The organism is Tenacibaculum salmonis (assembly GCF_041053065.1).
GTDB classification, from domain to species: domain Bacteria; phylum Bacteroidota; class Bacteroidia; order Flavobacteriales; family Flavobacteriaceae; genus Polaribacter; species Polaribacter pacificus_A.
This window is the reverse complement of the sequence record NZ_JBFCVV010000001.1, coordinates 2,552,571-2,637,500: the sequence shown is the minus strand read 5'-3', so window position 1 is coordinate 2,637,500 and position 84,930 is coordinate 2,552,571. Positions and strand designations below refer to the sequence as shown.

Here is an 84,930-nt window from a genome sequence, read left to right as displayed (position 1 = left end):
ACCTATACTAGACTATCACTATCTTTGGTTTGTCTTTCCAGACAATTCTAGTTCTCTTAGATTCTAATCTCGCAGCCCTACAACCCCAACACTGCCGTAACAGTATTGGTTTGGGCTAATCCGCGTTCGCTCGCCACTACTAACGGAATCACTATTGTTTTCTCTTCCTCCGGTTACTTAGATGTTTCAGTTCACCGGGTTTGCCCCCTTGCGGGTGATATGTCTTCAACATACCGGGTTGCCCCATTCGGAAATCTACGGATTATAAGGTATGTGCCCCTCCCCGTAGCTTATCGCAGCTTATCGCGTCCTTCATCGCCTCTGAAAGCCTAGGCATCCGCCATACGCCCTTATTTAGCTTATTGTACTTTTTGCTCTAAACATAAATGTTTAGAACGAGCTCTTTATAATTATTTATTTTTATAAAAATATTGTTGTTAACCCGAAGATTAACTTCTCTATCTTGATTTCTTTACGATATCATTTTACCAATATGTCAATGAACTTTTTCAGATTTAAATCTGATTGTGGAGAATATCAGAGTCGAACTGATGACCTCTTGCGTGCAAGGCAAGCGCTCTAGCCAACTGAGCTAATCCCCCATTATAAATCCTAGAATACTATTCAGAATTTGAATGTCGAATCCTCTAGTTTCTAGAATTTCCTTTCTAACAACTTGCTTTTTGTAGTCTCAGGCAGACTCGAACTGCCGACCTCTACATTATCAGTGTAGCGCTCTAACCAGCTGAGCTATGAGACTATAATAGCTTGTTATTAGTGTTTTTTAAAATTAACAGCAAAGAGTAAAATTTCCCTTTTGTAACTCACCATCTTTCTCTAGAAAGGAGGTGTTCCAGCCGCACCTTCCGGTACGGCTACCTTGTTACGACTTAGCCCTAGTTACCAGTTTTACCCTAGGTCGCTCCTTGCGGTAACGAACTTCAGGCACCCCCAGCTTCCATGGCTTGACGGGCGGTGTGTACAAGGCCCGGGAACGTATTCACCGGATCATGGCTGATATCCGATTACTAGCGATTCCAGCTTCACGGAGTCGAGTTGCAGACTCCGATCCGAACTGTGATATGGTTTATAGATTCGCTCCTGGTCGCCCAGTGGCTGCTCATTGTCCATACCATTGTAGCACGTGTGTAGCCCAGGACGTAAGGGCCGTGATGATTTGACGTCATCCCCACCTTCCTCACGGTTTGCACCGGCAGTCTCTCTAGAGTCCTCAGCATGACCTGTTAGCAACTAAAAATAGGGGTTGCGCTCGTTATAGGACTTAACCTGACACCTCACGGCACGAGCTGACGACAACCATGCAGCACCTTGTGATCTGTCCGAAGAAAACTCTATCTCTAAAGCTGTCAGACCACATTTAAGCCCTGGTAAGGTTCCTCGCGTATCATCGAATTAAACCACATGCTCCACCGCTTGTGCGGGCCCCCGTCAATTCCTTTGAGTTTCAGTCTTGCGACCGTACTCCCCAGGTGGGATACTTATCACTTTCGCTTAGTCACTGAACCGAAGTCCAACAACTAGTATCCATCGTTTACGGCGTGGACTACCAGGGTATCTAATCCTGTTCGCTCCCCACGCTTTCGTCCCTCAGCGTCAGTATATACGTAGTAGACTGCCTTCGCAATCGGTATTCTAAGTAATATCTATGCATTTCACCGCTACACTACTTATTCTATCTACTTCCATATAACTCAAGTCAATCAGTATCAAAGGCAGTTCCATCGTTGAGCGATGGGATTTCACCTCTGACTTAATTGACCGCCTGCGGACCCTTTAAACCCAATGATTCCGGATAACGCTCGGACCCTCCGTATTACCGCGGCTGCTGGCACGGAGTTAGCCGGTCCTTATTCTTACAGTACCGTCAAGGCGCTACACGTAGCACGGTTTCTTCCTGTATAAAAGCAGTTTACAACCCATAGGGCAGTCATCCTGCACGCGGCATGGCTGGTTCAGAGTTGCCTCCATTGACCAATATTCCTCACTGCTGCCTCCCGTAGGAGTCTGGTCCGTGTCTCAGTACCAGTGTGGGGGATAATCCTCTCAGACCCCCTACCTATCGTCGCCATGGTAAGCCGTTACCTTACCATCTAGCTAATAGGACGCATAGTCATCTTGTACCCATAAATGTTTAATAGTGTTTCGATGCCAAATCACTACATTATGGAGTGTTAATCTTCATTTCTAAAGGCTATCCTCCTGTACAAGGCAGATTCTATACGCGTTACGCACCCGTTCGCCGGTCGTCAGCATAGCAAGCTACCTGTTACCCCTCGACTTGCATGTGTTAAGCCTGCCGCTAGCGTTCATCCTGAGCCAGGATCAAACTCTTCATTGTATATTTTAAATAATATTAATGAATAAGTTTCAAAAGAATTTGTTCTAATTTAATAGAACGTGGTTATTCTACTCTTATTTACGCTGTCAATTTCAATATTTTCAATGAACCTAGTTCTCTTTAAAAAAACCAGAGACAAGAATAATCTTATCATTTTTTTGTAGAAACGTTAGAATCGAACTAACTGACATATTATTGTCATTTCCAAATTTCTTTAATCGTTGCGCTTTCTGAAAGCGGTTGCAAATATACATCCTTTTATTTGTTACAAACAAGCTAAACTTAACTTATTTTTTACATTTTATTAATGTGATACTTACCGATGTTTTAATGAACTGTTGTTAACTTTTAAACTTGCGTTTTTCCGTTAGCGGTTGCAAATCTACGCCCTTTTGTTGGAACAGCAAGCATCTTTTTTTGTTTATTTTGAAAGTATTTTATTAAGTATTGATTTCCAAATAATTAAACAATTCACTTTTTAAGTATTTTTAATTATTTGAATTTAAAACAGCTGGTTTATTCGGTTTACAGCTGGTTTATTTTTTTTAAAATCCTTATTTTCCATAGTTCTTTGTATTATGTGATGCTGAAATAAATTCAACATGACGGGAATCTTGTTTTAAAAAAACTCTAAATAATCAATAAAATAAGAAATTATAATAGTTTTGTACAAATGCCTAGCCCCGATTGAAGCATTTGTTTGAGCTCTTTTTTGGTTTTCTTTTCGAAAAAACAAAAAAAGCGAGTGCGGAAAGCGGGAAATTGCTTCTGATAATTAATTTTTCAATAATTAACTAAAAAAAATCCTTATCAATTTATTGATAAGGATTTTTTAAAAAAGTTTACTATGGTAATAATATATTATAATACTCTTACGTCAACAGCATTTAATCCTTTTTTTCCTTCTTGTAATTCGAATTCAACCTGGTCATTCTCACGAATTTCGTCGATTAATCCTGAAACATGTACAAAATGTTCTTTGTTTGATCCTTCTTCTGTAATAAATCCAAATCCTTTTGACTCATTGAAGAATTTTACGGTACCTCTATTCATAATAAAAAATTATATGTTATTTACTTTAGTGTAAACAACGTTTATTTAGACACAAATGTAACTCCATTTTTTTCAAATTCATTATAAACAGTTATTTTTTTTAATTAAGAAAATGTTACTAATTTGTTATCAGCTTTACAACTATTTTAAATAAAAAAACATGTAAAAACCTTAAAAAACGATTAATTTAAAGTTTGCGGTTTCAGTAAAAACTAGAACCCTGTTAACAAACTAGTTAATTTTACAGATTACCGTATAAAAAAAGGTGAAATACTATGTTTTTTAAATAAAAAAAAATTAAATTAGCAGAAATTTAACATTTAAATTAATTGAAATTACAGTATTTATATTAATAAGACTATCATTCGTTGGTTTAAATGTTAAATTTCTGCTTAAAACTAAATACTTTGCATAAAAGTACTATTTACTAATTAAAACACCTTTTTTTCCCTTTTTAACCTTTTAATAAAATTAAAAAATATCATGAATTTAAAAAATTACTTATCAACTTTTACCTTAATCCTATTTGCTTTGACTGCTATCGGTCAAACAAAAATAAATGGATGCGGAACAAAATTGTCTGAAAAAGATGAAGCAAGATTTAGGCAGTCAATGGCTAAAATGAAGGCTCAAAAACAATTTGGCAAGAAAACTGCCTTAATAAATTATAAAATCCCTGTAGTATTCCATATATTAAATAATGGAGGTTCTGTAACAAGAAATCAAATGCAGTGTAGAATTAACGACGTAATGGAAGTTGTTAATAAAGATTTCCGTGGTGAATTCCCAGGATACAATACAACAGATCCAAGATTTGATGCTGTAAAAAGTAAAATGGATAATGTTGAATTTATTTTAGCTAAAGAAGATCCTGATGGTAACTTAATGGAGACTCCTGGTATGAATTGGCAAGCAGATAGTGATCAAGTTGCTGATGGATATGATTCTAAAATTACTGATGACCAATGGTGGTGGGGTAAAAATGGAAAATACTATTTACAAGTATTTATCGTATCACACTCTAATGGTTTAGATGAAGGAGAATATCAGTCTGGTCATGCTTTTTTACCAGTACAATCTGCATTTCCTAGAGTTGTATACAATTGGAGATATGTAGGTAGAGCAGATGCTTGTCCTGATAATCCTTCTGGTAGTAATAATGGTTTTGAAAAAGTAATGTCACATGAATTTGGTCATTATTTTGGTTTAAAACATACTTTTAATGGTAGTGATAAAGATGCAGGAACTTGGACTGTAGAAAATGATGGTATTGACGATACTCCTCCAACCTTAGGTTCAGAAGGATGTACAAGAGATGTATTAAATGCTGCAAATGTATATCCAAACTTAGAGAATCATATGGATTATAACACTTCTTGTCAAAACATGTTTACTGTAGATCAAGTTGCAGTAATGAATATGTGGTTAGAAGATACAGATACAGCTCCATACCCTAGAAGCTCGCTTTGGCAACCAAGTAACTTAATAGCAACAGGTATAACTCCTCGTACTCCTACAGCTATATTTAAGAGTAATGAAACAGCTATTTGTAGTACTAAAAGTGTTATTTTTAAAGATATATCTACTGGTTTAACAGATTCTAGAATATGGACTTTTGAAGGAGGTACACCTGCTACATCTACAGATATAAATCCTACAGTTACTTACGCTAACCCAGGAAAATATAAAGTAACTCTACAAGTAACAAATACATCAGGAACAAATACAACTGAAGCATTAGATTATATTGATGTTGATCAATATACTACAACTGATACTTCTGAAGATTTTTCTGGAACTTTCCCTGCTAAAGGGTGGTCTATTACAAATCCTGATGGAAAATTAGCTTGGGAAAAACGTAATGATGTAGGTAATGGAGACTCTTCATGTATTATAATGAATAACGCAGATAATGCTGTTACAGGTGAAGAAGATTATTTAAGATTACCTTTTTATGATTTCTCTAGTGCTACAAAAGCTCAAATGTATTTTGATGTAGCTTATGTTAAATTTGATGCAGATAGCCCTGATATGCTAAAAGTAGAAGTATCTACAGATTGTGGTACAACTTGGAATGAAGTATACTCTAAAACTCACTTAGAATTAGAAACTACTATATCTGCATTATCTCCAAACGACTGGATTCCTAATGAAGAATCACACTGGAGGAAAGAAATTATAGATTTAAGTGCTTATGATGGAAATTCTAATTTAACTTTTAGATTTAAAAATATCTCTGGATACGGAACTCGTGTTTGGGTTGATAATGTTACCATATCTTTAGTTAATAACACTGCTCCTGAAACTCAATTTTACACAAAAACAAGAAGTTCTTTATGTACAAGTGAACAAGTAGAATTTTTTGACACATCAAATGCAACTCCAACTTCTTGGTCTTGGGAATTTCCAGGAGGAACACCTGCTACTTCTACAGATCAAAATCCTGTTGTTGATTATAATGGACCTGGTTCATATGATGTAACTTTAACAGCTACAAATGAATATGGAAGTACTACTGTTAGTAAAACAGCTTTTGTAGTTTTAAAAACCCCAAAATCAGAATCATTTACAGAAGATTTCTCAGGAACTTTCCCTCCTACAGATTGGACAATTATTAATTTTGATGATGGTTTAGAGTTTGAGCAGGCTAATGCAGGAAATGGAGATAGTTTTTGTATGATTATGAATAATGCAGATAACTCTACCGTAGGTGAATTAGATGAAATAATGTTACCATCATTAGATTTATCAGTAGGTGCTACAGACTTTTATTTTGATGTAGCTTATACTAAATATGATGATGCTAGTCCTGATAAATTAAAAGTTTTAGTTTCAAAAGATTGTGGTACAACTTGGGCTACTTTATACGAAAAAACACATACTGTATTAGAAACTGTAGAAGTTTTAGATGATCCTTTAACAGTAGATAATAATGAAGCTAATGACTGGATACCTACTTTACCTGAACACTGGAGAAAAGAAAGAGTTATACTTGCTGATTACCAAGGAGAATCTAACGTATTAGTTAAATTTGTAAATGAATCTGGTTATGGTACTCGTATTTGGATTGATAATGTATCTATCACAACAGATAGTCAAGAAAAACCTACTTCAAATTTTGAAAAACAAGATACTAGTGCTTGTTTAGGAAGTACAATTCAATTTACAGACACATCTACAGGAATACCTACATCTTGGAACTGGAGTTTTGAAGGAGGAACACCTGCTGTTTCAACAGATCAAAACCCAACAGTTACTTACAATCAAGCTGGTATTTATGAAGTTACATTAACTGCTAGTAATACATTTGGTACAGGAACTACTACTACAAAAACAGGATTTGTTACTGTAAAAGGAAATAATTCTTTACCATATATTGAAGATTTTGAAGGTGCATTCCCTATTGCTGATTGGGAAATTATAAACCCTGATAATGATGAAATTCTTTGGGAAAAAAGAAGTGATGCTGGTAATGGAGACTCTTCTTGTTTAGTGATAAACAATGCAGATAACCCTACTGATAAAATAGATGAATTAATATTAAAACCATTTGATTTTTCAGTAACAGGAGATAAAAAAATGGAATTTGATGTATCATATACTAAATTTACAAATTCATATGTACCTGATGCTGATGCTCCTGATAATTTAATTGTTTTAGTTTCTACAAACTGTGGAGCTACTTGGACAGATGTTTACAATAAAATGCATACTGAATTAGAAACAGTTGCTGTTCGTGATTTAGAAGAAACTCCTGATGATAATGAAGCTAATGATTTTATTCCTTCTCAAGCATCAGATTGGAGAAAAGAAACTATAGATTTAACTGCATATGATGGTCAAGATAATGTTTTAATTAAATTTAAAAACATCTCAGGATATGGAACTAGAATATGGATTGATAATTTAGCTATAACTTCAACTCCTGATGCAGAAAGCATTACTTGGACAGGAAACACTAGTAATGAATGGAATACAGCTAGTAACTGGAACACTAATACAGTACCAACAGCTACAAGTATTATTACAGTTCCTGCTGGTTTAACAAATTATCCTACTGCTAGTTCTGCAGTAACGTTTAGTTCGCTAACTATTAATTCAGGTGCTTCTTTTATTCCTCAAAGTAGTGTAACAGGTGCTGTTACTTATAAAAGAAATATTCCTGATACAAACTGGCACTTAATTTCAATTCCAGTTTCTGGAGGAACTTATGAAAATGTAATTGCAAATAATACTTTTGCTACCGGTTCTAATAGTAATATAGGTATTGGAGAATATTCAAATGTTACTGGAGCTCCTTGGTTATATGCACAAACAAGTAAAACTGGTTTAATAGCTTCGGGACTTGGATTATCTGTTAAATTAGCTAATTCTGAAAAAATTTCTATCACAGGAACAGCAAATACAACAAATATTAACTACCCTATTACAACAGGAGATAGAACTAATTTCAATTTAGTTGGTAACCCATTCACTGCTTATGTAAATGCAGCTACTTTTGTAAATGCAAATACAGCATTACTTTCTGAAGAAACTATCTGGGCGTGGAATGGAACAGAATATGTAACATATAATGCTGTAAATTCTTTAGAAATTGCACCAGGACAAGCATTTTTTGTTGATGCTATTTCTAATTCAGATGTTACTTTTGCTACATCAAATCAAAGTCATCAATCAGATACTTTTATGAAATCTGCTCCTAAAACATCTTTAGAGTTATTTGTAGAAAATGAGAATTATAAAAAATCAACAAAAGTTTTCTATATTACAGATAAATCTACTGGTTTTGATAATGGATATGACTCTAAAATGTTTACAGATAGCAAAGCTAATTTAGAAGTCTTTACAGAATTAATTACAGATAATAAAGGTAATAAATTAGCAATACAATCATTACCAAATACTGACTTAGAAACAATGGTTGTTCCTGTTGGAGTAACTGCTGAAGCTGGTCAACAAATTACATTCTCTGTAAATACTCAAAATTTCCCTTCGGATATTAAAGTATACTTAGAAGACAGAGTTTCTAATACATTTACTAATATTTCTGAAAATAGCCATAAGGTTGTTTTAGAAAGTGCGGCTAAAAGTGCTGGGCAGTTTTATATTCATACGACTTCTCAAAACTTAAACGATGCTCCAGCTCAACAAGATTTACAAAATGTAAGTATTTATAAATCTGAAAATAATAGCATAACAATTACTGGTTTACAAACTGACAATACATCATTAAATGTATTTTCAATGTTAGGTAAAAAAGTATTTACAACACAATTTAAATCAAATGGAGTTAAGGTAATTAAACTACCTAAAACATCAGAAGGAATTTATATTATTCAATTAAATTCTAATTTAGGTAAAATTACTAAGAAGATTATTTTAAACTAAAACACCATGAAAAAACAAACTAAAAATAATAGTGAAGACATCTCTAGAAAAGATGCTTTAAAAAAAATAGGGAATTACGGAAAGTATGCTACTTTAACAGCATTAGGTACTTATTTAATCCTTAATCCTCAAAAGGCACAAGCTCAAAGTCCAGCACCTGAAGCTCCAGGTACGCTATTTTAATTAACAACTATTGTAAAAACAAAAAACTCTCAACTTAAATGTTGAGAGTTTTTTAATTTAAAAAATTATATTTTTTTTGATTAATTAAAATCAGTATTCATTTTTAAGTAATCTAAAAATTCACGTTTTGTATTTTTCTCTTTAAATTTACCACCAAATTCAGCAGTAACTGTTGAGCTTTCAATATCTTTTATTCCTCTTGAATTTACACATAAATGCTTTGCATCAATAACACAAGCTACATCTTCAGTTCCTAAAGCTTCTTGCATTGCTTGTACTATTTGCATCGTTAAACGCTCTTGTACTTGTGGTCTTTTAGAAAAATATTCGACAAGACGATTCATTTTAGACAAACCAATAACTCTTCCTCCTGAAATATAAGCTACATGTGCACGTCCTATAATAGGCAATAAATGATGCTCGCAAGTAGAATACACAACGATATTCTTTTCGACCAACATTTCGCCATAATTATAATTATTTTCGAAAGTTGACGCTTTTGGCATATTTGCAGGATTCAATCCCATAAAAATTTCGTTAACAAATGATTTAGCAACACGTTTTGGTGTTCCTTGCATACTATCATCTGTTAAATCCATACCTAACGTTTCAAGAATATCTTTAACGCTTTCTTGAATTTTAGCTATTTTTTCTTCATCAGATAAATCAAAAGCATCATCTCTTAAAGGATTTTTTGCCGAGGTACCTACATGATTATCACCTATATCATCTATTCTTTCTTCATTTATTTTATTGCTGTTCACTTCAGACATTTCTTTCTTTTATTAGGGCGCAAATTTACAACATTGTAATTAATTTACTGTATTATTTTTTTCAATTCATCTAAAGAACAAGTAGTTTGCTCTCCATTTATCATATTTTTTAAGACAAACACCTCGTTCTCAACATCAGTAACAACAAACTCTATGCCTCTACTACCAACATATTTCCATTGTTTCTTTTCTTGTTTATTACTCACGGCAACATCAGGATATAATTCTGATTTTATATTATTTTCTCTTAAATTTTTAATCGCTTTTATTTTTGATAAATTCTCAGCTTCATTAAAATTTAAAAATAATACTCTTGGTTTTGGCAATTCAACTGCTTCAAACAAGTTTAATTCTTCCATAACTAAGTAAATTCTATCTAATCCGAAAGAGATTCCAACTCCTGAAACATCTTTTAATCCGAAGATTCCAGTTAAATCGTCGTAACGACCTCCACCACCGATAGAACCCATTTTCACTTCTTTTGGTGCAGAAACTTCATAAATTGCACCTGTATAATAATTTAATCCACGTGCTAAAGTTACATCTAACTCTAAACTTGCTGATGATAAACCGATTTCTTCAATCATATCAACAACAGTACGTAATTCTTCTACACCTGCTAAACCTTCTTCTGAAGCAGCTAACATATTACTTAAAGAAGTTAAATTATCTTGATTTGTTCCTGAAAAACTAAATAACGGCGCTACTTTTTCAATTGCATCTTCAGAAATTCCTTTTTCAAGCATTTCTTTTACAACGCCTTCTTTTCCTATTTTATCTAACTTATCTAAAGCTACTGTAAAATCGATTAATTTATCTTTTGCACCAATAACTTCAGCAATTCCAGATAATATTTTACGATTATTAATTTTGATAGTCGCACCGTTTAAACCTAACTTACTAAAAACAGTATCATATAATTGAATAAACTCAACTTCTTGTAATAAAGATTTACTTCCTACAACATCGGCATCACATTGATAAAATTCTCTGAAACGACCTTTTTGCGGACGGTCAGCTCTCCAAACAGGTTGAATTTGATATCTTTTAAAAGGAAACGTAATATCATTTTGATGTTGTACAACGTAACGTGCAAACGGCACTGTTAAATCGTAACGTAAAGCTTTTTCTGATATTTGAGCAGTTACCTTTTGGCTATTTTTTTCTGATAATAAAGTTTCATCAGCTTTTTTTAAATAATCTCCAGAATTTAAAATTTTAAAGATTAATCTATCTCCTTCTTCACCATATTTACCCATTAAGGTTGATGAATTTTCAAAACTTGGCGTTTCAATAGGTTGAAATCCGAAGTTTTCGAATGAGTGTTTTATAGTATTAAATATATAATTTCTTTTAGCAACTTCTGTTGATGAAAAATCTCTTGTTCCTTTTGGAATTGATGGTTTCATAATTAATGATAAAATATAATTGATTATTTATGAGTTTTACTTTTAGTTGAATTTCATTTTTGATAAAAAACACCAAAACCCACTTAGCAGGCAAATATCTGAATTTATAGCTACATTACGAAGTTTTATTAATACGTTTTAATCTGTAAATAGAAGCATTCAATTCAAAACCTAATAATAAAATAATAGCATTTATCCAGACAAATAACATCAGAATTAATAAAGCTCCTATAGAACCGTATAACTGATTATATGTTGAAAATTTTACTACATAAATTCCGAAAGCATAAAATGAAAGAAGCGATAAAACAGTTGTTAATATTGCACCTGGCGAAAAGAATTTTATTTCCTTTCCTTGAGTTGTACCAAAACGAAATAAAAGTGAAACAATCGTAAAAATCATAATTAAAAAGAACAAACCTCTCCCCCAATAAAATAAATCTAAATCATCAGGATGAAACCAGCCTTTCTGGTCTATTCTAGCTAAAGCAACTTGATATAAAATTATTAATACAACCGTTATAATCAAGAAAAATGACATCAATAATGAAACTCCTAATGAAATAAAATATGCTTTAAAAACACTTCTTATTTCTTTTACATGATATGAATATTCAAATCCGCCAAAAATAGCATTCACACCGTTTGTCATCAAAAAAATAGATGCCAAAAAACCAAAAGATAACAAACCTCCATATTGATTATTAATAATATCTTTTAGCACCATATCTACGGCATCAAAAGTTTTAGGCGGTAACATTTCTTGAATTAATCCAAATAGATTTTCTTGAAATCCTTCAATAGGAATATACGGAATAAGCGATAATATAAAAAGCATAAACGGAAAAACAGCCATAAAAAAACTAAATGCAATTCCTCCTGCTCTTGTTGTTAATGCACCTTTTACAATACCGATTACATACATTTCAAACAAATCGTACAAAGACATTCCTTGTAATCCTGGAATTTTAATTTCCTTAAAAAAAAGAACCAATAAATTAATTATAGGTATTTTTTTTAATTTATTTTCTATTGATTTTGTCATTAGTATAGCTACTTTTTTTTAACAAAGATACAATCGTTTTAAAAGCTAAAATCACAAAGTAATTAATAAATTTAAAGATAATAATAAGTATCTTAAAAAAAGAAAAATGTTGTATTTATAAATATAAACACAACATTTTTATAAAAAAATATATTCAAAAACTGAATTATTTTAAACCTCTTGCCTTTAGCATTGGTGTAGCTTCAGGATTTCTTCCTGCAAAATCTTGATACATTTTTGCATAATCCATCGTATTTCCTTTTGATAAAACTTGCTCACGAAATTTCTGTCCGTTTTCACGTGTTAATAACCCGTTGTCTTTGAACCAAGCATACGCATCATGACTTAACATTTCTGTCCATAAATATGAATAATATCCAGCACCGTAACCACCACTAAAAATATGCGCAAAATAAGTAGAACGATATCTTGGTGGCACCTCAGCAATTTTTAATTTCATTTGCTTTAAGGCTTCTTCTTCAAACTTAGCTACATCTTCAATTTTAGTATCAACAGAAACTGTATGCCATTTCATATCTAAACTAGATGAAGCTAAATTTTCAATCATAGAATATCCTTGATTAAAAGTTCCTGCATCTTTAATTTTTTTCAATAATTCAGCAGGAATTACTTTTCCTGTTTTATAATGCACTGCATAATTATTTAAAACCTCAGGATGTGTAGACCAGTTTTCATTAAATTGAGAAGGAAATTCTACAAAATCTCTAGAGGTACTTGTACCTGAAATAGAAGCATATTTTTGATTTCCGAATAATCCGTGTAATGCGTGTCCAAATTCATGAAACATTGTTTCAACCTCATCAAAACTAATTAAAGCAGGTTCTCCTTTGGCAGGTTTTGGTGAATTACATACATTATAAATTACAGGTTTTTGATTACGTAACTTAGATTGTTTTACAAAAGCACTCATCCAAGCACCGCCACGCTTACTATCTCTGGCAAAGAAATCACCATAAAATAAACCTAACTTACTTCCATCTTCTTCAAAAACTTCGTAAACAACTACATCCTCATGATAAACTGGTAAATCTGTACGTTTTTTAAAAGTGATTCCATATAATTTAGTAGCCGCATAAAATACACCTTTCTCTAAAACGTTGGTTAATTCAAAATATGGTTTTACCTCATCTTCGTTTAAATCGTATTTTGATTTACGTACTTTTTCTGCATAATGATTCCAATCATAAGCTGTTAAAGTTTCATCTTTAACTTCTTTGTTCATTTCAGCTTGAATCTCTTTTGTTTCTGAAGCTACTTTTTTTAATGATTCAGGAATTAAACCTTCAAACATTTTAAAAACCTCATCAGATGTTCCTGCCATAGTGCCTTGTAAACTCCAGTTTGCATAATTATCAAAACCTAAAATCTGAGCTTTTTTAGCTCTTAAAGAAACCATTTTTTGTACTAATTCACTTGTATCATATATTCCTGCATCTGACCTGTGAATAGATTTTTCATATAATTCTTTACGAATTTCTCTATTCTCTAAAGATTGTAAAGAAGGTTGTTGTGTAGTATTTATTAATTGAATTTCATATGTACCATCTTTTTCTAAGGATTTTATTTTATCATCAGAAAATCCTTTTAGTTTTGTCGCATCAGTAACAACAACTCCACCTTTTTTACTTGCATCTAATAGCTTTTTACCAAAATCATTAGATAATGTAGCTATTTCAGAATTTATATCTTTTAAAGCTTCTTTTTTATCTTCGGATAAATTAGCACCTGCTTTTACAAAATTCTTATAATACTCTTTTACTAAATGATTACTTTCAGCATCTAAGTTAGCAGTTTCTAAACCGTCATATACTTTCTTAATTTTAGCAAACAATTTTGTATTTAATAAAATCTCATCGTTGTGTTTAGAAAACTTTGGAGCTAATTCTTTCTGAATACTTTTAATAGTATCATTTGTATTCGCTTCTGTTAATGCATAAAAAACAGCCGTAACGTTGTCTAATGTTTTACTACTTTCTTCTAAAGATAGAATAGTGTTTTTAAAAGTAGGCGTTTCATTAGTATTTATTATTGCCTGAATTGCTTGATTTTGCAATTTCATACCTTCTAAAATAGCGGGCATAAAATGCTCATTTTTAATTTTCGAAAAATCTGGCGTACCATAATCTAACCTACTCTTAATCATTAAAGGATTATTTGCCATAAGCGTTGTATTTTCTATCTTAATTTCTTTTTTAGTATTTTTAGTTTCGTTTGTAGTACAAGATATTGCTAATGCTAATGTTGTTGCTACAATTATATGTTTTTTCATGTTACTAAAAATTAAATTAATCTACTGCTTTTAAACTTAAATCTAAATTATAAACTGAATGTGTTAAAGCTCCTGATGAAATATAATCTACACCACATTCTGCATACTTACGAATTGTTTCATCTGTAATTCCTCCTGATGATTCTGTTAAACAAGTATCCCCTATTAAAGACACAGCCTTACGAGTATCTTCATAATTAAAATTATCTATTAAAATTCTGTAAACACCTTCGTTTGATAAAATCTCTTTGATTTCTTCTAAACTACGTGCTTCTACTATAATTTTAATGTCCAGTTTTTTATCTTCTAAATACTTTTTAGTTTTTGTAATTGCTTGTGTAATTCCGCCAGCAAAATCGATATGATTATCTTTAATCATTACCATATCGTATAAAGCAAATCTGTGATTTTCTCCTCCACCAATTTTAACTGCCCATTTTTCAATGGCTCTAATACCTGGAGTAGTTTTACGAGTATCTAATACTTTTGTTTTTGTTCCTTCTAATAAGTTAGCAAAGAACTTCGTTTTTGTAGCTATTGCACTCATACGTTGCATTGCGTTTAAAACCACTCGTTCAGCCATTAATATAGATTGAGATTTACCTGTTACATAAAAAGCAATATCACCATATTTTACCTCATCACCATCATTAATTAAAGTTTCTACTTGTAAATTAGCATCTACATAATTAAAAACCATTTTAGCAAATTCAATTCCAGCAATAATTCCTTCATCTTTTACTAATAATTTAGCTTTACCTGTAGCATCCGAAGGAATACATGATAATGAAGTATGGTCTCCATCTCCAATATCTTCTCTAATAGCATTTGTAATTATTAGGTCTAGTTCTTTATTAAATTGTTCTTTTGATATCATGATTTACATTTATTCTGATGTAAAAATAGTGTTTTCATCAATAATTAAATACTACAAGATTAAAAATCATCTCCAAAATAAAATATTGTTAAAGCAACTAATCTTTTAGCCTTTAAAATATTATTATTCATAGCATTACGATAAGCTATATCCATTAAAAACTGAACCATTTTATTATTTGGATGTTTTTTTCTTAATTTATAAATATAATATGGAACTCGTAAATCTTCTTTTAAAAAAGTAGTTTCTGTGTATTCTTGTAATAATTCTAAATGTTGAAATCCAAATTCAAGAGTTGGTTCTATTTGAGTCCCTTCTCCAAAATCATTCCAAGTAGCAATTTGAATAAAGTCTATAGGATGTTTTAATGATTCATCAAAAGACTCTCTAAAAGTTTCTAACCCATTATCTGTTAACGTCCAACTATCTTCTAAAGGAGATTTCCAACCACCCTCAACATAAAAGTCATTAAATCGAGGATACGAAATACCTCCTACAATATTTTGGCTATAATCAATTACATTATTATAATATCCTGATAATGTTTGAAGATGTTCTTTATCAATCCAAGCATATTCACCAGAAGAATTACCTTCTCCTAATATATTACTAGCTCCCCATAATGTTAATGCATTTACATTATTTTCTAGAGAATTAAGTATTAAATTCCAATCATAAGAATCATTTATATAACTAGGTCCAAAAACCATTAACAAAGGTGCTCTATTTATATGAATATAATTATTATTAAACATATATTTTTGCTCAATATATTTAATATCCTCTTGAGCTTGATTAAGTTGTACATCAGTTAATCTTCTTGATTGCTCTCTAATTACTCTATCTTCATACATTATCGCAAAACTTAAAGTAGTTTTTTCTAACTCACCTATAAAGCTTTCTGTATTTTGTTTTATACTTTCAAAATCTAACACATCTCTTTTACCATACCAATCAAAAATAACACCATCTACACCTGATAATTTGATTAATAATAAATGATATTGTTGTAAGTCTTTATCATTTGTAGAATACGGACCTATTAACGGATAATAATGTGAGGCTATTTCTCTTTTACCATTTGAATCAATTAGATTAGGATTTTTATTTGTCATTGTCCAATGTTGTCCCCAAACACCATCTGTTTCTTCAGATTCAAACCAAGGCATATAATGTACATAAATTCCTTTGCCTGTTTGTTGTTCAATTACCTGAGTATTAAAAAACTTATTTTGTACCTTATTTTTTTCCTGTGCTACAATATCTTCTAAATCATAATTTTCAGCTCCATTTATCCAACTATCATATAATTTTTCTACTTCTTCCAATTCTGTTAATTCTTTAACATGTATTTCTTCAATATTGTTTTCAGAACAAGAAATAATTGTAATTATCACAAAAAAACACAGTACATTTTTCATCTTTTTCATAGTCAAATATTTAGTTAGCAATACTTTAATTCTTATAAATATATTTAAAAATTACCAAAAATTCTTATGTTATTTAATATATTTTTGTGATTTAAAATATTTTACAATGAAAATAAAACTGCTTACCATAGGTAAAACTGATAATAAAAACCTTATTAACTTAATAGAAGAATATCAAAATAGATTAAAACATTATATAAAATTTGATTTAGAAATTATCCCTGATATTAAAAATGTAAAAAACCTTAGTGAAGCTCAACAAAAGGAAAAAGAAGGAGAACTTATTTTAGCCAAATTACAACCTACCGACCAATTAGTTTTATTAGATGATAAAGGAAAAGACTTTACATCTATTGAGTTTTCTAAGTATTTACAAAAAAAAATGAATTCAGGTATTAAACAATTAGTATTAGTTATTGGAGGTCCTTATGGTTTTTCTGATGCCGTTTACAAGAAAGCTAATGGAAAAATATCCTTATCAAAAATGACTTTTTCTCACCAAATGATACGCCTATTTATTGTTGAACAAATTTATAGAGGATTTACTATTTTACGTAATGAACCTTATCATCATGAGTAAATTGTAATATTATATTTATCAACACTTTAGTCTCTTTTTCTCCTAGGGTGAAGAACACTTATTAATTATATATATTTTAACATTCTTCAAATGTTTTTACAATTTTAAAATTGTATTTTTGTTGCCCCCAAAAAACAAGAATTCAACACAATAAACATTTCATTATGAATACCTTAAAATTTATATTAACAACTGTTTTTTTAACATTTATTATACAGCAAGCACCTGCTCAAAACGAAATTAAAACTTTAAAAAAACAAATAAAGATTCAAAAAAATAAAATTAGTGCTAACGAAGAAGTTTTAATGAGCGGTATTAAAGCTTTAAAACGTGTAAAAGCAAATTTAGACAACTTTAAAGAAAGTAAAAAAGCTACTAAAGAATCAATTACAAGAAAAGAAAAAATTGTTGATAATATACAATTAAAACTAACAAAACTTAATTCTCAAATTGAAAACCAAAAAAGAGAGTTAGTTTCAATTGAAAGAAAATTAGCAAGAAAAAAGAGTAAAGAAGATAATAAAATTGAAAAAAAGGTTAAAAAAACTACAATTACTAAATCTATTCAAAATACAGATAATACATTAAGTGAATTAGCTTTACGTAAACAAGAATTAGAAAACGCACATAGAAAACTAGAAGAAATACGTAAAGCTAAAGAAATTGCTTATTTAAAAGAACAAGAGCTATTACATTTAGAAGCTGAAAAATTAAAACAAATAGAAAACGAAATTAAAGCTGAAGAAAAATCTATAGTTAAAGAAAAAAGTACTTTAATTAGCGATTATGAAGATGATATCAGTATTAATCAAGAAATTTTAAGTAGCGGTAAAGAAGGTTTAGCAAGAATGAAAACCAAATTAGAAAACGCAAAATTAGACACTACAACATCTAAAGAAAGTATTAATCGTAAAGAAGCTATCATTATTAAAATTGAAGAACGTTTAAATAAGATACAAGCAGAAATAGATGCAAAACAACTAGAATTAAATAAATTAAAAGGATAAATTTCTTTTATTATTCTTGTCAAAAAATGAAATATAGAAGTATCTATATTTCATTTTTTTTTGATATTATAAAAGAAATACACACACAAATTTCCTTTATTAACAATACATACAGGATTTTATCCTTTTGATAAAAAGGAAAATAGTAATTACAAAGATGATAAAAAATGATACATTTGTTATCATAAAAATTTTGATAAATGAAACTTGTTTTTGCCACAAATAACTTAAATAAATTAGCAGAAGTTCAAAAAATGCTTCCAAATAGTATTGAATTACTTTCTTTAAAAGATATTAATTGTTTTGATGATATTGAAGAAACAGCCACTACTTTAGAAGGAAATGCTAAAATAAAAGCAAATCATATTACCGAAAAATTTCAATTGAATTGTTTTGCTGATGATACAGGGCTAGAAGTTGAAAGCTTAAATAACCAACCAGGTGTTTACTCGGCTCGTTATTCGGGAGAACCTAGTAATTCTGAAAACAACATGAAAAAATTGTTAACAGAATTAAATGGAAATGAAAACAGAAAAGCTCAATTTAGAACTTCTATTTGCTTAAATTTAAACGGAAAACAATTTTTATTTAACGGTATTTGCAAAGGTGATATTTTAACCGAAAAACAAGGAGAAAAAGGCTTCGGATACGATCCTATTTTTCAACCTGAAGGATATAATAAATCGTTTGCACAAATGACATCCGAAGAAAAAAACATTATTAGTCACCGTGGATTAGCAATACAAAAATTAGTTGAATTTTTAAAATCAATCGACTAATTGAGTACTTCAAAAAAATACACTAATCACTTTATTTTTCTATTTGTTTTACTCGTTATTTTTTTCTTTACAAACATAAGTTTAGGTTCGGTATCAATTCCTTTTGAAGATATTTTTAAATCATTAACAGGTGGTCTTGCCTCTAAAGATAGTTGGCAAACAATTATTTTAAATTTTCGATTACCAAAAGCAATAACCGCAATTATGGTAGGCTCTGGTTTGGCTATTTGCGGACTATTAATGCAAACTTTGTTTCGAAACCCGCTAGCAGGTCCTTTTGTATTAGGTGTTTCTTCTGGTGCAAGTTTGGGCGTAGCTTTACTTATTTTAGGCTCTGGTTTGTTTGGCGGAGCTTTAGTTACCATAACCATGTCTAACTGGGCAATGGCTATAGCCGCTAGTATCGGTTCTTTTTTTGTTTTATCCGCAGTAATTATAGCCGCTAATAAAGTAAGAAACACAATGTCTATTTTAGTTATCGGTTTAATGTTTGGTTCGTTAACCTCAGCAATAATTAGTGTATTATCTTATTTTAGTGATGCAAATAAAATTCAACAATATTTATTTTGGAGTTTTGGAAGTTTAGGAAATTTATCGTGGCAAGAAATTGCCGTTTTTGGAAGTATTTATTGTATCGGAATTATTAGTACTTTTAGTGTTATAAAACCTTTGAATAGTTTTTTATTAGGTGAGAATTATGCAAAAAGCTTAGGAATAAACATCAAAAAAAGTCGAAATATTATTTTGCTGATTACAAGTTTGTTAACAGGTGTAATTACAGCTTTTTCAGGACCTATCGCCTTTATAGGTATTGCGATACCTCATATTGCTAAAATGATTTTTACAACCTCTAATCATAAAATATTATTACCAGCCTGTGCTATTATTGGCGCTATCGCTTTATTAATTTGCGATGCTATTGCACAATTACCTACTAGCGATTTTACCTTACCAATTAATGCGATAACCTCTTTATTTGGTGCGCCTGTTGTAATTTGGTTATTAGTCCGAAAAAAGAAAATATACGTGTAAATTTGGAAAACTCTAAAAAAAATACCATTCTTAAAATTGAAAACCTTTCTATAGGATATCAATCAAAAAAGCAACAAAATGTTATTGCTTCGGATATTAATTTATCTATTCAAAAAGGAAAATTTGTTGCACTTTTAGGAAAAAATGGAATTGGTAAATCAACTTTATTACGTACACTTTCTAAAGTACAAGAGCCGTTAAGCGGAACTATTGAAATTAATCAAAAAAATAGTACAGAATATTCGTATCAAGAATTAGCAACTACATTAAGTTTGGTATTAACCGAACGCTTACCTCAAAGCCAATTAACAGTTTTTGAATTAATCGCCTTAGGACGACAACCTTATACAAATTGGATTGATAAATTATCAGAAAAAGACATTGAAAAAATTCTTTGGGCAATTGAACAAACAGCTATCGAGCATTTAAAAGATAAACGTTTTTACGAATTAAGCGATGGGCAATTACAACGTGTACTTATTGCTCGGGCATTGGCTCAGGATACTGAAATTATTATTTTAGACGAACCAACTGCGCATTTAGATATTCATCATACTTTTAAAGTGTTTTCTTTATTAAAACAGTTAGTTAAAAAAACGGGTAAAACAATTATTATTTCTACACACGAAGTAAATCTGGCTATTCAACTTGCCGATGAATTTATTTTATTATCTGAAAATCAACTTTATAACGGAACAGCTAAAGAGCTAATTCATCAAAATGCTTTTGAAACTTTATTTCCAAAAGAACTTATTGTTTTTAATAAAACTCTAGAACAATTCATCATCAAAAAAAATTAAATTTGAAGTTTAGTAAGTATTTCTTATTTTTGGATACCAATTAAACACTAAAAACCCTTTATTTATTGATGAAAAAGATACTTTATGTAGCTAGTGCAATCGCATTTATAGCTTGTGGAACGACGAAAGAGACTGTAAATATTGATGCCGAAAAAAATGTAGATTATGCTGAAAAATTTGCAAAAACGATTACAGCTAAAGATTTAGGAAAACATTTATTCATATATGCTTCAGATGAATTTGAAGGTAGAGATACTGGTGAACCTGGTCAGAAAAAAGCAGTTAATTATTTAAAAGATTTTTATATTACTCAAGGTATTCAATCGCCTTTAGGTGGTTCGGAATATTTTCAAAAAGTACCTAGTACTTATTTAAGTAATAACCGTAGAGATTTAACTTTAAAAGATTCTGAAAATGTACTTGCATTTATTAAAGGTTCTGAAAAACCTGATGAAATCATAGTTATTTCTGCACATTTAGATCATGAAGGAATTAAAGATGGTGAAATTTATAACGGTGCCGATGATGATGGTTCTGGTACAGTAGCAATATTAGAAATTGCAGAAGCCTTTAAAAAAGCGGTTGATGCGGGGAAACGTCCTAAACGCTCTATATTATTTTTACATGTAACAGGAGAAGAAAAAGGTTTATTAGGTTCGAAATATTATACTGAAAATCCTATTTTTCCTTTAAAAAATACAGTTACCAATTTAAATATTGATATGATTGGTAGAGTTGATGAATTTCATGAAAAGACTCCTAATTATGTGTATTTAATTGGAGCAGATAAATTAAGTACAGAGTTACATAATATATCTGAAGCGATGAATAAAAAATACACAAATATTGCTTTAGATTATAAATATAATGATGAAAATGATCCGAATCGTTTTTACTATCGTTCAGATCATTATAACTTTGCTAAACATAATATTCCTGTGATTTTCTATTTTAACGGAACGCATGAAGATTATCATAAGCCAACCGATACCGCAGATAAAATTAACTATGAACTGTTAGAAAACAGAACTCGTTTAGTTTTTCATACTGCTTGGGAAGTTGCAAATCGTGAAGACCGTATAACAGTAGATAAAATAGCTACTAAATAATAATATTTTTTTATAAAAAAACTCACCAAATAGGTGAGTTTTTTTAGTTTAAAGTCTTTACTTTTTAAAGAAAGAACTTATTTTTTTTAACAGCCCAAAATCTTCGGTATTTTCTGTTTTAGAAGATATTCCTTCAACTTTTTTAACATATTTTTCTTGATGACTTTCTTTATAAGAATGTGCTTTTAAAATATCTGCTACTTGACTTTTATATTTAGCACCTTTTTCTTTATCTACTTGATAAATATAATTTGCATATCCATCTATTTCAGCTAAAACATTCAGTCCGCCGTTCCAAGTTTTTCCTGCGATACCTTCTTTTTCAATTTGATATAACAATGCTCTAAAACGTTTTAATGATTTTTTATTGATATTTAATTTTTCATTCACCACAATACCAGTTACTTCTTGTCGTTGATTTCGCTTCATTATTTTAAGCTTATCAGGATGCAAATTAAAATTTTCTTCGGATATGATTTTTTTAGAATATTTTAATATCGCCGTAATGTGTTTAAATTGTGCTTGATTTCCTGAAAAAGTAGTATCATCAACATATCTAGAATAATCAAAACCATATTTTTTAGCTAAACCATCTAATCGATAATCCATTTTACGACACAAAATATTGGTTATCGCAGGGCTACAAGGCGAACCTTGTGGTAAAAAACGTTCTCCTCTTTTTTGTGAAAAATAATTTTCACCTAATAACGAAATATCTAAAATTTTAGCTTCTGAACACAACAATGCAAAAACAACTGCTAATTGTTCTGAATAGCCTAAAGATTTAAAAACGCCTTTTATTCTTTTATAAGTAACTGACGGAAAAAAGTTTTTCAAATCTTGATTAATAACAACCGCTTTATTTAAATGAGGCATTGCATTACTAATAATTGATTTTTCTCTGACACAACCATGAGCTTTATTATGAACAATTACTTTATTCAAAATATTTTCTAGAATAAAGTGTTGCGCTATTTTCAAACGAGGCATTGGCGCAGAAATTAAACGGTATCCACCTGATTTTTTAGCAACTTTAAAACGTTTGTAGTGTTCAATTTGTGAGTTTTTTCTTGAAAAAGCTAAAAACCGAAGTTCATTTACAGTAATTTTCATAGCCTCTGCCAAATCTTTTACCGAATGATAAATTGGTAAACCAGCTTCTTTCAGTCTTACCTCATCTATTTGAGTGTCATTTAACTGATGAGAATAACCAGTACCTAAATAAGTAATATCTTCTTTTTTAGTCTGATGCCATTTTTCAGCCTTTTCCTTACGGATTTGCTCTCTTTTAAGCTTAGTTTCTTTTTGTTTTTCTTTTGATAACTTCTTTCGCTCTTTGTGTTTATTAGCGATAAAAGCATCTGTATCTTTTATTAATCTTTCCTTTTTTAAAAGTTTTGATAAATCACCAGATAAGGCATTTTCTTCTTTTAAAAAGGCGTTTACTTTTTCAAAATCTACGTTATCATCACCCCAAAAACCTAATCGTTTCATTTCTGAAAGAATAAATTCATGTTTTGATGATTCTTTAATTTTATCGTAAATCTCTTGTTTTCTCGTAGCTGAATTATCCATAAAACAAAAAAGGTAGCAATAAGATGTATATTTTTTTCCTTCGTACAATTCTAAAGACTGAATTGAACAACTCCAGTGAAATAGGTACTATAGTGCTATTTCACTTCGAAGAAGTATAACAGGAAATGGCATTATAGTACCTATTTCACAAGTTAAGTTCGAGTCAGTGACGCGTTCGGTGTCTGTAAGCTAGATTGGCGATACACCAATCAGATTGCAAGGTTGTTATCTTATTACTACCAAGGTTTAAATATATTAATTTTTTTTATCAAAAGCGATTCTTGTGGCTAAAATATGTTCACAAGGTCCTTTTGTCATTTTATTTTGATGATAATAACTGCAAGTACACTTAGCATCAACGATTTGAAGGTCGTTATTAATCAGTACACTTGTTTTATAATTATTACTTACTGTCGCATTTATGTTTATATTATTATTTTCAATACTTGTTTTTAAATTTTCAACAGCACCTGATTCCATTAATTCATAAGCTGTTTTATCAATTTCATTAGAAAAACGTAAGCTATCTAAATCAATTCCATCTTTTTTTAATTCTCGAATTCGATATACATTATTCTTTAAATCGTACACTACTTTTCCTGCTTGTGTAAAAGTTTGTAATGATTGTGTTACAATTGTTTTATCTAATCCTAAATCTTTAGCTAAATTACTTGGAGTATTTAACCAATCCTTTCGCAATGCCAAATAAATAGTTTGCATCGTTTTTGAAGAAACTTGTCCTCTAGGCGAAAGTAAATCTAAATTAGTTGTTTGCGTCCAATCATTGGCTGTCCAACCAGATAATCCTAATGTAAAATACATATCATTTGCCAAATGTGCGATGTAAAAAGATGGCATACCACTACCCAATAAATGAACAGTAAATTTAGTAGTAATTGGCAATAATCGTTCTAAAAGCGTTATTCTTCTTCTTCCCCAAACTCTTATTTCTTTTTCTTCATCACCTTTATATATAGATTGTAAACAAGCCACTTCAATATTCCAAGGTTCAAAAACAGCAATAATAGGTTTACCAGGTTTTAAGATATATTTTATCGCTCTTGGTCCTTTCTTTTCTTTGTGCCTTTTTAATACTGATATAAAATTAGCAATATCCACAGGATGCAAATCAAAAGATACTTTATCACTTGTCATGGCACTACTTACTTGTAAAAAACCACGAACCCAACTATCTGGTAAATCAATTTTTACTTCTCTATAAGTATCTTCTCCTGTTGTTTTTACATCAAAACCCGTTGGATCTACTTTAAACTCTGTTTCTTTATAAGTTCTTATTTTCTGAAACTCATTATATAATTCTTTCGAATAATCAATATTTGTAGTTCCACATTTAAACTCATTTATATTTTTAAAGACATCATAACCACAAGATAATTTTCCATAAACAGATTCATCTTGACTAAAACACTCAAAAAATACTTGGTCTGGGTGTACTGTAATTACTGGGTCTAAAACAAACCAAGCAGCATAATCTCGTTTATATAGATAATTAAAATATTTTCGTTGCGCATCATAAAAAGGCTTTGTAATTTCTTCTCTTTTTAGGCGTAATTTTTTTAATTTTTCTTGAAGATGATTAATATCTTCTTTTAATCCTGATAATTGAGCTGTTGCTTCGGCAATCCATACCTCTTCCTGACCTTTTAACCAAGCTAAGTATTCTGTATTATCTTTTGGTTGAAAATTAAAATCAGCAATTACTACATGATGTAAAGCTGAAATAGCCTCTCTAAAAGGAATTTTTTTATCTAAGCTTCCTACAAAATATGTAGGCTCTCTTAATGTATCAGGAGCAAAACTTACCCCTGTAGATGCAATGGTATTACTAACACTACTATTACCACTATATTTAAAATTAAACTTCATTCTTTTTCTTACTATTATTTAATTAATAATGGTACTTCTACATCTGTATGTATTTCAGATATAGTAATTAAAATCTCTATAACTTTATTTTTATCAATAGCTGTTTTTGTATCTAAAATAGCTGTTAAAACTCTTACTGTCATTTCAGCAATTTCTTTATATTTTTTAGATTGATTTTCTAAAAAAGAATATACTCTTGTTTTTGTTGCTCTATTGGTATTAATATAAAATAAGGTTGTTTTAAAATAATCTTCTAATTGTAAGGTAACTTTAATATTATCCGAAGCATATCCTTCTAAATAATTGGTTACAAAAAACTGCATGTTTTTTGTTGGATGCTCTTGTAAACTAACAAGTAATGGTAATCCTTTTTCTTCTGAAAAATGAGTTGTAATTAAACTTCTACCTAACAATTGTACTTGTTCTTTTACATGGTCACACACATATAAAAGTAATGGTACGCTCCAATTTTCAGGTTCAATATGAATTCTGAAATACTCATCAGCCCAATCAATAACATCTTGCCAATTTGTATTAAAAATAGGCAATGCTTCTTCTAATTCGTAATTTACTCTGGCTACGTTATTTTTAAAATAATTATGTAATTGTGTTCTTACAGAAAATACATCACTATGTGCTAAACGTACTAATTCAGACATTTTTAAGTTATTCATATCTACTCTTCTCTCAAAAAGTGGAGTTCCTAACTTCTGTGCAAATTCGTGTTTAGATAAAATTAATGCGATTATTTCTTCTTGAGATACTGCATCTTTTTGAGTTCCATAAAATTGTATTAAAGTTTTATAACAATTTTGATGTAATCCTTCATAAATTTCATCTTCTGTTAATGAAACTAATAATTTTTTACGTAAATATTCTTTAAACTCTTCATCTAAATGAATTAATTTACGAATTGTTGGTTGTATTGCTTTTCTAACTGCTTCATCTTCTGAAAAACAAAAACCAATAATATTTTGTTTATTTTCTAATAAGAACTCATCAGGAAAATATGTTAAAAGTTCAATACCTGCAGTTCTTAAAATAGCTTCATCTGAAGTAATATATTCTTTATAAGTATCTTTAAAAAGTTCGTAAACAGATGTAGTATTGTGTTTTGCTAAATTAATTGCAAACAACTGATTTGTTACAGAGTTTGAAGCCGATAAACTAATAATATATTGAACAGGTGTAGTACTTAATAATTTACCAAAAAATGTACTACCGATTAAATAATTAACTGCTATTAAAAACTCAGAAGTATAATTAGATGATTCATCAAACAATGTTATTAAATCATCTATAAATATTGGCGTAGTATAAGCTACATCATTTTTATATAAATTGATTAAATAACCAATAACTAAAACCTCATCTGTAAGTAATAATTTTGATATTAAAAAAGTACTTGATAAATATGAAGCTTCATGTTTATCTAACCATTTTATTCCTAATTCAACAGCTTTTTTATTTTTTGAAGATATTAAAATCAATAAAATATCTTCAGGTGCTTCTGTAGTCGCATATTTTTGCTCTAAAACCTCAGCTATTAAATCTAATACCTTCGGATGATAGTGTCGTATTAATTTTGTTACTATTTCTTCTGATAAATTTTCTAAAAAATGAGGATTTTCTTTTATAATTTTTAACGAAAAATCAACAGCAATACTACTTTTTGCATTGGCAAGAATATACAATACTTCTTCTGATTTTTCATTCCAAACAGTTGGAAGAATATCTTCCCTTATACTGTTATCAGTAAGTTCATCTATATAAAACCATTTATTACCTACACATTTAAATCTTGTTGAATTTCCATACAAAATATACATTAAAGCTAAAAATTGATGATATTTAGGATACTTACGATTTTCTACTTCATACTTCCTTTTAGATTCGTTATAAAACCATTCACTTGTTGTATTTTCAGGGGCTACATCTATCTTATCATTTAAAGAACATAATAATTCTTTAGCATATTCAATATATGCTTCTTGATTATCAATACTTAAAGTATATACTTTCTGATACGTATTTTTATTAAAATAGTTTTTTGTTTTTCCTGAAAAAGCAATTCTCGGATTTGTTTTTTTCTTTTCTTCGGATGCTTCTACCCAATCATATTCATCATTTATATATGGATAATCAGATGTATAACTTGCGTTACTAATAGCGATTCGTTTAGATACTAATGCAAAAAATTGCGTATCATTTGTTGTATAGGCTGTTCTATAAATATAACGTATAGACTTAAAAGTATTTACTTTTAAAGGGATTTTTTCTATTATATCAAATAAAATCGCTCTCTCAACATTATTATTATAATAATGAATATAAGCATAAAATAACAACATCGGATTTTTACTTCCTTCTCCTAAAAACTGTATTGCTAAAGAATCTATTTCAGTTTTTGTAATATGCTTTGCAACTTCGTTTTGTACTATTTTTATATCTGAAGTATTTCCGTATCTTAAAATATAAGCAGCAGAAATTCTACCTCCAATTGTATTAAAAGTATCTTTTTTGAAGATTTTAATTGCGTCTTCAATATAACCTGATTCATTAAAATCGATTAAAACAGAAAGTGTATTATACTGTTCAAACTCATCTGATGAATGGATAAACTGAGCTATTAAGGGTATTGCTTCTTTTATTTTTAAAGCACCAACTCTATTTATAATTCTAGATACTTTCCAATTTCTGGTATAAGTTCCTTTTAGAGCTTGATTTAAATACTTTAAAATAGTATCTTTTCTTGTAGTATTTTCTTCTTTCTTCGGATTTTCAAGTTCTTGAGCTGTTACTTTAGCATCTTCTGAATATCCTTTCTTTTCTTTACTTACTACTAATTTATTGAAGATTTTCTCAGCTTCTTCATAAGATACAGGAAAAACAGTTTTTGTTCCTTCTCTTAAACTCGCGCCTCTTCTACCATATCTAAAGTTTACTATAAATAAATCTTGACTTTCACATAAGTCAACTTCATAAACTTTGTCTGATTTTTCGTCTAAAAAATATAATTTCTTTTGTTTGATTAATTTCAAGGCTTAGATTTTTTTAAGACTTTAAATATATCAATAATTTAGAAAATAGACACTTATTTATTGTTTTTAACACGTATTTACTTTTAAAATAAGAAGTAAATACGTGTTTTTTTAATTTAAACCATTTTTAAGATTTATTAAAATAGCTTCTTTTAATGAATCTTCTAAGAAAGAGATGGCTCTTTTACTTCGAATACCCGATTTACAATATACAATTACAGGTTTCGTTGTGTCAATTTCATTTAATCGGTCTGGTAATTCTACTAAACGAATATGCTGTCCTCCAATATGATGTTCCTCTCTTTCCCAATCTTCACGAACATCTAAAAGATTATATTTTAATAAATCAATTTGTAACTCTTCTATTGTTATTTCATTTTCAGCTTCAATAATACCACAGAAAAAATCATAATTTTCCTCTAATTTTGTAATTGATACTTCTACATTTTTTTCAAAATCTAAAACCATTTGACGCATTGTTAAGGTATCATACATCAATAATTTATTCGATAAAACATCACCTATTTCACAAATTATTTTGATAGCTTCATTAGCTTGTAAACTACCTATAATACCAGGTAAAACACCTAAAACCCCAATTTGCGAACAATTTGGTGATTCATCAGGTTTTGGTGGCGTAGGATATAAACACCTATATGTTCCGCTTCCTTTATAATTAAAGACACTTACCTGCCCTTCAAACTTAAAAATTGCACCATATACTAATGGTTTTTTTGTAATTACGGCGGCATCATTTGTTAAATAACGTGTCGAAAAATTATCACTTCCATCAACAATAACATCATATTCTTCAAATAATGAAATAGCATTTAATCGTGTTAATTGTTCTTTATACACGTTAAATTTCACAAACGGATTTAACCTTGATAATCGTTTTGCTGCAGTCTCTGCTTTCGAAACTCCAATATCATCAATTGTATATAAAATTTGACGTTGTAAATTACTTTGATCTACCACATCATCATCAATAATACCAATTGTACCAACTCCTGCTGCTGTTAAATATTGTAATACAGGACACCCTAATCCGCCAGCACCTATTACTAAAACTTTAGCATTTTTTAATTTCAACTGCCCTACTGAACCTATTTTCTCTAAAATAAGATGGCGGTTATATTGTTTTTTTTCTTCTTCTGTTAAGCTCATTTTTTTCATATTGATTCAAACTGTTCCCAGTCTTTCCAAACCACTTCTAATCCTTGTTCTTTTAACATTTTCACAACCTCTTCTGTGCTTCTTTCATCAGAAATCTGAAACTGCTCTAACGACTGAGGTTCAACCGTATAACCACCTGGATTTGTTTTTGATTCCGCACTTATAGAAGTAGCCCCTAAATTTACGATATTATTTCTAAAAACTTCACTTTCTCTTGTTGACATTGATAGCTCAATATCTTCGTCTAGCAAACGAAAAGCACAAATTAATTGCACTAAATCACTATCTGTCATTTCAACTTTTGGTTCTAATCCACCAGAATGTGGTCGTAACCTTGGAAAAGAAATAGAATACTTTGTTTTCCAATATGTTTTCTGTAGATATTTTAAATGTAAAGCAGTAAAAAAACTATCGGCACGCCAATCTTCTAATCCGAATAAAGCACCTAAACCTATTTTATGAATCCCTACTTTTCCTAACCTATCAGGCGTATCTAAACGGTAATCAAAATTAGATTTTTTTCCCTTCGGATGATGTTTCTTATACTCCTCTCTATGATATGTCTCTTGATAAACCAACACAGCATATAATCCTGCTTCAATTAACGATTCATATTCTTCTTGATCCAAAGGCTGAACCTCGATAGTAATATTTGAAAATTGAGAACGAATTAACTGAATAGCATTTTTAATATAATCAACACCGACAGTTTTATTTGCTTCACCCGTAACTAACAAAATATGATCGTATCCTTTATCTTTTAAAAAAGCAACCTCTTTTAAAATTTCAGCATCTAATAAAGTACGTCTAGGTATTTTATTGGTCATACTAAATCCGCAATACGTACAAATATTCTGACACTCATTACTCAAATACATTGGCGCATACATTTGTATGGTATTACCAAATCTTTTTTTAGTAAGTAGACTACTTTTTTGAGCCATTTGCTCAATATACGGACGTGCAGCAGGCGATATTAATGCTTTAAAATCTTCTAAATCTAATTTTTCTTTTGACAAAGCATATTCTACCTCAACAGCTGTTTTATCAAAAATACTTTTTAAGTTATCATCCCAATTATAGGTATCAAAAAGTTCTTTAAAATTGCTCATATTTTAATTTAAAAAACTAGTTAACGGACTACTTGCTACTGCTTGTTTCTGAACAGGTGCTAGTTTTGCTTCATATGCCATTCTTCCAGCTTCAACAGCCATTTTGAACGCTTTTGCCATTGCCACAGGATTTTGAGATACTGCAATTGCCGTATTTACTAAAACTGCATCAGCTCCTAATTCCATTGCATATGCTGCGTGCGATGGTGCACCAATACCAGCATCAACAATTACAGGAACATTTGATTGTTCTATAATGATTTCTAAGAAATCTTGTGTTTTCAAGCCTTTATTACTTCCTATTGGTGCCCCTAATGGCATTACACATTGTGTACCAACATCTTCTAAACGCTTACATAAAACAGGGTCTGCATGAATATAAGGCATCACTACAAAACCTTTTTTAACCAATTCTTCGGCAGCTTTTAAGGTTTCAATAGGATCGGGTAATAAATATCTAGGATCAGGATGAATTTCTAATTTCACCCAATTTGTTTCTAATGCTTCTCTTGACAATTCCGCAGCAAAAACCGCTTCTTTTGCCGTTCGAACACCTGATGTATTTGGCAATAAACTTATATGAGGATGTATTAAATGTGTTAAAATATCATCTTCTTTATTTTGAACATCTACTCTTTTTAAAGCAACAGTTATCAATTCACTTTCAGAGGCTAATAATGCTTCTTTCATTAATTTTGATGAACTAAACTTACCTGTTCCTGTAAATAATCGAGATGTAAATTCTTTATCTGCTATTTTTAATATATCGTTCATTTTTTGTTTTTAAAAAACTACTTGTCATCCATTTTATACACTTGTTCTTGTGTGCTTGGTGAACTTAAAATTTTATGAAAAACAGGAATACTTGTAAAATCTTTGGTAATAGCTCCTGATGCAGCAACTCCATAAATACCTGTTTGTACAATTTCTGCAACATCATCTAAAGTGATACCTCCAATAGCGATTATTGGTGTTTCTGTTTGTAATTCTTCTACTATTTTTTTATATCCTGATGTTCCTAAAACAGGGCTTAAATTCTTTTTAGTTTCTGTAAAACGAAAAGGACCTAAACCGATATAATCTACTTTTTTATCTAGTAAAACTTTACATTCTTCTAAGGTGTTTGCAGTTCCTCCAATGCTATAAAATTTCCCCAAATAAGCACGCACTTTTAACGGACAATCATCTTTTTTTCCTAGATGAACACCATCTGCATTTACTTCTTTGGCTACTTTGTAGTAATCGTTTATAATTAATCTTGTTTGATAATGAGCCGTTAATTCTCTGGCTTTTTTTGCGGTTTCTAAAATTGTTTTAGGATCAAAACCTTTTAATCGTAATTGTACCCATTCTGCACCCGATGCACAAGCTGTTTGAATATTATCTAAATGATCTTCTGCTGTTTTACCTTGTGTTATATACTGTAATTTACTAATCATTTTACTTGTAATTATGAGTTCCTAAAAGAGATTTGTTTGAATTTAAAAATTGTTCTGTAAACCTTTTTGTATTTATACAAGCATTTTCAAAAGGAACATTTAACGCTAAATTTGACGCTAATGCCGATGATAAAACACAACCGCTTCCATGTTTTTCGGAAATGGAATTTGCTATAGGCGGAATATTTAGTTCTACTATTTTATTATAATAAACGGTATCCCATCCTTTTTTATCTATTCTATGCCCTCCTTTTAAATAAATGTTTGTTTTTTTTGAGATAAAATCAATAGTTTCCATTATATTTTTACTTGGAAATAATGCTTTTATTTCATCAAAATTAGGTGTTACAATAGCACAATTATACAACACTTTTTCAAATACTTTTAAATTTTCTTTTTGATGGAAATTAAAACCAGCACTTGCTTTTAAAATAGGGTCTAAAACAATTTTAATTTTAGGATTTATTTTTTTTAATTTTAGAATAATATTTAGTAAAATTTCCCAAGATTGAATAATTCCTACTTTAACAACTGTAATTGTAAAACGTTCAAATAATGTTTCAATTTGAGCGAGTATGATTTTTTCATCAATCCAAATACAATTTTTAAAAGCAATATCATTTTGAACAGTAACCGCTGTACATACTGATAATCCATACAAACCATGAGCTTCAAATGTTTTAATATCTGAAGTAATTCCTGCACCGCTTGACGGGTCTAGTCCTGCAATGGTAAGTATGTAATTTGGTGTTTTCAATTTATAACGCTTTATTGTAATGAATCAAACTCTTTTTGGATGCTTTTAAAACTTTCTACTGGATTTTCAGAATTCCAAACACCACCTAAAACACCAATTCCTTGAAAACCTAATTCAATGGTTGGCGCTATGGTTTTGGTTGTAATTCCACCCATTCCTACAATTATTTTATCGATATCATTGACATCAAAATTTCTTCCTTCGTATCCTTTTTTTGAGATAGATGAAAAAACAGGACTTAATAAATGGTAATCAAATTCGATATCACAAGCCGATAATTCTTCTGGCTCATGAAAAGAACTACTCATGGTTTTACCTAACATTTGTAAACCTATAAAATAACGACTTCCATTTTCTAACGCATCACGCCTTTTTTGTTCTTGAAAATGAATTCCTTTTAAAGAATATTCATTAACGAGTTCATGAAAATAATGTGTTACTATTCGATTATGATATTTTTCTGATACCTGATTCAAATAAGCAACATGCGCTTGATAATCTTTAAATGGTTTTCTTAAATGATAATATTCTAAACCCGCTTCGAATAATTGATGTAGTATTTGTATTTCATTTTCTACGTCTTTTTCTGGGGATATAAGAACTATCATATTCGTTTAATTTTATGGATACTTATTTTTGTCAAAAATAACCTAATTTATTCTTGGAACGGCAAATTACTTACTAAGTACTTTCTTATAATTACGGGGGACTTCATAATTACGAGGGACTTTTTGGGTTAGGGATTGCAGTGGCATCCTTTTTTATTTTTTTTCAAAATAAAAAAGATATAACGGAAAGCCCGACTACGCCTTTTTTCAAGGCGTAGGAACCTCCCTCTTCTTCTTCTTCTTTTTTTTTTCTTCCTCTTATTCTTACTTTTATTTTATAAATATACTTCTGATCCTTTTTCTATAAATTCTTTTGATTTCTCTTCCATTCCTTTGGCAATAACTTCATTATCAACAATGTCGTTAACAGCTGCAAAATCACGAACTTCTTGCGATATTTTCATTGAACAAAACTTTGGTCCACACATTGAACAGAAATGTGCCACTTTAGCACCTGCTGCTGGTAAAGTTTCATCATGATATTCACGAGCTCTTTCAGGGTCTAGTCCTAAATTAAATTGATCTTCCCAACGGAACTCAAAACGAGCCATACTCAACGCATTATCTCTGTGCTGAGAACCTGGATGTCCTTTGGCTAAATCGGCAGCATGAGCCGCTAATTTATAAGTAATTACACCTACACGAACATCTTCTTTATTCGGTAAACCTAAATGTTCTTTTGGAGTTACATAACATAACATTGCACATCCGTACCAACCAATCATAGCTGCTCCAATTCCTGAAGTAATATGATCGTAACCTGGTGCAATATCAGTAGTTAAAGGTCCTAAAGTGTAAAAAGGAGCTTCATCACAAAGTTCAATTTGCTTCTCCATATTTTCTTTAATCATGTGCATTGGCACGTGACCTGGTCCTTCAATAAAACACTGTACTTCGTGCTTACGAGCTATTTGAGTTAACTCTCCTAAAGTTTCTAATTCAGCAAATTGTGCTTCGTCATTGGCATCTGCTACCGAACCAGGGCGTAATCCATCACCTAAAGAAAAGGCAACATCGTACTGTTTTAATATTTCACAAATATCTTCGAAATGAGTATATAAGAAACTTTCTTTATGATGTGCTAAACACCATTTTGCCATAATTGAACCTCCACGAGATACAATTCCTGTAACACGTTTTGCCGTCATTGGTACGTAACGCAATAAAACTCCTGCGTGAATCGTAAAATAATCAACTCCTTGTTCAGCTTGTTCGATTAAAGTATCACGGAAAATTTCCCATGTTAAATCTTCAGCAACACCGTTTACTTTTTCTAATGCTTGATAAATTGGCACAGTTCCTACTGGTACTGGCGAGTTACGGATAATCCACTCACGAGTTTCATGAATATTTTCCCCTGTAGATAAATCCATAATATTATCTGCTCCCCAACGACAAGCCCAAACTGCTTTTTCTACTTCTTCTTCAATAGAAGATGTTACGGCAGAATTACCAATATTTGCATTTATCTTCACTAAGAAGTTTCTACCTAAAATCATAGGTTCTGCTTCTGGATGATTTATGTTTGATGGAATAATTGCACGACCTCTTGCTACTTCTGATCTTACAAATTCTGGCGTAATTTTCTCTGGAATATTAGCACCAAAATGTTCACCTTTATGTTGTTTTCTAATTTCGGTCATTTCATCTATTCGTTGATTTTCACGAATAGCGATATATTCCATTTCTGGCGTAATGATTCCTTTTTTAGCGTAATGTAATTGTGTTACATTCTGCCCTTTTTTAGCACGTAAAGGATTTTTTAATAACTTAAAACGCATATGATCTAAACTAGCATCATTTAAACGTTCGTTACAGTATTCTGAAGAAAACTTAGTCAACTGCTCAACATCTCCACGGTCTTTAATCCAAGATTCACGAATTCTTTCAATTCCTGCGTGTACGTCAATTTCTTTAGCAGGATCAGTATATGGTCCTGAAGTATCATATACAGTTACTGGTTCGTTTGGCGTTTTCTTTTTGGTCATAGAATCAACCGTATCACTTAACGAAATTTCACGCATTGCTACTTTAATTTGCGGGTGAATTTTTCCGCTTACATAAATTTTCTGTGAATTAGGAAATGGACTTCTAGTAATTCCTTCTTGTTTTGGTGCAGTGTCTTTGTTCTTCATTTGATAATTTAGTTTTTCTTTTACCTTTTTAAATAAAAATCAACCTGAGTTTTATCCTCCTTGAGTTGATTTTATAATTAAAATATCATCATTATGTTGAAGTAACTTTAAAGACCAATCAGTTTTTTTAACCACACTACTATTTATAGCAATAGCAATTCCATTCGTTTGAATATTTAAATATTCAACGAACTGTTGTAATGTTAAGGTTTCTAAAATTTGATGTTCTTTTTGGTTTACTTTTATAGTAATCATATTTATAAAATATTACTGTAAACCAAATGGTGGTAGTATTTCGATATATTATCGAACATAACTTTTTCCTACGTTGGTCTTAACCAAATCAGGTTCTAAGGATGTTTCTCAAACTAATTTAATAGCTACTCCTAAAGTTTACAAGACAAATGTATGCTTTAATTAAATAAAACAACTTATTTTAAATTGATTTTTAACTTTATTTTTTTGTTTTTATTGATTTTCAACTCAATTTCAAATAGTTAAATCATTTATAAAAAACAAAGCCTATCTTTTATAAAAGATAGGCTTTAAAAAATATTTTAAGATTTTATATCTAGTATAATTCTTTAATTGTTTCTGTAATTTGATTTAAAACATCAAAAGCAGTTTCTGCCATTTTATTTCCTTTTAAATCTAATAAAGGATTTACTTCTACAAATTCAACACAAGCTACTTTTTTACTTGCTAATAACCCGTTGATAATTTTAACAATTTCTTTATCATCAAAACCTTTTGCAACAGGTGTACCTGTACCATAAGAAATCATATCACAATCCATTGCATCAACATCAAAAGACACATAAATAATGTCACAATTAGATAATTTTTCTAATGCTTCATTTACACAAACTTCTAAACCTCGGTAACGAACCTCTGCAACCATATAGTTTTTAATACCATATTTTTCCATTTGTTTTTCCTCTGGCTCTTCGGTATCTCTAACACCAAAAAAGATAATATCTTCAGGTAATACTTTTTGACCTGGTGTTCCTATATTTTTCATTCTATCCCATAAATCAGCAGTTTCTCTATCTACATCATTTATTTGACAGTCTAAATTATCATCAGAAATAACAGCTCCTAATGGCATACCATGAATATTACCTGAAGGAGATGTATATGGCGTATGTAAATCACCATGAGCATCAATCCAAATAACACCAACTTTTTTTGTTGGGTTTGCTGCTTTAACACCACTAATAGTTCCTAAAGCTGATGAATGATCTCCTGAAAGTACTATTGGAAAATTACCTTCTTGTAAATTAACCTTAACGTGATTACTTACTCTTTTACATTGATTAAAAACACTCTTTATTTGTTTACCAAATGAGTTATTTTTTTTATCGTAAATAGATTCATTTTCTGTAATTACATCTTCAAATTCAAAACGATTAAAAAAATCGTTATTTTGATTGATAGCAGCTATTTCTATGGCATCAATTCCCATATCAGCACCACGTGTTCCTGCACCAATATCAGATCTGTTTTTAATAATTTTTATTGAACTCATTATTATTATGTTTTGTAATCTTATTTATTTGTCTATAAAAAAATGCCATAATTAAATGGCATTTTAATGTTTTTTTTATCTTTTACTAACCTCTACAAATGCTCTGTGATTTGCTCCTGTATAAATTTGGCGAGGTCTTCCAATAGGCTCTTTACCTAAACGCATTTCTCTCCATTGTGCTATCCATCCAGGTAAACGTCCTAAAGCAAACATTACTGTAAACATCTCTACAGGAATTCCCATTGCTCTGTATATAATCCCTGAATAAAAATCTACATTTGGATATAATTTTCTATCAACAAAATAAGGGTCACTTAAAGCTTCTTCAGCCAATCCTTTTGCTATCTCTAAAATAGGATCATCAATACCTAAATCATTTAAAACTTCCTCTGCAGCAACTTTAATAATTTTTGCTCTTGGATCAAAGTTTTTATAAACACGGTGTCCGAATCCCATTAAACGGAAAGGATCGTTTTTATCTTTCGCTTTAGCCATATACTTTTTAGTATCTCCACCATCAGCTTTGATAGCTTCTAACATTTCTAAAACGGCTTGATTTGCTCCACCATGTAATGGTCCCCATAAAGCTGAAATACCTGCTGAAAGTGATGCAAATAATCCTGCATGAGAAGAACCTGTTATTCTTACTGTAGATGTTGAACAGTTTTGCTCATGATCAGCATGTAAAATCAATAATTTATTTAATGCATTTACAACTATATCATTTCTAACATAATCTTTATTAGGTTGCTTAAACATCATCTTATAAGTGTTCTCTACATATCCTAAATTACAGTCACCATAATCTAAAGGAAGTCCTTGTTTTTTACGCATTGTCCATGCTACTAATACAGGAAATTTACCTAAAATTTTAACAATTGCATTATACATCTCTTCTTCTGAATCTACATTTACAGAAGTAGGATTAAATGCTGTTAAAGCAGATGTCAATGATGAAATAACACCCATTGGATGTGCAGTTCTAGGAAATGCATCTACTATTTTTCTGATATCTTCATCAACTATAGATTGTGCACAAATATCTTTTTTAAACTTTTCTAATTCACCTGCAGTTGGTAATTCTCCAAAAATTAATAAAAAAGCTACTTCTAAAAAATCTGATTTTTCTGCTAATTCTTCAATAGAATAACCTCTATATCTTAAAATTCCTTCTTCACCATTTAAAAATGTAATAGCACTTAAACAAGAACCTGTGTTTTTATACCCTGGATCAATAGTAATAACACCTCCAGAAGCTCCTCTTAAAGTTTTGATATCAATTGCAGTTTCATTTTCAGTTCCTTTAATTAAAGGAAATTCATATGTATTTTCACCTATTTGTAGTTTTGCTATATCTGCCATTTTTTTCTTATTTTTTTTGGGGTTGAAGTCAGTTGCGAATATACTATTTTTAAAAGTATTTTAAAAATAGGCTTCTATAGATTTTTACATTCAGAGGCATATTTATCTTATAATTTGTAATAGAATAATAAATTTTTATTCTGATAATCATTTATAGATAACACTAACTTTTTAAGTATCTTAAACTAAGATAATTCAAAAAACAATATGATTATTCACTTAATTCAAAAAATATAAAATTACAATGGTGATAAATAAATAATACTTAAAAAATGATTATGATGATTATCATTGTTTTTTTTTATATTTATGATAAATAAACAACAGATTTCATATCATAAAAAAACTCATGCCTAAACATGAGTTTTACTTTTTTTTTAATACAGAGTACTTTATATTTTAGAGATACTTTCATTATAAAATTCTTAAAATAAAGCTATTTAAGTGTATCTTTTTAATGGTATTCTGTATAAATATATAATTAAAATAATTATTTAATTTTAAAAGCTTTGTCTTGTGGAAAATAAGCTGTTCCATCTAATTCTTCTTCAATACGTAATAATTGATTGTATTTTGCCATTCTATCAGAACGAGAAGCTGAACCAGTTTTAATCTGTCCACAGTTCAAAGCGACAGCTAAATCAGCAATAGTATTGTCTTCTGTTTCACCAGAACGATGACTCATTACAGAAGTATAACCTGCATTATGTGCCATATTTACTGCTGAAATTGTTTCAGTTAAAGTTCCTATTTGGTTTACTTTAATTAAAATTGAATTTGCAATTCCATTTTCAATTCCTCTAGATAAACGCTCAACATTAGTTACAAATAAATCGTCTCCAACTAATTGTACCTTATCACCAGAAATTTCAGTTAAATACTTCCAACCTTCCCAGTCGTTTTCATCCATACCATCTTCAATAGAAATAATAGGATATTTTTCAGCTAAAGAAGCTAAATAATCTGCTTGTTCTTTACTTGTTCTGATTTTTCCTTTAGCTCCTTCAAACTTAGTATAATCATATTTACCATCAACAAAAAATTCAGCGGCAGCACAATCTAAAGCGATCATAACTTCTTCTCCGAATTTGTATCCTGCATTTTTAGTTGCTAAAGCAATTGTTTCAATAGCATCTTCAGTACCGTCTAAAGTTGGTGCAAAACCTCCTTCATCTCCAACTGCTGTTGATAAATTTCTATCATGTAAAACACTTTTTAAATGATGAAAAATTTCAGAACCAATTTTCATTGCTTCAGTGAAATTTTTAGCTTTTACAGGCATTATCATAAATTCTTGAAATGCAATAGGTGCATCAGAATGTGATCCTCCATTGATAATATTCATCATTGGAACAGGTAATGTATTTGCAGAAACACCACCAATATATCTATATAAAGGCAAACCTAATTCGTTTGCTGCTGCTTTTGCCACTGCTAAAGAAACACCTAAAATAGCATTTGCTCCTAAAACAGATTTGTTTGGAGTACCATCTAAATCAATCATAAGTTGATCAATCATGTTTTGTTCAAAAACAGATACTCCTAATAATTCTTGAGAAATTAATGTATTAACGTTTTTTACAGCGTTTAATACTCCTTTACCCATATAATCTTTTCCGCCATCACGTAATTCAACAGCTTCGTGTTCTCCTGTAGAAGCTCCTGAAGGAACTGCTGCTCTACCAATAACACCATTTTCTGTAGTAACATCTACTTCTACTGTTGGATTACCTCTTGAATCAAAAATTTGACGTGCGTGAATGTTGATTATAATACTCATAATTGTTTCTTTTTAATATAGATTCCCGTAACTTTAATGTACGGGAATCTTAATTTTTATAATTTTAATTTATAAATTGAAGCTCATTTATTTTAGTAAAATGATTATGCTTCAGTTTTTGCTTTTTTGATATTTTCAATAAACTCATCAAATAAGTATTCTGCATCATGTGGTCCAGGGCTTGCCTCTGGGTGATACTGAACAGAAAATACATTTTTAGATTTCATTCTAATACCTGCAACAGTATGATCATTTAAATGTACATGTGAAATTTCTACATCATCATGAGCTTCTGTTTCTTCTCTATTAATAGCAAAACCATGGTTTTGAGAAGTAATTTCACCTTTACCTGTAATTAAGTTTTTTACAGGATGATTAATACCTCTATGTCCATTATGCATTTTATAAGTAGAAATTCCGTTAGCTAAAGCAATTACTTGGTGTCCTAAACAGATTCCAAATAAAGGTAAATTTCTTGCTATAATTTCTTTTGCTGTATTTTGAGCATCTACTAAAGGCTCAGGATCTCCAGGACCATTTGAGATAAAATAACCATCAGGATTAAAATCACTCATCTGCTCAAAAGTAGCATTATAAGGATATACTTTTATGTACGCTCCTCTTTTTACTAAGTTTCTTAAGATATTCTTTTTAATTCCAATATCTAATGCAGATACTTTAATTGGTGAGTTTTCATCTCCAACAAAATATGGTTCTTTAGTTGATACTTTTGATGCTAGTTCTAAACCTTCCATGTTAGGTGTATCAGCTAATTGTTTCTTTAAAGCATCTATATTATCTACATCTGTAGAAATAATAGCATTCATAGCTCCGTTGTCTCTAATGTAAGCAACCAATGCTCTGGTATCTACATCAGAAATAGCAACTAAGTTATGTTCTTTAAACCAGTCTAATAAATTTCCATCAGAATCTACACGAGAATGTGTAAAACTAAAATTACGACAAATTAATCCAGAAATTTTAATCCCTTCAGACTCTACCTCTTCATTGTTAATTCCGTAATTACCAATATGTGCATTGGTAGTTACCATTAATTGACCAAAATAAGAAGGATCAGTAAATATTTCTTGGTAACCAGTCATACCTGTATTAAAACAAATTTCTCCAGTTGAAGTGCCTTCTATCCCAATAGACTTTCCATAGAAGATAGTTCCGTCTGCTAACAAAACTAGTGCTTTTTTACGTTGTTGATATTTCATTTAGTATGTATTGTATCTTTTGAGTGCAAAAATATAAAAAAAAAGGGATAAACATTAAATGTTTATCCCTTTGATATAATTTATAAAAATTTTCATTTTTATTCTTCTTCTTGTGAAGTTTGAGTTTCAGCAGCTGCATCAGCAGTCTTAGCTCCACCACGACGGCTACGACGAGTGTTCTTTTTAGCTTTGTTTCCTTTTGGATTGTAAATTTCGTTGTAATCAACTAATTCAACCATTGCCATAGGAGCATTATCTCCCTGACGGTTTCCTAATTTGATGATACGTACATATCCTCCTGGTCTATCTCCAATCTTTACAGAAACTTCTTTAAATAATTCCGTTACAGCTTCTTTGCTACGTAAATAGCTAAATACTGTACGACGATTATGAGTTGTATCTGTTTTAGATTTAGTAATAATAGGCTCAATAAACGTACGAAAAGCTTTCGCTTTAGCTACAGTTGTGTTAATACGTTTGTGCTCTATTAAAGAACATCCCATATTAGCTAACATTGCCTTTCTGTGCGCTGTTTGTCTACCTAAATGATTAAATTTCTTTCCGTGTCTCATGACTTTGGTTTTTAGCTTTCATCTTGCTACAACCCTTTTTGGGGAGCAAAATATGAAAGGTTAATCTCTATCTAATTTGTATTTGCTTAAATCCATTCCAAAATTAAGGCTCTTATTTGCCACTAACTCATCTAATTCAGTTAATGATTTTTTACCGAAATTTCTAAATTTCATTAAATCGCTTTTATTGAACGATACTAAATCGCCTAAAGTATCTACTTCTGCAGCTTTTAAACAGTTTAAAGCACGAACAGATAAATCCATATCTACTAATTTCGTCTTTAATAACTGACGCATATGTAATGATTCCTCATCGTATGTTTCAGTTTGTGCAATTTCATCTGCCTCTAAAGTGATACGCTCATCAGAGAATAACATAAAGTGGTGGATTAAAATTTTTGCAGCTTCTGTTAAAGCATCCTTAGGGTTGATAGAACCGTCAGTATCAATATCGAAAACTAATTTTTCGAAATCGGTCTTTTGCTCTACACGAAAATTTTCAACAGCATATTTTACATTCTTTATAGGAGTGTAAATAGAATCTGTAAAAATTGTTCCTAATGGTGCACCTGGTCTTTTGTTTTCTTCTGCGGGTACAAAACCTCTACCTTTTTCGATAGTGATTTCAGCGTTAAAACTTACTGATTTATCCAAGTTAAATAATACTAAATCTGAATTTAATACTTGAAAACCTGAAGTAAATTTCTGTAAATCTCCTGCAGTAAATTGCTCTTGACCTGACACTGCTATAGATACTGTTTCTCTATCAGTATCTTCAATTTGTTTCTTAAAACGAACTTGTTTTAAATTTAAAATGATTTCTGTAATATCTTCTACAACTCCTTGAATTGTTGAAAACTCATGGTCAACACCGTCAACACGTAATGATGTGATAGCAAACCCTTCTAATGAAGATAATAAAACTCTTCTTAAAGCGTTACCAACTGTTAATCCAAAACCTGGTTCAAGAGGTCTGAATTCAAATCTTCCTGAAAAATCAGTAGATTCGATCATTATTACTTTATCAGGCTTTTGAAAATTTAAAATTGCCATTTTTCTTCGTTTTAATTGTTATTTAGTTGCGCGGTTTATTAGTTTGAAGAAACACAGATAAACCCTTTGGCTAAATACCAAGATGATTAATTTATTATTTAGAATATAATTCTACGATCAATTGCTCTTTGATGTTTTCAGGAATCTGTAATCTTTCAGGTGCTTTAATAAAAGTACCTGATTTTAAATCAGAATTCCAGCTTAACCATTCGTAAACATTACTGTTTGCAGCTAAAGAATTTTCAATAGCTAATAATGATTTAGATTTCTCTCTTACAGCAATAACGTCTCCTGCTTGTACATCATATGAAGGAATGTTAACAATTTCTCCATTCACAGTAATGTGACGGTGAGAAACTAATTGACGTCCACCTCTTCTTGAGTTAGCAATTCCTAAACGGAAAACAACGTTATCTAAACGAGATTCACATAATTGTAATAAAACCTCACCAGTAATTCCTTTAGAAGCAGAAGCTTTCTTAAATAAATTACTAAATTGACGCTCTAAAATTCCGTAAGAATATTTCGCTTTTTGCTTTTCCATTAACTGGGTAGCATATTCCGATTTCTTACCTCTTCTTCTTGCGTTTCCGTGTTGTCCTGGAGGGTAATTTCTTTTTTCAAAAGATTTATCTTCTCCAAAAATTGCTTCACCAAACTTACGAGCAATTTTAGTTTTTGGTCCTGTATATCTTGCCATTTCTTGTTATTTTAGTAGGGATTATGAATTAAGGCGTACTCCTTCGATAATCTTGTTCCTACTTAGTTAAAATATATTTTATTGCGCACTAAAGTACGCGAAACAAAAATATAAGTTGATAAAATCAACTTATACTCTTCTTCTTTTTGGTGGACGACATCCGTTATGAGGAATAGGAGTAACATCAACAATTTCAGTTACTTCAATTCCAGCATTATGGATAGATCTGATTGCAGATTCTCTACCGTTACCTGGTCCTTTAACATACACTTTTACTTTACGTAAACCTGCTTCTTTTGCTACGTTAGCACAATCTTCTGCGGCTAATTGAGCTGCGTATGGAGTGTTCTTTTTAGAACCTCTAAAACCCATTTTACCTGCAGATGACCAAGAAATAACGTCACCTTTTTTGTTTGTTAAAGAAATAATAATATTGTTAAAAGATGCAGTTACGTGAGCTTCACCAACTGATTCTATTACAACTTTACGTTTTTTTGCTACTTTAGACTTTGCCATGATTATTATAGTTTTAGTAATTTAGTTTTCTAACTTTATAGTTTTACAACTATTATTAGATCTTTATTACTTATCTAACTTATTTTTTCTTATTAGCTACAGTTTTTCTCTTACCTTTTCTTGTACGAGAGTTATTCTTTGTTCTTTGACCTCTTAAAGGTAAACCAAGTCTATGGCGTATACCTCTCTGACATCCGATATCCATTAAACGCTTAATGCTTAATTGAACCTCAGAACGTAACTCACCTTCAATAGTAAAACTACCTACTTGCTCACGAATTGCTGCAATTTGATCATCGCTCCAATCTTGAACTTTGATACTTTCGTCTATTTTTGTCTCTGCTAAAACTTCTTTAGCTCTACTGTTTCCTATACCAAAGATGTAAGTTAAAGCGATAACACCTCTTTTATTCTTTGGAATATCAATACCTGCTATTCTTGCCATTACCCTTGTCTTTGTTTAAATCTAGGATTCTTTTTATTTATTACGTATAATCTGCCTTTTCGTCGTACAATTTTGCACTCGGCGCTTCTCTTCTTTAATGATGCTCTTACTTTCATCAGTGTGTGTTTTTAATATCTGTAAGTAATTCTTGCCTTTGATAAATCATATGGGCTCATTTCTAACTTTACCTTATCTCCTGGTAATAGTTTAATATAATGCATACGCATTTTCCCTGAAATGTGAGCCGTAACAATATGTCCGTTTTCTAATTCTACACGAAACATTGCATTTGATAATGCTTCAGTAATTGTTCCGTCTTGTTGAATTGCTGGTTGTTTAGCCATACTATTTTAATGATTTTCTGTTACTGTTACCTGTCTTCATTAAACCGTCATAACGACTATTTAATAAATACGAGTTAATTTGCTGTATAGTATCTATTGCAACTCCAACCATAATGATTAAAGATGTTCCTCCAAAAAACATTGCCCAGTTTTGAGTTACCCCAAACTTTACAATTATTGCTGGCAAAATAGATAAGGCTGCTAAAAATAAAGATCCTGGAAATGTTATCTTAGATAACACAGCGTCTAAATAATTTGCAGTTTCTTCTCCTGGTTTATAACCTGGAACGAAACCATTACTTCTCTTTAAGTCTTCAGCCATTTTATTTGTAGGGATTGTAATCGCCGTATAAAAATAACTAAATACAATAATCAAGATAGCAAATATAACGTTATACCACAATCCGAAGTTATCCGTTAAATTACTCAATGCTGGAAATTTCTGTCCTAAAGCTACTGGTAAAAACATAATAGCTTGTGCAAAAATAATTGGCATTACACCAGATGCATTCAATTTTAAAGGAATGTACTGGCGAGCACCGTCAACATCTTTAATATCAGTAACTGCTGTACGACGTGCGTATTGAACCGCAACTTTACGTACTGCTGTAACTAATAATACAGTTAACAAAATCACTACAAACCAAACTATTAATTCTATTAAAATCATCATAATACCTCCTGCTCCTGCTGTTTGTTTAGAAACTAGTTCTTGAATAAACGCAGACGGAAAATTAGCTAAAATACCTACTGTAATTAATAATGAAATTCCATTACCAACTCCTTTGTCTGTAATTCGCTCTCCTAACCACATTGCAAAAACTGTTCCTGCAGTTAAAAGAATAATTGATGACACCCAAAATGTAACTCCTGTTACTAAGAAAGCTTCTGGACCAAGACCCATTTGGTTTTGAATAATACCAATATAAGTTGGTGCTTGAAACAATGTAATAGCAATTGTTAACCATCTTGTAATTTGCGTAATTTTCTTACGCCCACTTTCTCCATCTTTTTGTAATTTTTGTAGATACGGTACCGCGATACCCATTAACTGAACTACAATAGAAGCAGAAATATAAGGCATTATACCAAGAGCCATTACTGACGCTCTAGCAAATGCCCCACCTGTAAATGCGTTTAATAAACCCAAAAGTCCACTTGAAGTACTGTCTTGCAATGCTGTTAACTGTGTAGGATCAATTCCAGGTAATGGAACTGCCGACATAAAACGGTATACAGCAATTAAACCAAAGGTTAAAAGTAATTTCTCTTTTAACTCTTCTATCTTCCAAATGTCTTTTAATGTATTTATAAAATTCATCATTTACAGTTGTTTTATAATGTAACTACCTCACCACCTGCAGCTTCAATAGCCGCTTTCGCTGTTGCAGTAAATTTATGTACGGTTATGTTTAATTTAGCTTTTAACTCACCATTTCCTAGTATTTTTACTAAGTCATTTTTACGAGCTAAACGATTTTCTACTAAAATCGCTAAAGTTACTGTATCTGAAATCTTTCCGTTTTCAACTAATTCTTGTAATTTCTCTAAATTTACACCAACATACTCTTTACGATTAATGTTTGTGAAACCAAATTTAGGTACACGTCTTTGAAGTGGCATCTGACCTCCTTCAAATCCTATTTTACGAGAATAACCAGAACGAGATTTCTGACCATTATGACCTCTTGTTGCAGTACCTCCTTTACCAGAACCTTCTCCACGTGCTATACGTTTACGGTTCTTTGTAGATCCTACTGCAGGTTTTAAGTTATGTAAACTCATATTATTATTGTCTTATTTAATTTCCTCTACAGAAACTAAGTGTGAAACTGTTTTTACCATTCCCAAAATTGGAGCTGTTGCATTGTGCTCTACAGTTTGGTTTAATTTACGTAAACCTAATGCCTCTAACGTTGCTTTTTGACTTTTAAGGCGACCAATTTTACTTCTTACTTGTGTAACTTTAATTTTACTCATCGTCTTAAATTTTAACCGTTAAAAACTTTCTCTAAAGAAATACCTCTTTGCTTAGCAATAGTTGCAGCATTACGTAATTGTAATAAAGCATCAAAAGTTGCTTTAACTACGTTGTGAGGATTTGATGACCCTTGAGATTTAGATAATACGTCTTTAACACCAACTGATTCCAATACTGAACGTACTGCACCACCGGCGATAACTCCTGTACCATGAGAAGCAGGCTTGATAAATACTTTCGCACCACCAAATCTACCTTTCTGTTCATGAGGTAAAGTTCCATCTAAAAGAGGAATGCGTACTAAACTTTTCTTTGCATCTTCAATCGCTTTAGCAATTGCAGAAGCAACATCTTTAGATTTACCTAATCCATGACCAACAACACCGTTACCATCTCCAACTATTACGATTGCAGAGAAACCAAATGCTCTACCCCCTTTAGTTACTTTAGTAACACGTTGTACACCTACTAATTTATCTACAAGCTCTAATCCGCTTGGTTTTACTCTTTCTACGTTTTTATATCCTAACATAATATAATTTCTTAAAATTTTAAACCAGCTTCTCTAGCAGCTTCAGCTAATACTTTAATTCTACCGTGGTATAAAAACCCATTTCTATCAAAAGAAATAGTTTCAAAACCTTTTGCAGCAGCTCTTTCAGCAATTGCTTTCCCTACTGCAGCAGCAGCTTCTGATTTAGAACCAGATGTAATTTCTTTATCTCTTGATGATGCAGATGCTAATGTTACACCAGTAACGTCATCAATTAATTGAGCATAAATTTCTTTGTTACTTCTGAAAACTGATAACCTAGGTTTAACAGCTGTTCCAGTAATAACTTTTCTAATTCTATACTTAATTCGTTGTCTTCTTTCAAGCTTTGATAATGCCATAATAATTTCTCTTATTTATTATGCAGATTTACCTGCTTTTCTTCTTAATATCTCTCCTACAAACTTAATCCCTTTCCCTTTATACGGCTCTGGAGCACGGAAAGAACGGATTTTAGCTGCAACTTGACCAACTAACTGCTTATCAAATGAAGATAACTTAACAATTGGGTTTTTACCCTTATCAGATACTGTTTCAACCTTTACTTCTGGAGCAATGTTTAAAACAATATTATGAGAAAAACCTAAAGCTAAGTCTAATTTTTGCCCTTGACTAGATGCTCTATAACCAACACCTACTAATTCTAATTCCTTAGTATAACCTTTAGAAACACCTTCAATCATGTTACTGATTAAAGAACGGTATAAACCGTGTGCTGCTCTATGATCTTTACTATCTGATGCTCTTTTAACTGTTAAAACACCATCTTCAATTTCTACAGTAATTTCAGATTTTAACTCTTGAGTTAATTCTCCTAATTTACCTTTAACTGTAACCACATTTCCGTCTACTTTAACTTCAACACCTTGTGGTAATGCGATTGGACTTTTTCCTATTCTACTCATTATACAAAGTGATTAATAAACGTAACATAATACTTCACCACCAACGTTTTCTTGTTTTGCTTTTTTGTTTGTCATAACACCTTTTGATGTTGAAACAATAGCAATACCTAACCCGTTTAATACTCTTGGCATCTCTTTAGAACCAACGTATTTACGTAAACCTGGTGTTGAAATTCTTTGAATTTTTCTGATTACTGACTCTTTCGTGTCACGATCATATTTTAAAGCTATCTTGATAGTTCCTTGAACTTTATCATCATTAAATTGATAACTTAAAACATAACCTTGATCGAACAAAATCTTCGTCATTTCCTTCTTCAATTTAGAAGCAGGAATCTCTACTACTCGATGATTTGCTGCAATAGCATTTCTTACTCGAGTAAGAAAATCCGCGATTGGATCTGTATACATAATTAATTAAATTTCGGTTTTGGTATTTAGTAATTTCTATTGTCCCTACGGATAAACCGTAACTACTAAACCTGAAACCAGTTAATATTTATTTTTTTTGCCTTTATGCCTACTAATAATCTTTTTTATAATAAAAATTATTATTTTTTATTATAAAGTTCTAATTAGCTCATAAAAAACAGATTGCAAATATACGTAAACATTTTGAAAATCAAAAGGTTTTATTCTATATCATTTTTTCATAAAAAAATAAACAATCTTATTGATATATAAATTTGATTGAAAAATATCTTTTTTAAACTCTTTTAACCTTTAAAGTAATATAATTTTGTATGTACATTTTTAGGTGAAAAAATTTATATTAATTTTTTTTTATATAAAAAACACTAATAAAAAATATTTTATAATTTTAAAGACTTAAAATTAACTAACATAAAAACTAATGAAACATCTAGAAAAACACCTTATTCTTAAAGAGAATGAAAATATTAACTTTTGTATTATATCTTTTAAAGATAAAACATATACTATTGTTAATGGAATATTAGGTCAAAAATCAACTATAGAAATAACTCATTTTGATGATAATAAAACAGCAGAAGAAACAATAAAACAACTTATTACTTCTAAGACAGCACAAGGATATAAAGAAGAAATACAACCTAATGATATTTCTGTGTTTTCTATCGCTATGGAAAATTTAAAAACTGAAGATGCAACTCAATTTGAAAATAGGCTTCTTACTTTAAAAAAATTGACAGGTATTTATTATACTGAAGACAAACATCCTTTTGTTCAATTTCTTGGGATAAAAATGAAAGATGAAAGTTTTGTTACTACACCTATATTAGATGAATATTTAAAAAAACACATTAATGAAGTTTCAACATCGGCATTAGTAGCTGTTGTTCAAATGACATTACAAAATATTTATTTTAATTTTAAAGCTACTGATTTTGCTGTGGAAGAAATTATCAAAAGAAAAGATATAAATGCTCAACTAGCTATTGTAGCCCAGTTTTTTGAAGCTTGTGAATATTATGACGCTGGACATCGTTTTTGGAGTAATACCAATCAAGATAAATTAATTGACAATCATTTTCCTAAATTTCAACCTGAAGCCTTATTAAAATTACTAGAAGAACTTCCTACAGATATGCTTAGTGGTGAAGATGGTGACGCTATGGAACTTCTTTTTATTCCTGCATTAAACAATACTGATAATCAAGAAATACAGCAAAATATCTTAATAATTCTAGAAACTTATAAAAAAGAATATGAAGAAGAAGGTTATGTAGAAGATGATTATTTTGAAGGATTATTTGAAGAAATATCAGATGATGCTTCTGATTATGTAATCAAAGGACTTGAACAAATAGAAGAACGTAAAAAAAAACTTACTTGAAAGTAATTAAAAATCTTATAAATAAAAAGGGGAGTACTATAAATAGTATTCCCCTTTTCTATAAATAAATTGATATTTCTACCAACTTGCTTTTTTAACACCTGGAATTAATCCATTGTTAGCCATTTCACGGAAAGTAACACGTGAAACACCGAACTGACGCATATATCCTTTTGGACGACCTGTTAATTTACAACGATTGTGCATTCTAACTGGTGATGCATTCTTTGGTAATTTTTGTAACGCTTCATAGTCTCCAGCTTCTTTTAAAGCTTTTCTCTTTTCAGCATACTTTGCTACCGTTTTAGCTCTTTTACGCTCACGCGCTTTCATTGATTCTTTAGCCATCTTCTAGTTCTTTTTAAATGGTAAACCTAATTCAGTTAATAAAGACTTCGCTTCTTTATCAGTGTTTGCAGATGTTACAAAAGTAATATCCATTCCACTAATCTTTTTTACTTGATCAATATTAATTTCAGGGTAGATGATTTGTTCAGTAATTCCTAAGTTGTAATTACCTCTACCATCAAAACCGTTAGCTTTAATTCCGTTAAAATCTCTTACACGTGGTAAAGAAGCTGTAACTAATCTGTCTAAAAATTCGTACATTTTAACTCCTCTTAACGTAACTTTAGCACCAATTGGCATACCTTTACGTAATTTGAAGTTTGCAACATCCTTCTTAGAGATAGTTGAAACTGCTTTTTGACCTGTAATAGTTGTTAACTCGTCAATAGCGTATTCTATTAATTTCTTATCTGCTATAGCTGCACCAACACCTTTATTTACAACAATCTTTTGTAATTTAGGTACTTGCATTACATTACTATAACCGAATTCCTCAGTAAGAGCTTTTATAACTCTGCTCTTGTACTCCTCTTTTAATCTTGGTACGTAACTCATTGTTATATTGCTTTATCCGATTTTTTTGAAAATCTAATTTTCTTACCTTCTTCTACTTTATAACCAACTTTTACAGCTTCACCGTTTTCGATTAAAGCTAAGTTAGATATGTGTAAAGAAGCTTCCTTTTTTACAATTCCTCCTTGAGGATTAGCTGCAGATGGCTTAGTGTGTTTAGACACCATGTTAACACCTTCTACTAATACTCTATCCTTATCTCTAAGGATTTGTAAAACTTTACCTTCCGACCCTTTGTGATCTCCTGCTAATACTTTAACAGTATCACCTGATTTTATTTTGAACTTCTTCATCTTAATGTCGATTTAAAGCACTTCAGGTGCTAATGATACTATCTTCATAAATTGCTTATCACGTAATTCACGGGCAACAGGACCAAATACACGTGTTCCTCTCATCTCCTCAGTAGGATTTAAAAGTACACAAGCATTATCATCAAATCTGATATATGACCCGTCTTTACGTCTAATCTCTTTTTTAGTACGAACAACAACAGCACGAGATACTTGACCTTTCTTTACACTTCCATTTGGAGTTGTAGACTTGATTGTAACAACAATCTTATCACCAACACTAGCGTAACGCTTTCTTGTTCCTCCTAATACTCTAATCACTAAAACTTCTTTTGCTCCAGTGTTATCTGCGACTCTTAATCTTGATTCTGTCTGTAACATATTATTTAGCTCTATCTAGGATTTCTACTAATCTCCAACGTTTAGATTTACTCATAGGACGTGTTTCCATTATCCTAACTGTATCTCCTTCGTTGCAATCGTTATTCTCGTCATGTGCAACGTACTTTTTCGTCTTTAATACGAACTTACCGTACATTGGGTGCTTAGTTCTTTTTACCTCATTAACAACAATAGATTTCTCCATTTTGCTACTAGATACTACACCTATTCTCTCTTTTCTAAGATTTCTTTTCTCCATCTTTAAAACTGACTAGAATTATTGTAATTCTCTTTTAGTTAACTCTGTAGCAATTCTTGCTACAGTTTTTCTTAAGCTTTTAATCTGCATTGGGTTTTCCAATGGAGTTATGGCGTGAGCCATCTTAAGATCCGTATAATTTTTCTTTAACGTCACTGATCTTCCTTGTAGGTCGATAGTAGTTAATTCTTTAATTGCTGATTGTTTCATTGTATATAGAATTAAGCGTTAAAATCAAAATCTCTTGCAATAACAAATCTCGTTTTAACAGGAAGTTTCTGTGCAGCTAAACGTAAAGCTTCTTTTGCTACATTCAATGGCACTCCACCAATTTCAAACAAAATTCTACCTGGTTTAATTACTGAAACAAAATGATCTGGTGCTCCTTTACCCTTACCCATACGAACCTCTAAAGGTTTTTTCGTAATAGGCTTGTCTGGAAATATTTTAATCCAAAGCTGTCCTTCTCTCTTCATATGACGAGTTGCTGCAATACGAGCTGCCTCTATTTGACGAGATGTAAGTAAGTTCTGATCTAATGATTTGATACCAAACGTTCCGTTAGAAAGTTGAGCACCTCTACCAGAGTTACCCTTCATATTTCCTTTCGCCTTCTGTACCTTACGGTATTTTACTCTTTTTGGCTGTAACATTTTTAATTTCTAATTTTAAAAATTATTTTCTTCTGCGAGGTTGTTGACGTTTAGCATTACCGCCACCTTTATTAGCACCACCTTTTTGCTTAGATAGTCCTGCTAATGGAGATAATTCACGTTTTCCATATACCTCACCTTTCATGATCCATACCTTAATACCTAACCTTCCGTATTGTGTATGTGCCTCAACAAGTGCATAATCGATATCTGCTCTAAAAGTAGAAAGAGGAATTCTTCCTTCTTTATAATGCTCAGAACGTGCCATTTCTGCTCCATTTAAACGACCAGAAATTTGGATTTTAATCCCTTCTGAATTCATTCTCATTGCAGCTGTTATAGCCATTTTCGTAGCACGCTTGTAAGAAATTCTATTTTCAATTTGACGAGCAACACTAGCTGCTACTAAATTAGCATCTAATTCTGGACGCTTAATTTCAAAAATATTAATTTGAACTTCTTTTCCTGTAATTTTCTTAAGCTCTTCTTTTAACTTGTCTACCTCTTGTCCACCTTTTCCGATAATAATACCAGGTCTTGCAGTAGTGATAGTAACGGTTACAAGTTTAAGTGTGCGCTCAATAATAATTCTTGATACACTTGCTTTAAATAAACGAGCACTTACATACTCTCTTATTTTATAGTCTTCAGCTAATTTATCTCCGTAGTCATTTCCACCATACCAGTTAGATTCCCATCCTCTGATAATTCCTAAACGATTTCCTATTGGATTTGTTTTTTGTCCCATTTCTACTTTGATTAATTGCTTTTAATTTTAGTACCTAACTCTAAAGTAACGTGATTAGAACGCTTACGAATTCTATGAGCACGCCCTTGTGGAGCTGGTCTTAATCTTTTTAACATACCTGCGCTATCTACACAAATAGTTTTCACAAATAGTCCAGCATCTTCGATACTAGCATCTTCATTTTTAGCTTGCCAGTTTGCAATTGCAGACAATAACAATTTCTCTAAATTAGTAGCTGCTTCTTTTGAACTAAATTTTAAAATTTGTAAAGCTTTCTCAACCTCTACTCCTCTTACTAGATCTGCGACTAAGCGCATCTTTCTTGGTGATGTAGGACAATTAGTTATTTTAGCGAAAGCTTTTGACTTTCTTGCTTCTTTTAACTGTGTTGCCATGTTATGTTTACGACTTCCCATAATTTCCTACTATTTTTTTCCTTTATTTTTTGCACCAGCGTGCCCTCTAAAAGAACGTGTTGGTGAAAATTCGCCTAATTTATGACCTACCATGTTTTCAGTAACGTAAACTGGTACAAACTGACGTCCATTATGAACGGCAATTGTTTGCCCAACGAAATCTGGAGTAATCATACTTGCTCTTGACCAAGTTTTGATAACTGAAGTACTCTCAGTTTCAACGTTAGCTAAAACTTTTTTCTCTAATTTATAGTGAACGAAAGGTCCTTTTTTTAATGATCTTGCCATGGTTTATTTCTTTCTACGTTCTATAATATACTTATTACTAGCTTTAGTTTTAGATCGAGTCTTAAATCCTTTAGCTGGAATACCGTTTCTTGATCTTGGATGTCCTCCTGAAGAACGTCCTTCACCACCACCCATTGGGTGATCAACTGGATTCATACGTACAGCGTTAACTCTTGGTCTTCTACCTAACCATCTAGATCTACCAGCTTTACCAGAAACTAGTAATTGGTGATCTGAATTAGATACAACCCCGATAGTTGCCATACAAGTTAACAAGATTAATCTTGTTTCACCTGAAGGTAACTTAACTGTTGCGTATTTACCATCTCTTGCCATTAATTGAGCAAATGATCCAGCAGAACGAGCCATAACAGCTCCTTGACCTGGGTGTAACTCAATACAAGAAATTGTAGTTCCTAAAGGAATTTCACTTAAATATAAAGCATTTCCAACTTCTGGAGCTAAATTTTTACCTGAAACGATTATCTGACCTACTTTTAAACCGTTTTGTGCAATTACATAACGCTTTTCTCCATCAGCATAACTAAGTAATGCAATAAATGCAGTACGATTTGGATCGTACTCTATAGTTTTTACTGTTGCAGGGATACCATGCTTATCTTTCTTGAAATCGATAATACGATATTTTTGTTTATGACCACCACCGATATTACGTGTTGTCATTCTACCCTGATTGTTTCGACCTCCAGATCGTTTTTTCGGAGCTAATAAAGATTTCTCCGGCTTATCAGTTGTTATGGTGTCGAACCCATTTACAACTCTAAAACGCTGACCTGGTGTTATTGGTTTTAATTTTCTAACTGACATTTTGTCTTTTCTTAAAGATTGTTATAAAAATCAATAGCATGTCCTTCAGATAACTGAACGATTGCTTTTTTGTACCCACTTGTTATCCCTGTTACTAAACCTTTTTTGGTGTGTTTAGTATTTCTTTTAATAGGATAATTCATAGTTTTAACAGACTTAATTGCTACACCATAAGTTGCTGCAACAGCACTTCTGATTTCCAATTTATTAGCCTTACTGTTTACAACAAATGCATAACGATTATTAACTTCGCTATCCTTAGTTGCTTTTTCCGTAATAATAGGTTTTATTAAAATACTCATATCTTTCCTATTTACTTAAATTAGATTCAATTCCTTCTAAAACACTTTCAGAAATAATTACTTTATTAGCGTTTAAAACACTGTAAGTATTAACTCCTGTCGCATTTACAACTTTAGTTCCTTTTAAGTTACGAGAAGATAAATAAACATTATTATTTTCTTCACCTAAAACGAATAAAGACTTTTTAGAGTCTAAATCTAAAGCTTTTAAAACATTGATAAATTCTTTAGTTTTTGGAGACTCAAAATTGAAATCTTCAACAACAACTAAATTACTATCTTTTACTTGAATACTTAAAGCAGACTTACGTGCTAAACGCTTTAAGTTTTTATTCAACTTGAAAGAATAACTTCTTGGTCTTGGTCCAAACATACGTCCACCACCTCTGAAAACTCCAGATTTGATAGAACCAGCACGTGCAGTACCTGTTCCTTTTTGTTTCTTAATCTTTCTTGTACTACCTGCAATCTCAGCTCTTTCTTTAGCTTTATGAGTACCTTGTCTTTGATTAGCTAAGTACTGCTTTACATCTAAATAAATTGCATGATCATTTGGCTCTATACCGAATACCTCGTTAGAAAGTTCAACTTTTCTACCAGTATCTTTTCCTGTAATATCTAAAACTGCTACTTTCATTATTTTTCGATAGTTACAAAAGCATTTTTGTGACCAGGAATTGCTCCCTTAACTACGATAAGATTCTTATCAGCAACCACTTTTAATACTTTTAAATTTTGAACTTTTACTTTGTCTCCACCCATACGACCTGCCATTCGCATTCCTTTGAATACTCTTGCAGGATATGATGCAGCACCAATAGAACCAGGAGCTCTTAAACGGTTATGCTGACCGTGAGTTGCTTGACCAACACCGGCAAAACCATGACGTTTAACAACACCTTGAAAACCTTTACCTTTTGAAACTCCAGAAACATCTACGAATTCTCCTTCAGTAAAGTAATCAACGCTAATTGAATCACCTAATTTATACTCTCCATCAAAACCTTGAAATTCAATGACTTTTTTCTTAGCAGATGTACCAGCTTTTGTAAAGTGTCCATCTAAAGCTTTATTAGAGCTTTTTGCTTTTTTGTCATCGAAACCTAGTTGTAACGCACTATAGCCGTCAACCTCTTCAGTTCTGACTTGGGTAACCACGCATGGCCCTGCTTCGATTACTGTACAAGGAATATTCTTCCCGTTTTCGTCGAATAAGCTGGTCATACCTACTTTTCTACCTATTAACCCAGACATATTTGTTAATTTTAAGACGATAGATTTAATTTATATATCCAGCGCGTCTATTAATAATAATTATTTGAAACGAATGTTTCATTTTTTCCTTTTAAGTTTGGAGCAAAAAAAAGAGCCGAAAAAACACCTTCGCTCTGAATTTGTTTTTACCATCTTTCCCTTGCGAAACCCTCAGGACATGTTATACTCTGATTAAAAACAGAATACATACACCTCAGAACATTAATTCTGGTGTGCAAAAGTATAAAAAACTTTCGGTTTAAAAAAATTAAACCGAAAGTTAGTAATATACTTAAACTTTAATTTCAACTTCAACTCCACTAGGTAACTCAAGTTTCATTAAAGCATCAATAGTCTTAGAAGAAGAACTATAGATGTCTAATAATCTTTTGTAAGCAGATAATTGAAATTGCTCTCTAGATTTTTTGTTTACGTGTGGTGAACGTAATACAGTAAAAATCTTTTTATTTGTTGGTAAAGGAATAGGACCGTTTACTACAGCTCCAGTAGCCTTTACAGTCTTTACGATTTTTTCAGCAGATTTATCTACTAAGTTATAATCGTAAGATTTTAATTTAATTCTAATTTTTTGGCTCATCTTAATTTCTTATTAACCTTTAGATTTTGCTATTACATCTTCAGAAACATTCGAAGGAGTTTCTGTATAATGAGAAAATTCCATTGTAGAAGTTGCTCTACCAGAAGACATAGTTCTTAAAGCAGTAACATATCCGAACATTTCAGATAAAGGCACTAAAGCTTTTACAACTTTGGCACCAGCACGATCACTCATATCGTTAACCTGTCCTCTTCTTCTATTTAAATCTCCTACGATATCTCCCATGTTTTCTTCAGGAGTCAATACCTCTACCTTCATTAATGGCTCCATAATTCTGGCTTTAGCAGCTTTAGCAGCAGCTTTATACCCCATTTTTGCAGCTAACTCAAAAGATAATGCATCAGAATCCACAGGGTGGAAAGATCCATCTCTTAAAGTTACTTTCATTGAATCCATTTCGTATCCTGCTAAAGGACCGTTCTTCATTGCTTCTTTGAATCCTTTCTCTACAGAAGGAACAAATTCTTTAGGAACGTTTCCACCTTTAATTACAGATTCAAATTGTAAACCTTGAACACCTTCATCTGCTGGCTCCATAGTAAATGCAATATCAGCAAACTTACCACGACCACCTGATTGTTTCTTATAAACCTCTCTGTGTTCTGCGGAAGCAGTAATAGCTTCTTTGTATTCTACTTGTGGCTGACCTTCGTTAACTTCTACCTTGAATTCACGCTTTAAACGATCAACAATAATATCTAAGTGTAACTCACCCATTCCAGAAATAATAGTCTGTCCAGAAGCTTCATCAGTTCTAACAGTAAATGTAGGATCTTCTTCAGCTAATTTTGCTAAAGCCATTCCTAATTTATCTACATCTGCTTTAGTTTTAGGCTCAACCGCGATTCCAATTACTGGATCTGGAAAGTCCATAGATTCTAAAACAATAGGATGCTTTTCATCAGATAAAGTATCTCCTGTTTTAATCGACTTAAATCCAACAGCTGCACCGATATCCCCTGCTTCAATGTAAGGAATAGCGTTTTGCTTGTTAGCGTGCATTTGGTAGATACGAGAAATACGTTCTTTTTTACCTGAACGATTATTTAAAACATAAGAACCTGCATCTAAACGTCCAGAATAAGCTCTAAAAAATGCTAAACGACCTACGAAAGGATCTGTAGCAATTTTAAATGCTAAAGCAGCAAAAGGCTCTTTTACATCTGGCTTTCTTCTTTCTTCTACATTAGTATCAGGATTTGTTCCGATAACAGCTTCCTTATCCAAAGGAGAAGGTAAATAACGACATACAGCATCTAATAAGAACTGAACACCTTTATTTTTAAATGCTGATCCACAAATCATAGGAATGATAGCCATATCCATTACAGCAGCACGAAGTGCAGCATGCACTTCTTCCTCAGTAATTGAATCTTCATCTTCCATGAACTTCTCTAAAAGATTTTCATCGTAACTTGCAACCTCTTCAATAAGTTTCCCTCTTAATTCAGCAGCTTCCTCTTTTAAATCTTCTGGAATATCAACGATATCAAAAGTAGCTCCTTGTGTAGCATCATGCCATATAATAGCACGGTTCTTCACTAAATCTACAATACCTTTAAACTCATCCTCATCACCAATGTTCATAACAATTGGCACTGCATTTGACTTTAACATATCCTTTACTTGCTGACAAACAGCCATAAAGTTAGATCCTTGACGGTCCATTTTGTTAACAAACCCAATACGAGGTACTTTATAGTTATCTGCAAGTCTCCAGTTAGTTTCTGATTGAGGCTCAACACCATCAACAGCACTAAATAAGAAAACTAATCCATCAAGAACTCTTAATGAACGATTTACCTCTACAGTAAAATCAACGTGACCAGGAGTATCAATAATATTAAAGTGATATCCTTTAGTATCATCAGTAGCTTCACCATTGTTTAATGGAAACTTCCACTCACAAGTAGTAGCAGCAGAAGTAATTGTAATACCTCTTTCTTGCTCTTGCTCCATCCAGTCCATAGTTGCGGCACCATCATGTACCTCACCTATTTTATGACTAACACCTGTATAATACAATACACGCTCTGTAGTAGTAGTTTTACCCGCATCAATATGTGCAGCAATACCAATATTCCTAGTGAATTTTAAATTTCTAGCCATTTCTTAGAATCTAAAGTGTGAGAATGCTTTGTTAGCTTCAGCCATTTTATGCGTATCAGTACGCTTCTTAACAGCGGCTCCTTCTTCTTTAGCTGCAGCTAAAATTTCAGCAGCTAAACGCTGTGCCATTGTCTTCTCATTACGCTTACGCGTATAAGTGATCATCCATTTAATTGCCATAGATACTTTACGATCTGGGCGAATTTGCATAGGAATCTGGAATGTAGCTCCACCAACACGACGAGAACGAACCTCTACATGTGGCATAACATTAGATAAACCATCTTTCCAAATTTCTAAAGCTGACTTCTCTTCGTCAGTTTTCTTTTCGTTTACGATGTCTATTGCATCATAAAATACTTTAAAAGCCACAGATTTTTTACCATCCCACATTAAGTTATTCACAAAACGTGTTACCAATTGGTCATTAAACCTTGGATCTGGTAAAAGAACTCTTTTTTTCGCTTTTCTTTTTCTCATGTCTTTACATTAAAAAAGTTAATTAATTTTACTTCTTTGGGCGTTTTGCACCGTACTTAGACCTACGTTGAGTTCTACCCTCAACTCCTGCAGTATCTAACGCACCACGTACTACGTGATACTTAACACCTGGCAAATCTTTTACCCTTCCACCTCTAACTAATACTATCGAGTGCTCTTGCAAGTTGTGCCCTTCACCTGGAATATACGCGTTAATTTCGTTACCATTTGTTAATCTTACCCTTGCTACCTTACGCATTGCTGAGTTAGGTTTCTTAGGTGTAGTGGTATACACACGCGTACAAACTCCACGTCTCTGAGGACAAGCTTGTAATGCAGCCGATTTACTCTTCTTAGTTATTTTGGTTCTTCCTTTACGAACTAATTGTTGAATAGTTGGCATACTATTATTGCTTGTTTTTAATTTGTACTTAAATTACTCTGTTTTAAAAGAGTGTGCAAACTTACGTTTTTTTTTCTAAACATTCAAATATCAGATAGTTATTTTTTATTTCAATAAAAAAACCATATTTACTCAAACCCTACAATAATACATCAATAAAAAACGCTAATTAAACTCTTCAACTTATATAAAGAACATCTAATAAACAAGAACTTACAAAACCAAGTAAGTAAGTAAATTAAAATTAACTCTTAAAAAATTGTTTTTTTTAAGAAAATTTTAAGAACTTAGCGGCTAATTTATTCAAATAATTATAAAATGAAAACAAAGTTTAATGGAATTTTAACGCTACTACTAGCGTTAATTGTGCAGATATCGTTTGCACAAGACAAAACAATTTCAGGTACTGTTTCCGACGAATCAGGTCCTTTACCTGGGGTTACAGTATTGAAAAAAGGTACAACACAGGGTACAGAAACTGATTTTGATGGTAACTACAGCATCAAAACTAAAACAGGTGATGTACTGGTTTTTAGTTTTGTAGGAATGAAAACTACGCAAAAAACTGTTGGTAATTCAAACACAATTAATGTTGTATTAGAAAACGACAATGTTTTAGAGGAAGTTGTAGTTACTGCTTTGGGTATTAAAAAGGAGAAAAAAGCTCTTGGATACTCTGTTGCATCAATAAAATCTGAAGAAATTCAAGGTAAACCAACAGTTGATGTTGCTGATGCTTTAACAGGTAAAGTAGCTGGTGTTGATATTATTAGTGGTGGTTCTACTGTAGGTGCGGGAGCAAACATTATTATTAGAGGTTATTCTTCTATTACAGGTAATAATCAAGCATTAATTGTTGTAGATGGTGTACCTATCAGTTCAGCATCTAATGCTACTAATGATTTTGATACTGCCTATGGTGCTTCTTCTGGTAGTAGAATGTCTGATATAGACCAGAACAATATTAAAAACATAGAGGTATTAAAAGGATTAAGTGCTACTGTTTTATATGGTGAAGAAGGTAGAAATGGTGTTATTTTAATTACTACCAAAACAGGATCTAGTGGTTCTTCAAATAAAAAAACGAGTGTTACAGTTAACTCTTCAGTATTCTTTTCAGAAATTACTGGTTTACCAGAATGGCAAGATACTTATGGTAATGGTTTTCAAGGTTCTGCTTCTAGAGCATTTAGTAACTGGGGTGCAAAATTTAGCGAAGTATCTGAAGTTCCACATATATACGCTGGTAATAGTTTTCAAAGTATTCAAGGTGGTGGTAGCTATGCTGATTTTTTTCCAGAATACGTTGGACAATCGTATGCATATAAACCATATGATAACGTAGAAGGTTTTTTTAGAACTGGTGCTAGTATCGTTAACTCAATTTTATTAAACGGTGGTGGTGAAAAATCAAGATTTAGCCTTAGTTATACAAATAGCGATGTTGAAGGTATTACTCCTGGAAACGCGATAATAAGAAACAACTTAAGTGTAGGAGGAAGTGCAAATTTAGATAACGGATTAGTTGTTAGTGGTTCTATGAACTACATTAATTCTGATATGAAAACACCTCCTTCTGCAGCTTCATATGGTAGTAACGCTAGTGCAGGAGCTTCTTCTATATTTGCGAATGTTTTGTATACTCCAAGAAGTGTTGATTTAAATGGTTTACCTTGGGAAGACTCTCTTAACAGATCTGTTTATTATAGAACTGATAACTCGATACAAAACCCTTATTGGACTGTTAATAACGAAAAATACCAAGAAAGCACTGATAGAGTCCAAGGTAAGGTATCTTTATCATACCCTATTACAGATAACATGAATATTATGTATAGAGCCGGGTTAGATTCTTATACATTAGAAAAAACTTTCTCTGTAAATAAAGGAGGTATTACATTTGATGGTTTAGGTAGGTTAGATAAAGAATTTGTTCGTGAAAGAATTTGGAACCATGATTTAATTTTAACTGGTAACCAAGGTATAACAAGCGACATTAGTTTAGACTATACTTTTGGATTAAACTCTAAGCGTACTAATTACGAACAACTTGTTGCAAACTACTCTGATCAACTAGTGTATGATGGTTTTTTTAGCAATAACTTTGTAAACAGAAACGCAGGAAGCTTTTACTCTGACACTGTTAATAAAATGGGAGTTTATGCTGCAGCAAACTTAAGTTATAAGAACTTCTTATACTTAAACTTAGTTGGTAGAAATGACTGGGCATCTACACATGAATCTGGAAATAACTCTTTATTTTACCCAGGAGCTAGTATTTCACTTTTACCATTAAAAGCTTTTAATATAGATACTAATGGAGCTGTAAATTTCTTAAAATTAAGAGGTGGTTATGGTTCTTCTGCTCGTTTTGCAGGACCATATAATACTAGAAACACTTTAGATGTTAGAGCTAATTACTGGCTTACAGGAGATAACACATCTGTTAATGTTAATAATGTAAGTAACACAAGAGGTAACCCTAATTTAAAGCCTGAACTACAAACTGAAATTGAATTTGGTATTGAAGGTAAGTTCTTAAAAAATAGAGTTTCTTTAGACTTATCTGTTTATCAGAGAAATGCTAAAGATCAAATAATTAACAGACAGTTAGATGCGTCTACTGGAGTTACTGACATGCTTATTAATGCAGGAGAGTTAGAAACAAAGGGTATTGAAGCATTATTAACTGTTACACCTATTAAAAACGAAAACTTCTCTTGGGATACAACTTTTAATTTTGGTTCTTTTGAGAGTATTATTGTTGATTTACCAGATGATGTAGATCAAATCTCTTTAAATGGTTTTACTAACCTAGGTAACTTTGCTAAAGAAGGTGAAGCATTTAATGCAATTATGGGTACAACTGTTGAAAGAGACGCTAATGGTAACAAAGTTGTGTTAGATAATGGATACTGGAAAGTAGATAATGATATTTCTGTTATTGGTAACCCTAACCCTGATTATACTTTAACAGTTGGTAATAAATTTAAATACAAGAATTTTAATTTAGGATTCCAATTTGATTTTGTAAAAGGTGGAGACGTTTTATCATATACTGTAGCTTCTGTATTAGCAAGAGGTTTAACTGCTGACACCGATGTTGATAGAGGACAGACAGTAATTTTAGGTGGTATTAGAGAAAGTGATGGAGCTGCAAATGCAACTCAGATTAGTTTAACTGATTACTATTTTGATAATTTCTTATATGGTGCTCGTGAGGCTCTTATTTATGATGCAACACACTTAAAGTTAAGAGAAATTTCTTTTGGTTATACATTAACTAAAGAGCAATTAAATAATACACCTTTTAGTGACGTTAGTGTTTCTTTTATTGCTAATAACTTATGGAGAAAAGCATTTAATATGCCTGATGCACACCAAGGTTATGATCCTACAGCTTCTTCTTTAGGAGTTAGTAACTCTAAAGGTCTTGACTTTATGGTTGGACCAAGTACAAAAAGATATGGTGTATCTTTAAAAGCATCATTTTAATATAATACAATAATTTAATTATGAAAAATATAAAAACAAAGGTAGTTAGTTTACTATCTGTTATACTATTAGTTTCCGCTTGTGAAACAACTAGTTTAGATTTGTTGGATAACAATAATACAAGTACACCAGATAAAGCAAACCCTGAATTACTTTTATCAGGAGCTATGACAGACTTTATAGCTTTTAACGAAGAAGTTACTGATCTTACAATGTCAGTATCTAGAATGACTCATATGTATGGACCTGTATATGCTAACGCATATTCTCCAGCTGCATCTAATGATTTATGGAGAGAAGGTTATGCTAATGTACTTGCTAATACTAATGAAGTAATTAAACAAGCACCTGCTTTAAAATTATACGAGCATGCAGCTGTTGCTAAAATTTTACAAGCATATACACTTACAACATTAGTAGATATCTATGGTGATGTACCTTATTCTGAAGCAAATAATAACGATATATTAAATCCATCGGTTGATAAAGCAGGAGACGTTTATAAAGCGGTATTAAACTTACTTAACGAAGCTATTGCTGATTTAGAAAAAGACTCTAATTTAGGTATAAGTGATGGTAGTGATATTTATTATAGTGGTGATGCTGATAAGTGGGATGCTTTAGCCAAAACACTTAAGTTAAGATTATATAATAATGTTAGATTAACAGATATGTTTGATAAAACTGCTGTTGAAGCTTTAATTGCTGAAGGTGATTTTATACAAAATTCTTCTCAAGATTTTGAAGTTAAATATTCTACGAATATTAAAGATCCTGATACTAGAAGTGTAAAGTTTAAAGATGGATACTTAGGAGACCCTGATGAATATATGTCTACTTATTTTATGAGTTTATTAAAAGATAGTAAATCTATACAAGATCCTAGAATTCGTTACTACTTTTATAGACAAACTTTTTCATACCCTGATGCTACAACAAGTGATGGATTGTTTACATTACCATGTTTAGGAGAATCTAAGCCTGATCATTATGGTTTTAATGACCCATTTTGTACTATAGGTAGTGGTTATTGGGGTAGAGATCACGGAAATGCAGCCGGAGGTCCACCAGATGGTAACTTAGTAACTGTTTGGGGATTATACCCTGCAGGAGGAAAATATGATAACAATCAGTTTAATGCTGTGAAAGATTCAGACGGAGCAAAGGGTGCAGGTATATTACCTTTGATTACTGCTTCAAATACGAATTTTATATTAGCTGAATTAGCTTTAGAAGAAACTACAACTGGTGACGTTAAATCATATATTGAAGCTGGTATTAGAGCTTCTATGACTAAAGTAATGAACTTTAAAAAAGAAGCAATACCAAGTGGAGCAAATACTGCTGATAGTGATGATGTTGATGCATATGTAAACGAAGTTTTAACTAACTACGACGCTGCTAGTAATGATGAAAAGTTAAATATACTTATAACAGAATCATTTATAAGTAACTGGGGTAATGGTTTAGAAGGTTACAATGCTTACCGTAGAACAAGTATGCCTAATGATGTACAACCTACTATTGCTGCTTCACCTGGTGATTATGTTAGATCATTTCCATATGCGTCTGAATTTGTTAACTTAAATTCAAGTGTTGATGCTAAGTCTGGTGTTGGTGTAAAAGTTTTTTGGGATACAAACCCTGACAATTTAAAATAATTTTAAAAACTACAATGATGGTAAAACAAATTATAAAAACAATATCCTTAGGCTCACTAATAGCCTTATCAATTATAGGATGTGATGATAATACAAATGAATTACAAACTGTAGCTTCAACAGGAGAAAAAGGTGCCTATGCTAGAGTTTTGTCTATTTCTGATGACATAAATGCAAACTTACTTGATACTGAAAACTCAAAATGGGAAGCACAGGTTGAGTTTGTTGATGCTCAACAAGGAAAATTAGTTGAATCTTATTCAATTTACGCTACTTTTAAAGATAATACTATTGCTACTGAAGATGCTCCTGATAATTCTATTAAAAATGAAGTTTTAATAAGTACTTGGGAAAAATCATCATTTACTGCAACTGAAACTTATCCTAAATTAGACATTGTTGTTAATGCTAAAGATATTATTTCTAAATTAGGTTTAGATTTAGACTTAACTGAAGGAGGAGATTCTTTTGTTTTAAGAGGTGAAATTTCATTATCTGATGGAAGAACTTTTTCTTCGACAAATTCTGGTGTTAGTGTTAATTCTGAATTATTCTTTAATGATGCATTTAGTTTTACGAGTACTTTAGTTTGTGTTCCTGCTAGTCCACTTACTGGAGACTGGAAAATAGAAATGTTTGACAATTACGGTGATGGATGGAACGGTGGTTTTATTACTGTAACATTAGATGGTGTTTCTACTGAATATAAAGCTGAAGGATCTGAAACATCAGTTACATTTAACGTTCCTGCAGGTACTTCATCTTTAACGTGGCAATATACAACAGGTTCATGGGAATCAGAAAATACATTTAAAATATATGCCCCAAGTGGTAATATAGTATCTTCTGAAGGTCCATCTCCAAATCCAGGGGCTATACCATTAAACCTTTGTGCTGAATAATTATATATTATTAACTTAATAATATATTAACCACCTCTTACGAGGTGGTTTTTTTATACAATAAATTGAACTACCTTTGCAGTATGGAAGAAAACACTACTATTTTTGGTATTAGAGCAATTATTGAAGCAATTGAAAGCGAAGCTTCAATTAACAAAGTATATCTACAAAAAGGACTTCGTGGAGAATTATTTTTTGAATTAGATAAGTTATTAAGAAAAAACAAAGTTTCAATAAGTGTTGTACCTACTGAAAAATTAGATAGACTATCTAAACACAGTAATCATCAAGGAGCTGTTGCTAGAATTTCTCCTGTTGATTTTCATGATTTAGAAACTTTAATTGAAACTACTTTAGAATCTGACAAAACACCTTTATTTTTATTATTAGACCAAGTGTCTGATGTTAGAAACTTTGGTGCTATTATTAGAACTGCTGAATGTACTGGAGTAAACGGTATTATTATCCAAAGAAGTGGTAGTGCTCCTGTAAATGCTGAAACAATTAAAACATCGGCAGGTGCAGCTTTTAAAATTCCTATTTGTAAAGTTGACCATATTAAAGATGCTATGTTTCAATTACAAGCTGAAAACATAAAATTAGTTGCCGCTACCGAGAAAACAGAAGACTCTGTTTTTGATGTTGATTTTAATCAGCCAATTGCTATTGTAATGGGTTCTGAACACAAAGGTGTTAGTAACTCTGTATTAAAAATGGTAGACTATAAAGCTAAATTACCTTTACTTGGTGATATTGAATCTTTAAATGTTTCTGTTGCTTGTGGAGTTTTTCTTTATGAAACTATCAGACAAAGACAATAAATATTACAAAATTATAAAAATTAAAATCCTGCTTTTTGCAGGATTTTTTTATATCTTATTTTATGTAAAAAATAAAAAAACTTGTAAATTTTCTATTATAAGCAACAAAGCCTAGCCCCGATTGAAGCAATTGTTTGAGCTCTTTTTTGTTTTTTTCAAACAAAAAAAGCGAGTGCGAAAAGCGGGAAATTGCTTCTAAAAAACTACTTTGAAATAATATAATTGATTTTTAAAACTTTCGGAACATCCATTTTATCATCTTTATTTTCATCTTCAATTTCTTTATCTTCTTGATGACTTACCTCCTCTTCTTTTTCGATAATTGGCGGTGCATAATTACCTTGTTCATCAAACATTTCATCAAAAGCTGTTTTAGAAAAAATATGTTTTTCTTTTACAATTCCGCTTTTTCTATATAAAATTGACAACAAAAAACCTGTTATAAATCCTGATAAATGTCCTTCCCACGACATTCCATCTTTTATTGGTAATACGTACCAAATCATACTTCCGTATAAAAAAATTGTAATTAACGAAACTGCTACTAATCTATAATGTTTTTTTATTATTCCACTAAAAAAAACAAAACTAAAAAGTAAATAAACAATTCCACTTGCACCAATATGATAAGATTCTCGAGCAATAATCCACGTTAAAAAACCTGTGAATAATCCGCCGAAAATTAAAACCTTTAAAGCAACTTTATCATAAAAATAAAAAAGACAACTTCCAAGCACAAATAAAGGAACGGAATTATTAAAGAGATGACTTGTATCACTATGGATAAAAGGCGAGGTTAAAACACCTTTTAAACCACTTATTTCTCTTGGTAAAACTCCAAATTTATTAAAATTGAATCCAAATTTGATTTCTACCCAATATATAAACCATATTGAAATGACAAAAATAAATGGAATTACAAAAACGTTGTTCGAATATTTTAATTGAGTATCTGTTTTCATATTTATAAAAATAACAAAAATAAATCCAAATAAAAATTTCGGAAGATCTGTCATAAATCTTTGGTATTTTTACAAAATGAATGAACCTTTGGCAGAAAGAATACGTCCACAAAATTTATCAGATTATATTAGTCAGCAACATTTAGTTGGCGAAAATGGTATTTTAACCAATCATATTAAACAAGGAATTATTCCTTCGTTAATTCTTTGGGGACCTCCAGGAATTGGAAAAACAACCTTAGCAAATATTATTGCTAATGAATCTGGTCGTCCTTTTTACACGTTAAGTGCTATTAGTTCTGGTGTAAAAGATGTTCGTGAAATAATTGAAAAAGCGAAAAAAAGTGGCGGTTTATTCAGTCAAAAAAATCCTATTTTATTTATTGATGAAATTCATCGCTTTAGCAAATCGCAACAAGACTCTTTACTTGGCGCTGTTGAAAAAGGTTGGATCACTTTAATTGGTGCAACTACCGAAAACCCAAGTTTTGAAGTTATACCCGCCCTACTCTCTCGTTGTCAGGTGTATATTTTAAATTCTTTTGATAAAAATGATTTAATCGCTCTTTTACACAGAGCCATGAAAAAAGATAGTTTTATTGCTGATAAAAAAATCACCTTAAAAGAAACCGATGCTTTATTACAAGTTTCTGGTGGCGATGCTCGTAAACTTTTAAATATTTTTGAATTATTAGTTGCTCCTGATAATAAAGTTGAAATTACTAATGAACTTGTTTTATCAAAAATTCAAAAAAACACAGTTCGATATGATAAAACTGGTGAACAACATTATGATATTGTTTCGGCTTTTATAAAATCGATACGAGGTAGCGACCCAAATGCAGCAGTTTATTGGTTAGCAAGAATGATTGAAGGCGGTGAAGATGTAAAATTTATTGCTCGTAGAATGCTTATTGCAGCTTCCGAAGATATTGGAAATGCAAATCCAACAGCTTTTATTATGGCAAATAGTACGTTTCAATCGGTTGCTGTAATTGGATATCCTGAATCAAGAATTATTTTAAGTCAATGTGCTATTTATTTAGCAAATTCTCCAAAAAGTAATGCTTCTTATATGGCTATTGGTGAAGCTCAAAATTTGGTACGAACAACTGGTGATTTACCTATTCCGTTACATTTAAGAAATGCTCCGACAAAATTAATGAAAGATTTAAACTACGGAAAAGACTATGCATATTCACATAATTATACGGGTAATTTTGTAAATCAAGAGTTTTTACCTGATGAAATTAAAAACACCAAATTATACGAACCTGGTAATAATGCTAGAGAAAATCAATTTAGAGAATTATTAAAACAACGTTGGAAGGATAAATATAAATACTAAAAAAAAGAGTGCATTATAAAAATGCACTCTTTTTATTTTTTGATAAAAAAGCAAGTAATATTTAAAACTTTACTTGATATTTCTCTGTTATTTTAATACCATTTTCATAGTATTCTGCTATCCAAATATCATTATTTTTATAGATAATTCCATTTTTATCTTCAAGAATAAAAACATTTTTTACATTGGTTTTTAATAATTTAAAAACAACTTTTGGATTTGTATCGACTAATTGAAAACCATTTTTTGTTGATTGAGCATATAAATTAATAACCGAAATTTTATTATCAATAATAGAATTATTTACTATTTTTTCAGGAACTATTTTATTCTGATAATCAACCTTATTATTAACAATTGGCGTATAATTATACTTTAAAGCCTTTATCGATTTAAAAGAATTACGAATTGCTTCATGATATGCTTTTTTATAATCTTTTATTCTGCTTTTACCTTCACTAGATGTAAATACAACTTTATTGAAACAATCACGTAATTCAATAGTCGTTTTGATTGTAAATAACGAAGATTTGTTTTTGATAGTTGCTGTTAAAGCCAGACATCTATTATTTACTAGATCAGTTGGTAAAATTTCATCTGCTAAAAAAGCAGTAAAACCATATTTATTGAATAAAAATTTTGTTAGTGAATTTGTTTGATATTGGTCTTCTTTTTTTAAAAATTCAAATCTATTAGGAACAATTACATACCTGTAATTTTGAACTTTTTTTTGAGCAAATATTGATGTTGTTATCATCAATAAAATAATAGTTATTATCTTCATTATTTTACTTTTATATATTAAAAAACGATTATAAATAATCTTTTAATTTAATTAAATTATTAATGGTTAATACTCCTGAATCTGATTTATTTTCTGATGTAAAATGAATTGCTAACATCCCTGAATTTAATGCTCCTAAAACATCTGCTTCATAACTATCACCTATCATTATTGCGTTTTCTGGTACAGTTTTAACTTTATCTAATGCAAATTCAAAAACTTTGGAATTTGGTTTTTTTAACCCTATGCTTTCTGATGTTATTATTTGATTAAAGTAATTAGCAATTCCTGAATTTTGCAATTTTTTATTTTGAATTTCTTCAAAACCATTTGTTATGATATGTAGTTCATATTTTTGCTGTAAATATTTTAAAACCTCAACAGTATTGTCAAATAAATGATTATAAGTTGAAAGATATTTTATGTACAAATCTGAAATTAAATGAATTAAATTAGGTGTTACTTTATAATTTAAAGCATCAAAAACTTCTTTTAATCTATTAAATCTTAAATCTGATTTAGAAATTTTATCTTCTCTATATAATTTCCAGTATTTTAAATTTACAGGCATATAAACTTTTAAAAAATCATCTATATTAAGTTTAATATTTTGTTCTTGAAAAATTTGTTGAAAAGTTAATTTTGAATTTTTATCAAAATCCCACAGAGTATGATCTAAATCAAAAAAAATATGTTTAACATCCATATTGGTTTATTTTTATAATTTATATTAATTAAGTTCTGGCTATTTTTAGAGTAGCACTATAAAGCCTCCTCCATCCTCTCCAACGTTGATAATTACTTAAACTTTCGTTATGAAAAACAGTAATAAAAACACCATTTACAGCTTTTACTTCATTTTTTAAATCTCTTATTTTACCCAATGATTGCTTTGGTGTTAACTTCATATAATCGTTTAATGTTGTATCAATTAAAGCAAAAGGAAACACTTTTAAAGGTGTTTGAATTTCAAAAGCTAAATCGTAAAAATAAAAAGGAGTACAAGTACTTGCTCTGAACCCGCTATGACTTGTATATCCCATAGAATAATCCTCGGCTATTTCTAAATCTATTAAATTTTGATAAGTTTCAGGTAATGATAATCTTAAAAAATGCTGACGAGAACGTTTTATCGGCATATTAATAATATTTTCTAAACGTTCTTTTTCTTTTTTTAATAATACATTATCACTCATTGTATGATATGATGGATGTAAACCTACCCTAGCATAATCAACCATATCTTTTATCAATAATTTAAACTTAGTTTTTGATGCAGATACATTGGTGTCAAATGTTGTATAATCACCTATTAGAAAGAAAAAAACAGTTCTAACTTTATATATCTTTTTTAATTCTAATATTGACTTAAAAGTATCAAAAGGATCTTTTTTGATATTAAATACAACAGCAAATCGATCCCAAATAGTAAAAATTTTCAATTGTGATGCATCTTTTAAAAACCCACCTATCGTTCTTATAAAACTTTTATGCTTATAAGCAAAAGCATTGTCAACATCAATAGTAGAAATGTATTCATATTTTCTAGTAGCATGTTCGTAATCTGGAAACTTTATTTTTAAAATTTCTAAAAATTTATATGCCCAAATATCAACAAGTGGCTTTTCTAAAAAACCATTTTTAAAAGCAATACTTTCTGTAGCCAAAAAACGAGCATGCGTATCTTTTATGTGAGGTAGATACTCTTCGTATCTAGAAATCAAATAAAAAGTTGCGGCAAAAATATCAAAAGGAATTTCAGATTTTTCATCTGTAGCAAAAAAACAAGGAGTACTATCCCATTTTTTAATATGTATTTCAAAATTTTTTACTCCTTGCTGATTTAACAACTCGTTACTTTTAATAAAAAACTCTTTACCTAATGCTACCTTTGTGTATGAAAATTTAGGTCCATTATATGCTACAAACTCTTCTACTTTTGATGTAAATTGAATCGATATTTGTAAAATACGTGTAAAAACATGTTTAAAAACATACCGAATACGAGGTGTAATTTCTGGGGTATATATCAGTATCATAGTTGTTCGATGATTTTCAGAGAACATAAGTAAGTATTAATATTACTTTTCATCTACAGAGCTAAAATACGTTTTGTTCCGTAATTATTAAATGATTCTTATCTTTTTATCTAACGTAATACAGCTTCTTTTTTTATTTAATAATAAATAAAACACCTTACTCGCTTTTGATTTTACTAATAAGTGATTAATCTGTAAGATTAACCTCAACTTTTTATAAGGTTTATTATCTAATATACAATATTTTATTAAATTCTTTTTCATAAGGTATTCTATCAAAAATAGTTATAAATACAATCCATTTTTTGCACAAGCCAAAGAACCGCTGTATATTTGCACACTATTTTTTAAATTAAAACATGAAGATTATTATAGCTGGTGCTGGAGATGTTGGTTTCCATTTAGCTAAACTCCTTTCTTACGAGTCACAAGATACTTATGTTATTGACTCTGATGGCGAAAAGCTAAATTACATCAATAACCATTTAGACGTTATCACTAAAAAAGGTGACGCTACTTCTATTAATTTATTAAAAGAAATAGGTATTGAATCTGCTGATTTGTTGTTAGCAGTTACTGAAAGCCAAAACACTAATTTTACAATATCAGTAATAGGGAAAGCACTAGGTGTAAAAAAAACCATTGCTAGAATTAACAATCCTGAGTTTTTAAAGAACGATAGTATTAACTTTAAAGATTTTGGTGTTGATTTTATGATTTCTCCTGAAGCTTTAGCTGCCGAAGAAATAAAAATGCTTTTAAATCAATCTTCTTTTAACGATACTGTTGCTTTTGAAAATGGTGTGTTTAATATAATGGGAACAACCCTTGGATATAAATCTCCTATATTAAATTTAACCGTAAAAGAAGCTAAAGAAAAATTTAGTTTGGTTGATTTTATTACTATCGCCATAAAACGAGAAGGAATTGCACAAACAATTATTCCTCGTGGTGACACTACTTACAAAATTAACGATCAAGTTTATTTTTCAGTACCAAATTATAGTATTAATAAACTACATCCTATTATTGGTAAAAAGCAAATAGACATTAAAAATGTAATGATTCTTGGCGGAAGTAATATTGGTCAGAAAACATCTAAAAGTCTTTGTAAAGATAATTTTAATGTAAAACTCATTGAACGTAAAAAAGAAAAAGCCTTAAACATTGCTGAAGATTTAATAGATACTTTAGTTATTCATGGTGATGGTAGAGATTTAGAGCTTTTAGAAGAAGAAAACATCCGAGAAATGGATGCTTTTATTGCTGTTACTGGCGATTCTGAAACCAACATAATGTCTTGTTTAGTAGCAAAATCGAAAGGTGTTAAAAAAACAATAGCATTAGTTGAAAACATGGATTACATCCATATTTCACAAACTATTGGTATTGATACGCTTATCAATAAAAAATTAATTGCGGCAAGTAATATTTTTCGACACATTCGTAAAGGAGAAATTTTAGCACTAGCCAACTTACATAATATTGATGCCGAAGTTTTTGAGTTTGAAGTGCAACTAAATGCAAAAGTAACTCAAAAACCAATTAAAGAATTACGCTTCCCTAGAGAAGCAGTTTTTGGAGGTGTAATTAGAGATGGAAAACCTCATATGTCTTTTGGTGATTTTCAATTACAAAGTGGCGATAAAGCAATTGTTTTTTGCTTACCCGAAGCAATATCAATTGTAGAAGATTTATTCAACTAATGGAGAATTTTAATTTAAAACTAATTTATCGATTTTTAGGAATAACAGCGATTCTTAATGGGCTATTTATGTGGCTTACCTTACCTTTTAGTTTTTATTATGATGAACCTTCTAAATGGGGTATATTAAATGCTGCTATTATTACCGTAGCTATAGGGTTGATTCTTTATTTTTTTAATAAACCTGATACAAAAAAAATAAAGAAAAAAGAAGGATACCTCATTGTTACCTCAGGCTGGCTTATTTTAACAGTTACAGGAATGCTTCCTTATTTATTTTCTGGTAGTATCCCAAGTATCACAAACGCCCTTTTTGAAACTATTTCAGGATATTCAACAACAGGATCATCTATTTTAACTGACATAGAATCTATGCCGAAAGGAATTCTATTTTGGCGTAGTGCTACTCACTGGATTGGTGGAATGGGAATTATTGTACTTACCATTGCAATATTGCCTTTATTAGGAATTGGAGGAATGCAATTATTTATGGCAGAAGCTCCAGGACCATCAGCAGATAAATTACACCCTCGTATTACAGATACAGCAAAACGTTTATGGCAAATTTACGTACTACTAACTCTTACTCAATTTTTATTATTGAAAGTAGCAGGTATGGGCTGGTTTGATGCACTTAATCATGCAATGGCAACTATTAGTACAGGTGGATTTTCAACGAAAAATGCAAGTGTTGCTCATTGGAACGGGAATCCTATCATACAATATATCATCATATTGTTTATGTTTTTGGCAGGTACAAATTTTGTACTCACCTATTTTGCATTAAAAGGAAAAGTTAGAAAAGTAATTCAGAGCGAAGAATTTAAATATTATTTATTCGGAGTATTAGGAATTTCTAGTATTATTGCTATTATGATTATTTTTAATCAAGATCCTTTATTACATACTTCTATTGAGCATCCGATGGTTTTTGGTAAAGTTGAAAGTGCTATACGACACTCTTTATTTTCCGTGATTTCAGTAATAACAACGACAGGTTTTGTAACTGCCGATTTTACTATGTGGAGCTTTTTTGTAACAGCAATATTCTTTTCATTATTTTTTTTAGGAGGATCAGCAGGTTCTACTTCGGGTGGAGTAAAAATTGTAAGACATATTATTTTATTAAAAAGTAGTTTCTTAGAATTTAAAAAATCTTTACATCCTAATGCAATAATACCTGTTCGTTATGATGGTAAGGCTGTTAAGCAAACTATTGTTTTTAACATATTATCTTTCTTTGTTTTATATATGTTAATATTTATTATGGGTAGTATAATATTAACATTCTTTGGATTAGAGTTTTACTCTGCTTTAGGAGCTTGTGCATCTTCTTTAGGAAACGTTGGTCCAGGTTTAGGAAGTGTAAGTCCTGTTGATAATTTTAATCATTTATCAACAGGCGCTAAATGGTTCTGTTCTTTTTTAATGCTTATTGGTCGTTTAGAACTTTTTACTGTATTAGTTTTATTTACACCTTTCTTTTGGAGAAAAAATTAATTATAACTAATAAATATTTTCTTCAAAAATTTATTTTATACCATTTATAATTACCTTTAACATCATTTTCAATATCCTTAAGGTTGTTTCCCTAAAAAAAAATTAAGTTTGTAATAACTGTTGTTACCACAATGGAACAATAGATAATACTGCTTTAAAAGATGTTCTTAATAATAATTATACAGGTATTACTGATGCTACTTATTTAAATTTTACATCAGAAGCAAATCAAACAAATTCATATTTAATTTCTAGTGGAATATACTGAAATTGTTTTAAATACAACTGAAGATAAAAACTCATATTCAATAAAAATTAAATATATTAATGATAAAACTAAAGGTCAGTTTTACATTCATACAAATGCTAAAAATTCTGACGATAATATTAAACCTGAATTAGAAACTGTAAGTATTTACAAATCTGAAAAAATAGTATAACAATTACAGGTTTACAAACTGAAACAAATTCCTTAAATATATACTCTACTTTAGAATCAGTAAATCATTTAAGTCAACAAAAATTAATGTTATTCAATTGCCAAAAATACTCCAATCAAAACAGAAAAATAAATTATGAATAAAGGCTATTTTTGATGTTTCATTTTTTTTTCATATTATTGGATAATAAAACCTCGATTGTTTCGGGGTTTTATTATTTTTATGACCTATGATTTTACAAAAACAATTAGACGATAAAACTATTTTATGGCTTCAACATAACAATCAATATATAATTGTTGATCCTATTGTAGCCGAAATAGCATCACTTTTAAACACGAATAGTTCTATAGAAGAAATTACAACACTTTTATCAAACAAAGTAAACGCACCACTTCAAGAAATAACTCATTTTATTGATGATATTGCTAAGTTATTAATCCCTGAAGTAAAAGATGATGTTAAAAAAACGATTCTAAAAGTAACTGAAAACTTCGAATACAATTATTATTACAAAATGAATAATATTACTATTAAAGTAAGTTATTTATCTGATTTTGAAAAATTATTAGTACATCCGAAATTTGCACATTTAGAAGTACAAGAACCTTTAAATATAAATTATCACTACGAGGTTTATAGTAATGAAACTCACATTTCTTTTTCAATTGATAAAAAAGTTATAAATACTTGGGAATTAAATGAAGTTCATTATTTTCAAGGAAAATTTTCTATGAAAATAGTTGAACATATACATTTAAAAGAAGAAAAAGAATGGCTTGGTGTTTTTCATGCATCAGCAATAAGTAACGGTAAAGAATCTATGCTTTTTTTAGGTGATTCAGGTAACGGAAAAAGTACCTCGTTAGCATTATTACAAGCAAACGATTTTACTTGTTTAGCAGATGATTTTGTTCCTATTGATGCTCAAAAAAAACATATTTATAGTTTTCCTTCGGCTATTTCAATTAAAAAAAATAGTTTAGATACATTACTTCCTATTTACCCTGAGTTAAAAACTTCAGCCGAATTTAATTTTAAAAAACTTAATAAAATTGTTCGATATTTAATACCTAACAATACAAATTATCAACAACATTTACCTTGTAAAGCATTAATTTTTATCAAATATGAAAAAAATAGTGATTTACAAATTGATGAAATTTCTAAGCTAAATGCTTTTCAACAATTAGTTCCTGATTCTTGGTTATCTCCAATTTCTGAAAATGCTGAAAAATTTATGAACTGGTTTGAAAAACTTCCTTGTTATCAACTTACTTATTCTGATAACAAAAAAATGATTGAAACTGTGCATAAAATTTTTAATAATGAACTATAAAGAAACTTTATTTTTTATCGGAAAATGTTTAACTATTACTCATGAAAAAGGTAATCGTATTTTAGTTGAGAAAGAACTGAAAAAAGATACTATAAATTGGGATAACATAGTTAAAATAACTACAGCACATTATGTATTTCCAGCTTTATACTGTAATTTAAAACGTGCTGATTTCCTTCATTATTTACCTCAAGATTTGGTTGAATATATGAAGTATATTTCAGATTTAAATCGAGAACGAAATAAAAAAATTATTACAGAAGCTAAAGAAATTAACACACTATTATTAGCAAATAATATTACACCTATTTTTTTAAAAGGCACAGGGAATTTATTAGAAGGTTTATATGAGGATATTGCTGAAAGGATGGTTGGTGATATTGATATTGTTTTTTCTAAAAATGACTATAATAAAGCGATTGAAATACTGCTTTCTAATAATTATTCTAAAGTACATAAAACAACTTATGATTTCCCTTCATTTAAGCACTACCCGCGTTTACAACAAAAAAATAAAATTGCTGCAATAGAAATTCATAAAGAGCTTCTACTTGAAAAGTACTCAAGAGAGTTTAATTATAATTTTATAAAAAAAGACACATTAGTCATTAATAATGTAAAAACAATGAGCTACCAAAACCAATTAGCGCTATCTATCATTGCTTCACAAATTAATGATAATGGTCAATTTTATAATTCTATATCTTTAAGAAACTCTTATGATGTTTTTTTACTTTCTATAAAAACAGACTCCTTAAAAGCTATTGATAATTTTAATTTATTATTTGATCCTTTAAATAATTTTTTAGCCTGCTCTAAAAAAGTACTTAATTCAAAATTTATAACTTTTGAAAATACCCAAAATACAACCAAGCATCTTAATAATTTTTTATTTTCAATAAAGAACATCAAAAAATCTAATAAAAAAAGAAAAAGAACTGCTAGAAAATTATATCTAAAATCTAGGTTAAGTATTATTCAACAATCTTTTTTTAATAAAGAAATGAGAAGTTGGTTATTCAATAGATTGACGGATATAAATTGGATTAAAGAAAAAATTGGTATCTCTAAATAAAATTCTTAACTTCATCAAAATCTAATCCTCCGTAATTACCAGAACTCATTAATAATAAGGCTGTATTTTCTAAATTTTGATTAAATAAAAACTCTTTAAAATCTGCTGGATTTGTATAAATAATTAAATCATCACGTTCAAAAGCGGTTGCTATTTGTTGCTCTGTAACTTCTTCTAATTGTTTTATTTTTACTGCATCAGGTGAATAAAAAACAACTGCTTTATCAGCTTTAGTTAACGCACCTTTGTATTCTTTTAAAAATTCTGCATTTAAGCTAGAATACGTGTGTAATTCTAAACACGCTAAAACAGTACGTTCTTTATATTGATTTTTTACAGCTGTTGTAGTTGCTTTTACTTTACTTGGGCTGTGAGCAAAATCTTTAAAAATTACCGAATTTTTATTTTCAGCAACTTTTTCTAAACGTTTACTAGCTCCTTTAAAACTAGCAATTGCTTCATAAAACTCATCTTCATCAATTCCCATATGCTGACAAATCCACTTTGCTCCTGCTATATTTTGTAAATTATGTTCTCCAAAAACTTCTAAAGGCAAATCTCCATCTGAAGTATCAATATAAGTAACTCCATTATCAATAAAATATTCAGGAGTTTCATATGGATATTTTTTTATCGGATTAGTAGAGTTTTCTACAATATCTTTTAAAACAGCATCTTCTTCATTATACACCATCATTCCGCCATTTATTAGCGAATCTGTAAAAATCTTAAACTGCTCATTATAGTTTTCAATAGTTGGAAATACATTAATATGATCCCAAGCAATACCACTTAACAAAGCAATATTTGGTTTATATAAATGAAATTTCGGACGCATATCTATTGGCGAACTTAAATACTCATCACCTTCTAAAACAATAAAATCATTTTCTTGGGTTAAATGTACCATCGTTTCAAAACCATCTAACTGAGCTCCTACCATGTAATCAACTTCTCTTTCATGATAGTTCATCACATGTAAAATCATTGAGGTAATAGTTGTTTTTCCGTGAGAACCACCAATAACTACACGAGTTTTATCTTTTGATTGCTCATATAAAAACTCAGGATATGAATAAATTTTAACCCCTAACTCTTGTGCTTTTAACAATTCAGGATTGTCTTTTTTTGCGTGCATTCCTAAAATTATAGCATCTAAATCAGTGGTTATCTTTTCAGAGAACCAACCAAATTCGTTTGGTAATAATCCATATTTTTCTAAACGAGCTTTAGATGGATTATGAATTGTATCGTCACTTCCTGTTACGATATCTCCTTTTTGATGTAGTGCAATTGCTAAATTATGCATTGCACTTCCGCCGATTGCTATAAAATGTACTCTCATTTAAATATTCTAAATTTTATGTAAAGATAATAAACTATGAAAATTCGTTCGTACTATTTCAAAATAATAATTTGAAGCTATTTCCCGCTTTCCGCACTCGCTCTTTTTATTTTTTAAAAAAGAAAAAAACAAAAAGGAGCTCAAACAATTGCTACAATCGGGGCTAGGAATTTTTACTACTTTTCAATGTATTTTAACAACCTTATTACAGCAATTAGCAATACTTTAATAAAAAACCAAAATAATTGGCTCGTTTTTTGTTTGAACAGACTTATCAAATAATTACAATAGTTTCACTATTATTAATTACCTTTAAAGCTAGACTAAATTAAAGAACAATATTAATTTACTTGTACTTTAAATACTATAAAACATCCGTTATGAAAAAAATCACAACACTGTTATTTATGATTATATTTTTCGCTACTACACTAAACGCTCAAGAAAATTACGAAAGTCTTTGGGAAAAAGTAGATAAATTTGAAAACGAAAATTTACCAAAATCAGCTTTAAAAGTAGTAGAAAATATTTACGCTAAAGCGGATGTTTCTAAAAATTCGCCACAAATTATTAAAGCACTGTTTTATAAAAGTAAATTTTCGTTAATTTTAGAAGAAGATGCGCAGTTAAAAATCATCAATCAATTTAAAGTTCATATTGATAAAAGTAGTTTTCCAACAAAAAATGTGTTAGAAAATGTATTGGCAAATTTATATTGGCAATATTTCAATCAAAATAAATGGAAATTTTACAACAGAACAAAAACAAGTGAAAAAGTTGATAATATCGATTTTAGAACTTGGGATTTAGATACACTTTTTGCCGAAATTCACACCTATTATCAGAAATCATTAGAAAATAAAAAAGATTTACAACAAACCGATATTCGTGAGTTTAAAGATATTTTATACATTGTAGAAGGTTCAAAAGAATATCGTCCTAGCTTATTTGATTTTTTAGCACATAACGCTCTTGATTTTTATAAAACATCAGAAACAAATATTACAAAGCCAAATTATCAGTTTAAAATTGATAATTCTGAATTAATAGGCACTGCAAAAAAATTCACTAAAATAAATTTAGTTACAAAAGATGCAATATCACTTCAATTTAATACATTAAAAATTTATCAAGAATTAATTAATTTTCATCTAAAAAACAAAAATTTAAAAGCCTTAGCTACCGTAGATTTAGAGCGTTTAAATTTTGTAAGTAATCATGCTATTTTTAATGATAAACAAAATTTATTTTTACAAACATTAAAATCATCCGAAGAAAAACAGCGAAAAAATGCTACTTCAGGATTATATAGTCATCAAATTGCAGAAATTTATAGACAACAAGCAAATACTTATCAACCTAATAAAAATGAAAATTTTCGTTTTAAAAATAAAGAAGCTTTAACTATTTGTGATGCCGTAATTACGAAATTCCCAAAAAGTGTTGCATCAGAAAAATGTAAAGCTTTAAAAGGACAAATAACAAACAAATCACTGTCACTTTTATCAGAAAAATTTAGTCCTATAAATACAGCTTCTCGATTATTAATTACCTACAATAATATTGATAAACTTTATTTTACCGCTTATAAAATTGACAAAAAGAAAATAACGGAATTAAACAATCTTTACAAGGAAGAAGAACGAATCAATTTTATTAAAAAATTGACTAAAGTAACTTCTTGGAATGATAAATTAAGAAATGAATTCGATTATAAACAGCACACTACAGAAGTAATTATTCCGAAACTTTCGCAAGATAATTATTTAATTGTAGCACATGAAAATAGCATTTTAAACAGTGATAATTTATACGCTACCGCAAATATTCAAGTAAGTAATTTGGTGTTAATTGAAAATACTGATAACAATATAACAAAGTATCAAGTTGTAAACAGAAATACAGGAAAACCAATTGAAAATGCTCAATTATTATTACAAAATAATGAACGTAGAGGCGAAAGAAAATTAGATAAAAAATTAATTACAGATAAAAATGGTTTTGCAACCTATATAAGTAATGATAGATATTATAATGTATCAATAACAGTTACATCGAAAAATGATACTGCTATTTTTGGCAATTATTATTTATATAAACATGAAAAAAATACGGTAAAAAAGAACAAAGAAAACATTACAATAAAACCATTTATTTTTACTGATAGAAGTATTTATCGACCAGGGCAAACGGTTTATTTTAAAACGATTTTAATTCAAAAGAAAGGAGAAAAAAATACCTCTTTTTCAGATTCATATATTGAAGTAACTTTAAATGATGTAAACGGTCAAAAAGTAAAAACCTTAGATTTAAAACTAAATGAATTTGGTTCGGCATCTGGTGAAATTATATTACCAAATACAGGCTTAACAGGTGAATATAATTTTTCTATTCGTAAAAGTTCAAAAGAAAAAAATAGTCTTATAAACGGTATTCCTTTTTACTTTGAACGAGAAAACAATATCAACAATATTTTGGTTGAAGAATACAAACGTCCAAAATTTGAAACCGATTTTAAACCCATTACTCAAACTTTTAAAGTAAACGATAATATTACCGTAAACGGATTTGCAAAAGCTTTTTCTGGCGCAAATGTTACCGATGCTAAAGTTGTATATCGTGTGCATAGAAAAGTTCAATATCCGAGTTGGTGGTATTGGCGTGGTGCTAATTCATCCGTAGAAGCTCAAGAAATTACACACGGAGAAACGGTTACAGATGCATCAGGTAATTTTTCTATTCAATTTAAAGCAATTCCTGATGAAAGTGTTTCTAAAGAAAGTTTACCTGTTTTTAATTACGAAATTACCGCAGATATTACCGATGTAAACGGCGAAACACGAAACACTACAACGATTGTAAAAGTTGGATATCATGCTTTATTGGCATCTTTACAAATTAATTCGACCATAAATAAGGAAGGTAATAAAGACGATAAACAGCAAGAAATAACTATTACAACCAACAATTTAAACGGGCAGTTTACACCTAGTAAAGGAACTGTAAAAATTTATAAGCTTCAAGCACCTAAAAATCCGTTGCGTAAAAGACCTTGGAATACACCTGATTATCAAGATATTTCTGAAAATGAATTCAATAAATTATTTCCGCATGATGCTTATTCTAAAGAAGAAATAAATCAAACTACTTGGAAAAAAGGTGCGCTTGTTTTTGAAGAATCTTTTGATACAGAGAAATCAACAGCACTTATTTTAAATCATCTTAAAAAATGGACTTCAGGAGCTTATATCGCTGTTTTAAATACGACTGATAAATTTAATCAAAAAGTAACCGACAAAGCACATTTTAATATTACGAGTACATCCGAAGAAAAAGTAGCTGATAATCAATTATTTTTTATCAAAACAGATAAAAAAACGTATACTATTGATGAGACTGTTTGTGTACAAATTGGCTCGGCATCAAAAGATATGACCGTAATTGTTGAAATTGAAAAAGATTATAAAACCATTGACACTAAATTTATTCATCTAAATAATGAGGTAAAAAACATTGAAATCCCTGTTCATAAAGATGATATTAAAGGTTTTGCTATCAAATATTATTTTGTGAATTATAATTCTTTTGATACTGGATTATTAAATATTTCAGTAGAAAACGGACAAGAAAATATCAGCATTGAAACAAATACTTTTAGAAATAAATTACAACCTGGAACTACCGAAAAATGGAGTTTCACTATTAAAAATGATAAAAAAAATAAAGTAACGGCGGAAGTTTTAGCAAGTATGTACGATGCTTCTTTAGATGAATTTAAATTTCATAATTGGAAATTTAACCCAATAAGAACAGCTACTTATTATTCTCGTGGAAATTCATCAAGTGCGTATCATAGTTTTGGAAACGAGCATTTTCGAGTTTTTAATAGACATTATTCGAATAATAGTTATTCGAATCAACAATATGATAGGCTAAAATGGTTTGGGTTCCGATTTGGTGAAAATTATCGTCGTAGAACGATGATGATGAAAAGTAGTAGTAGAGGAATGAACATGGATATTTCTGAAAGTGAATCTACAGAAGAAGAAGTTGAAGAAACTGTTATTGAATCAACTGAAACAGATGAAAGTGAACTAACAGAAGTTGAAGATAGTTCTTTTTCTAAAAACAAATCTGATGTAAATGACAAACCAAAAAAAACAGATTTAAAAGGAATTAAAATCCGTAAAAACTTACAAGAAACAGCGTTCTTTTATCCGCATTTAACTACGGATAAAAAAGGAAACATCTCTTTTAGTTTTACGACTCCTGAGGCATTAACCAAATGGAAATTGCAATTATTAGCCCACACAAAAGAAGCTTTATCAGCAACTAAAACACTTACAACCGTAACTCAAAAAGAGTTAATGATTACACCAAATACACCACGATTTTTACGAGAAGGCGACAATATAACTTTGAGTGCTAAAATTTCGAATTTATCCGAAGAAAAACTAAAAGGAGTTTCTCAATTAATTTTAACGGATGCCATTACAGGAAAAGAAATTAACCTGTTAAATAACTCAACTAAAAACCAAAATTTTAGTGTAAATTCAAAAGGAAATACTAATGTTTCTTGGAACTTAGCTATTCCTGATAATATTCAAGCTGTTCAATATAAAATTGTAGCAAAGGCTGGTAATTTTTCTGATGGAGAACAAAATGTGTTGCCTGTTTTATCGAACAGAATGTTGGTTACCGAAACTTTGCCGATGTGGGTACGTTCGAATCAAACAAAAACTTTTACGCTTGATAAATTAAAAAACAATACTTCTACAAGTTTAAAACATCATAAATTAACTTTAGAAATAACTTCAAATCCTGCGTGGTATGCGGTGCAATCTTTGCCGTATTTAATGGAATATCCGTATGAATGTAGCGAACAAACTTTTGCAAGATATTACGCAAATACCTTGGCAAGTTTTATTGCAAATTCAAATC

Annotated in this window: 79 protein-coding genes, 2 tRNA genes, 2 rRNA genes and 1 riboswitch (2 of these 84 running past the window's edge); of the genes, 20 read left to right on the top strand and 63 right to left on the bottom strand. The window is 30.4% G+C overall.

Annotated features, from left to right (window positions below):
- The 5 genes from AB0T67_RS11640 to AB0T67_RS11620 all read right to left on the bottom strand — a co-directional run.
- Positions 1 to 365 (bottom strand): 23S ribosomal RNA (locus tag AB0T67_RS11640) (it extends 2,510 nt beyond the left edge of the window).
- Positions 366 to 528: 163 nt separating this feature from the next.
- A tRNA-Ala gene (locus AB0T67_RS11635) sits at positions 529 to 602 on the bottom strand.
- Positions 603 to 686: 84 nt separating this feature from the next.
- Positions 687 to 760 (bottom strand) — tRNA-Ile (locus AB0T67_RS11630).
- An 81-nt stretch (positions 761 to 841) separates the two neighbouring features.
- A 16S ribosomal RNA gene (locus AB0T67_RS11625) occupies positions 842 to 2,359 on the bottom strand.
- The 16S and 23S rRNA genes sit together here with 2 tRNA genes alongside, the layout of an rRNA operon.
- A gap of 861 nt (positions 2,360 to 3,220) precedes the next feature.
- Positions 3,221 to 3,412, bottom strand: coding sequence for a cold-shock protein (locus AB0T67_RS11620; protein ID WP_271230411.1), 192 nt, complete (start codon positions 3,410 to 3,412; stop codon positions 3,221 to 3,223).
- Between the two features lie 483 nt (positions 3,413 to 3,895).
- Between AB0T67_RS11620 and AB0T67_RS11615 the strand changes: the two genes are divergently transcribed.
- Together AB0T67_RS11615 and AB0T67_RS11610 are read left to right on the top strand one after the other, a co-directional pair.
- Complete coding sequence (locus AB0T67_RS11615; RefSeq protein ID WP_369220421.1) at positions 3,896 to 8,800, top strand: PKD domain-containing protein; 4,905 nt, start codon at positions 3,896 to 3,898, stop codon at positions 8,798 to 8,800.
- A 6-nt stretch (positions 8,801 to 8,806) separates the two neighbouring features.
- Positions 8,807 to 8,983, top strand: coding sequence for a hypothetical protein (locus tag AB0T67_RS11610; protein WP_369220420.1), 177 nt, complete (start codon positions 8,807 to 8,809; stop codon positions 8,981 to 8,983).
- A gap of 80 nt (positions 8,984 to 9,063) precedes the next feature.
- On the opposite strand, the gene folE is transcribed toward AB0T67_RS11610, so the two are convergent.
- The 6 genes from folE to AB0T67_RS11580 form a co-directional block, all read right to left on the bottom strand.
- The gene (folE, locus tag AB0T67_RS11605) at positions 9,064 to 9,756 is read right to left on the bottom strand and encodes a GTP cyclohydrolase I FolE (RefSeq protein ID WP_271230414.1); all 693 of its coding nucleotides are present in this window, start codon (positions 9,754 to 9,756) and stop codon (positions 9,064 to 9,066) included.
- A gap of 44 nt (positions 9,757 to 9,800) precedes the next feature.
- Positions 9,801 to 11,165, bottom strand: coding sequence for a histidine--tRNA ligase (gene hisS / locus AB0T67_RS11600; protein WP_369220419.1), 1,365 nt, complete (start codon positions 11,163 to 11,165; stop codon positions 9,801 to 9,803).
- Positions 11,166 to 11,280: 115 nt separating this feature from the next.
- Entirely contained in the window at positions 11,281 to 12,210 is a 930-nt protein-coding gene (locus AB0T67_RS11595; protein ID WP_369220418.1) for a YihY/virulence factor BrkB family protein, read from the bottom strand.
- A gap of 166 nt (positions 12,211 to 12,376) precedes the next feature.
- The gene (locus AB0T67_RS11590; RefSeq protein ID WP_369220417.1) at positions 12,377 to 14,500 is read right to left on the bottom strand and encodes a M3 family metallopeptidase; all 2,124 of its coding nucleotides are present in this window, start codon (positions 14,498 to 14,500) and stop codon (positions 12,377 to 12,379) included.
- 16 nt (positions 14,501 to 14,516) lie between these two features.
- On the bottom strand, positions 14,517 to 15,377 hold the full coding sequence (gene nadC, locus AB0T67_RS11585) for a carboxylating nicotinate-nucleotide diphosphorylase (RefSeq protein WP_369220416.1): 861 nt from the start codon (positions 15,375 to 15,377) through the stop codon (positions 14,517 to 14,519).
- 59 nt (positions 15,378 to 15,436) lie between these two features.
- Positions 15,437 to 16,798, bottom strand: coding sequence for a glycoside hydrolase family 71/99-like protein (locus AB0T67_RS11580; RefSeq protein ID WP_369220415.1), 1,362 nt, complete (start codon positions 16,796 to 16,798; stop codon positions 15,437 to 15,439).
- 115 nt (positions 16,799 to 16,913) lie between these two features.
- Between AB0T67_RS11580 and rlmH the strand changes: the two genes are divergently transcribed.
- The 6 genes from rlmH (at position 16,914) to AB0T67_RS11550 (ending at position 22,114) form a co-directional block, all read left to right on the top strand.
- Entirely contained in the window at positions 16,914 to 17,387 is a 474-nt protein-coding gene (gene rlmH / locus AB0T67_RS11575; protein WP_369220414.1) for a 23S rRNA (pseudouridine(1915)-N(3))-methyltransferase RlmH, read from the top strand.
- Positions 17,388 to 17,551: 164 nt separating this feature from the next.
- Positions 17,552 to 18,394 (top strand): coiled-coil domain-containing protein, encoded by an 843-nt coding sequence (locus AB0T67_RS11570; RefSeq protein ID WP_369220413.1) that lies wholly within the window; start codon positions 17,552 to 17,554, stop codon positions 18,392 to 18,394.
- A 200-nt stretch (positions 18,395 to 18,594) separates the two neighbouring features.
- Positions 18,595 to 19,173 carry a non-canonical purine NTP diphosphatase gene (locus AB0T67_RS11565; protein ID WP_369220412.1) on the top strand — a complete coding sequence of 193 codons (579 nt, stop codon included), beginning with the start codon at positions 18,595 to 18,597 and terminating at the stop codon, positions 19,171 to 19,173.
- Positions 19,174 to 20,205, top strand: a complete 1,032-nt coding sequence (locus tag AB0T67_RS11560) for a FecCD family ABC transporter permease (protein WP_369220411.1) — start codon at positions 19,174 to 19,176, stop codon at positions 20,203 to 20,205. It abuts the gene before it with no gap.
- A gap of 2 nt (positions 20,206 to 20,207) precedes the next feature.
- Complete coding sequence (locus tag AB0T67_RS11555) at positions 20,208 to 21,005, top strand: ABC transporter ATP-binding protein (protein ID WP_369220410.1); 798 nt, start codon at positions 20,208 to 20,210, stop codon at positions 21,003 to 21,005.
- Positions 21,006 to 21,073: 68 nt separating this feature from the next.
- Positions 21,074 to 22,114 (top strand): M28 family metallopeptidase, encoded by a 1,041-nt coding sequence (locus AB0T67_RS11550; RefSeq protein WP_369220409.1) that lies wholly within the window; start codon positions 21,074 to 21,076, stop codon positions 22,112 to 22,114.
- A gap of 57 nt (positions 22,115 to 22,171) precedes the next feature.
- Here the strand turns inward: AB0T67_RS11550 and AB0T67_RS11545 are convergent, their stop codons facing one another.
- The 29 genes from AB0T67_RS11545 to rpsH all read right to left on the bottom strand — a co-directional run bounded on the left by AB0T67_RS11545 (position 22,172) and on the right by rpsH (position 49,214).
- Complete coding sequence (locus AB0T67_RS11545) at positions 22,172 to 23,689, bottom strand: reverse transcriptase family protein (RefSeq protein ID WP_369220408.1); 1,518 nt, start codon at positions 23,687 to 23,689, stop codon at positions 22,172 to 22,174.
- Between the two features lie 255 nt (positions 23,690 to 23,944).
- Entirely contained in the window at positions 23,945 to 25,576 is a 1,632-nt protein-coding gene (locus AB0T67_RS11540; RefSeq protein WP_369220407.1) for an SWIM zinc finger family protein, read from the bottom strand.
- Positions 25,577 to 25,590: 14 nt separating this feature from the next.
- Complete coding sequence (locus AB0T67_RS11535) at positions 25,591 to 28,617, bottom strand: WGR domain-containing protein (protein ID WP_369220406.1); 3,027 nt, start codon at positions 28,615 to 28,617, stop codon at positions 25,591 to 25,593.
- A 111-nt stretch (positions 28,618 to 28,728) separates the two neighbouring features.
- Complete coding sequence (gene moeB / locus AB0T67_RS11530; protein ID WP_369220405.1) at positions 28,729 to 29,784, bottom strand: molybdopterin-synthase adenylyltransferase MoeB; 1,056 nt, start codon at positions 29,782 to 29,784, stop codon at positions 28,729 to 28,731.
- 5 nt (positions 29,785 to 29,789) lie between these two features.
- Complete coding sequence (gene thiH / locus AB0T67_RS11525; protein WP_369220404.1) at positions 29,790 to 30,905, bottom strand: 2-iminoacetate synthase ThiH; 1,116 nt, start codon at positions 30,903 to 30,905, stop codon at positions 29,790 to 29,792.
- Between the two features lie 3 nt (positions 30,906 to 30,908).
- Entirely contained in the window at positions 30,909 to 31,679 is a 771-nt protein-coding gene (locus AB0T67_RS11520) for a thiazole synthase (protein WP_262910031.1), read from the bottom strand.
- 17 nt (positions 31,680 to 31,696) lie between these two features.
- On the bottom strand, positions 31,697 to 32,344 hold the full coding sequence (gene thiE / locus AB0T67_RS11515; RefSeq protein ID WP_369220403.1) for a thiamine phosphate synthase: 648 nt from the start codon (positions 32,342 to 32,344) through the stop codon (positions 31,697 to 31,699).
- Position 32,345: 1 nt separating this feature from the next.
- Positions 32,346 to 33,101, bottom strand: coding sequence for a hydroxymethylpyrimidine/phosphomethylpyrimidine kinase (locus AB0T67_RS11510; RefSeq protein ID WP_369220402.1), 756 nt, complete (start codon positions 33,099 to 33,101; stop codon positions 32,346 to 32,348).
- 11 nt (positions 33,102 to 33,112) lie between these two features.
- Positions 33,113 to 33,709, bottom strand: coding sequence for a thiamine phosphate synthase (locus AB0T67_RS11505; protein ID WP_369220401.1), 597 nt, complete (start codon positions 33,707 to 33,709; stop codon positions 33,113 to 33,115).
- Positions 33,710 to 33,984: 275 nt separating this feature from the next.
- Positions 33,985 to 35,844, bottom strand: coding sequence for a phosphomethylpyrimidine synthase ThiC (gene thiC / locus AB0T67_RS11500; protein ID WP_369220400.1), 1,860 nt, complete (start codon positions 35,842 to 35,844; stop codon positions 33,985 to 33,987).
- Between the two features lie 51 nt (positions 35,845 to 35,895).
- On the bottom strand, positions 35,896 to 36,099 hold the full coding sequence (thiS, locus tag AB0T67_RS11495) for a sulfur carrier protein ThiS (protein WP_271230438.1): 204 nt from the start codon (positions 36,097 to 36,099) through the stop codon (positions 35,896 to 35,898).
- 48 nt (positions 36,100 to 36,147) lie between these two features.
- A riboswitch (TPP riboswitch) is annotated at positions 36,148 to 36,242 on the bottom strand.
- A 173-nt stretch (positions 36,243 to 36,415) separates the two neighbouring features.
- Positions 36,416 to 37,372, bottom strand: a complete 957-nt coding sequence (locus tag AB0T67_RS11490) for an arginase (RefSeq protein ID WP_369220399.1) — start codon at positions 37,370 to 37,372, stop codon at positions 36,416 to 36,418.
- Positions 37,373 to 37,447: 75 nt separating this feature from the next.
- The gene (locus AB0T67_RS11485) at positions 37,448 to 38,734 is read right to left on the bottom strand and encodes a citrate synthase (protein WP_271230440.1); all 1,287 of its coding nucleotides are present in this window, start codon (positions 38,732 to 38,734) and stop codon (positions 37,448 to 37,450) included.
- A gap of 490 nt (positions 38,735 to 39,224) precedes the next feature.
- Positions 39,225 to 40,514 (bottom strand): phosphopyruvate hydratase, encoded by a 1,290-nt coding sequence (eno, locus tag AB0T67_RS11480; protein WP_271230441.1) that lies wholly within the window; start codon positions 40,512 to 40,514, stop codon positions 39,225 to 39,227.
- 104 nt (positions 40,515 to 40,618) lie between these two features.
- Positions 40,619 to 41,734 carry a glutamine-hydrolyzing carbamoyl-phosphate synthase small subunit gene (carA, locus tag AB0T67_RS11475; protein WP_369220398.1) on the bottom strand — a complete coding sequence of 372 codons (1,116 nt, stop codon included), beginning with the start codon at positions 41,732 to 41,734 and terminating at the stop codon, positions 40,619 to 40,621.
- A gap of 98 nt (positions 41,735 to 41,832) precedes the next feature.
- A complete protein-coding gene (rplQ, locus tag AB0T67_RS11470; protein WP_271230443.1) occupies positions 41,833 to 42,306 on the bottom strand; it encodes a 50S ribosomal protein L17 in 474 nt (157 codons plus the stop codon).
- 60 nt (positions 42,307 to 42,366) lie between these two features.
- Positions 42,367 to 43,359, bottom strand: a complete 993-nt coding sequence (locus AB0T67_RS11465; protein WP_369220397.1) for a DNA-directed RNA polymerase subunit alpha — start codon at positions 43,357 to 43,359, stop codon at positions 42,367 to 42,369.
- A gap of 94 nt (positions 43,360 to 43,453) precedes the next feature.
- Complete coding sequence (gene rpsD / locus AB0T67_RS11460) at positions 43,454 to 44,059, bottom strand: 30S ribosomal protein S4 (RefSeq protein WP_271230444.1); 606 nt, start codon at positions 44,057 to 44,059, stop codon at positions 43,454 to 43,456.
- Positions 44,060 to 44,188: 129 nt separating this feature from the next.
- On the bottom strand, positions 44,189 to 44,575 hold the full coding sequence (rpsK, locus tag AB0T67_RS11455; protein ID WP_058884672.1) for a 30S ribosomal protein S11: 387 nt from the start codon (positions 44,573 to 44,575) through the stop codon (positions 44,189 to 44,191).
- A gap of 79 nt (positions 44,576 to 44,654) precedes the next feature.
- On the bottom strand, positions 44,655 to 45,020 hold the full coding sequence (gene rpsM / locus AB0T67_RS11450; RefSeq protein ID WP_101903630.1) for a 30S ribosomal protein S13: 366 nt from the start codon (positions 45,018 to 45,020) through the stop codon (positions 44,655 to 44,657).
- The gene (gene ykgO, locus AB0T67_RS11445; protein ID WP_073316873.1) at positions 45,020 to 45,136 is read right to left on the bottom strand and encodes a type B 50S ribosomal protein L36; all 117 of its coding nucleotides are present in this window, start codon (positions 45,134 to 45,136) and stop codon (positions 45,020 to 45,022) included. Before ykgO ends, rpsM begins: the two co-directional genes overlap by 1 nt.
- Positions 45,137 to 45,148: 12 nt before the next feature.
- Positions 45,149 to 45,364, bottom strand: coding sequence for a translation initiation factor IF-1 (gene infA / locus AB0T67_RS11440; RefSeq protein ID WP_024740627.1), 216 nt, complete (start codon positions 45,362 to 45,364; stop codon positions 45,149 to 45,151).
- A gap of 1 nt (position 45,365) precedes the next feature.
- Complete coding sequence (gene secY, locus AB0T67_RS11435) at positions 45,366 to 46,685, bottom strand: preprotein translocase subunit SecY (protein ID WP_271232156.1); 1,320 nt, start codon at positions 46,683 to 46,685, stop codon at positions 45,366 to 45,368.
- 14 nt (positions 46,686 to 46,699) lie between these two features.
- Positions 46,700 to 47,149 (bottom strand): 50S ribosomal protein L15, encoded by a 450-nt coding sequence (rplO, locus tag AB0T67_RS11430; protein ID WP_271230445.1) that lies wholly within the window; start codon positions 47,147 to 47,149, stop codon positions 46,700 to 46,702.
- Between the two features lie 12 nt (positions 47,150 to 47,161).
- Positions 47,162 to 47,344 carry a 50S ribosomal protein L30 gene (rpmD, locus tag AB0T67_RS11425; RefSeq protein WP_271230446.1) on the bottom strand — a complete coding sequence of 61 codons (183 nt, stop codon included), beginning with the start codon at positions 47,342 to 47,344 and terminating at the stop codon, positions 47,162 to 47,164.
- Positions 47,345 to 47,355: 11 nt separating this feature from the next.
- Entirely contained in the window at positions 47,356 to 47,877 is a 522-nt protein-coding gene (gene rpsE / locus AB0T67_RS11420) for a 30S ribosomal protein S5 (protein WP_455432248.1), read from the bottom strand.
- A gap of 11 nt (positions 47,878 to 47,888) precedes the next feature.
- A complete protein-coding gene (gene rplR / locus AB0T67_RS11415; protein ID WP_271230447.1) occupies positions 47,889 to 48,239 on the bottom strand; it encodes a 50S ribosomal protein L18 in 351 nt (116 codons plus the stop codon).
- 18 nt (positions 48,240 to 48,257) lie between these two features.
- The gene (gene rplF / locus AB0T67_RS11410) at positions 48,258 to 48,803 is read right to left on the bottom strand and encodes a 50S ribosomal protein L6 (protein ID WP_369220396.1); all 546 of its coding nucleotides are present in this window, start codon (positions 48,801 to 48,803) and stop codon (positions 48,258 to 48,260) included.
- A 12-nt stretch (positions 48,804 to 48,815) separates the two neighbouring features.
- A complete protein-coding gene (gene rpsH / locus AB0T67_RS11405) occupies positions 48,816 to 49,214 on the bottom strand; it encodes a 30S ribosomal protein S8 (protein WP_028887461.1) in 399 nt (132 codons plus the stop codon).
- Between the two features lie 442 nt (positions 49,215 to 49,656).
- Here rpsH and AB0T67_RS11400 point away from each other — a divergent pair, with 442 nt between their 5' ends.
- Entirely contained in the window at positions 49,657 to 50,619 is a 963-nt protein-coding gene (locus tag AB0T67_RS11400) for a WGR domain-containing protein (protein ID WP_369220395.1), read from the top strand.
- 78 nt (positions 50,620 to 50,697) lie between these two features.
- On the opposite strand, the gene rpsN is transcribed toward AB0T67_RS11400, so the two are convergent.
- The 18 genes from rpsN to rpsL form a co-directional block, all read right to left on the bottom strand.
- Positions 50,698 to 50,967: a 30S ribosomal protein S14 gene (gene rpsN / locus AB0T67_RS11395; protein WP_271230450.1), complete on the bottom strand. Its 270-nt coding sequence runs from the start codon at positions 50,965 to 50,967 to the stop codon at positions 50,698 to 50,700.
- Between the two features lie 3 nt (positions 50,968 to 50,970).
- Complete coding sequence (gene rplE, locus AB0T67_RS11390) at positions 50,971 to 51,522, bottom strand: 50S ribosomal protein L5 (protein WP_058885425.1); 552 nt, start codon at positions 51,520 to 51,522, stop codon at positions 50,971 to 50,973.
- Positions 51,523 to 51,524: 2 nt separating this feature from the next.
- The gene (rplX, locus tag AB0T67_RS11385; RefSeq protein ID WP_058885426.1) at positions 51,525 to 51,833 is read right to left on the bottom strand and encodes a 50S ribosomal protein L24; all 309 of its coding nucleotides are present in this window, start codon (positions 51,831 to 51,833) and stop codon (positions 51,525 to 51,527) included.
- Between the two features lie 12 nt (positions 51,834 to 51,845).
- The gene (gene rplN / locus AB0T67_RS11380) at positions 51,846 to 52,214 is read right to left on the bottom strand and encodes a 50S ribosomal protein L14 (RefSeq protein ID WP_058885427.1); all 369 of its coding nucleotides are present in this window, start codon (positions 52,212 to 52,214) and stop codon (positions 51,846 to 51,848) included.
- A gap of 1 nt (position 52,215) precedes the next feature.
- A complete protein-coding gene (rpsQ, locus tag AB0T67_RS11375; RefSeq protein ID WP_058885428.1) occupies positions 52,216 to 52,473 on the bottom strand; it encodes a 30S ribosomal protein S17 in 258 nt (85 codons plus the stop codon).
- A gap of 18 nt (positions 52,474 to 52,491) precedes the next feature.
- Positions 52,492 to 52,683, bottom strand: a complete 192-nt coding sequence (gene rpmC, locus AB0T67_RS11370) for a 50S ribosomal protein L29 (RefSeq protein ID WP_369220394.1) — start codon at positions 52,681 to 52,683, stop codon at positions 52,492 to 52,494.
- Positions 52,684 to 52,694: 11 nt separating this feature from the next.
- Positions 52,695 to 53,126: a 50S ribosomal protein L16 gene (gene rplP, locus AB0T67_RS11365; RefSeq protein ID WP_369220393.1), complete on the bottom strand. Its 432-nt coding sequence runs from the start codon at positions 53,124 to 53,126 to the stop codon at positions 52,695 to 52,697.
- Positions 53,127 to 53,148: 22 nt separating this feature from the next.
- Positions 53,149 to 53,874 carry a 30S ribosomal protein S3 gene (rpsC, locus tag AB0T67_RS11360; protein WP_101916656.1) on the bottom strand — a complete coding sequence of 242 codons (726 nt, stop codon included), beginning with the start codon at positions 53,872 to 53,874 and terminating at the stop codon, positions 53,149 to 53,151.
- A gap of 11 nt (positions 53,875 to 53,885) precedes the next feature.
- The gene (gene rplV, locus AB0T67_RS11355; RefSeq protein WP_058885432.1) at positions 53,886 to 54,290 is read right to left on the bottom strand and encodes a 50S ribosomal protein L22; all 405 of its coding nucleotides are present in this window, start codon (positions 54,288 to 54,290) and stop codon (positions 53,886 to 53,888) included.
- 9 nt (positions 54,291 to 54,299) lie between these two features.
- Entirely contained in the window at positions 54,300 to 54,578 is a 279-nt protein-coding gene (gene rpsS / locus AB0T67_RS11350) for a 30S ribosomal protein S19 (RefSeq protein WP_101914885.1), read from the bottom strand.
- A gap of 3 nt (positions 54,579 to 54,581) precedes the next feature.
- A complete protein-coding gene (gene rplB, locus AB0T67_RS11345; RefSeq protein ID WP_369220392.1) occupies positions 54,582 to 55,406 on the bottom strand; it encodes a 50S ribosomal protein L2 in 825 nt (274 codons plus the stop codon).
- Between the two features lie 11 nt (positions 55,407 to 55,417).
- Positions 55,418 to 55,708, bottom strand: coding sequence for a 50S ribosomal protein L23 (gene rplW, locus AB0T67_RS11340; protein ID WP_271230453.1), 291 nt, complete (start codon positions 55,706 to 55,708; stop codon positions 55,418 to 55,420).
- 7 nt (positions 55,709 to 55,715) lie between these two features.
- Positions 55,716 to 56,345: a 50S ribosomal protein L4 gene (gene rplD, locus AB0T67_RS11335; protein ID WP_369220391.1), complete on the bottom strand. Its 630-nt coding sequence runs from the start codon at positions 56,343 to 56,345 to the stop codon at positions 55,716 to 55,718.
- Entirely contained in the window at positions 56,345 to 56,962 is a 618-nt protein-coding gene (rplC, locus tag AB0T67_RS11330; RefSeq protein ID WP_369220390.1) for a 50S ribosomal protein L3, read from the bottom strand. The genes rplD and rplC overlap by 1 nt, the downstream gene beginning before the upstream one ends.
- Positions 56,963 to 57,254: 292 nt before the next feature.
- A complete protein-coding gene (gene rpsJ, locus AB0T67_RS11325; protein WP_058885438.1) occupies positions 57,255 to 57,560 on the bottom strand; it encodes a 30S ribosomal protein S10 in 306 nt (101 codons plus the stop codon).
- A gap of 12 nt (positions 57,561 to 57,572) precedes the next feature.
- Entirely contained in the window at positions 57,573 to 59,690 is a 2,118-nt protein-coding gene (gene fusA, locus AB0T67_RS11320) for an elongation factor G (protein WP_369220389.1), read from the bottom strand.
- Between the two features lie 3 nt (positions 59,691 to 59,693).
- Positions 59,694 to 60,170 carry a 30S ribosomal protein S7 gene (gene rpsG / locus AB0T67_RS11315; RefSeq protein ID WP_058885440.1) on the bottom strand — a complete coding sequence of 159 codons (477 nt, stop codon included), beginning with the start codon at positions 60,168 to 60,170 and terminating at the stop codon, positions 59,694 to 59,696.
- 28 nt (positions 60,171 to 60,198) lie between these two features.
- On the bottom strand, positions 60,199 to 60,573 hold the full coding sequence (gene rpsL, locus AB0T67_RS11310; RefSeq protein ID WP_028887479.1) for a 30S ribosomal protein S12: 375 nt from the start codon (positions 60,571 to 60,573) through the stop codon (positions 60,199 to 60,201).
- 318 nt (positions 60,574 to 60,891) lie between these two features.
- Between rpsL and AB0T67_RS11305 the strand changes: the two genes are divergently transcribed.
- The 4 genes from AB0T67_RS11305 to rlmB all read left to right on the top strand — a co-directional run bounded on the left by AB0T67_RS11305 (position 60,892) and on the right by rlmB (position 67,452).
- Positions 60,892 to 64,068, top strand: coding sequence for a SusC/RagA family TonB-linked outer membrane protein (locus AB0T67_RS11305; RefSeq protein ID WP_369220388.1), 3,177 nt, complete (start codon positions 60,892 to 60,894; stop codon positions 64,066 to 64,068).
- A 20-nt stretch (positions 64,069 to 64,088) separates the two neighbouring features.
- The gene (locus tag AB0T67_RS11300; protein ID WP_369220387.1) at positions 64,089 to 65,729 is read left to right on the top strand and encodes a SusD/RagB family nutrient-binding outer membrane lipoprotein; all 1,641 of its coding nucleotides are present in this window, start codon (positions 64,089 to 64,091) and stop codon (positions 65,727 to 65,729) included.
- A 14-nt stretch (positions 65,730 to 65,743) separates the two neighbouring features.
- Entirely contained in the window at positions 65,744 to 66,631 is an 888-nt protein-coding gene (locus AB0T67_RS11295) for a hypothetical protein (protein WP_369220386.1), read from the top strand.
- Positions 66,632 to 66,714: 83 nt separating this feature from the next.
- Positions 66,715 to 67,452, top strand: a complete 738-nt coding sequence (gene rlmB, locus AB0T67_RS11290; RefSeq protein ID WP_271230458.1) for a 23S rRNA (guanosine(2251)-2'-O)-methyltransferase RlmB — start codon at positions 66,715 to 66,717, stop codon at positions 67,450 to 67,452.
- A 203-nt stretch (positions 67,453 to 67,655) separates the two neighbouring features.
- Here the strand turns inward: rlmB and AB0T67_RS11285 are convergent, their stop codons facing one another.
- Positions 67,656 to 68,414 carry a rhomboid family intramembrane serine protease gene (locus AB0T67_RS11285; RefSeq protein WP_369220385.1) on the bottom strand — a complete coding sequence of 253 codons (759 nt, stop codon included), beginning with the start codon at positions 68,412 to 68,414 and terminating at the stop codon, positions 67,656 to 67,658.
- A gap of 76 nt (positions 68,415 to 68,490) precedes the next feature.
- On the opposite strand from AB0T67_RS11285, the gene AB0T67_RS11280 reads away from it, so the two are divergent.
- Positions 68,491 to 69,762: a replication-associated recombination protein A gene (locus AB0T67_RS11280; RefSeq protein WP_369220384.1), complete on the top strand. Its 1,272-nt coding sequence runs from the start codon at positions 68,491 to 68,493 to the stop codon at positions 69,760 to 69,762.
- A gap of 61 nt (positions 69,763 to 69,823) precedes the next feature.
- On the opposite strand, the gene AB0T67_RS11275 is transcribed toward AB0T67_RS11280, so the two are convergent.
- The 3 genes from AB0T67_RS11275 to AB0T67_RS11265 are packed head-to-tail and all read right to left on the bottom strand — an operon-like array spanning position 69,824 to position 72,585.
- Entirely contained in the window at positions 69,824 to 70,546 is a 723-nt protein-coding gene (locus tag AB0T67_RS11275; protein ID WP_369220383.1) for a hypothetical protein, read from the bottom strand.
- A gap of 28 nt (positions 70,547 to 70,574) precedes the next feature.
- On the bottom strand, positions 70,575 to 71,252 hold the full coding sequence (locus tag AB0T67_RS11270; RefSeq protein WP_369220382.1) for a YjjG family noncanonical pyrimidine nucleotidase: 678 nt from the start codon (positions 71,250 to 71,252) through the stop codon (positions 70,575 to 70,577).
- A gap of 28 nt (positions 71,253 to 71,280) precedes the next feature.
- A complete protein-coding gene (locus AB0T67_RS11265; RefSeq protein WP_369220381.1) occupies positions 71,281 to 72,585 on the bottom strand; it encodes a polysaccharide deacetylase family protein in 1,305 nt (434 codons plus the stop codon).
- A gap of 359 nt (positions 72,586 to 72,944) precedes the next feature.
- On the opposite strand from AB0T67_RS11265, the gene trkA reads away from it, so the two are divergent.
- From trkA to AB0T67_RS11240, 5 genes are all read left to right on the top strand, one after another.
- Positions 72,945 to 74,291: a Trk system potassium transporter TrkA gene (trkA, locus tag AB0T67_RS11260; RefSeq protein ID WP_369220380.1), complete on the top strand. Its 1,347-nt coding sequence runs from the start codon at positions 72,945 to 72,947 to the stop codon at positions 74,289 to 74,291.
- On the top strand, positions 74,291 to 75,790 hold the full coding sequence (locus AB0T67_RS11255) for a TrkH family potassium uptake protein (protein ID WP_271230465.1): 1,500 nt from the start codon (positions 74,291 to 74,293) through the stop codon (positions 75,788 to 75,790). Before trkA ends, AB0T67_RS11255 begins: the two co-directional genes overlap by 1 nt.
- Before the next feature lie 254 nt (positions 75,791 to 76,044).
- On the top strand, positions 76,045 to 76,230 hold the full coding sequence (locus AB0T67_RS11250) for a hypothetical protein (protein WP_369220379.1): 186 nt from the start codon (positions 76,045 to 76,047) through the stop codon (positions 76,228 to 76,230).
- A 229-nt stretch (positions 76,231 to 76,459) separates the two neighbouring features.
- Positions 76,460 to 77,569 (top strand): phosphoenolpyruvate carboxykinase (ATP), encoded by a 1,110-nt coding sequence (locus AB0T67_RS11245; RefSeq protein ID WP_369220378.1) that lies wholly within the window; start codon positions 76,460 to 76,462, stop codon positions 77,567 to 77,569.
- Complete coding sequence (locus tag AB0T67_RS11240) at positions 77,559 to 78,644, top strand: nucleotidyltransferase family protein (RefSeq protein ID WP_369220377.1); 1,086 nt, start codon at positions 77,559 to 77,561, stop codon at positions 78,642 to 78,644. The genes AB0T67_RS11245 and AB0T67_RS11240 overlap by 11 nt, the downstream gene beginning before the upstream one ends.
- Here AB0T67_RS11240 and AB0T67_RS11235 read toward each other — a convergent pair.
- Entirely contained in the window at positions 78,637 to 79,989 is a 1,353-nt protein-coding gene (locus AB0T67_RS11235) for a UDP-N-acetylmuramate--L-alanine ligase (RefSeq protein WP_369220376.1), read from the bottom strand. The genes AB0T67_RS11240 and AB0T67_RS11235 overlap by 8 nt on opposite strands.
- Positions 79,990 to 80,369: 380 nt before the next feature.
- On the opposite strand from AB0T67_RS11235, the gene AB0T67_RS11230 reads away from it, so the two are divergent.
- Positions 80,370 to 84,930, top strand: the 5' portion of a protein-coding gene (locus tag AB0T67_RS11230) for an alpha-2-macroglobulin family protein (RefSeq protein ID WP_369220375.1). The gene runs 1,604 nt beyond the window's last position; the window shows 4,561 of its 6,165 coding nt (coding positions 1–4,561); the start codon lies at positions 80,370 to 80,372; its stop codon lies off the right edge, out of view.

Bases quoted from the DNA above. Each gene is read 5' to 3' on its own strand.
- AB0T67_RS11620 (WP_271230411.1), bottom strand. From the start codon at position 3,412: ATGAATAGAGGTACCGTAAAATTCTTCAATGAGTCAAAAGGATTTGGA.
- AB0T67_RS11615 (WP_369220421.1), top strand. From the start codon at position 3,896: ATGAATTTAAAAAATTACTTATCAACTTTTACCTTAATCCTATTTGCT.
- AB0T67_RS11610 (WP_369220420.1), top strand. From the start codon at position 8,807: ATGAAAAAACAAACTAAAAATAATAGTGAAGACATCTCTAGAAAAGAT.
- folE (WP_271230414.1), bottom strand. From the start codon at position 9,756: ATGTCTGAAGTGAACAGCAATAAAATAAATGAAGAAAGAATAGATGAT.
- hisS (WP_369220419.1), bottom strand. From the start codon at position 11,165: ATGAAACCATCAATTCCAAAAGGAACAAGAGATTTTTCATCAACAGAA.
- AB0T67_RS11595 (WP_369220418.1), bottom strand. From the start codon at position 12,210: ATGACAAAATCAATAGAAAATAAATTAAAAAAAATACCTATAATTAAT.
- AB0T67_RS11590 (WP_369220417.1), bottom strand. From the start codon at position 14,500: ATGAAAAAACATATAATTGTAGCAACAACATTAGCATTAGCAATATCT.
- nadC (WP_369220416.1), bottom strand. From the start codon at position 15,377: ATGATATCAAAAGAACAATTTAATAAAGAACTAGACCTAATAATTACA.
- AB0T67_RS11580 (WP_369220415.1), bottom strand. From the start codon at position 16,798: ATGAAAAATGTACTGTGTTTTTTTGTGATAATTACAATTATTTCTTGT.
- rlmH (WP_369220414.1), top strand. From the start codon at position 16,914: ATGAAAATAAAACTGCTTACCATAGGTAAAACTGATAATAAAAACCTT.
- AB0T67_RS11570 (WP_369220413.1), top strand. From the start codon at position 17,552: ATGAATACCTTAAAATTTATATTAACAACTGTTTTTTTAACATTTATT.
- AB0T67_RS11565 (WP_369220412.1), top strand. From the start codon at position 18,595: ATGAAACTTGTTTTTGCCACAAATAACTTAAATAAATTAGCAGAAGTT.
- AB0T67_RS11550 (WP_369220409.1), top strand. From the start codon at position 21,074: ATGAAAAAGATACTTTATGTAGCTAGTGCAATCGCATTTATAGCTTGT.
- AB0T67_RS11545 (WP_369220408.1), bottom strand. From the start codon at position 23,689: ATGGATAATTCAGCTACGAGAAAACAAGAGATTTACGATAAAATTAAA.
- AB0T67_RS11540 (WP_369220407.1), bottom strand. From the start codon at position 25,576: ATGAAGTTTAATTTTAAATATAGTGGTAATAGTAGTGTTAGTAATACC.
- moeB (WP_369220405.1), bottom strand. From the start codon at position 29,784: ATGAGCTTAACAGAAGAAGAAAAAAAACAATATAACCGCCATCTTATT.
- thiH (WP_369220404.1), bottom strand. From the start codon at position 30,905: ATGAGCAATTTTAAAGAACTTTTTGATACCTATAATTGGGATGATAAC.
- AB0T67_RS11520 (WP_262910031.1), bottom strand. From the start codon at position 31,679: ATGAACGATATATTAAAAATAGCAGATAAAGAATTTACATCTCGATTA.
- thiE (WP_369220403.1), bottom strand. From the start codon at position 32,344: ATGATTAGTAAATTACAGTATATAACACAAGGTAAAACAGCAGAAGAT.
- AB0T67_RS11505 (WP_369220401.1), bottom strand. From the start codon at position 33,709: ATGATAGTTCTTATATCCCCAGAAAAAGACGTAGAAAATGAAATACAA.
- thiC (WP_369220400.1), bottom strand. From the start codon at position 35,844: ATGAAGAACAAAGACACTGCACCAAAACAAGAAGGAATTACTAGAAGT.
- thiS (WP_271230438.1), bottom strand. From the start codon at position 36,099: ATGATTACTATAAAAGTAAACCAAAAAGAACATCAAATTTTAGAAACC.
- AB0T67_RS11490 (WP_369220399.1), bottom strand. From the start codon at position 37,372: ATGAGTTCAATAAAAATTATTAAAAACAGATCTGATATTGGTGCAGGA.
- AB0T67_RS11485 (WP_271230440.1), bottom strand. From the start codon at position 38,734: ATGGCAGATATAGCAAAACTACAAATAGGTGAAAATACATATGAATTT.
- eno (WP_271230441.1), bottom strand. From the start codon at position 40,514: ATGAGTATTATAATCAACATTCACGCACGTCAAATTTTTGATTCAAGA.
- carA (WP_369220398.1), bottom strand. From the start codon at position 41,734: ATGAAATATCAACAACGTAAAAAAGCACTAGTTTTGTTAGCAGACGGA.
- rplQ (WP_271230443.1), bottom strand. From the start codon at position 42,306: ATGAGACACGGAAAGAAATTTAATCATTTAGGTAGACAAACAGCGCAC.
- AB0T67_RS11465 (WP_369220397.1), bottom strand. From the start codon at position 43,359: ATGGCAATTTTAAATTTTCAAAAGCCTGATAAAGTAATAATGATCGAA.
- rpsD (WP_271230444.1), bottom strand. From the start codon at position 44,059: ATGGCAAGATATACAGGACCAAAAACTAAAATTGCTCGTAAGTTTGGT.
- rpsK (WP_058884672.1), bottom strand. From the start codon at position 44,575: ATGGCAAAGTCTAAAGTAGCAAAAAAACGTAAAGTTGTAATAGAATCA.
- rpsM (WP_101903630.1), bottom strand. From the start codon at position 45,020: ATGGCAAGAATAGCAGGTATTGATATTCCAAAGAATAAAAGAGGTGTT.
- ykgO (WP_073316873.1), bottom strand. From the start codon at position 45,136: ATGAAAGTAAGAGCATCATTAAAGAAGAGAAGCGCCGAGTGCAAAATT.
- infA (WP_024740627.1), bottom strand. From the start codon at position 45,364: ATGGCTAAACAACCAGCAATTCAACAAGACGGAACAATTACTGAAGCA.
- secY (WP_271232156.1), bottom strand. From the start codon at position 46,685: ATGAATTTTATAAATACATTAAAAGACATTTGGAAGATAGAAGAGTTA.
- rplO (WP_271230445.1), bottom strand. From the start codon at position 47,149: ATGAGTTTACATAACTTAAAACCTGCAGTAGGATCTACAAAGAACCGT.
- rpmD (WP_271230446.1), bottom strand. From the start codon at position 47,344: ATGAGTAAAATTAAAGTTACACAAGTAAGAAGTAAAATTGGTCGCCTT.
- rpsE (WP_455432248.1), bottom strand. From the start codon at position 47,877: ATGTTAGGATATAAAAACGTAGAAAGAGTAAAACCAAGCGGATTAGAG.
- rplR (WP_271230447.1), bottom strand. From the start codon at position 48,239: ATGGCATTATCAAAGCTTGAAAGAAGACAACGAATTAAGTATAGAATT.
- rplF (WP_369220396.1), bottom strand. From the start codon at position 48,803: ATGAGTAGAATAGGAAAAAGTCCAATCGCATTACCACAAGGTGTTGAA.
- rpsH (WP_028887461.1), bottom strand. From the start codon at position 49,214: ATGTATACAGATCCAATCGCGGATTTTCTTACTCGAGTAAGAAATGCT.
- AB0T67_RS11400 (WP_369220395.1), top strand. From the start codon at position 49,657: ATGAAACATCTAGAAAAACACCTTATTCTTAAAGAGAATGAAAATATT.
- rpsN (WP_271230450.1), bottom strand. From the start codon at position 50,967: ATGGCTAAAGAATCAATGAAAGCGCGTGAGCGTAAAAGAGCTAAAACG.
- rplE (WP_058885425.1), bottom strand. From the start codon at position 51,522: ATGAGTTACGTACCAAGATTAAAAGAGGAGTACAAGAGCAGAGTTATA.
- rplX (WP_058885426.1), bottom strand. From the start codon at position 51,833: ATGAAGAAGTTCAAAATAAAATCAGGTGATACTGTTAAAGTATTAGCA.
- rplN (WP_058885427.1), bottom strand. From the start codon at position 52,214: ATGTTACAGACAGAATCAAGATTAAGAGTCGCAGATAACACTGGAGCA.
- rpsQ (WP_058885428.1), bottom strand. From the start codon at position 52,473: ATGGAGAAAAGAAATCTTAGAAAAGAGAGAATAGGTGTAGTATCTAGT.
- rpmC (WP_369220394.1), bottom strand. From the start codon at position 52,683: ATGAAACAATCAGCAATTAAAGAATTAACTACTATCGACCTACAAGGA.
- rplP (WP_369220393.1), bottom strand. From the start codon at position 53,126: ATGTTACAGCCAAAAAGAGTAAAATACCGTAAGGTACAGAAGGCGAAA.
- rpsC (WP_101916656.1), bottom strand. From the start codon at position 53,874: ATGGGACAAAAAACAAATCCAATAGGAAATCGTTTAGGAATTATCAGA.
- rplV (WP_058885432.1), bottom strand. From the start codon at position 54,290: ATGGGAAGTCGTAAACATAACATGGCAACACAGTTAAAAGAAGCAAGA.
- rpsS (WP_101914885.1), bottom strand. From the start codon at position 54,578: ATGGCAAGATCATTAAAAAAAGGACCTTTCGTTCACTATAAATTAGAG.
- rplB (WP_369220392.1), bottom strand. From the start codon at position 55,406: ATGTCAGTTAGAAAATTAAAACCAATAACACCAGGTCAGCGTTTTAGA.
- rplW (WP_271230453.1), bottom strand. From the start codon at position 55,708: ATGAGTATTTTAATAAAACCTATTATTACGGAAAAAGCAACTAAGGAT.
- rplD (WP_369220391.1), bottom strand. From the start codon at position 56,345: ATGAAAGTAGCAGTTTTAGATATTACAGGAAAAGATACTGGTAGAAAA.
- rplC (WP_369220390.1), bottom strand. From the start codon at position 56,962: ATGTCTGGGTTAATAGGTAGAAAAGTAGGTATGACCAGCTTATTCGAC.
- rpsJ (WP_058885438.1), bottom strand. From the start codon at position 57,560: ATGAGCCAAAAAATTAGAATTAAATTAAAATCTTACGATTATAACTTA.
- fusA (WP_369220389.1), bottom strand. From the start codon at position 59,690: ATGGCTAGAAATTTAAAATTCACTAGGAATATTGGTATTGCTGCACAT.
- rpsG (WP_058885440.1), bottom strand. From the start codon at position 60,170: ATGAGAAAAAGAAAAGCGAAAAAAAGAGTTCTTTTACCAGATCCAAGG.
- rpsL (WP_028887479.1), bottom strand. From the start codon at position 60,573: ATGCCAACTATTCAACAATTAGTTCGTAAAGGAAGAACCAAAATAACT.
- AB0T67_RS11305 (WP_369220388.1), top strand. From the start codon at position 60,892: ATGAAAACAAAGTTTAATGGAATTTTAACGCTACTACTAGCGTTAATT.
- AB0T67_RS11300 (WP_369220387.1), top strand. From the start codon at position 64,089: ATGAAAAATATAAAAACAAAGGTAGTTAGTTTACTATCTGTTATACTA.
- AB0T67_RS11295 (WP_369220386.1), top strand. From the start codon at position 65,744: ATGATGGTAAAACAAATTATAAAAACAATATCCTTAGGCTCACTAATA.
- rlmB (WP_271230458.1), top strand. From the start codon at position 66,715: ATGGAAGAAAACACTACTATTTTTGGTATTAGAGCAATTATTGAAGCA.
- AB0T67_RS11285 (WP_369220385.1), bottom strand. From the start codon at position 68,414: ATGAAAACAGATACTCAATTAAAATATTCGAACAACGTTTTTGTAATT.
- AB0T67_RS11280 (WP_369220384.1), top strand. From the start codon at position 68,491: ATGAATGAACCTTTGGCAGAAAGAATACGTCCACAAAATTTATCAGAT.
- AB0T67_RS11275 (WP_369220383.1), bottom strand. From the start codon at position 70,546: ATGAAGATAATAACTATTATTTTATTGATGATAACAACATCAATATTT.
- AB0T67_RS11270 (WP_369220382.1), bottom strand. From the start codon at position 71,252: ATGGATGTTAAACATATTTTTTTTGATTTAGATCATACTCTGTGGGAT.
- AB0T67_RS11265 (WP_369220381.1), bottom strand. From the start codon at position 72,585: ATGATACTGATATATACCCCAGAAATTACACCTCGTATTCGGTATGTT.
- trkA (WP_369220380.1), top strand. From the start codon at position 72,945: ATGAAGATTATTATAGCTGGTGCTGGAGATGTTGGTTTCCATTTAGCT.
- AB0T67_RS11255 (WP_271230465.1), top strand. From the start codon at position 74,291: ATGGAGAATTTTAATTTAAAACTAATTTATCGATTTTTAGGAATAACA.
- AB0T67_RS11245 (WP_369220378.1), top strand. From the start codon at position 76,460: ATGATTTTACAAAAACAATTAGACGATAAAACTATTTTATGGCTTCAA.
- AB0T67_RS11240 (WP_369220377.1), top strand. From the start codon at position 77,559: ATGAACTATAAAGAAACTTTATTTTTTATCGGAAAATGTTTAACTATT.
- AB0T67_RS11235 (WP_369220376.1), bottom strand. From the start codon at position 79,989: ATGAGAGTACATTTTATAGCAATCGGCGGAAGTGCAATGCATAATTTA.